We start from the raw sequence: 113,717 nt of genomic DNA, 5'->3' as shown, positions 1-113,717 counted from the left end.
GGTTGCCGTTGCTGTAGAACATCGGGAAGCCGGTGCGCAACGGGTCATTCACCTGGTTGTTGATATAGCTGAAGCCCACCGTCAGCATCGTCGCATCACTCAGGTCGAACTCGGATATCCCGTACACCATCTGCGAATCGGTGTTGACGCGATCCACCCAGGAGTTCTGCTTCTTATAGTCCACCACCAAACGCCCGCGGATATTGCCACTTTCCGTCAACGGCCCGGACACATCGAACCCCGTGCCATAACGATCCCAACTGCCCGCCTCCCCCGTGATACTGGCCTGCGCCTCGGCCGTCGGGCGCTTGCGGATCAGGTTGATGGTCGCCGACGGCGTGCCCGACCCACTGATCAACCCCGTGGCACCGCGCACCACTTCAACACGGTCGTACATCGCCGTGTTCTGCGTGGTGTTATCCAGGCGCGCCGACGTCGGCACGCCGTCGATCTCGAAGTTGTTGATCTGGAAACCGCGCGACCAATAAGTATCGTTCTCCGCACCAACGCCCACCCGCAGCACCGTAATGCCCGGCGTCGCCTCCAGCACTTCGGTGAGGTTGGTGAGCCGCTGGTCATCGAGACGCTGGCGGGTGATCACCGTGACCGATTGCGGGGTTTCTTTCTGAGTCAGGTTCAACCGCGTCGAACTGCTCGACGAATAGGTGGTGTAAAGGCCGGTGCCCTCAGTGGTCGAACCCGGCGCCATGCCAGAAATCGAGATCGCGCCCAGTTGCACGGCGGCGCCCGCCCCCGGTTGCAATTGATAACGTCCCTCGCCGGTCTGCACCACCGTCAACTCGCTGCCCGCCAGCAGCACCTGCAACGCCTGGTCCACCGAGTAGCTGCCATGCAGCGCAGGGCCAGTCTTGCCGGCAGTGAGCGCAGCATTGCCCGCCAGATAGACGCCACTTTGGGCGGCGAGCTGATTGAGCTGATCGGCCAAGGCGCCAGCGGGCAGGTCGAAGCGCTGTACGGCCTGTTCAGCAGCAGTCGCCAATGGCACAAGGCTCAGGCTCGCGGGCACGGCCAAGGCCAAAGCAATCGCCAGGGCCAAAGGTTGGGGGGCGTTACGCAGGAATAAAGGCATAAAACAGTTCCGGTCGAAGGAGGCATCAAGCCGTTGTCCTTCTCTAATTCGAATGAGAACGCAAAACCGGAAGCACGCATGAAAAAAATCAGCGCGGCACCACGTTGACCCACCAGGCAAGCGGCCGCTCGATGCGCACCGGCAATACCTGAGCAAGCATGGCCAGCGCCTGATCGGTGTCGTGCAACGGGTACGTGCCCATCACTCGAAGGTTGGCAACCTGCGGGTCAATGCCCAGATGCCCATGGCGATAGCTGGCCAACTCACCGACAAAGTCCGCCAGGCGCATATCGTTCGCCATCAACACTCCTTTCGCCCACGCCTCACGCCCAGGTTGCGCGGGGTGCAGCGCCGACAGGCTGTGGCGGTCAAAGACCACACCCTGCCCCGCAGGCACGATGCCCGTCTGGCCGCTATCACCACACGCCGCTTGCACACGCCCTTCATACACGTTGAGCTGCGTACGCCCATCTTGTTCACGCACGCTGAACCGCGTCCCCAACGGCCGCAGGCGACCTTGCGCGGTCTCCACCACACACGGGCGACTGTCGTTGCCGGTGTTGATCAGAATCTCACCGCTGTAGAGCTTCAATTCCCGCTGCCCGGCACTGAAGTTGACGTCCAGCGCCGTGCCGCTGTTGAGCCAGATACGCGTACCGTCTGCCAACAACTGTTCGCCCAGCGGCACAACACCGGTGTGGAAGTCGCGGGTCCAGGCGCCCCGTTGCTGCCAACTGCCCCAGCCCAGCAGCGCGCTGCCCATGACAATCGACAACCCACGCAATACCTGGCGCCGCGAGCGCTGCGAACCACGCAGGTGTGCCAACGTCTGGTTGGCCCCCGGCACATCCTCCTGCAACGGTGCAAACCGCTGGCTCACCCGCGCGACATAACTCCAGGCCAACGGGTTGACATCGTTGCGCCCATGCCACTGGCGCCACGCGTCATGCAGATGCCGCGCATCCGGCTCGGCACTCAGACGCGCAAACCAGTCAGCGGCTTGTTGCAACGCGGCATAGTCCAGGCCACCAGAAGGCGTGCTCACGACAAGGCACCGTCCAGTTCGGCTTCCAGCACCATGCACTGGAACATCGCCTGCCCGATGTACTTGGTCACCGTGCGCTCGCTCACGCCAATGCGCAGCGCGATCTCGCGGTAACTCAAGCCATCGATCTGCGCCAGGCAGAACGCCTGCGACACCTTCACCGGCAAGCGATCCAGCATCGCCTGCAAATGCACCAGCGCTTCCAGCACCAGCGCCCGGTGTTCTTCCGACGGTGCACAGTGTTCCGGCCGGCTCGCCAACACCTCAAGCCACGCCTGCTCCACCTGCTTGCGGCGGAAAAAGTCCACACAGACGTTACGCGACAGCGTGCTCAAGTACGCCCGCGCGTGCCCGTCGCTGCCGAACTCTCGTGGATGCGTCAGCAAACGCACAAACACATCGTGGGCCAATTCGGCGGCGTCACTGACATTGCCGAGTTTTCGCGCCAGCCAGCGTTGAATCCAGCCGTGGTGGGCCGAATACAGGTTGCCAACGTTAAAAGGTGAGGGCTCGGGAAGCGGGGGCATGGGCAGCCCTACGAATAAGAATTGTTCCCATTGGTAATAAGAAAAGATAACCACCACAACGGGGAAAATTGACCTGCTGCAATGGCGCATCCCCCGGCTGCAGGTCAAGAAATGGCCTTGGGCCTGATGAGCAGGCCGCAAGGTGTGCAGCTAGCCAACCTGCAGTACAAGCCGACAACAATGCAATTGGAGCTGTGATGGCCGGGGTTGTTTTTTGCGCTGAAGAACAGTGATCATCGCCCTCCCCCCGACTGTTGAGGAACCGAGACCATGGAATTGACGCTGGAAGCTGTGGCGCTTTTTGCACTTAAGCTGGTGCATGAGGTGGACGGTGGCAGCCCGGTTTTGCGTGATGATCCGGTGATGGACGGGTATGACCGGGAGGTGTTTGGGTTGTTGGTGAGGCAGGGGGATTTGGCTGGGGTTTTGGGGAAGGTGTATGAGTGTGTGGGGCAGGCGTTGGAGGCGGTGGGTGGGGCTGACACAGTGTTGGGGCGTGAGCTGCAAAAGCTGTCCGCCGACGTGCAGCAAGCCACTACGCTGGAGGAACTAAGCCTGCCGCTCGACGCACTCAAGGACTACCTGAAAGCCATCCAATGACGCGCCGCCACTGCCCCATCACAAGGAGTACCCCATGATCGACTTCAACAACAAAGGCTTCTTCAAACTCAAACAAAACAACGAATACGCCGAACGCGTATCGGCCCTGCTGCTGGACGGCGAAACAGTGATCGACGCGTACAAGTCCATGCGCGACGGCGTGGTCTTCACCAACAAACGCATCATCGCCGTGAACGTGCAGGGGATAACCGGCAGCAAGAAAGACTTCACGTCGCTGCCGTACAAAAATATCGTCGCCTACTCGGTGGAAACATCCGGGACGTTTGATCTGGATTCGGAGTTGGAGATTTACTTTTCTTCGTTGGGGAAAGTGAAGTTTGAATTCACCGGCAAGACGTCGGTTGTGGAAATCTCCCGGTTGATTTCCAAACACCTGCTGGCCTGATCAGCGGGCAAAAAAAAAGACCTTGGCGCCCCAAGGTCTTTCTTACTGCCTACACGATCCAACGAATGCACCGGATCAAAAATGTGGGAGCGGGCTTGCCCGCGAAGACGCCCGCCCCAACACACTCAGCCTCCAGCCTTACACAACAACCCCATCCTCCTCAGCAGCCCCATTCGGCAACATCCCATTCGCCAAATCATCCACCACCGCCTTCGCCATCTCCCCCAAATAATGCGCGGCCCAGGCATAGCGGTCGGCGCTTTTGTCCATGGCTGCATCCAGCGCCAGCAGTTTGGAACAGTGCAACAGCTCGGAGGCGTGCTCCAGGGCTTCGCGGATGGGGACGCCCGGAGTTGATGCGGAATAGGTGGCGATGGTTGGGCGGTGTGCCGCAGGTGGAGAAGGTGATGATGCCGAGGGTTTTGTTGAGGGGTGGGTTGATCATTGGGCACCTCCGCGCTGGGTGGGGGTGTGGATTGCAGTGTTGCGTGGGGATCGCCTATCAGAAACGGTCATTGCTTTAGCTCCTAATGTTGAGCTGCCACGTTCGTTTCTCATGCGAATGGGTGACAGCTATGCGCGGGCTGAGAAACCGGGACAATAGGAACCCGGCAGACCCGAAGGTCTCCCACGCATAGCCGCCATGACACAGACAATGCGGGCACAAAAAAGCGCCGACAGTCTAATGGATGGTGGCGCCTATGCGCCTATTGTTTCTCGGATTCTCAAGTCCGGTCGCTGGGTTGGAAGCGACGAGAAAAGATAGCTCGAATGAGTAACAGCCAGAAAGCTGGAGGTTATGGCTAAAAATTTCAGCCACGCACACGAAACAGGGTCAGCGTTTGTACACCTCCCGCATGCAGATGAAAGCGCTCAAATAAGAACTTTCAAAGTCGCGCCAAGCCCGCTGAGTTTTCCCACAAAAACCATCGAACAACACTGATTCCAGGCGCTTACGCCCCCCTCGTAGGCTCACTCCCCACACAAGGAAGTGAGCCGGCCATGTCAGAACGCGCGTACCCCATCACCGAAGAACAACAACTCAAACGCCGCATCCTGATTCCGCAACCAAAACGAGCGCCTTATACGCCGCCCATCGACTTGCTCGCCCCTCTCCCACCCACAACCCCTGCGCCCACCAAGCCTCCCGGCTGCGTATTCCTCAAACCCTGCCAACTGCCTGACGGGCTTATTCACTACAACGATCCAACCGGTTACGTGCCACTTGAGCTGATTGAGGAGTACGGCCATTTCAGCCTTTTGGGCGGCCGTGAGGTGGATGACCAGGGCACGGTGGCCTTGAGCAAAATCAGCGCTAGTGCACTGCCTGTCGGCTTGGGATCGTTGGCGTTGCGGGCGGCGGTTGTGGAGTCGGCCGCTGTTGCCGCCGGCACGGTGGCGAGTGGGCTGTTAGCAGGCCTGGTCGGGCTGGCTTGGCCGGCAGCGTTGGGTGATAGCGCGCTCTACACCGATGAGCAATTGCGCTCGATGCAACGGGCGCGTTCGCAGATGCGTTTGCATATCGAGTAGTTGGAGGACGGCACGCTCAAGGGCTATGGGTTTTACACCGGCCGCAATGCCGACTGGCAGATGATCGATGTGGTGCAGTTCCAAAGCCGTGGCGACCGGTTTCTGGCGGACTTGGGTGAGGGTGTTGAGCTGATCTGGACGCCTGTGGTTGATCCAGGAGACACCTTGGGCATTCCGGCGTTGGAGGCGGCGCCGCAAGCACCGGTGATCTGGATTTATCCGCCGACGCAGAAGGCTGCGCAGATTTTGGTGAACCCGGTTTATCCGCCGCAGTATCGGGATTTTATTCTGGTGTTCCCGGTGGAGTCGGGGGTTGGGCCGCTGTATGTGGTTGTTAACACACCTCGCAAAGGGCTCAGAAACCCAGACCACGACTACTTCCCTGCCCCAGAAGCCAAAGACATAACGGGCTTCCCCGGATTGATTCCCCAAAGGCCCGTGACACCAAGAAAGGGTGGGGGCGGTTTACGTGAACGCTGGATAGACGCAAAAGGCAGGAAAATATTTGAGTGGGATGCGAAGAAAGGAGAGTTGGAAGTCTATCGAAACAGTGATTTGGAACACCTCGGCGCATTTGATCCGTACACCGCAGAACGTCGAGGTCCTGCCAAACCAGAACGCCGAATTTACAGATAAAGAGGAAGCAAAAGAATGGTTATGAAAACCAGATTGCGATGGTACGAAAAGCACAGCAATGACTTAAAGGCAGATGAGTACTCAGCAGACATCGACGATGGCGATAGCTTTTTTGAAACGTTGGGTTTGAGCGAGGAAACCGCGATCTATGCCGACGTGTTCAACGTTCTTCCAAGCTGGATAACAACCCTCCAACCCCATTTCCAACACGTGATCAACCCACCCCTCTTCGACTACCAAATCTCCTTCCGCTACCAAGGCGCCTGGCCACCCGCATCCAAGCAACCCAAGAACCCATGAGGCCAACCATGAAAAAGCCCCTTCTCTACCGTTCAGTCAACACCCGCACCCATGGAGTACGTCACGGCAGTTACAGCGCTTATCGGTACGAGCGAAACACCAAAAGCGAAAAGGCCGCACAGTCCAATCGCAGCTCAATGCACTGCCATCATCGACACGGTTTTGATTACACGCCGCTGTATCGCTTTCTTCTGTCCAAAGTCGGCCAACCATGGGGCGCAGTGTTCAGCGAAGCCAACGCCCGCCTGGATCGCCCCGATCCAATCTTCTGGATGGTCGCGCTCCATGAAAGCGACAAGCAGGACTACGTGAGAACGGATGAAAATAGTTACTACAGCGGCTTATGGGTCGACGACGCTGGCCTGCTGCAAAAAGTTAACGCTCAACTGACACCTGAGTGCATGAAAACCTTCTACGACAACAGAACCCACACCTTCAACGGCGTGGTATATGCGCACGCTCATGCGACGAAGACCCAAAGCCAAACGCCAAAGTCGATCAACCCGCTATCACCCGCTCCGCCGGTCCTCGATATCTCCCACAAGTGAATGGCAGTGCAGTCATTTCCCGAGCCTGGAGCAGGTCAAAGTGTGGGAGCTGGCTTGCCTGCCAAAGCGGCGGATCAGCCAGTACTTATATCGACTGACACGCCGCCTTCGCGAGCAAGCCCGCTCCCACAGGGGATTGGCGCCGGGTCAGAATTCCAGGCGGGCGCTCAAGCCGCCGTGTTCGAGGTTGTGCAGTGCCAACCGACTACCATCTCCCACAGGTGATTAGCGATGCTGTCATCTCCCAAGCCTGGCGCAGCTCAAAATGTGGGAGCTGGCTTGCCTGCGAAAGCGGTGGATCAGCCAGCACTTGTATCAACTGACGCGCCGCCTTCGCGGGCAAGCCCGCTCCAACAGGGGATTAACACCGGGTCAGAATTCCAGACGGGTGAGTTGAGCGTCGTAGACTTCTCCGATTTCGTGATGGCTGTCGCGCAGCACGACGCGCGGTTGATGTTGTTCTGGGATGTGCGCGAGTGATTACTTGGGCTGGAAGGTTTCGAGGTAGGCCAGGATATTGTCGATCTTCTCCTGATCACTGATGCCCCAGAAGATCATCCGTGTGCCGCTCACCACCTTTTTCGGTGCTTCTATATAAGCTGCGAGCTTGTCGCGGGTCCAGACCACGCCGGAATTTTTCATCGCGTCGGAGTATTGATAGTCGGTGGTGGTGCCAGCAGGTCGGCCGATGATGCCGTTCAGTTCCGGGCCAAACCCGCCCCGCGCGCCTTCGCCGACGCTGTGGCAGCCGCCGCAGGTCTTGGTGAAGAGTTTGCCGCCAGCCTCGGCGTCGCCGGCCGCAAAGGCGGGGCCGGCACTGAGGATCAGGGCGAGGGTGATCAAGGTGTACTTCATGCAGGGTTCCCCATCAGGTATCGCAGGCAATTATGCCTGTTTGTCAGGAACGCATGCCCATCCAGATCACGGCTTCGGTCCACGCTGTGACGACCGGCGTCAGCCCACGGAACCAAGGGTCGCCCACATCAATCTGTGCCGCCGAGTGGTCGTGGTGGTGTTGTTCTTCTTCGACAATCGAGGCAATCGCCGCTACGGCCTGTGGGTCGATGTTGCGCAGTGTGTGCAGTTGATGGGCCAGATGGCGCAGCACCACGCTTTCCACTGCAACGGTGGTGGCAACGATGGCCTTGCGCCCACAAAGACCCGTGATCAGCCCCAGCACCCAGCCGCCGAGGCCACACAGCCAGTAACTGCGGCAGCGCCGGAAGCCACGGCGTTGCAACTCGGCCCTGAACACCTCGCGGTGGCGCCGTTCGTGGCTGAGAAATTCTTGAAGTTCCGCCACCATGCTGGGGACAAACAGCCGGGCCATGAACAACTGGCCACTGTAGATGCAGATCGCGCCATGTTCACCAGCATGGTCGACTTTGATCATGCGGTTGCCGATGTCCGGGTCGGTCACGGTTGACTGCCTTGTGCGGGGGGCTTGAGGTGGGCGGAGTATCCAGCAAGCACATCCTTATGACCACCCATCGCCTCAAACACATCCAATCGAACCTATGCAGGCGTGTTCTACTCCACCCCTATGAACCCTGATGGTGGAGTAAGGATCATGGCTCAGCCATCGATTTTAGTGCTGGAAGACGACGAGATCATTCGTTCGTTAATGGTGGATGTACTGGAGGAATTCGGGGCGCTGGTGACGTCGTTTCCTTCGGCGGATGAAGGGATGATTTACCTGGAACGCGGTGATGAGCCGGTGGACCTGATTGTCAGTGATATTCAAATGCCGGGTTTGCTCAACGGCTACGACTTGAGCCGGGTGGTGGCGCATCGCTGGCCGGGGGTGCCGGTGTTGCTGACGTCCGGCAATACCAAGTTGGCGGCGCAGCTGGGCAGCTCCGTGCGGTTCCTGCCCAAGCCGTGGAACGCCGAGCATTTACTGGAACAGGTGCAAACGGCGCTGGCTCCGCAGGGGCCGTCCATGCACTGATAGCTTCACGACATCATTCAAACCGAACTTCGCAACACGCTCTACGGTCATTAATGAGGCATGGAGCGACTTTTCTGATCCGCTGGTCAGCTGTTTCGCCTTGTGCGCACAGCTGACGGCTTTGAGGTGTGTAGAATCGTCGCCCATTTCCACGCGTCATTCATGGCCGAAAGGCCCACAGTTCGAGCTTATTGAATGCATTCACAGGCCCATGACGTTGGTGTGCCCACTTTGCTGGAAGCGTTGCGCACAGGCACTGCCCTGCTGCACGTAGCGCTGGAGAAACGCCTGCCGTTTTTCTGCGAACGCCTGGATGCCGACTGGTACGGGCGCTTGCTCCAGGCGTATTACGGCTTTTATCAGCCAATGGAAGCGGCACTGTATGAAGGTGCCCTGATCCCTGACGGTTTCGACCAGGTACTGCGTGTGAAAACGCCGACCCTTGTGAGCGATCTTCACGCCCTGGGCCTGGATAACCCGGCCATCAATGCCCTGCCCCGCTGCTGCGTACTCCCTCCCCTCGATACCCCTGCTGCGTGCTTCGGCGCCCTGTACGTGCTGGAAGGCGCGACCCTCGGCGGCCAGGTATTACGCCGGGAAATGGCCCAGCGCCTGGACCTGGGCGCCGACAACGGCGGTGCGTTTCTCAATGTATACGGCGCCGAGACCGGTCGGCGCTGGAAGGACTTTCTCGATTACCTGGGCCGCCAACCGCTGGATGCTTGTGCAAGACAGTGCGCGGTAGAGGCAGCCCGTTCAACATTCAGCTGTTTTGAGCAATGGCTCGACAGCCAGGAGGTACTGCTATGAAACCCGAAGATTTTGAAGAGCTGCTTGCCAACTGTGCCGACGAGCCCATTCGCTTTCCGGGGGCGATCCAGCCCCATGGCGTGTTGCTGACCTTGTCAGAGCCTGACCTTACGATCATCCAGGTCAGCGCCAACGTCGCCACCCTGTTCGGCCACGCGCCCGAAGCGCTGCTAGGCCAGCCGCTGCATGCGCTGCTGGGCGCCGAACCCGCCAACGCCGTCGCGACCATGGCCGAAAACAATACGTTTTTCGACGCGCCGCCACTGCATGTCAGCTTTAACGAGGCGCCATTCGAAGGCTTGCTGCACCGCCATCAAAACGTTCTGGTGCTGGAGTTCGAACCGCTGCTCAAGGATTTCCGCCCACGGGCGTTGAACGGTCGCACCAGTGACCTGGGCAAGATGCTGCAACGTTTGCAGGCGGCGAAAACCCTGCAAGCGCTGTACGAAATCAGCGTGAATGAAATCCAGGCCATGACCGGTTACGACCGCGTGCTGATCTACCGCTTCGAAGATGAAGGCCATGGCCAGGTGATCGCCGAAGCGTCGGCACCGAGCATGGAGCTTTTCAACGGGCTGTTCTTCCCGGCATCCGACATCCCCGAGCAGGCCCGCGAGCTGTATCGCACCAACTGGCTGCGCATCATCCCCAACGCAGCGTATGAGCCGGTGCCGCTGCTGCCCAAGCTGCGCCCGGACACTGGCCAGCCATTGGATTTGAGCTTCGCCACCCTGCGCAGCGTGTCGCCCATTCACTGCCAGTACATGCAGAACATGGGCGTGCTGTCGTCCATGAGCATCTCGCTGATGAAGGGCGACAAGCTCTGGGGCCTGATCAGTTGCGGCAACCGCGAGCCACTGTTGGTGCCCAACGACCTGCGGACCGCCTGCCAGACCATTGGCCAGGTGCTGTCGTTGCAGATCAGCGCCATGGAAGCTCTGGACCTGAGCCGCCAGCGCGAAGAGAAAGTCGAGGCCCTGGCCCTGCTGGATCAAGCGATGAAAGCATCCGAACAGAACGTGTTCGACGGCCTGGCCCAGCAAGGCCAGTTGCTGATGGACCTGACCCTGTCCGGCGGCGTGGCGATCATCGAAGACAAGCAACTGCACCGCTACGGCAACTGCCCGGACCCGGCGCAGATCCGCGCGTTGCACAAGTGGCTGCAAGACAGCGGCGAGCCGGTGTTTTCCAGCCATAACCTGGCCTCGGTGTACCCCGCGGCTGCGGAGTTCCAGCAGGTGGCCAGTGGCGTCTTGGCCATGAGCCTGCCCAAGCCTGTGGATAACGGCGTGCTGTGGTTCCGCCCGGAAGTGAAAGAGAACATCAACTGGAGCGGCGACCCGAAAAAACCACTGGACCTGGAAAACTCCGACGCAGGCCTGCGTCTTCGCCCACGCACCTCGTTTGAGATCTGGAAGGTGGAAATGGCCGGCATCTCCACCAAGTGGAGCCATGGCGACCGCTTCGCCGCCAACGACCTGCGCCGTTCCGCCCTGGAAAACGACCTGGCACGCCAGGTACTGCGCGAGCAACAGGCCGTGCGTGCGCGTGATGAACTGGTCGCGGTGGTTTCCCACGACCTGCGCAACCCGATGACCGTCATCTCCATGCTCTGCGGCATGATGCAAAAGGCGTTCAGCTCCGATGGCCCACATACCTCGCGACGGATTTCCTCAGCCATCGACACCATGCAACAGGCCGCCGGGCGGATGAATGTGTTGCTGGAAGATTTGCTCGACACCTCGAAGATCGAGGCCGGCCGCTACGTGGTCAAGCCGGTGGCGCTGGATGTCAGCCAGATCTTTGAAGAGGCCTATTCCCTGCTGGCGCCCTTGGCGATGGAGAAAGGCATCGACCTGTCGTTCAACACCGAACCTGGCCTGCAGATCAATGCCGACCCGGAGCGCTTGTTCCAGGTGCTGTCCAACCTTATCGGCAATGCCATCAAGTTCACCCCGCGCCAGGGCAATATCGGCATCAGCGCCATGAGCAACGGCGAAGAGATCGTGTTTTCAGTGCGCGACTCCGGTGAAGGCATCGCGCCGGAACAACTGCCGCACGTGTTTGATCGCTATTGGACCCAGACCGAAAACAACCCCACCGGCAGTGGCTTGGGGCTGTATATCACCCAAGGCATCATCCAGGCCCATGGCGGCAAGATTGTGGCTGAAAGTGAGGTGGGGCGTGGCAGTGAGTTCCGTTTCACGGTGCCCAAAGTGACGGGCAGCGTCCATAGCTGATCGATTGGCTAGCCGGGCAGCCTTGCTGCCCGTGCTGCCTGTTCAGCACTGATACACACTTTGCATCTATTGGTTCACACAGCGCCAAGTGCAATTAAGCAAGTCTTAATAAAACACCAATAACCTCACGCTATTTTTTTCATAATAAACAATAACTTCATCCACAACTAGCAACATTCAATCACTCGCCAAACAAACCAAATGCCTCTAACTTATCTCTCGCACTGTTACAGGGAAGAACATGCCATGTAAAACCTCAACTCTACGATTCAACATAGGTATACAACCATGATCAACTCTATCAGCACCTACCCTGTTCAATACCCTGTCGCGCCAGACACTCAAGCCAATGAACAGCCGAACACGCGCACCAAGCGCAGCCTTGACCAATCTTTCACACAGGCTGCGGACTTTGAAACCACATCGAATATTGATAAGCCCCGTCGACGCAACAACGGTGGTTTGAACAGCCTCGGCCGAGGCCACTTACTGTAAGTTAACACTTAACTAAACAGCCTCAAAAGAAGCAGAACCAAACCGTTCTGCTTCCTCTGTATGAGTGCCTCTTTTAATGACTTCTCCGTTCTGCAATCCCTTAACGAAACACCGACATTCACTGCGTTATCCTGCACACCTGTTTTTCAACTTGAGCTGCCCGTTTCATGCCCGATCCGTCGTCACTACCCTGCGTGCTTGCCGGCCCCATTCTGCGTCGCCTGGAGCCCACCCGCCTGGTGCTTTGGTTGGTGGCGAGCCGGGAACTGACGCAGGTCCTAAGGCTGCAACTTCCCCAGACAACACGGGCTATTGCCCTTGAGGCTCATTGCCAGGTCGTTCCTGTTGGCGCTCACGCCTTTATCCATCTGATCGATGTGCCACTGGCTGAACGATTGCCCGAGGATGTCAGCATCGGCTTTGATGTGCTGATAGACGATTGCGGCATTGCTCAGTGGGCTCCCCACTTGCTGTACCCAGGCACAGCGATGCCTAGCTTCGTCTTGCACAGTCGCATCCAACAATTGGTACACGGCTCATGCCGCAAACCCCACCACAACGCCGACGAAGGCTTGCTATGCGTAGACCGCCTGCTGGCCAGCGCCCACACCCCGGCCGAACGCCCGGCCCTGTTGATGATGAGTGGCGACCAGGTCTACGCCGATGATGTCGCCGGGCCAATGCTGCGGGCGATACATGCGCTGATCGAGCGGCTGGGCCTGTTCGACGAATACCTCGAAGGCGCCGTGGTCGATGACAGCAGCAACCTCTACAAGCACCGCGCCAGCTACTACCATCGCGCCGACCTGCTGCCGGCACTGGACAGCAACGAGACCCTGCGTGAGCGTTTTTTTGGCGGCGTAAAGAAGCCGATCTTCACCAGCAGCACCGCCGACAATCACTTGGTGACCTTCGCCGAAGTCATCGCCATGTACTTGCTGGTGTGGTCGCCCATACCCTGGACGCTGATCACCCTAGAACCGCCGCAATTGAGCGCTGAAGAACAACAGCGTTATACCCGCGAACAGGTGCAGATCGAGCGCTTCCGCGACGGCCTGCCAGGGGTCGCGCGGGTATTCGCCCACCTGTCCACCCTGATGATCTTCGATGACCACGACATCACCGACGACTGGAACCTCAGCGCCCAGTGGGAAGAAACCGCCTACGGCCACCCGTTCTCCAAGCGCATCATTGGTAACGCGCTGCTGGCCTACCTACTGTGCCAGGGCTGGGGCAACCAGCCAGATGTCTTCGGCGAGTTGCTGGGCCAGACCCAGGCACTCACCGCAGGGGCCCAGGGCAATCATCTCGACGCGAACAAACAGGATTCACTGCTCGAAGCCCTGCTGAAATTCCAGCACTGGCACTACGTATTGCCGACCACGCCCGCCCTGGTGGTGCTCGACACCCGCACCCGCCGCTGGCGCAGCGAGTTCAACCTCACGCAACCCTCCGGCCTGCTGGATTGGGAAGCCTTGAGCGAACTGCAACAGGAGCTGCTGGATCATCCGAGCGCCATCATCGTCTCGCCCGCACCGATCTTTGGCGTGAAGCTGATCGAGACCATACAAAAGGTGTTCTGCTGGTGCGGCTACCCGCTGCTGGTAGACGCCGAAAACTGGATGGCCCATCGCGGCGCGGCCCAAGTGATCCTCAACATCTTCCGCCACTCCCGCACACCGGGTAACTACGTAATCCTCTCGGGGGACGTGCACTACTCGTTTGTCTACGAAGTGCTGATCCGCCACCGCAACGCCGGGCCGAAGATCTGGCAAATCACCAGCAGCGGCATCAAGAACGAATTCCCGCCACGCCTGCTGGAATGGTTCGACCGCCTCAACCGCTGGTTCTACTCACCGCGCTCGCCGCTGAACTGGTTCACGCGCCGGCGCACCATGCAGGTGGTACCGCATATCCCGGAACACGCCGAAGCGGGGGAACGGCTGTGGAATTCGGCGGGAATTGGCCAGGTGTTCTTCAATGAGCAGGGCCAGCCTGAGGCGATCTACCAACACAACGCGGATGGGAAGCCACGGACGAGGATGGTGCCGCCGCAGTAAGCTTTCTTACGCATACCACGCCATCCTCGCACCTTCTTTTCAGAATCATCGTAAATACTTGTTTTATCTGAAATTTTTTGAAAACCTCCAACCCCCGTCGTTCACAAAAAAAGTGCCAGGCTCTTACGGCTCTTTGCGAAAAGCTCCATGAATCGCCGATTGCCATATGAACCTATTTTGGTGCACCCTCTGTGAACGACATACATCTCGTGTTGAGCGTCGCTTTTTTCCGAACGGAGGCTGGCAACGAGCCCGTGCGTGAATGGCTGGTGGAACTGCCCAGAGAGTCAAGAAAACGCATCGGCACGGACATCAAGTCGGTCCAGTTTGCATAGCCGCTGGGGATGCCGCTGGTTCGAAAGCTGGAGCATCGGCTCTGGGAAATCCGAACCGACCTCGGTGAAAACATTGCGCGGGTCATTTTCACGTTGGTTGATAGCGAAACCGTGTTACTGCACGGCTTCATCAAAAAGACTCAGAAAACACCGCAGGTCGAATTAGCTACCGCCAGACAGCGCAAAAGCAAGCTATGAGGAACACCCCATGAACAAACATATTGGCTCCAACTTCGATGATTTCCTCAACGAGGATGGCCTGATCGAAGAAGTCTCCGCTGGCGCATTGAAGCGCGTTATCGCCTGGCAGCTGGCAGAGGCCATGAAGTCGCAAAAGGTCAGTAAAAAAGCCCTGGCGGAACGCATGCATACCAGCCGCACGGCCGTAGACCGTGCACTGGACCAAAATGATGCAGGCATGACACTGGCCACTCTGGCGAGTGCGGCAAGAGCATTGGGCCAACGTGTGGAAGTACGCCTGGTACCAGATGCCGACACAGACAAGATGATAGCCCATCGCCCCCCCCACTAAAGCACCACCCCCACCCTATTCAAACCCCGCAAGCCGCGATGTACAGTAGCCCCAGCCACGGAGTATCGGCGTCAACCATGACTGGCCTTGGGAGCCAGCCCACGCAGGAAGCGCAAATGGACGATACATCCAGCGGCAAACCGATGAAGAATGACTTTTCCGACCTGAACGCCGACATGCTGCACGCCGTCATGGAATTGGTCAGCGACGGGATCTGGGACTGGAACGCCAATACCGGTTTTGTGTACCGCAACCCCGGCTGGTACGAAATGCTCGGCTACCCCCGCCACTCCCTGGATAACAGCGTGTTCACCTGGGAGAACGTGATCCATCCCGAGGATTACCCCCAGGTGATGACCGTGTTTGATAACTACATCCACAGACACGCCCCTCACTACCAAGCCGAATACCGTTGCCGCAAAGCCGATGGCACTCACCTGTGGATCGAAGACCGTGGCTACATCGTTGCACGCAACCCCGACGGTTCGGTCGCGCGCATGGTCGGCGCCCATCGCGATATCCATACGCGCAAATGTTCCATCGAGCAGTTGGAACTGCGCAATCAATCCCTAGAAGCCCTGGTAGCCGAGCGCACCCGTGAGTTGTCACGGGTCAACCAACAGTTACAGCTGCAACTGGACGAAAATCGCTCCCTGGCCGAGCGCGACACGCTCACCAGCGTGGCCAACCGCTACCGCCTGGAAAAAGTGCTGCTGGAAGAATGCGACCGCGCCGAGCGCTTTCGTCTGCCGCTGGCGGTGGTGGCAATGGATATCGATGATTTCAAGCCGATCAACGACCGCTACGGCCACGCCGTGGGCGATCAGACGCTGGTGCACGTGGTCGAAACCCTGGAGGCCTGCCTACGCCCGGCAGACTTGCTGGCACGCTGGGGCGGCGACGAGTTCATGGTGGTGCTGCCACAAGGCGATTTGGAAACGGCAAGGGCACTGGCCGAGCGCATTCGCGAAAAAATCGCGCAGATGCCGACCCTGGGCAGCTTCAAAGTGAGCTTGAGCCTGGGGGTGGTGCAGCGTCACCCCGGCGAATCTCCGGCTGCGCTGATGGCGCGGGCCGATCAGGCTTTGTACCGGTCCAAGGCGGCGGGCAAGGATGTGGTTTCGGAGTAGATCAGCGGGTAGCTCTATTGGCTGTAATGCCGCCATCGCGGGCAAGCCCGCTCCCACAGGGGATTGCGGTCAAACTGTGGGAGCGGGCTTGCCCGCGATGGCGTCAGTATTGACGCCCAAGTACTTACCTGACCGGCGGCGCGTACTGGATGCCGCCGTTGTTCCACAGCGCATTGAGCCCGCGTTTGATCTTCAGCACGCTGCCCTGGCCGATGTTGCGCTCGAACACTTCGCCGTAGTTGCCCACCTGCTTGACGATCTGCACCACCCAATCCTTGCGCAGCTTGAGGTCCTTGCCGTACTCGCCGTCGGCACCGAGCAAGCGGGCGACGTCCGGGTTCTTGGTGGTCTTCGCCTGTTCTTCGACGTTTTGCGAGGTGATGCCCATTTCCTCGGCATTGAGCATGGCAAACAGGGTCCACTTGACGATGCTGAACCACTCATCATCGCCCTTGCGCACCAGCGGGCCCAAGGGTTCCTTGGAGATAATCTCCGGCAACACCACAAACTCGTCCGGGTGAGCCATCTTGATGCGTTGGGCATACAGGCCCGACTGGTCGGTGGTGAGCACGTCGCACCGCCCGGCTTCGAGGCCCTTGGCGCTTTCATCGGCGGTGTCGAAGGTGATCGGCGTGAACTTCATGCCATGGGTGCGGAAGTAGTCGGCGACGTTGAGCTCGGTGGTGGTGCCCGCCTGGATACACACGGTGGCGCCATCCAACTGCTTGGCCCCGGTCACCCCCAGTTTGTTGTTCACCAGAAAGCCGATGCCGTCGTAGTACGTCACACCGGTGAACACCAGGCCCATGCCAGCATCGCGGGAGCTGGTCCAGGTGGTATTACGCGAGATCAGGTCGATTTCGCCGGACTGCAACGCAGTGAAACGCTCCTTGGCGGTCAGCTGGCTGAACTTCACCTTTGACGCATCGCCGAACACGGCTGCAGCGACCGCATGGCACACGTCCACATCGATGCCGGTCATCTTGCCTGTGCTGTCCGGCACGCCAAAGCCCGGCAGGCCATCGCTGACGCCACACTGGATAAAGCCTTTTTTCTGGATCGCATCCAGGGTCACGCCCGCCTGGGCGCTCGCTGCCCAAGCGCAGGTGATGGCGACCAAAGTGTTCTTGAGGTATTTCATGCGCTGCTCTCCCTGTCGATTCTTATTGGTCTGGCAGTATCAAGCCCTTGGGCGCATTGCCACAAACGACCTTTCGGCAACAACTCGTTCCGATTTGGAATGACCCGGCGACTTTATTTCGTTTGTGCCAAGGCCCGGCGCGCAGCTTAGATAAAAAGACGCCCGCCACCGCCGAGTCGAGGATTCATGAGCCGCGCAACCATCAGCCAGTCGATTTCCATCGTCCACCCCATCACCCTCAGCCACGGCAAGAACGCCGAGGTCTGGGACAGCACGGGCAAGCGCTATATCGATTTTGTCGGCGGCATTGGCGTGCTCAACCTCGGCCATTGCCACCCCGGCGTGGTGGACGCGATTCGTGAGCAAGCGACGAAATTGACCCACTACGCCTTCAACGCTGCGCCCCACGCGCCTTACATCGAGCTGATGGAACGTCTCACTGCGTTTATCCCGGTGGACTACCCGGTCAGCGGCATGCTCACCAACAGCGGCGCGGAAGCGGCGGAGAACGCCTTGAAGATCGTGCGCGGCGCCACCGGCCGCACGGCAGTGATCGCGTTTGACGGCGCCTTTCATGGGCGCACCCTGGCCACGCTGAACCTCAACGGCAAGGTGGCGCCCTACAAGCAGAAGGTCGGTGTACTACCCGGCCCTGTGTATCACCTGCCCTACCCCAGTGCCGATAACGACGTGACCTGCGCCGAGGCCCTGAAAGCCATGGACCGTCTGTTCAGTGTGGAAATCGACGTCAACGACGTGGCCTGTTTCATCATCGAGCCGGTGCAGGGCGAAGGCGGTTTCCTCGCCCTGGACAGGGAATTCGCCCAAGCCATGCGGCGCTTCTGTGATGAGAAAAACATCCTGCTGATTGCCGATGAAATCCAATCGGGCTTTGGTCGGACTGGCCAGCGCTTTGCCTTTTCGCGGTTGGGTATCGAGCCGGACCTGATCCTGCTCGGCAAAAGCATCGCCGGTGGCGTGCCGTTGGGTGCGGTGGTCGGGCGCCAGGCATTGCTCGACAACTTGCCCAAGGGCGGGTTGGGCGGCACCTACTCCGGCAACCCCATCGCGTGCGCGGCGGCCTTGGCCACCCTGGACGCGATGAGCGATGCCCACCTGAAAAGCTGGGGTGCGCAGCAGGAAGAAACCATCGTTAGCCGCTATGCACGCTGGCGTGCACAAGGCCTGTCACCCTACCTGGGCCGCCTGACCGGTGTCGGCGCCATGCGCGGCATCGAATTGGCCCACGCCGACGGCACGCCCGCCCCACAGCAACTGGCCCAATTGCTGGGCCTGGCGCGGGATGCCGGCTTGCTGCTGATGCCCAGCGGCAAGTCGCGGCATATCATCCGTTTGCTCGCACCGCTGACCATTGAGCCCGCGGTGCTGGAGGAAGGCCTGGATATCCTTGAGGCGTGCCTGCGGCAGTTGACCTAGTAGCGGGCATCGACGGGCTTGCCGCCGTTGGGCCAGTCCTTGACCTTGTCCGGGAAGTCCGGGCGCGGTTGCCCGGAGAAGTAGGCCGCCACGTCCACCGCGTCCTGGTCGGACAAGCCGCCCTGGCCCAAGGGAAATTTCTCGTGGAAGCCAATCGGCATATTGCGTTTGACGAACGCCGCCGCCGTGTAAGTGCGGGCCATGCCGGCGCCGATATTGAACGATTGCTCGCCCCACAGCGGCGGATAGATCAGTTCGCCGTCGGCCCGCGCCAGGCCCTGGCCGTTGTCACCATGGCACACCGCGCATTGCTTGGCGTAGACCGCCTGGCCATTGGCCAAGTCCGGCTTGATCGCCGGATCGACCTTGCCCACGCCGCGCCCGGCGACTTTGTCTTCGGGCCGGGTGTTGTTTTTCATCCAGTCGAAGTAGGCAACCATCGCTTGCATATCCGCCGATTGCGGCGCCAGAGGCTTGCCATTCATCGAGCGACGGAAGCAGCCGTTGATGCGCTCTTCCAGCGTCACCACCTTGCCGGCACGCGGCGCGTAGCTGGGGAAGAAGGCCGACACGCCGACAAACGGCGAGCCGTCCGCCACGGTGCCAGCGTTGAGATGGCAACTGGTGCAATTAAGCGAATTGCCCACGTTGTCCGGCAACAGCGCCTTGGTTTGCAGGTGCAGGCGCATGCCGCGCACCACTTGATCGGCGTTGGGCGCGGCAAGCAGATCGGCCAGGCGCGGGGTTTCGAACGCCGATGAATCGGTGGTGGCCGGGTTGAGTTGGTCGCGTAGCTTTTTCACCTGGGCGGCGCTGATGGGCGTGCCCTCGTTGCCCCAGCGCGTGCGCACAAAGCTGAGGATCTCGGCGATTTCCTGATCCGCCAGGCGGGCGAAGCCGGGCATGGTGTAGACCCGTGGATGGGCGGCGGTTTGCGCCGTTTCCCAACCGGTGAGGGTGATATGCAGCAGCGACGTCGGGTTGTTGGAAGCAATGCTCGGGTTGCCCGCCAGCGGCGGGAACAGGCCTTTGACACCGGCGCCGTCGCTGCGATGGCAGTCGCTGCAGAACTGCATGTAACCCAGGCCGCCACGGCTGGTGAACAGGTCCGCCGGCGGCGCAGCGGGGGCGTGGGCCACGGACGGCATCGGCAGGTCGTCTTTGCCCGGCGGCAGGGATTTGAGGTAGCGGGCGATGGCCGTGAGGTCGTCGTCGCTGAAGTGCTGGGTGCTGTGGTGAATCACATCGGCCATGTTGCCCGCGACTGTGGCAAAGCGGTTTTGCCCGGTCTTGAGCAATTGCACGGTGTCTTCCACGGTCCACAGGTTACGCAGGCTCAGGGCACGCCAGTGTTCAACAGTTTCACCGGCCAGGTAATGCTGGCCGCTACTGCCTTCATCGCTCAGGGCTTTTTCCTGGAAGGCGACGCCGCGCGGCGTGTGGCAGGAACCGCAATGGCCCAGGCCCTGGACCAGGTACGCGCCACGGTTGAGCGACTCATCCCGCGCCGGGTCAGGTGCAAACGGTCGTTTGTCGACAAAGGCGAAATTCCACAGCGCCACGCCCCAGCGCTGGTTGAACGGGAAACCCATGTCCGCTTCGAGGTTGGCCTGCTGCACCGGCTCGACGCCTTGCATCAGGTAGGCGTACAGGGCGCGCATATCCTCCTCGCTCATCTTGGCGTAGGACGGATACGGCATCGCCGGGTAAAGGTTCATACCGCGCGGCGTGACCCCTTCGCGCATGACCCGGTCGAATTGCTCGAAGGTGTAGTGGCCGATGCCGGTTTCACGGTCGGGCGTGATGTTGCTGGAGAAGATCGTGCCCATCGGCGTACTCAGCTCCAGCCCGCCCGCCATCACCTGGCCTTGCTTGGCGGTGTGGCAGGCGATGCAGTCGCCCAGTTGTGCGACGTACTTGCCGTGTTCGATCAGCGGGGTGTCGGCGGGGTTGGCGTGCAAGGGAAGCGCCAGACACAGCGTCGCCCCCAGCATGGCCAGGCGTGCAAGAGAAAGCGCCATCGTGTTAGTCCTTTAATCACCTGGCGTGGGGTGGTCCCCTCGGCGCAGGTCAGTGGTCGTTTTTATGGGTTCATCAGGCTTTGGGTGTTGTAACGGATTTACCGGCGGGGGGTTTTGATGTGGGTCAGGGGCAAAACGATGGACAAGAGGACGAGGGCTCAACGACTATCCAGCGCTTACCTCTCTCGCACGGAAGCGCACCATGCTCGACATCCTCCAAGGCACGCCCCTCTGGGTTTACGCCGTTTACCTGTGGCTTTGCTACTACGGCATCAAGGCCTGCCTGGGCGGGCGCGAGAACCGGCGCGGTCTCGGGATTTACCGTAGGTCTGTTTTGCGGGCGGGCCATCAAGCTGCAGCGGGCGCTTGCCGCCTTGCGTCGCGATGAGGGCAATGTGCTGCCTTGACCTGATCCCCCCACGCCTTGAAAATGCGCGACGCTTTTTTGTCTCCCGTTTACTGAAGTAGTGAAATTTCAATGTCTGATTCCCACCACGAAGAATCCGTAGTCGCCTTGCAATCCAAAGCTGAATACGAAAACGCCATCAATCTTTCACAGCATGTGCCCGCCGCCAAGATCATCAGCGAGATGGTGCTGGACGCGTTTCACACCTCCAAGGAAAGCGACCAGATCCGCGAGCTGCGCGTGGCCATCCGCCAGGCCCACGATGCCTTTGACGATGACAAAGCCTACGACCTGATGGGCCAGCTCAAGCAACTCAAGGACGCCGAAGCTGCCGACAGCATTGCCCTGGAAGACCTGAGCAGCAAGTTCTCCATCAGCCGCATCCTGTCCAGCTTCAAGGACGACCCCGAGTTCCAGGAGCTGGTCTACGGCCTGGCGTTGAAAGTGCTGAACCAGAGCCACCAGGCCATCAGCAACCCAAGCGCCGGCAAGAGCAAGGCCTCACGCCCGAAGAAAGAAGCCGAAGTGTTTGTGATCAGCAAGGACGGCATCAGCGTCACCCTGCCATTGCGTACACCGCGCTCGAAGCTCAACGTTGACCGCGAGGCGTTTGAATTCCTCGGTTTCAGCTTTGTCGGTGAAGGCGATGAAGCCGAGCTGGAAGTGGAAAGCTTTGTGGATAACACCGGCGCCGAGCAGCCACTGAGCCGCAAGACGGTGATTGCTGCGCTGCAGCAGCAGAGCGCGTTTGAGGGTTACAGCATCGCGCAGCAGTAACCCATCACCCGCAACACTGCTTTGATCGTTCCCACGCTCTGCGTGGGAATGCCGCCAGAGACGCTCTGCGTCAAGCCTTCAAGAATGGACGCAGAGCGTCCAAGGATGCATTCCCACGCAGAGCGTGGGAACGATCATCACCGGATTACACCGCCCGCACATCCTGCGCCTCAAACGCCTGCCGAAACCGCTGCATATCCTGCTTGTTCCCCACCGTCACCCGCACCCACTGCGGCCAGTTTTTCCACACCCGCCCGACCATCACGCCCTGCTCCGCCAAGCGCTCGATGACCTGCTCGGCCGGCTGCTTCACGTCGATCATGAAGCAGTTGCTCTGGGACACGGTGCAAGTAAACCCACGCCCCTTCAGCCAGGCCACGGTCTCGTCGCGCAGTTGCGCATTGAGCACCTTGCGCTGGGGCAGCAGCTTGACGTCTTCCAGGCTAGCCTTGGCGCCGAGCAGGGCGGAACCGGCCGGGACGTTGTCGCCGCCGAACACCGCCAGTTGCTCCAGCAACTTGGGATGACCAATCGCCAGGCCAACACGGGCGCCCGCCATACCGTAAATCTTCGAAAAGGTGCGCAGCACCAGCAGGTCGTCGTGGTCCTTGACCCAGCTAATTACGCTGGGGGCGTCGGAGAAGTCGATGTAGGCCTCGTCCACCACCAGCACGCTGCCCTTGGGTTTGTTTGCCAGGGCGTGGCGTATCGACTCGGTGGGGGTCATGGTGCCGGTAGGATTGTTGGGGTTGCACAGGTAGAGCATGCCGGCCTGAGGATCGGCAGCCAGCATTGCCGGCACGTCGTGGGCGTGCTCGGCATTGAGGGTGACCTCTTTCACCGCAGACTTGCGCGATTCAGCCGCCTGGCGCGGAACCTCATAGGACGGCGTGGCCATCACCAGGCCACGGCTTTCGTTGGTGAACGCCAGCACCGCAAAGCGCAACGCCGCCATGGAGCCGGCAAACACCGCCACCTGTTCCTCGGCAATCCCTTGCTGCTGGGCAAACAGCCCGGCCAACGCGTACATGTGGCCGTAGGGATACAACCCGGCCGTGGCAATGCCGCGCTGCATCGCCTCACGCGCAGCGCCTGAAGGGCCGTAGGGGCTTTCGTTGTAGTTGAGCCGCACCTTGTCAGACTTTGCCGGTTTCGGCGCGGCCACGGCCCAATCCAGGCGCCCCAACAATGGCAGGGCAGCGCCCACGGCGAGAAGGGACCGACGACTAACGCTGACCATGGGGTAACTCCTTGTAAGGCGGGTGATTGATTCGCACAGCTCGTACAGAGAGGTATGACGAGAAAAGCGTAGTCCGATTTAACCGCGCGCCCAAGAAAAAGCCCCGCGCTTCTCTCGAAGGCGGGGCTCTTTCACTGCGTGTCCACTCAGTGAGCGTAGGTCAGCAACAGCTCTTTCGGCACTTGGAAATCCAGGGACATCATCACGCTGAGCGCGGTGATGGTGAAGATCGAGAACACGAACAGCTTGCGCGCCCAGACGGTGTCATCCACCGCCTTGTAGCCGGTCCAGGCCATGTACAACCAGTACATGCCCATGGCGGCGGCGACGGCGAGGTAGCTCATGCCGGCGTAGCCACTGAAGGTCAACATCAAGGTCGCCACGAGGAAGGCCAGGATGTACAGCAGGATGTGTTTCTTGGCCACCTGGATGCCACGCTTGACCGGCAGAACCGGAATCGACGCAGCCAGGTAGTCATTGAAGCGGAAGATCGCAATGGCGTAGGAGTGCGGCATCTGCCACAGGCTGAACATCACCAGTAGCGTCAGCGCGGCCATGTCGAAGCTATTGGTTACAGCCACATAACCAATCACCGGCGGCATCGCCCCCGACAGACTGCCCACCAGCGTGCCGTGAACGGACTTGCGCTTGAGGTACAGGCTGTAGAGGCCGACGTAGATGACAAAACCGATCACGGCAAACAGCGCCGCCAGCGGGTTGGCCACCTTGTACAACAACGCCACACCGGCAACACCGAGGACGGTCGCATAGATCAGTGCCAGTTTCAGGGAGATTAGGCCCTGGACCAGCACGCGATTCTTGGTGCGCTCCATCTTGATATCGATGTCACGGTCGATGCAGTTGTTGAACACGCAACCGGAAGCAACCACCAGGGACGTACCGATCATCGCAGCCAGGAAAATGGCCAGATCGACATGTCCCTTGGAGGCCAGGAAGAAACCGCCCGCCACAGAAAGCACGTTACCGAAAATGATCCCCGGTTTGGTGATTTGGATAAAGTGCTTAAGCGACATCGGGTCTTACCTCACTTCGCCATCATGAACGTATGGATGCTGAACATGATCCATATCGACAGGCCAACCAGCAGCAGGATTACCAACCCTGCGAACACAAACGCAATCACGTTATCGCGCTGCTCTTTGGAACGATCCAGGTGCAGGAAGTACACCAGGTGAACCAGAACCTGAATCACCGCGAATGCCAGCACGATCATCAAGGTGATCGATTTCGGCAGGGTCGGGTACATCACCAGACCGAACGGGATGAGCGTCAGGATTACCGACAGGATGAAGCCGATGGCGTACGACTTAACGCTGCCGTGGCTCGCATCGTGGCTGTCATGGTCATGGGAGTGTGCATTAGCCATTACAGAGTCCCCATCAGGTAAACAACGGTGAAGACGCAGATCCAGACCACGTCCAGGAAGTGCCAGAACAGGCTCAGGCAGCTCAGGCGAGTCTTGTTGGTGTTGGTCAGGCCGTGTTTATTGACCTGATACATCATCACCGCCATCCACAGCAGGCCGGCCGTTACGTGCAGACCGTGGGTGCCTACCAGCGTGAAGAACGCGGACAGGAAGCCACTACGGTGCGGACCGTAGCCTTCGGAGATCAGCAGGTGGAACTCGTTGATCTCCATGCCGATGAAGCCCAGGCCGAACAGGAAGGTCAGACCCAACCAGCTCAGTACGCCTTTCTTGTTGCCCTTGTAGAAGGCCAACATGGCGAAGCCGTAGGTGATCGAACTGAACAACAGCAAGGCGGTTTCGCCGAGCACGTAAGGCAGTTCGAAGATGTCGTGGCCCGACGGGCCACCCGCTACGTTGTTTACCAGTACCGCGTACACCGCGAAGATCGACGCAAACAAGATGCAGTCGGTCATCAGGTAGAGCCAGAAACCGAAAACGGTCATCGGCCCCGAGTCGTGGTGATGGTCATCGTGCCCATGGTCATCGACATGGGCGTGTCCAGCATTGGTCACTAAGTTCGACATGGTTTAAGCCTGTTCCAACGAGGTTTCAACACGGTTGGCCGGGATCTTCTTCTCGGCTACCAGGCGAGCGTGCTGCTCGGCTTCGATGCGTTCGATCTCTTCGACCGGCACCATGTAGCCTTGATCGTCACGGGCTGCGTGAACGATGAAGTAACCGATAGTGCCAACCAGGCTTGCGATTGCCAGCCACCAGATGTGCCAGATCATCGCGAAACCGAACACGGTCAACAGCGCACCCATCACCACGCCAGTGGCGGTGTTGCTTGGCATGTGGATCGGTTCGTACTTAGCCGGCTTCTGGTACGCAGTACCGTCTTCCTTGGCTTCGGTGAACGCATCGATGGTGTTCGCAGTCGGGATCACGGCGAAGTTGTAGAACGGCGGTGGCGACGAGGTCGACCATTCCAGGGTGTGGCCATTCCATGGGTCGCCGGAGTCGCAAGCGTTCTGCTTACGGTCACGGATACTCACGTACAGCTGGATCAGCTGGCAGGCGATACCGACCGCGATCATGATCGCACCGAACATGGCGACGTACAGGTACGGCACCCACTCAGGGTTGGTAGTGGCGTTCAGACGACGGGTCATGCCCATGAAGCCCAAAGCGTAGAGCGGCATGAACGCGACGAAGAAGCCCGAGATCCAGAACCAGAATGCAGCCTTGCCCCAGCCTTCGTGCAGCTTGAAGCCGAACGCTTTCGGGAAGTAGAAGCTGAAACCAGCGATGTAACCGAATACCGCACCACCGATGATCACGTTGTGGAAGTGCGCGATCACGAACAGGCTGTTGTGCAGGACGAAGTCAGCACCCGGAATGGCCAGCAGTACGCCAGTCATGCCGCCGATGGCGAAGGTCACCATGAAGCCCAGGGTCCACAGAACCTGGCTCGTCATACGCAGACGGCCGTGGTAAATGGTGAACAGCCAGTTGAATAGCTTCACCCCCGTCGGGATGGAAATCAGCATCGTCGCCAGGCCGAAGAAGGCGTTGACGCTGGCACCCGAACCCATGGTGAAGAAGTGGTGCAGCCAAACCATGAAGCCCAGTACAGAGATTGCGCCCGATGCGTAAACCATCGAGTGGTGACCGAACAGGCGCTTGCCGGTAAAGGTCGAGATCACTTCGGAGAAGATACCGAACGCTGGCAGGATCAGGATGTACACCTCAGGGTGACCCCATGCCCAGAACAGGTTCACGTACATCATTGGATTGCCACCAAGTTCATTGGTGAAAATGTGGAAATCCAGGTAACGGTCAAGCGACAGCAGCGCCATGGTAGCGGCCAGGATCGGGAACGAAGCCACGATCAGGACGTTTGCCCAGGTGCAGGTCCAGGTGAAGATCGGCATGTCCATCAGTTTCATGCCAGGGGCGCGCATTTTCAGCACGGTGGCCAGGAAGTTGACCCCCGTCAGCGTCGTCCCGAGTCCTGATAACTGTAGGGCCCAGATGTAGTAGTCCACACCCACGCCAGGGCTGTATTGCAGACCCGACAATGGCGGATACGCAACCCAACCGGTCTTGGCGAATTCGCCGACGCCCAGGGATACGTTGATCAGCACCACGCCGGAAACCAGCAGCCAGAAGCTCAGGGAGTTCAGGAACGGGTAGGCAACGTCACGCGCGCCGATCTGCAGCGGCACTGCAAGGTTCATCAGGCCGGTGAAGAATGGCATCGCCATGAAGATGATCATGATCACACCGTGGGCGGTGAAGATCTGGTCATAGTGTTCAGGTGGCAGGTAGCCAGGCGAACCCTCGGTGGCCATGGCCAACTGGGTACGCATCATGATGGCGTCGGCAAAGCCGCGCAGCAGCATGACCATGGCCACGATGATGTACATGACACCGATTTTCTTGTGGTCAACCGAAGTCAGCCACTCGGTCCACAGGTAGGTCCACTTCTTGAAATAAGTGATTGCCGCAAACAGCCCCAGACCACCCAGCGCGATCATGGCGATGGTAATCATCACAATCGGCTCGTGGAACGGGATCGCATCCCAACTTAATTTACCAAACATCGTTTACTCCTCTGCCCCAGCAGTTGAATGCGAGCCCGTGTCAGAACCTTCAACCGCGGCCACTTCTTTCTTCTCGTGCTTGACCGGCTTGCCTGGCTTCATACCTTCGTACTTGTCGACGATTTTCTGAAACAGGTCCGGCTCGTACGTGGAGTACAGGGCGACAGGGTTGTTCTGGCTTGGTTTGGTCAGGGCGTCGTATTCAGCTTGATCAAGCTGTTTAGGTGCGGCCTTGACTTCGGCTACCCAGGCGTTGAAGTCTTCCTGGCTTGTCGAGATCGCTTTGAATTTCATGCCGGTGAAGCCAGCGCCGCTGTAGTTAGCGGAGATGCCTTCCATTACAGCTTTTTCGTTGGCGATCAGGTGCAGGCGAGTCTGCATGCCTGCCATCGCATAGATCTGACCGCCCAGGGCTGGGATGAAGAACGAGTTCATCACGGCGTCGGAGGTGATCCGGAAGTTAAGCGGGGTGTTCTCCGGGAACTGGATCTCGTTGACGGTGGCGATACCCAGGTCCGGGTAGATGAACAGCCACTTCCAGTCCAGCGCGACCACTTCGATGTTGATCGGCTTGACGTCGGAGACCAGCGGACGGTACGGGTCCAGCTCGTGGGTCGACTTATAGGTGATGTAACCCAGAGCGATGATGATGAGGACCGGAACCAGCCACACCGCGATTTCAATCTTGGTGGAGTGCGACCACTTCGGCGCGTAGGTCGCGCTGGTGTTCGACGCGCGGTATTTCCAGGCGAAGGCGAAGGTCATGATGATCACAGGAACCACGACCAGCAGCATCAGCAGGGTAGCGGTGATGATCAGGTTTCGTTGATCCAGACCGATCTGTCCTTTTGGGTCCATCAAGGTCCACTTGCAGCCTCCCAGCATTAACAGCATGCCAATCAGCGGCAAAAAGCCTAGTAATCGGGGGTACCTGTTTTTACTCATCTCACGACCTCTAAAGCAGCTTGCGCAATGCAGTTGGGTTTTGATCGCCAACACTTCACCCTGCCAAGGGTTGGCATTTCTCTTCGATTGAATAAGAGCCTGCCCATCACGCCATAACGGCGCGTTTCACGGACCTGCGGTGAGTTCTTATTCGATTTCGTGGTTAAAGGCCTTGTTACAGACCAATTCCATTTGGTGCGGATAGTTGAAAGGCTGCCGGAACCTTGGGGTCGCACAGAGCCGTCCATCTGCCCCTCGACCGCTCCAGTGCTCAAATATTGAACAGCACCGGACATTCAGTGCGGGCGATTGTAGTTAGCTAGCGATGTATAAACCATGTCTTATAAAGAAATAATTTTTATCGATTCCAGCAACAATCCTTCACCAAAACCGCAAAGGTTCGCGATCTTATCGTGTTCGATTCTCAACAAAAACCACAAAAATTGCCGTGTTATTGCTGGATCTGTCACAGCCCTTACGCTCTGTAAGGGCATGCAAAACGCAGCAAAGTCCCCATAAAACAAGGCATTCGGACATCACGCAAAGGCTCGGACGGCGTGAGCTGCACACCCCAGCCCAAACCACGAACTGACAGCACAAATTGCGCGTTTTAGGCAAATTTAATGGGGCAATCCGCGAGCGGGAAACGTCCTGCGGCAGCTTCCGTGTGACAACATGTCGCACGCTGCGCGCACCCGTAATTGTCCGGCGTCACGCTCCCTTCACAAATCCCTACAAACAAAAACGCCCCGGCCTTCCCTCAGGAAGACCGGGGCGTTTTGCCCGATGGGTTCAGGCCAGGCGTTGACGGTTACGGTAAATGCCCAGGGGCACCAGGATCACGGTCAGCACAAACGCCACCAGCGCCCATTGCGCCAGGGACAGGCCCAGCACCGGCGGATACGGTGTGCTGCAGAAACCATCGACCTGGAAGCCCAGGGGGAACACCTTGGCCAGGGGCAGGTCGTCGACGATCGGTTGCAGCACATCAATGCCGCAGCTGACCTGGGGGAAGAACTGGGTGTACACGTGATGACCGGCTGCCGCCACGCCGCCGAGGGCGCTGAGCACCACCAGGCCTTCGAACAGGGTGATCGCCCCTTTACGGCGCATGGCCGCGCCGATGAAGGCGAAGATCGCGATCAGCAGCAACGCATAGCGTTGCAGGATACACAGCGGGCACGGTGCCTCACCCAGCACCACCTGCATATAAAGCGCACCGCCGATCAGCGCCAGGCAGATGATGCCCAGCAACACCAGAAAGCGCCGCTCCCTGCCTAAACGCAATTCGTCACTCATCTCAGTTTCCCTTTGTCTGGTCGTGCCAATGGCCGCAAGTTTACACACAGAGAGAGGTTTAAACAGAAGGGGGTTAACAGGAGATTAATCTGGGGAAATGCAGATGCAAATGTGGTCCTTCAGGCCTTATTCCAAGGCAGCCGCCGGTCCAAAGAACTCATACCGGCTCTGCTTCTCCGGCACACCCAACGCCTTGAGGTGGCGCTTGATCGCGCCCATGAAGCCTTTAGGCCCAAGGAAGTACGCATCGATGTCGCGCTGTTCAGGCAACCACTCAGCCAATTGCTCCTGGCTCAACAACCCAACCTTATCCGCCGCCGGGCTCACGCCATCGTCCTCGGCATAGCAATAAAAGCGCTGCAGCTGCGGATGCTTGGCCGCCAGGCCATCCACCCAATCGCGGAACGCATGCACCCCGCCGTTACGCGCACAGTGGATAAAGTGCACCGGCCGACCGCTCGACAACGCCGCTTCAAGCATCGGCAAGGTTGGCGTAATGCCCACCCCGCCGCTGATCAACACCAGCGGTTTGTCGCCCGCGGCCAGGGTGAATTCCCCCGAAGGCGGGAACAGGTCGATGGTCGCGCCGACCGGTACTTGATCATGCAGGTAGTTGGACACCCGCCCACCGGCTTCGCGCTTGACGCTGATGCGGTATTGCCCGGCATCGCTCAAGGCCGACAGGGAATAGTTGCGACGCACTTCCTCGCCATCCAGCACCAGCTTCATGCCGATGTACTGTCCAGGCGCCGCCGCCAGGATCGGGCCGTTATCCACAGGCGCAAAGTAGAAGGAAATGATCTCGGCACTCTCTTCCACGCGCTTGACCAGCGTGAACGCCCGCGCACCGCGCCAGCCGCCGGGGGCCTGGGCTTTCTCGTCGTAGATGGCTTTTTCGGCACCGATCAGGATATCCGCCAACTGGCCATAGGCCGCGCCCCAGGCATTCATCACCTCAGGGGTGGCAATCTCGCTGCCCAGCACTTCGGAAATGGCACGCAGCAGGCACGCGCCGACAATTGGGTAATGCTCCGGCAGGATCTGCAAGGCCACGTGCTTGTTGATGATCTTCGCCACCAAGTCACCCAACTGATCCAGTTGATCGATATGCCGCGCATACATCAGCACGCCGTTAGCCAGGGCGCGAGGCTGGTCGCCGCTGGCCTGGTGGGCCTGGTTGAACAGCGGGCGCACCTCGGGGTACTCGGACAGCATCATGCGGTAGAAATGGGTGATCAGCGCTTCGCCACCGCTTTCCAGCAGGGGCACAGTGGATTTGACGATGGCACGGTCTTGGGCACTAAGCATGGCAGACTCCTGGGTCTTTTTACTGATTGCCTTTAACTAGTCAGTATTCATGCCAACTTACAAACCATTATATTTCAATGACTTGAAGAATATGTAGTCAGTATGACTTCCCACACCTTATAGTCATAAGGACTACAAGGAGTCATTATGACTGCGCAATCGCTGCTCACCACCCTGCTGCCCCTGGTCGCCGACCTGTCCCGCGAACTGCCCGAAGGCGAGCGCTACCGCCGCTTGTTGCAAGCCATGCGCGCCCTGCTGCCCTGCGATGCCGCCGCGCTGTTGCGCCTGGACGGTGAGTGGCTGGTGCCGCTGGCGGTGGACGGCTTGAGCCCCGACACCCTTGGCCGACGTTTCAAAGTCAGCGAGCACCCACGCTTTGAGGTGCTATTGAGCAGCCCCGGGCCGACGCGCTTCGACAGCGACAGCGAATTGCCTGACCCCTACGACGGCCTGGTCGCCGGCCTGCATGGGCAGTTGGAAGTCCACGACTGCATGGGCTGCCCGCTGTTTGTCGACGATAAGCCTTGGGGCCTGCTGACCCTCGACGCCCTCGACACCGAGCGCTTCGAACGGGTCGAGCTGGACGCCCTGCAAGCCTTCGCCAGCCTCGCCGCGGCCACCGTCAACGTCGCCGAACGGATCGAGCGCCTGACCCTGCGCGCCGAAATCTACCGTGAGGCCAGCGGCCAGCAGCACAAGGAAATGATCGGCCAGAGCAAACCCCACAAACGCCTGGTGGAAGAGATCAAGCTGGTGGGCGGCAGCGACCTCACCGTGCTGATCACCGGCGAAACCGGGGTGGGCAAAGAGTTGGTGGCCCAGGCGATCCACGCCGCATCGCCCCGTGCGGACAAACCGCTGATCAGCCTCAACTGTGCGGCCCTGCCGGAAACCCTGGTGGAGAGCGAGCTGTTCGGCCATGTGCGCGGCGCATTTACCGGTGCGTTGAACGAACGCCGCGGCAAGTTTGAGCTGGCCAATGGCGGCACGCTGTTCCTGGATGAGGTGGGTGAGCTGTCCCTGACCGTGCAGGCCAAGCTGCTGCGCGTGCTGCAAAGCGGCCAGTTGCAACGCCTGGGTTCGGACAAGGAGCATCACGTCGACGTGCGCCTGATCGCTGCCACCAACCGCGACCTCGCCGAAGAAGTGCGCAATGGCCGCTACCGCGCCGACTTTTACCACCGCCTCAGCGTGTACCCGCTGCAAGTGCCGGCCCTGCGCGAACGCGGGCGGGATGTGTTGCTGCTGGCGGGTTTCTTCCTCGAACAGAACCGCTCGCGCATGGGCCTGGGCAGCCTGCGCCTGACCAGCGATGCGCAGGCGGCGCTGCTGGCCTATAACTGGCCGGGCAATGTGCGCGAGTTGGAACACTTGATCGGCCGCAGCGCGCTGAAAGCCCTGGGCAACTGTCGCGAACGGCCGAAGATTCTCAGCCTGAGCGCCCAGGACCTGGACTTGCCCGACGTCACCGCGCCTGCCATTGAAGCCCCGGCTGACGTGATTCCCGTGATCACCGGCGATCTGCGCCAGGCCACCGAGCACTTTCAGCGCCAGATCATCAGCGCCTGCCTGGAGCGTCACCAGCACAATTGGGCCAGTGCGGCACGCGAACTGGGCCTCGACCGCGCCAACCTCGGCCGCATGGCCAAGCGCCTGGGCCTCAAGTGACGATGATCGTTCCCACGCTCCGCGTGGGAACGCCTCCTGTGACGCTCCGCGTCACGACTTCACCAGCGGACGCGGAGCGTCCTGGGCAGCATTCCCACGCAGAGCGTGGGAACGATCAAGCTCAGCTGGCTTGGGCTTACGAAACACCAACACATTCCCCAACATCACCAACACCAACCCCACCAACGCCGGCCCGGTCCATTGATAGCCCTCGGCAAACGCCGACACATTCAGTGCCACCACCGGGAACAGCACCGTGCAATACGCCGCACGCTCCGGCCCCATGCGCCCGACCAGGGTCAGGTACGCGGTAAACCCGATCACCGAGCCCGGGATCACCAGGTACCACAACGCGCCGATGTACCGCGCGCTCCAGTCCATCTCGAATGGAATCCCGCGCACCGCGCAATAGGTCGCCAACATCGCCGCACCATAGGCCATGCCCCAGGCGTTGGTGGTCAACGGCTTGAGCCCGGCCTTCTGTTGCAGGCTCGACAGCATATTGCCCGCCGAGAAGCACATGGTCCCCAGCAACGCCAAGCCCAAACCCAGCAAGGTCTGCGGGCTGGCGGTGTGCCCGGCCAGTTCCGGCCAGAACAGAAAGCCCAGTCCCAGCAAGCCCAGGCCGCCGCCCATCAACACGTTGCGCGCCACCCGCTGGCCGAAAAACACCCGGGCGTTCAGCGCGTTCCACAACGTGGCCGTGGAAAACACCACCGCCACCAGGCCGCTGGGGATCCACTGGCTGGCCGTCAAAAAGCACATGAAATTCACGCAGAACAAGCACAGGCCCTGGGCCAGGCAGATCAGGTGCCCACGCCGGTTCATCACCTGCAGCTTGCGGCTGAGCAGCAACAGCGCAAACAGCACCAGCGCGGCAAGGCCGAAGCGATAGACGATGGACACCGGGATCGCCACCACGCCCAACTGCCATTTGAGGGCAATCCAGGTGGTGCCCCAGATCAGCACGGTGAGTAAATACAGGGAAAGGTTCATAGCGGGCTCCATCGATTGAGCCTCAGTGTCGCCCTCAACCCGGGCAAGTCTCTTGCAGATTCTTGCGCTTTTGTCGGCCAGCGGGATCACAGCGCCAGCGCCGCGGAGTAGGATGCAAGGCGTCAACGAGTGCTCACCATGCCCGAACTGGAATCCCTGCAAGTCTTCCAAGCCCTTAACCGCTCGCCGAACGCACGCCTTGAAGCCTGCGCCGAGCTCGGTGACGGCTTGTCTGCGGCCTTGTGGAGCAACCATCACGACGCCCAGGACTACCAGGCCCCCAGCCATCACACCTTGTCCTGCTACATAGGCGGTGGCACCGGTACGTTCCGCCGCGACCAGCCCGGCACCAAGGGCGGGCCCGACAAGCTGTGCATCCTGCCCGCCGAGCACCAGTCGGCCTGGGTGATCAACGGTGAAATCCGCCTGGCCCATGTGTATTTCAGCCCGGAACAGTTCGCCCTCGGTTGCGTCACCTTGCTCGACCGCGAACCACGTGCGCTGCAACTGCGCGAAAGCACCTTCCTGGAGGACGCCAGCCAAGCCCGGCGCTTCCACCAGTTGATCGCCCTCAACTGGCACGAACCCGCCGAACGCCTGCTGACCAGCAGCCTGGCCCATGAAATGCTCAGCCACACCCTGCTCAGCCAGGTCGGCGCACGCGATGGGTTGCGTTTAAAAGGCGGGTTGGCGGCGTACCAGCGGCGGCTGTTGGTGGAGTACATCGACCAGCACCTCGAAGACCCCATCAGCCTCGGCCAATTGGCCGGGTTGTGTGCGCTGTCGGAATACCATTTTGCGCGGATGTTCCGCCAAAGCTTCGGCCTGCCGCCCCATCAGTACCTGTTGGCGCGCCGTTTGACCCGCGCCCAGGCACTGCTGCGCGGCGGCGCCCTGCCCCTTGGCGAGATCGCCCTGATGTGCGGTTTTTCCAGCGCCAGCCACTTCACCAGCCGCTTCCGCCAAGCCATGGGCGCCACGCCCGGCGAATACCGCCAGGCGTTCTGCGCCTAGACCATCAAGCCCAGCGTCTTCGCCTTGGCCACCGCTTGTGTGCGCCGCTCCACGCCAAGCTTGCTGTGGATGCGCCGCGCGTGGGTCTTGACCGTGTGCAGGGAGATAAACAGGCGATCGGCGATTTCCAGGTTGGAGCTGCCTTGGGCGATCAATTGCAACACTTCCAGTTCGCGCTGGCTCAGGGGGTTTTCCGCCGTGCCGGCGGGCGAGACTTGCGCTTCAAGCCCCACGTCACTCAACAACCCCGGCGAGCGCAGACGCAGCTCGCGAATCGCCTGCTGCACCTGGCAACGTGCCGCCAGTTCCAAGCCGGCCTGCAACGAACGCCGCGCCTGAGTCGAGTCGCCAAGTTGCCAGGCCACCTCGCCCAGCACCAGGTGCAGTTCGGTCTCCAGGCACAACATGCCACGCTGTTGGACAGTCGCCAGCAAGGCGCTCAAACGCTCCAGCGGTTGCTCGGCACAGCCTAGTTTCACCTCGGCCAGCACTAACAGATATTCCAGACGCGGAATCAATTCCAACGTCGCCGGCGGCGCCTGCTTGGCCTGCGGCCCACGGAAGTGGCGCAGCACCCGGCGCACCGCTTCCACCGTCAACTCGGCGCGGCCCTGCTGCAACCAGAAGTGTCCACTGACCAGCAGCAACACCGCGCGATATACCGACTCCGGCACCAGCCGCTGCTGCATCAGCCGCTCGGCGTCGCGCAGTTGGACAAAGGCCTGGGCGTAATCGCCGCGGTTGGCCGCCAACAGCGCCAGGCCTAGAAAACCGTAGAGCACGCGTTTGTCCTGGCTGTGCAGGCACATCGGCAAACCCGCGTCGAAACACTCGGCAGCCAGCACGTCCTGCCCTTGGCGCAGCGCCAGGTGCCCACGGCGCAAGGCGATACGCCCCACCAACGGCCCGGCCTTGAGGCGCTGCTTGAGCAACATCGCCTGCACCCCTTCCAGCAGGCTTTGCGCGCGATAAGGTGCGCCGCGCTGCTCCAGCAACTGGGCATGGTCCAACTCCAGCAGTGCCTCCAGTACTAACGAGCCGTGGGCACGGGCCAGGCACAGCGCCTCGCGGCTCAAGGCCTGGGCCACGTCCAACTCGCCGCGCAGCAAAGCTTGCTGAGTCAGCCCCGACAGGCACATCAGACGCGACGTCCAGGCGCTGTCGGGCAACGCTTGCAAGGCTTCGAGAAAATGCCCGCGCGAGCCGTCGGCATCGCCGCGCAGGTGCAGCAACCAGCCCCACTGCGCCTGCCAGCGCCCCAGCAGATAGGCCTGTTGCGCCGCCGTGGGTTGCGGCGCAAAACGCGCCAATTGATCGATGCACTGCGCCGCCTGATCGAAGCGCCCGGCAAACAGCAAGGCCGCCGTGACCAAGCCGACCAATTGCGCCGAACCGAGCATCAATTCATCACCATGCTGCTCATGCAGGCGCAACAGCAGCGCGGCGTTTTGCTGGCGAAACAAGTCCTCGAAGCTGAAGTGTTGCAACAGGCTCACCGCCACCTCGTACTCTTCGGCCAGCAGCGCTTGTTCGAACGCTGCTTGCCAGTCCTGTTCGGCAGTGAACCACTGGCAGGCGCGCCGGTGCCAGGAGCGCTTGGCCGGCCAGGGTTCATCGCGCAGCAAGTGCGCCAGGGGCGGGAACACTTGCAGCCAGTCGGCGGCGTCTTCCCACGGCTGGATGTAGGCACCAAGGGCCTGCAAATCGTGCAGGTACTGATCGCCGTCGCCAAAGCCGAACAGGTGCTCGCACAATCCGGCGTTGAAACGCGGCAAATGGGCGAGCACCCGCCAGGCCTCGGCGAGCTCGGCCGGCAAGGTGCTGAACAGCTCGTGTTGCAGGTAATCGAGCAAGGTCTTATCCGGGTGCCCGTCGCCGAGAGAGGCGATCCGCACACCGGCGCACCAGCCGGCGCTGAACTGCATGACACTGTCCACGCTGTGCCCGGGACTCAGCAGTTGGACCTCCGCAGCGTTGAAGGCCAACTCGGTGCTGCTGCACTCCAGCAACTCATCATCGAGCAGCAAGCGCGGCCAGTTGCAGATCGGCCGCCGCCGGGCGCCGAGCCACCAGGTCAACGCCGGGCTGCTGGCGGTGAGCAGGCGGTCGAGCAACGCATCCAGTTCAGGCGCGGGCAAGCGGCTGAAATCATCCAGGAACAACCACGCCGGGGCCTGCCAACGTGCGAGGTCAAGCAGCAGCGTGGCTTCATCGGTAAAGGGCAGGCCGAGATTGAGGGCCAGGCGCTGGCATAACTCCAGCGGGCTGAGGGTGATGCCATTGAGCGGCAGCCAATACACCGGGCAACCGTTGGGCGCCTGCAACGCGCACTCAGCCAGCAACGCGCTCTTGCCGCTGCCGCCAGGGGCGCAGAGCAGCTTGACCCGGGCCTGCGCCGCCAACAACGGCGCGGCCAGGCGCGGGCGCAGCAGATGGTGGGCGGACAGCCGGGGCATGAATCCAGGACGGTCCAGGCAGCGTGTCATGGCGGTCATTGCTGCATCCTGCTTTTTTATTGTTATGCAACCTGATGCGTACCCTAGTCCTGTGGTTGGCGGTTGTTGAAGAAAGATTCAGCGGCGTGATTGGCGGCCATAAAACTCAAGGTGTACACAACCCAATGTGGGAGCTGGCTTGCCTGCGATGCAGACACCTCGGTACATCAGTTAGACCGAGGTGATGCTATCGCAGGCAAGCCAGCTCCCACATAAAGCGGCTCCCACTAGGTTGTAGAGTTGAAGAATCAGCGCACGCCTTCAGCCCTCAATGCTGCCGGGGTGTAGTCCGCTGCCTTGGCATTGAAGCCAAACACAAAGCTGCTCTTCTCCTCGTTCTTCATGCCCAGGGCGATGTAGCGCCCGGCGATGATGTCGTACAGGGTTTCCACGGTGTACGCCGGGGTCTGGTGGTTGTAGTAGAACTGCGCGTGGCCCTCGGCGACCCGCCACAGTTGGCCACGGCCGTCGTAGTGGTCCACCAGCGCCACTTGCCAGCTGTCTTCGTCGATGTACATGTGGCGCTTGGCGTAGATGTGTCGCTCACTCGCCTTGACCGTGCCGACCACTTCCCACACGCGGTGCAGTTCGTAGCGGGTCAGGTCCTGGTTGATGTGGCCGGCCTTGATGATGTCGTCGTACTTGAGGGTCGGTTGATCGAGCTTGTAGCTGTTGTAGGGGATGTACATCTCCTTCTTGCCCACGAGTTTCCAGTCGTAGCGGTCGGGGGCGCCGGAGAACATGTCGAAGTTGTCGGACGTACGCAGGCCGTCGGACGCGGTGCCCGGCCCGTCATACGCCACTTGCGGCGCACGGCGCACGCGGCGTTGGCCGGCGTTGTAGATCCACGCCAGGCGCGGTTCCTTCACCTGGTCGAGGGTTTCGTGCACCAGCAGCACGTTGCCCGCCAGGCGCGCGGGCGCGGTCACCGATTGCTTGAAGAAGGTCAGCACGTTGGCCGCCTTGGCCGGGTCCATGTCCGGGATCAGTTGTGGCACCGCCACTTCTTCTTCGAAGCGGATCGGCGTGTAGCTGCCGTTGGTCTGCGGCGTGGCCTGGGTGATGATGCGGCGCAGGTTGCCGCCGTGGTAACGGGTGATGTGGTTCCACAGCACTTCCACGCCATTTTTCGGAATCGGGAAGGCGTAGTAGCGGTTGCCGGTGAAGTTTTCCAAACCGTTGCCGTCGTTGATCGGCTTGACGTTCAGCGCGCTACGCTTGATCGACTCGTAGATGTCCGCCGGCAGGTTGACCGTACGATGGGTGGGGTACACCGGGATCTTGTAGGTCTCGGGGTAGCGCTTGAACATCGCCACCTGGCCTTCGGAGAGTTTGTCCTTGTACTTGTCGACGGTGGCGGCGGTGATCACGAACAGCGGTTTCTCATTGGCGAACGGGTCGGCGAGAAAGCCTTTGCTGTCCACCGCGCCGGCGTTTTTCGGGATGCCGCCAGTCCAGGCCGGGATCGAGCCGTCGGCGTTGCCGGCTTTTTCAGCGCCCACCGGGGTGAGGCTGGTGCCGAGCTTGGCGGCTTCTTCGGGTGATACGGCGGCCATGACATGGGCCGCCAGCAAACTCAGAGCCAATACAGCAAGTGTCTTACGCATGGATTCTTGTCCTTCTTTTAGCCAGATCAGAAGTTCACGCCGAAGCTGAGGGCGAGGAAGTCACGGTCGGTGAGGGTGTTGTAGTCGCCGCCGAAAAAGTCGGTGTAGCTCAGGCTGGCGGTGTAGGTGCTGCGGTAATCCGCATCCACGCCGACGCTGATGGCCTTGGCGCCTTTGTTGAACAGGCCGTTGGGGCCATAGCCGGCAACGTCGTGGGACCATGACAGGTTGGGCTTGAGGTTCACCCCGAAGATCGCGTTGTTGTAGTCGAGGATCGCCCGGGCGCGGTAGCCCCAGGAGTTGGCCGTGACAAAACCGTCGGTGTCACCCTGGAACCCATAGGCGCCATAGACCGAATCACGGCCGTAACGCAGCTTGGATTTGTCTTCCAGCCCGGCGACGTGGACGAAGGCCGCTTCACCGACCAGCGTCAGGCGTTCGGCGCCCAGCACCTGGTCGAAGAACTGGGTCATGGTGCTTTGGATCTGGGTGATTTCCTTGCGGCGGTAGCCTTTGTTGTCGTCGCCGAAGTTGCTGCGGATCGGCGACGCCGCCTGGCCGGCGACCGGGTTGATCAGGGCCAGGGTCAGGTCAGTGGTGTTGAGCTGTACCGGGGCATTCGGGCGATAGCTGATTTCACCGGTCCACGCCGTGCCGGTGGGCAAGGTGGTGGAGAAACTAGCGCCGAACAGGCGGATGTTTTCCGGGTAGTCGAGGTAGTACTGGCCACGGCCGAGCATCAGGCTTTGCACCAGGCCCGAACCGCTGCCGGGTGCAATACCGTTGGCTGCGCCGGAGATAGCGCCAAGCCGGGCCAGCGTGGTGTTGTTGGTGATGGTGCCCACGGTCGGCGTGCGGCTGTGGTAGTTCATGAAGTACAGGCCGTACTCGGTGTCGTCCCCCAGCCAGCGCAAGGCTGCGCCGAACTGGCCGCCGTCACGGGCCTCGCGATCGCGGGCGCGCTGTACGATCACCCCTTCACGCGTCACTTGAAAACCCTGCCCGAACGCGGCGGCCACCGGTTGCAACGGCGCAATTGCCGGGTTGCCCACGGTGTAGTTGCCATTGCAACCATGGGCCGCGACGTCGCCACCAAAGAACGTGCCGCAGTTGTCCAGCACGGTGTTTTGCCAGTTCAACTGATAGAAACCTTCCACCGTCAGTTGGTTGGTCAGGCTCTGGGAGCCGAACAGCATGTTCACCGGGATCAGCCCTTCCTTGATCTCCGCGCCGGGGCGGCGGAAGGCCGACACGTCGATAGGGTTGATGCTGTTGATGGAGTTACCGATAAAGGTGCTCTCACCCCAACTCACCACCTGCTTGCCCAGGCGCACGTTGCCCGGTTGGTCGCCAATGGAATAGTTGTGATAGACGAAAGCATCGAGCAGTTCATAACCGGACGAGCGTGCGCCTTCGTCGCGGTGGTGATTGCTGATCTGTTTGAATTCGCGGTCTTCGTCCTGCAGTTCGAAGTCATACCAGTATTTGCCGCGCACAAACATGCCGCTGTCGCCGTACTTGAGCTCCAGGTCGTGCAGGCCCTTGAAGATCTTGGAGAAGGTTTCGCCCTTCTTGAAGTTCAGCCGTCCGTCATCCCCGGTAGACGCTTGCCCGGTGCCGCCATTGACGGTGCCCACCAGCTTTTTATCGGCATCGCGCATGCCCCAACTCGCGCCGACCGACAGCGAGGAGTCGAATTGCCCTTCGATCTCGCCAATGTTGAATGAAACAGCCTGCGCCTGCGCACAGCAACCCAGTGCAACCGCAGCGGCCAGCGCCTGAGGCGTGAAGATGGCGCGCATTGTTGTTTTTGTCATGCGTCTTCCCCGGTGAGTGACAGAAGGCCCCACCCTACTGCCGCGCATCAGGAGCGATAAGCGCACCAAGGAGGGATTCGTGTTGTCGCTCGAAAGGATGAGCGGCCGTGCTGGCAGCGGGTTTGGGCGGGGGTATGGATCGAATGGATGGTGGCTTATCAAGCCAGTGGATGGCGCGCCCGGCGACTGTGATCGTTCCCACGCTCCGCGTCCCACTGAGCCTTGCGCACGGGTGACGCAGAGCGTCACAGATGCATTCCCACGCAGAGCGTGGGAACGATCATTGCTGAATCGGTAACAGTCCTTGTCCTGAAGCGCTATTACTCATTTTGTTACAACCGACTATTCTTAGCGCGCTTTCAGGGCAAACAGCCCGCTTCCGCAACCGGAAGAACAGCCAGACTCAAATGGATTGATGCCTTTTTTCAATCTGTTACCCGTGTTCACTGACGTGGATTTGTTGCTCCTTGATCCAACGTCTTACTTCGGCCGCTGCCTATGCAGCGGCCTTTTTTATGCCTGGAATAAAACGGGGCGCCCTTGGCGCCCCGCACGATTCACTGTTGTTCAAGCAACGATCAAAGGCTGTACTTTTGTAAGTTGGCCATCATTTCCTTCAGAGCCTCGATATTGTCCTTGGGATGAGCAGCGCCTTCGAAGTCGCAGATCTGCTGCCAATGCGCGGCCACGTCGTCGGGCGAGAAGCCCGCTTCCGGGTCAAACCCCACACCGAGGCTGCGCTCCCAGCGGGTCTTGCCCATCCAGCCGCCGCCCACTTCGAACAGGCCGGCAGTTTCCTCGCACGCCTCGCTGCCCAGGTACACCACCAGCGGGCTGACCAGCTCCGGTTTGAGGCGCTCAAACACCTGCGGCGGGATCAGGCCTTCAGTCATGCGCGTGCCACCGGTGGGGGCGATGGCGTTGACCAGGATGTTGTTCTTGCGTCCTTCCAGCGCCAGGGTGCGGGTCAGGCCATACAGGCCGAGCTTGGCCATGCCGTAGTTGGACTGGCCGAAGTTGCCGTAGATGCCCGAGGTGGAAGCCGTAAAGATCACCCGGCCGTAGCCTTGCTCGCGCATGTGCGGCCAGGCGGCGCGGGTGACTTTGTAGGCGCCTTCGACATGCACCCGGTAAACCAGGTCCCAGTCGCTGTCGTCCATTTTGTGGAAGGTCTTGTCGCGCAGGATCCCGGCATTGTTGACCACCACGTCGATACGACCGAACACTTCCAACGCGTGCTGCACAATCTTGTCACCGTCGGTGACGGAGTCATGGTTGGCTTCGGCAATACCGCCAGCGGCGCGGATTTCAGCGACCACACGGTCAGCGGCCGAGGCGTTGGCGCCTTCGCCTTGGGTCGAGCCGCCCAAGTCATTGACCAGCACCTTGGCCCCGTGCCGGGCAAACAGCAGCGCATGGGCCCGGCCCAACCCGCCGCCGGCACCGGTGACGATCACGACCTTATCCTGGAACTGCACTGACTCACTCATACCGAACTCCGCTGGCGACAATGGGAATGGGTTGAGTGTCAGGCACGGGGCCTTTGGTCACAATAAAGTCAGCCAGGGCTGAATGGTGCGCGATAAGGCTGGGGGATGATGCCTCCGGCTCGGGCATGATTGATCGTTCCCTCGCTCTGCGTGGGAATGCATCTCTGGACGCTCTGCGTCCGTTCTTGAAGGCGTGACGCGGAGCGTCACCGGCGGCATTCCCACGCAGAGCGTGGGAACGATCAAACTGTGTGAATTCAGGAATAGGCCATGTAGGGCACCGGCCCGGCAATCCGCTCGCGAAACGCCAGGTAGTGCTTGAGCACCTGCACCGGCGCCTCGATCTGCGGGTAGTGGCCAATGTTCGTCAGCAACACCGTATCCGCCTCGGGCACCAGTTGCTGATAACGCGCCACCATATGCGCACCGGAAATCGGGTCAGCCTCGCCGTCAATCACCCGCAGCGGCACGTCCAGACGCTGCATCGCCTCCACCCAACGGTCACGCAAGCGGCGACGCTGGGGGATATAGGCAATCAGCTTGTGCAGGATGCGCGTGCCATCGTTGCAGTTGAGCAGGCTCCAGAAATCATCCAGGGCGCTTTCGCTGGGGCGGGTATCCGGGCCGAAGATCTGGCGGAAGCTATCGGACAAGGCATTGCGCCCAAAGGCGCGGCCAATCATCCAGCCAAGGGGGCTGAGCAAGAGTTTTTGCACCAGCGCAGGCCGATGGGTTTCGGGAAACAGGCCGCCGTTGAGAAACACGCAACTGGCCATCAGAAAGCGCCCTTCGTAATGCCGCGCGAGCAATTCCTGGGCAACGCTGTCGCCGTAGTCATGGGCCAGCACATGCACCGGCTGATCCACGCTCAAGTACTCCAGCAGCGCCTGCTGCACATCGGCCTGTTCCAGCAGGCAGTACTCGTGATCGAGGGGTTTGTCCGAGTCGCCAAAGCCGAGCATGTCGCAGGCAATCACCAGGTTGCGCTGGGCCAGGGGCTGCCACAGGTAATGCCAGTCCCAACTGGCGGTGGGAAAACCATGGATCAACAGCAGCGGTTCGCCCTGCCCCGCCACCCAGTAGCGGATGGTGCGACCACGAAAGACGAAACTCTGGCCGTGCTTGCGCCAGGCTCTGAGCGGGATCTCGGCGAGTGGCATCAGGTTTTATACCCAGGATCGATGCTGTCCAACTTACGCAGCAACGCCGGCCAGGCCAGCGCGCCCCCCATGCCTTGAGCACTCTTGGTCACGGCCGCCACCATTGCCTTGGCCCCGGCCAGAATCTGCGGGCCGATGGGGATCAACTCGGCGCCGCCGTTTTGCGCCAGCACCTGGATGTCGCAGGCACGCTGGAAGGTAAACATCATCAAGAAGGTGTCGGCGATGGTGCTGCCGCAGGTCAACAGGCCGTGGTTGTGCAACATCAAGAAATTGTTGTCGCCCAGGTCGGCCTGCAAGCGCGCCTTTTCCTCGTGGTTCAGCGCTACGCCTTCGTAGGCGTGATAGGCCAGGCTCGCCAGCACGAAGATCGATTGCTGGCTGATCGGCAACACGCCCTGTTTCTGCGCCGCCACCGCGACACCGGCGGCGGTGTGGGTGTGCAGCACGCAGGTGACGTCGTGGCGCACTTCATGGATGGCGCTGTGGATGGTGTAGCCCGCCGGGTTGATCTCGTAGGGGCCGTCCATCAGCTTGTTGCCGGCTTGATCGACCTTGACCAGGCTCGACGCGGTGATCTCGTGGAACATCAGCCCGTAGGGGTTGATGAGGAAATCATCGGTGCCCGGCACCTTGGCCGAGATGTGGGTGAAGATCAGGTCATCCCAGCCGTGCAACGCCACCAGGCGATAGCAGGCTGCCAGGTCGACACGGGCTTGCCATTCGGCAGCGCTGACCTGGGCTTGGACATTTTGTGGCGATAGAACAGGGGCTAGGCTCACGGCAACGACCTCCTTGGCGCACTTTCTTATTGTTTTTTTGAGTGATGGGCCAGTCTAGTCAGACCTCATGACGGAAGGGAGTCGCCTTCGCAGCCAGCTTGATGACCGAACGAGTCAGCCATGAGAATAGTTGAAATCCACGCGCACGGCGTCAGAGAAGCGCCGCCAATAAAGGCGCGGCGAACAGGTTGAGCAGCCCCGTCAACACCATCACCAGGCCTGCGACCGAACCTTCTTCGCCGCCCACTTCCCGCGCCCGGCTGACCCCGGCGCCATGGGCGCCCACGCCAAACAAGGCGCCACGGGCCAGTGGCGTGCGCAGCGGTAGCCATTTGAGCAGCACGCCACCGAGCATGGCGCCGAACACGCCGGTGAACATCACGAACACCGCCGTCAGCTCTGGCACGCCGCCGAGGTCGGACGACACCGGCATGGCGAACGGCGTGGTGATGGAACGCGGCACCAGCGACATCGTCACCGCGCTGTCCAGCGCCAGCGCCTTGGCCAGGCCAAACGAGGTGGCGATGGACGCGATGCTGCCCGCCAGCATGCCCAGCAACAACGCCGACCAGTGGCGTGCGAGCAAGCGCCGTTGTTGCCAGATCGGCACGGCGAAGGCCACGGTGACCGGGCCGAGGACCAGCATCAGCCAGTGGGTGTCGGCCGCGTATTCGGCATAGGCGGTGTTCATTGGGACGGCCACCGCCAGCAACAGCACCGGCACAAGGATCAATGGCGACAACAGGTAGCGCCCGGTGCGACGGTAGAGCCAGCGGCTGAAGACATACGCGCCCAGTGTCAGGGCGAGCCAGAACAGGGGCATCAGCTCAAGCTTCATGGCGCAGCCTCCAGCGGCACACCCACTCCACAGTAAACGCGGTCACCAGCATCACCGCCAGGGTACTCAGGCCGATCACCAGCAGGATGCGCCAGCCGTCATTGCGCACCAGGCCACCGTAGTCCAGCAGGCTCATCAAGGCCGGAATAAAGAACAGCAGCATCTCCGCCATCAATACACCAGCGCCCAATTGCAGGGCGGCGGGTTTGATCAGGCCACTGGCAAAGGTCGCCAGCAGCAAGCCCAGCCCGACCACCCCGCCAGGAATCGGCCAGGCCAGCCACACAGCCAGTTGGCAGCCAAGAAAATAGATGGCCAGCAGCACGACCAATTCAATCAACAGACGGGTGAAACGTTTCATGGGCTTGGGTTCCTCGCAGGCACCCATTTTAAAGAGGCCGAGCCCATACCCACAGCGAATTGTTAGACTGCAAGCTATTCCAAACTGGAATCATGACCATGGAATTCAAACAGCTACGCAGCTTTGTCGAGGTCATCCATCGCGGTGGTTTTACCCAGGCCGGCAGAACCTTGCACATCAGCCAGTCCGCCGTGAGCAAACAAGTGGCGCAGCTGGAACAAAGCCTCGGCACCCCGCTGCTGGAGCGCACTGGCTCACACATCCGCCTGACCGCCGCCGGCGCCGTGGTGTTGCAACGCGCCGAAGCGATGCTGCGCCTGCAGACCGAGTTGCTCAGCGAGTTGGACGACATGCAGCAACTGGCCCGCGGCGAATTGCGCCTGGGCTTGCCGCTGCTGGCCGGTGATACGTTGTTCGCCGGGCTATTTGCCGAATACCGCAGGCGTTACCCCAACGTCACCATCCAGCTCCTGGAAGGCGGCAGTCGCACGATTGAACAAGGGATTCTCAACGGTGAACTGGACGTCGGCGGCAGCCTGATGCCCAGCGACCCGGCCTTCGCCTGGCAAGCGTTCTGCGATGAGCCGCTGGATGCCTTGTTGCCGATGGACCATCCGCTGGCGGAAAACGCCCAGGTGCGCCTGGAAGAATTGGCGGACACGCCGTTCCTGATGTACCAGCGCAGTTTTGTGCTGAACGACCGGCTGATGCAGGCCTGTCAGCACGTGGGCTTTACGCCGAAGGAAATTGGCCGCAGCGGCCAGGCGGACTTTCTCGTGGCGCTGGTCGCCGCCGGCCAGGGCGTGGTGCTGCTGCCCAGCGTCGTCGCCCGTGGGCTGGTGCGCCCGGGCGTGGTGCGCCTGACGCTCAAGGCGCCAGACTTCCTGCGCTGGGACATTGCCTTTATCTGGCGCGATGGCGCTTATCTGTCGAGAGCCGCCCAGGCCTGGCTGGCATTGTTGCGCGAATACCCGGTCAACCGCGCAGTGCAGTGACCAATTCCGCCAGCCACGGCTCGGCGTCGGCTTCCGGGGTGACGCTTTCGCTGGCGTCCAGGCGCAGCATCGGCAGCACTTCGCGTACACCCAATTCGCCGAACAGCTCACGCAGTTGCTCGCCACCGCCGCAGAAGGTGTCGCCATAGCTGGCGTCGCCCAGGCCGATCACCGCGCCTGGCAGGCCGCGCCAGGCGGCGGGCAATTGGTCGCGGATGCTCGAATACAGCGGTTGCAGGTTGTCAGGCAACTCACCCATGCCCGTGGTCGAAGTCACCGCCAGGAACGCGTCGGGCGCGAAGGCTTGCACGTCCGCCAGGGTGGCACGCGGGTTGTGCCAGGCTTCAAAACCGGCGGCATTGAGGAGACCGGCGGCGTGGCGGGCGACTTCTTCTGCGGTGCCGTAGACCGAGCCGGAAAGGATGGCGACTTTCATCAATCTGATCCTGTAGTTGAGTGAAAGCGTGGGATATTAGCAGCAGATGCAAATATTTCAGTGGGCCGCGTGCAACATTCAGAAGTTGCCATAGACTCCAATTCTCCAAAACAAGCCATGGACCGCTCAATGATCAACGCCAAACTGATGCAACTGGTCGTCAACGCCTCCAACGACGGCATAGTCGTCGCCGAACGGGAAGGCAAGGATAAGCCGCTGATCTACGTCAACCCGGCATTCGAACGGCTGACCGGCTACACCCTGGACGAGATCCTGTATCAGGACTGCCGATTCCTGCAGTCGGGTGACCGCGATCAACCTGGGCTGATGGCCATTCGTGAAGCCTTGGACAATGGTGGCTCTTGCCGGGAAATCCTGCGCAATTATCGCAAGGACGGCACGCACTTCTTTAACGAGCTGTCGCTGTCGTCGGTGTACAACGAGGCCGATAAGCAGACGTATTTTGTCGGCGTGCAAAAAGACGTCACCCTTCAGGTCAAGGCCCAGCAGCGTGTGGCCCAGTTGGAAAGCGAGCTGGCCGAGGTCAAGGCCGAGCTGGCCGCCCTCAAAGCGACGAGCGGATCTAACAAAATTTAGAAATTGGGGTCAGTAGAGAGGATAATGGCACTTTAACACCCCTTTCATTGAGCACGATCAATGCACCGCGACGCGCTTCTGACCCAGGATGAGCTGGACTTCATTCAGAACATGCAACACAACCCCCAGCTCAACCTGCGGGATGCGTCGTCGAGCCTGACCGTCAACGGTGGGGCGCAGATCCGCGATTTGCTCACCCGGCTGGCCGCTCACGACCACGTCACGATCCAGGCGCAGTTCGATAACCAGCAACTGACCTTCCCGCTGCACCTGGTGGAGGATGAGTTTCATGCGGTGCATCTGCGTTTGGGCGTGCCGAGCATTTTCGAAGACGGCCCGATGATCCGCCCGTGGCGCCTGGCGCTTGAATCGCCAGTGGCACTGGAGAACATCAAGGGCACGCCAGGCGCACTGTGGGTGCACGAAGTGTCATTCAAGGGTGTTCTGGTGGAAATCCGTGGCCGGGTCAAAGCGCCCAAGACCTTTGCCCTGTGGTTCAGCCCTTCCGGTTACGAACGCATTGCCCTGCGCGGCACGCTGGAGCGGGAAACCGCGCGCGGCTTGTTCGCCTATCGCCTGAACCAGAGCGATGCGGATGAGATCGAGCGCCTGCGCCAATTCATCCTGCACCAACACCGGCTGGTCCACCCCCACGTGCACGCCTGATCTCAGGTATCCAGGCGCCCACTGAGAAACTGCTGCAGGCGGCGCTGCATCAAGCGGCCTTCATTGCCCAGGCAACCCACGGAAGAACCAGCCAGGTCGTTCTCGGCCAGGTCCGACGCCGCACCCGCCAGAAACAGTGGGCACTCCAGGGTCATTGCCAAGCGGTTCAGGCGATTGGGCAGGTCGTGGCCATGTGAGTGGTTGGAATACACGATCAACGCCTGGGGACGGTTTTTTTCACACACCAGCATCAACTCATCCACCGGCTGGCCCATCGCGAGCACCTTCACCACCAGGTCGTCGCGACTGATCAACAGCGCGGCCACCAGCAACTCCAATTTACGACACTCGCCGGGCAGGGCGGCCAGCAGCACCCGTGGTGCCGACGACGCACAGGCTACCTGCAAGCGCTGCAAGGCCTGCACCCGCAAGAAGGCATCGAAGAACAACCATTCACTGGCCTGGCCAAAGCGGCCCTGATGTCGCAGCAGATCCTGCCAGAGGGGCATGAGGATGTTCTGGAACGCCACGCTGAGGGGGTAGGTCGCAAAAACCTGCCCGTACACATGTTCCAGCTGGCGATCATCGAACGCACTGACCGCCTGCATCAACCGCGCCTGCCACTGAGGCCACTCGGCTTCCCCGGCCAAATCACGTTCAGCGCGCACGGCTTGCGCCTGCTGATCATCACGCGCGAGGAGCTTGCCAACCTTGCTCACAGCCACGCCGCGCTCGATCCAGTCGAGGATGCGATTGACCGTCTCAATATCGGCCTTGGAGTAGAGGCGGTGCCCGCTTTCGGTGCGCGTGGGCTGGATCAGGCCATAACGGCGCTCCTAGGCACGCAGGGTGACGGGGTTTATGCCTGTCAATCTCGACACTTCACGGATCGGAAACAGCTCGTTTGAATCAGGCGTATCTAAATGTAAATTGCTATCAAGCGCAGCAGTAATCACGGGCATTTGAGACCAAAAAACCAACGGTGATCGGGGCAGTCATTTAACGCCTTTAGACCTGTCTTTTTCAAGCGCCTCAAGCTTCGGACCAATGCCACTGGCGTATTTCTGCAAAATAGGAATAATCCTTGCCTGTTTTTACATAGCGGCACTACCCCGCCGTTATGTTCGTGCGCCGCCTACCCGGCCCAGCGCACCCGTATATTTGGAGATACACAATGTCTACCTCACCCGTCACCCTGATGGTTGCGCGCCGCGTAGCCAAAGGTCGCTACGAAGAGTTGATGGCCTGGCTGCGCGAAGGCGAGCAATTGGCCACGGACTTTCCCGGTTACCTGGGTTCAGGCGTGCTTGCGCCACCGCCCAATGATGACGAATTCCAGATCATCTTCCGCTTTGCCGACGAAAAAACCCTGCATGCCTGGGAGTTTTCCGCGTCCCGCAGTGCCTGGCTGGGCCGTGGCAGCGAGCTGTTCGCCGACCCGTCGGAGCATCGTGTGAGTGGCATCGATGGCTGGTTCGGCGCCGTCGGCGCACGGCCACCCCGCTGGAAACAGGCCGTGGCAATCTGGCTGGCGTTTTTCCCGGTGTCGCTGATCTTCAACTTTGTGCTGGGCCCGCTGCTCGCTGATTTGGAGCTGGTCCCGCGCGTGCTGGTCAGCACCCTGGCACTGACGCCGCTGATGGTTTACCTGTTCATTCCGCTGTCGACCCACCTGCTGGCCAGTTGGCTACATCCGGCGCCAACACCGCGCAAGGCCACCGAAGCCGCCGCGTGAGTACAGGGGGCCGCGGCGCTGGTATGATTTGAGCCTGCCAGCGAATCGAGCCCCCCATGACTGCAACACACGCCCCGATCCTGATCACCGGCGCCGGCCAGCGTGCCGGCCTGCATTGCGCCCAGCGTTTGCTCGACGACGGCCACGCGGTGATTTTCAGCTACCGCAGCGAACGCCCTGGCGTGCAGGCCCTGCGCGAGCGCGGGGCGATCGGTGTGTTTGCCGACTTCTCCAACGAAGCCGGCGTCATGGCATTTATCGCCGAACTGAACACCCACACCCAGAGTCTGCGCGCGATCATCCACAACGCGTCGGCGTGGGTCGCGGAAACACCCGGCGACGAAAGCCGCGCCTTTACCGACATGTTCAGCGTACACATGCTTGCGCCCTACCTGATCAACCTGCATTGTTCACCCTTGCTGCAACGCTCGACACCCGCCGACATCGTGCACATCAGCGATGACGTGGTGCGCAAGGGCAGCCGCCAGCACATCGCCTATTGCGCCACCAAGGCCGGGCTCGACAGCCTCACGCTGTCGTTCGCCGCGCAGTTCGCGCCGCTGATCAAGGTCAACGGCATCGCCCCGGCGATGGTGATGTTCAACGACGGCGACGACGCTGCCTACCGTGCCAAGGTGCTGGCCAAGTCCGCACTGGGCATCGAACCCGGGCCCGAGGTGATCTACCAGAGCGTGCGTTACCTGCTGGACAACCCCTATGTCACCGGTACCACCCTGACCGTCAACGGCGGGCGGCATATCAAATAAGCCGTTTGTGAGGATGTTGTATGACCTTGTCCCTGCCCCAACACTACCGTGAGATCCTCAAAGGCCTGGGCGAAGACCCGGAGCGTGAAGGTTTGCTCGACACCCCCAAGCGCGCGGCCAAGGCGATGCAGTACCTGTGCCACGGCTACGAACAGAACCTGGATGACATCGTCAACGGTGCGCTGTTCACCTCCGACAATGACGAGATGGTGATCCTCAAGGACATCGAGCTGTACTCGCTGTGCGAGCACCACCTGCTGCCCTTCATCGGCAAGGCCCATGTGGCCTATATTCCGACCGGCAAGGTGCTGGGCCTGTCGAAGTTGGCGCGCATCGTCGACATGTATGCGCGGCGCCTGCAGATCCAGGAAAACCTCACGCGGCAAATCGCCGACGCCATCCAGCAAGTGACCCAGGCCGCCGGCGTGGCGGTGGTGATCGAAGCCAAGCACATGTGCATGATGATGCGCGGCGTGGAGAAACAGAATTCAACCATGAACACCTCGGTGATGCTCGGCGCGTTCCGCGAGTCGAACACCACGCGCATGGAGTTCCTGCAACTGATCGGACGGAGCAAGTAGCAATGCCACAACTTCAACCAGGCATGGCGCGCATCCGGGTCAAGGACCTGTGCCTGCGCACCTACATCGGCATCAACGAGGACGAGATCCTCAACAAGCAGGATGTGCTGATCAACCTGACCATCCTGTATGCCGCCCAAGAGGCGGTGCGCGACAATGACATCGACCATGCGCTGAACTACCGCACCATCACCAAGGCCATCATTGCCCACGTCGAAGGCAACCGCTTTGCCCTGCTGGAGCGCCTGACCCAGGAGCTGCTCGACCTGGTGATGAGCAATGAATCGGTGCTGTACGCCGAAGTCGAAGTGGACAAGCCCCATGCGCTGCGCTTTGCCGAATCGGTGTCGATTACCCTGGCGGCCAGCCGCTAACCCCTGAGATTTGCGTGAGCCCTATGAACGACCAACAACGCCTCGAACTCGAAGCCGCCGCCTTCCGCCGGCTGGTAGCCCACCTGGACAGCCGCAAGGATGTGCAGAACATCGACCTGATGAACCTCTCCGGTTTCTGCCGTAACTGCTTGTCCAAGTGGTACAAGGCCGAGGCCGATGAGCGCCAGATCGAGCTGAGCCTCGATGATGCCCGTGAAGTGGTGTACGGCATGCCGTACGCCGAGTGGAAAGCCCAATACCAGAAAGAAGCCAGCGCCGACCAACAGGCGGCGTTCGCCAAAGGAAAAACCCATGACTGACCTGAACACCCTGCGCAACAGCCTGAACAGCGGCGAACACGTGTTTGCCGACACCTTGGCCTTTGTTGCCGCAGGTTACGACTACCAGCCGCAAGCCTTTACCAATGGTGATGTGGAAAATGCCGCCGGGCAGAACGAGGGCTCGTGCAAGACCCTGGGTTTGGCCGTGTTGGAAGGCTTGAGCGATCAGGAAGCGCTGCTGGCGTTTGGTGAGCATTACCGTTCGGTGGTGGCGACGCCTGAGGGCAGTGACCACGGCAACATCCGTGCGTTGATTGCCCATGGCCTGGCCGGTGTGAAGTTCACCGCACAGCCCCTGACCCGCCGCTGATTCAATTTGAAAACCCGGTCAATGTGGGAGCCGGGCTTGCCCGCGATGGCGGTGGTAACTGACACACCGCTATCGCAGGCAAGCCAGCTCCCACAGGGATTGGGTTTGCACCTCAAGACAAGGGGGCTATTTGAATTGTGGGCATAAAAAAACCGGCCTCACGGCCGGTTTTTTTTGTGTTGCAGCGCGCCTCAGTCGTCGAGGTAACGCTCAGCGTCCAAGGCGGCCATGCAACCGGCGCCGGCCGAGGTGATGGCCTGGCGGTACACGTGGTCTGCCACGTCACCGGCAGCAAAGATGCCTTCAATGCTGGTGGCAGTCGCATTGCCTTCACGGCCGCCCTGCACGATCAGATAACCGTCTTTCAATTCCAGCTGGCCTTCGAACAACGACGTGTTCGGGGTATGGCCGATGGCGATGAACACGCCGTCGACTTTCAGCTCGTCGAAGCTGCCGTCGTTGTTTTTCAGACGGGCACCGGTCACGCCCATGTTGTCGCCCAGGACTTCGTCCAGGGTGGCGTTGAGCTTGAGGATGATCTTGCCTTCAGCCACACGGGCGTGCAGCTTGTCGATCAGGATCTTCTCGGCGCGGAAGGTCTCGCGGCGGTGGACCAGGGTCACGGTGCTGGCGATGTTGGCCAGGTACAGCGCCTCTTCCACAGCAGTGTTGCCGCCACCGACCACAGCCACTGGCTTGTTGCGGTAGAAGAAACCGTCGCAGGTTGCGCAGGCGGAAACGCCCTTGCCCATGAACGCTTCTTCCGACGGCAGGCCCAGGTAACGGGCGCTGGCGCCGGTGGCGATGATCAGTGCGTCACAGGTGTACACGCCGCTGTCGCCGGTCAGGCTGTAAGGCTTTTTCGAGAAATCGACTTTATTGATGTGGTCGAAAACGATCTCGGTTTCAAAGCGCTCGGCGTGTTCCTTCATGCGTTCCATCAGCACCGGGCCGGTCAGGCCGTGCACGTCGCCGGGCCAGTTATCGACTTCGGTGGTGGTGGTCAACTGACCGCCCGCCTGCATGCCGGTGATCAGCAGCGGCTTGAGGTTGGCCCGGGCAGCGTAGACGGCAGCGCTGTAACCGGCAGGGCCGGAACCGAGAATAATCACTCGCGAATGACGGGTATCAGACATGACTCACTCCTATCGACCACCCGGACAATAAGGCGGCTGGAATAAAAAAGGACCGCGAAGCACTTGGGGAAGGCTTGAACTCGCACGTCCTGAAAAATAATGGGTGCAGCGTATAGAGGGGGGCAAGATTAAGGAAATACGGATTAACAATCCAGCTCATAGGCGGTCTCTATGCAGTTGGCGTGGTTGATCGACGCCTTTGTTACTGCTGATGTCGCCGCTTTCGCCTGTGCGGCAAAGCCGGTAAGGTCGGCGCGTTCGCCCCTTTGCTCGGAGTTATCCATGCCCGCCCCCGCTCTTTCCGGCCCGCAATACCTGCGTGAAGGCCTCAAACTGGTGCTCAGCCCTGGCTTGCGCCTGTTTGTGCTGTTGCCGCTGATGATCAACCTGGTGCTGTTCGTCGGCCTGATCTATTTCGCCGGCCATCAGTTCAGCCTGTGGGTCGATCATTTGATGCCGACGCTGCCAAGCTGGCTGAGCTTCCTCAACTATCTGCTATGGCCGCTGTTTGTCGTGTTGGTGGTGCTGATGGTGTTTTTCACCTTCACCATGCTGGCCAATATCATCGCCGCGCCGTTCAACGGCTTTCTGTCGGAGAAAGTCGAAGTGGTGGTGCGCGGCACCGATGACTTCCCGGCGTTCAGCTGGGGCGAACTGATCGCCATGGTGCCACGCACCTTGGCGCGGGAAATGCGCAAGCTGGGCTACTTCCTGCCGCGGGCCGTCGGCCTGTTTATCCTGTCGTTCATACCGGTGGTCAACCTGATCGCCGCGCCGCTGTGGCTGCTGTTCGGGGTGTGGATGATGGCGATCCAATACATTGACTACCCGGCGGATAACCACAAGCTGGGCTGGAACGAAATGCTCGCCTGGCTGCGCCAGAAGCGCTGGCAGAGCATGAGCTTCGGCGGGATTGTTTACCTGGTGTTGCTGGTACCGGTAGTCAACCTGCTGATGATGCCGGCGGCGGTGGCCGGGGCCACGTTGTTCTGGGTGCGTGAGCAGGGTGCCGAGACGATGGCCAAGTCATAAATCCATCATCCCAATGACACAATGACGACACGGCCCACAGCGACACTGTGGGTCATGACGACAGCCTCGCTTCACATCACCCTGATTACCGAAACCTTCCCGCCTGAAATCAACGGGGTGGCCAATACCCTTGGCCGCCTGTGCGACGGTTTGCGCGCGCGCGGCCATCAAGTCGAGCTGGTGCGCCCGCGACAGGGCAGTGACCAGAGTCGCACCAGCGATGACGAATTGCTCCTGTGCCGTGGCTGGCCACTGCCCGGCTACCCGGGCCTGCAGTGGGGCCAGTCGTCGATGCACAAGTTGCTGCGCCGTTGGACCCGCCAACGCCCGGACGTGCTCTACATCGCCACGGAAGGGCCACTGGGCCTATCCGCCTTGCGCGCGGCACGGCGCCTGGGCATCAGCGTGGTCAGCGGCTTTCACACCAACTTCCAGCAGTACTCCAACCAATACGGCTTGAGCATGCTGAGCCGGATGGTCACTCACTACCTGCGCTGGTTTCACAACCGCTCGACCTTGACCCTGGTGCCGAGTGCCAGCCAACGCCTGGAGTTGGAACGCCGGCACTTCGAGCGCTTGGGAATGCTGTCGCGTGGGGTGGATAGCCAGTTGTTCCACCCCGCCAAACGTGACAATGCACTGCGTGAGAGCTGGGGCCTGGGCAATGACGATATTGCCGTGCTGCATGTAGGGCGCCTGGCCCAGGAAAAGAACCTCGGCGTGCTCAAGCGCTGCTTCGACTCCCTGCGCAGCACTTATCCACAGCGTCGACTGAAATTGATCATCGTCGGCGATGGGCCGCAACGCACGCTGCTGGAACGTGACCTGCCCGACGCACTGTTCTGCGGCACCCAGCGCGGCGAAGAACTGGCGCGGCACTATGCATCGGGCGATCTGTTCCTGTTTCCCAGCCTCACCGAAACCTTCGGCAATGTGGTGCTGGAAGCCATGGCCTCGGGATTGGGTGTGGTGGCGTATGACCAGGCGGCCGCGACCCAGCATATCCGCCATGGTTATAACGGCGTGTCGGCGATGCCGGGGGATGAGGAGGCGTTTTGCGATGCGGCCAATTGGCTGCTGGAGGAACAAGAAAATTTGCGCAGGGCGCGCCTGAATGCTCGCCAACACGCCAGCCGCCAGGGCTGGCCGGCGATAATCGAGCAGTTTGAACGCCAACTGCGTGGGGTATGCAAGGACGGGCACCCGGTGCCCGCCCTGTCGCCGCTTACACCAGGGTCGTCAACGCCTCACGACTGAATGGCAGGATGTCGTTCTCGCGACCTTCACGCACCTTCACCGCCCAATCCGGGTCAACCAGCAGCGCACGCCCCACTGCAACCAGGTCGAACTCGTCGTTGTTCAGGCGCTCCAGCAGTTTTTCCAGGCTGGCCGGTTGCGCGACCTTGTCGGTGTTGACCATGAACTGCAAGAACTCGCCATCCAGGCCGACGCTGCCCACGGTGATGGTCGGCTTGCCCGTGAGCTGGCGCGTCCAGCCGGCCAGGTTGAGGTCGGAACCTTCGAATTCCGGCTCCCAGAAACGCCGTGTGGAACAGTGGAAAATATCCACACCGGCGTCAGACAACGGCTTGAGGAACTCGCCCAGCGCCTCGGGGGTTTGCACCAGCCGCGCGGTGTAGTCCTGCTGTTTCCATTGGGAGAAACGGAAGATGATCGGGAAATCCGGGCCTACGGCGGCGCGGGTGGCCTGGATCAGCTCGATAGCAAAACGCGAACGGTTGGCCAGGCTACCACCGTACTCGTCGGTACGTTGGTTACTGCCTTCCCAGAAGAACTGGTCCACCAGGTAGCCGTGGGCACCGTGGATCTCTACACCGTCCATGCCGATGCTCTGGGCATCCTTGGCGGCTTGGGCGAAGGCACTGATCACATCCTTGATGTCTTGGTGAGTCATGCCGTGGACAACCACGTTGCCGTCCTTGAGTTTTTCCATCGGGCCATAGGCTGGCACGCTGGCATCAGGCTCGGTACCGATACGGCGCACGCTGCCTACATGCCACAGCTGCGGGACGATCTTGCCGCCTTCGGCGTGCACGGCATCGACCACTTTCTTCCAGCCGGCCAGAGCCGCTTCGCCGTAGAAGTGCGGGACGTTGGGGTAGCCGTTGGAGGCTGGGTGGCCGACCACGGTGCCTTCGGTGATGATCAGGCCCACACCCGCCGCAGCGCGACGACGGTAGTACTCGATGACTTTGGAATTGGGTACGCCGCCCGGCGAGAACGAGCGGGTCATCGGCGCCATGACCACACGGGTGGACAGTTGCAGAGCACCGAGCTGGAAGGGTTTGAACAGGGCTTGGACAGGCATGGGTGTACTCCACGTAAGGCGGGTTTATGACGTGGATAATATGGGGCTCGCGCAGGGCTGAACAGCACTATTGATCTGAGTGATTAAAGGGTAAAAGCGAGGGTGGACGCTTACCTGTGGCGAGGGAGCTTGCTCCCGCTGGGCTGCGTAGCGGCCCCAAAATCTTGGGAGCGCTGCGCACTCCAGCGGGAGCAAGCTCCCTCGCCACAGGTCGGGCCGAGTTAACTCAAGGCTTTTTCGATGGCCTGGACGATCGTGGGATCGTCCGGTGCCGTGCGTGGAGAGAAGCGCGCCAGCACGCGCCCATCCTTGCCCAGCAGGAATTTTTCGAAGTTCCAGGTGATATCCCCTGGAAACTCGGCGCCCTCGCCCGCCAGCAGCCGATACAGCTGGTGACGATCGGGCCCGTTGACGTCAAGCTTGCTGCCCAACGGGAACGTCACGCCGTAGTTGAGGCTGCAGAACTCGCGGATTTCCTCTTCGCTGCCCGGCTCCTGGCCCGCAAACTGATTGCACGGCAGGCCAAGCACGGTAAAACCCTGGTCCTTGTATTGCTGGTAGAGGTTTTCCAGCGCCGCGTATTGCGGGGTCAAGCCACATTTGGAGGCCACGTTGACCACCAGTACCACCTGGCCCTTGAAGGGCGCCAGTGGCAGCTCTTGTCCGTCCAAAGCTTTGAGTTTCAGGTCGTGGAAAGCACTCATGACGAACTCCAGATATCCCATGTTCTTAGCAAAGCGGCTCGTCGAGATTACAACCCGCAAGCCTGCAATCATAGACGCCGATTATAAAACCCGCTTGTGGACTACTGAGCGGTCGGCCACGGCAAAATCGGAATCGCGGTCACTGCGTTCTGCGGGCTGCCTTCGATCAGACGGTCGCTGTACACCAGGTAAACCAGGGTGTTGCGCTTCTTGTCGAGGAAGCGCACCACCTGCATGGTCTTGAACACCAGCGAGGTGCGCTCCTTGAACACTTCGTCGCCGTCCTTGAGCTCGCCCTTGAAGCGGATCGGGCCGACCTGGCGGCAGGCGATCGAAGCTTCGGCGCGGTCTTCGGCCAGGCCCAGGCCGCCTTTGACGCCGCCGGTCTTGGCGCGCGACAGGTAGCAGGTCACGCCATCGACCTTGGGGTCGTCAAAGGCTTCGACGACGATCCGATCATTGGGGCCGACGAATTTGAACACGGTAGACACCTGGCCGATCTCTTCGGCCGAGGCCAGCAGTGGCATGGCCAGCAGCAGGCCGAGCAATCCCTTCATTACGCGCATCGTGTATTCCTTTGGTTAGACCAGGATCAGGTTGTCGCGGTGAACCAGTTCCGGTTCCGCCATGTAACCCAATAGTCCGACAATCGCATCAGAAGATTGTCCAATGATTTTCTGCGCTTCCAGGGCGCTGTAGTTGGCCAGGCCACGGGCGATCTCACGACCGTCGGGCGCGACGCACACCACCATCTCGCCACGGCGGAAGCTGCCCTGCACCAACTTGACGCCCACCGGCAGCAAGCTCTTGTTGCCTTGGGACAACGCCGATACCGCGCCCTCGTCCAGCACCAGGGTGCCACGGGTCTGCAGATGACCGGCCAGCCACTGTTTACGCGCCGCCAGCATGCCGCGTTCCGGCGACAGCAACGTACCAATGTGCTCGCCCGCCTTGAGCCGGTCCAACACGCGCTCAATGCGCCCGCCGACGATGATGGTGTGGGCGCCGGAACGCGCGGCCAGGCGCGCAGCGCGCAACTTGGTCTGCATACCACCACGGCCCAGGGCACCGCCGACGCTGCCGGCCACGGCGTCCAGCGCCGGGTCATCGGCGCGCGCTTCATAGATCAACTGGGCGTCGGGGTTGTTGCGCGGGTCGGCGTCGAACATACCGTCGCGGTCGGTGAGGATCACCAGCAAGTCGGCTTCCACCAGGTTGGCCACCAGGGCGGCCAGAGTATCGTTGTCGCCAAAGCGGATTTCGTCGGTGACCACGGTGTCGTTCTCGTTGATCACCGGGATGACTTTCAGCTCCACCAGCGCGCGCAAGGTGCTGCGGGCGTTGAGGTAGCGCTTGCGGTCGGACAGGTCGTCGTGGGTCAGCAGGATCTGCGCCGTGTGGCGGCCGTGCTCGGCAAAGCTGGATTCCCAGGCTTGCACCAGGCCCATCTGACCGATGGCGGCAGCGGCTTGCAGTTCGTGCATCGCGCTGGGTCGCGCGGTCCAGCCGAGGCGGCTCATCCCGGCGGCAACGGCCCCGGACGACACCAACACCAACTCGACGCCAGCCTCATGCAAGGCCACCATCTGCTCGACCCAGACGCTCATGGCTGCGCGATCGAGCCCCTTGCCATCCGCCGTCAGCAGCGCACTTCCGATCTTTACGACCCAGCGCTGCGCACCTGTCACTTTGCTCCGCATCATCTTCAACCTTAGATTGAGGGCTGCGCGACCCAGCGCGGCCCATAACGTTAAACCCGGATACTAAAACGCCGCTCTAAAGGAGCGGCGTTCAAGTTTATCGCAACGGATCAGTCGCGCACGTAAATGATTTCCGGACCGTCTTCATCATCCACGTCTTCTTCGTCCCAATCATCGTCGCCGATGTCATGGACCGACTTCACGCCACTGCGGCGCAGGGCACGCTGGTCATCCAGTGCCTGCAACTGGGCGCGGGCTTCGTCTTCGATCTGCTGATCGAGTTCGGCCAGCTCGGCCTTGAACACAGGGTCGGCCGCCAGGCGGTCGGCGCGGTCTTCGAGGTAGCGCATGATGTCGCGGGTCAGGCGCTCGGTGCCTTCTTTGGCGATGGCCGAGATCACGTAGACCGGACCTTCCCACTCCAGGCGATCGACGATTTCCTTGACGCGCTCTTCGTGCTCTTCTTCGAGGATCTGGTCGCACTTGTTCAGGACCAACCAACGATCACGCTCGGCCAGGGCCGGACTGAACTTGGTCAGCTCGCTGACGATCACTTCGGCGGCGTCCGGAGCGCTGGTGTCATCCAGCGGCGCCATGTCGACGAGGTGCAGCAGCAAACGGGTGCGGGACAAGTGCTTGAGGAAGCGAATCCCCAGGCCGGCGCCGTCGGAAGCACCTTCGATCAGGCCGGGAATGTCGGCGACCACGAAGCTTTTCCAGCGATCAACGCTGACCACGCCCAGGTTTGGCACCAGGGTGGTGAACGGGTAATCGGCGACTTTCGGCTTGGCGGCCGAAACCGAGCGGATGAAGGTACTTTTACCGGCGTTCGGCAAGCCCAGCAGGCCAACGTCAGCCAGTACTTTCATTTCCAGCTTGAGGTCACGCTGCTCGCCCGGCTTGCCCGGCGTGGTCTGGCGTGGCGCACGGTTGGTACTGGACTTGAATCGGGTGTTACCCAGACCGTGCCAGCCGCCCTGCACAACCATCAGTTTCTGGCCGGCCTTGGTCAGGTCGCCAATCACTTCCTGGGTGGCCGAGTCGATGATGGTGGTGCCGACCGGTACACGCAGTACCAGGTCTTCGCCTTTTTTACCGGTGCAGTCGGTGCTGCCGCCGTTGGAGCCACGCTCGGCATCGAAGTGCCGGGTGTAACGGTAGTCGACCAGGGTGTTGAGGTTTTCGTCGGCCATCATGTAGATGGAACCGCCGTCACCGCCGTCACCGCCGTTTGGGCCACCGTTTTCGATGAACTTTTCGCGACGGAAACTCATGCAACCGTTACCGCCGTCGCCTGCTTTTACTCGGATGGAAACTTCATCAACGAACTTCATAACAAAACGCCTCTCGCCGCACGGACGAGCTTAAGAAACCAAGACATAAGACTCTTGCAAAAATGAGCGCAGCGACCTCAATCAGCGACCGCATATCCAGCGCTTGAGCCCATTACAAACAGCTTTGCAAGAGACTCACTCCACAAACGAAAAAGCCCCGTCGCAAGACAGGGCTTTTCCAGCGATCTCGCAATTAAGCTGCGACAACGCTCACGTAACGGCGGTTGAACGCGCCTTTTACTTCAAACTTGATCACGCCTTCGATTTTCGCGAAGAGGGTGTGATCTTTACCCATGCCTACACCGTAACCGGCGTGGAATTGGGTGCCGCGCTGACGCACGATGATGTTGCCCGGAATGATTTTCTGGCCGCCATACATCTTGACGCCAAGGCGTTTGGCTTCTGAATCGCGACCGTTACGGGTACTACCACCAGCTTTTTTGTGTGCCATGAGTCAATTCTCCTAGTGAGGAATTAGGCTGAAATTAAGCCTGAATACCGGTGATTTTGATCTCGGTGTACCACTGGCGGTGGCCCATACGCTTCATGTGGTGCTTACGACGACGGAACTTGATGATGCGGACTTTATCGTGACGACCTTGGGAGATCACTTCAGCCACAACGGTAGCGCCAGCAACAACTGGAGCGCCGATGTTCACGTCATCGCCATTGGCGACCAACAGAACGCGATCAAAAGTAACGGATTCGCCGGTAGCGATTTCCAGTTTTTCGATCTTCAGGTATTCACCTGGGGCGACCTTGTATTGCTTGCCACCAGTAACAATTACTGCGTACGACATGGTATTTCTCCGATAATCCTGCTCACCCAGCTCTTTATAAGAAGAGGTATTGGCTGGCATGGCTGCATGGGATGGACGTCCCGAATGCAATTGCGTAAGGCAGGTGCTGCCCAGGAAGTTCAGGGTGCGCGATTGTACGCAAGGTAAATGGCTGTTGCAAGTGGCCGCCCATCGCGCCTTGACACCCGGGAGTGAGGGTCCTAGCATGCCGCGCAACCCTTCTGGAGCGACTGTCGCTGATGCAACCCCAAGCCTTCTACCGCGCGGTCGCGGACGATTTTAGCGCCGTCGATGGCATCATCAAGAAGCAGCTGACTTCTAAAGTGCCGCTGGTCTCCAAAATTGGCGACTACATTACGTCGGCCGGCGGCAAACGTCTGCGTCCTTTATTAGTGCTGCTGTGTGGCAAGGCCCTGGGCCGCGAAGGCGATGATCTGCGCCTGCTGGCGGCCACGATCGAATTCCTGCACACCGCCACCCTGCTGCATGACGACGTGGTCGACATGTCCGGCATGCGTCGTGGCCGTGAGACCGCCAACGCCATGTGGGGCAACGCCCCGAGCGTATTGGTCGGCGACTTCCTGTATTCGCGCTCGTTCGAAATGATGGTCGAACTGGGCTCGATGCCGGTGATGAAAATTCTGTCCCAGGCCACGCGCATCATCGCCGAAGGCGAAGTGTTGCAACTGTCCAAGGTGCGCGACGCCAGCACCACCGAAGAAACCTACATGGAAGTGATTCGCGGCAAAACCGCGATGCTCTTCGAAGCCTCCACCCATAGCGCCGCCGCGCTGTGTGGCGCGACCGCCGAACAGGCCGAAGCCCTGCGCACCTTTGGCGACCACCTGGGCGTGGCGTTCCAATTGGTCGACGACCTGCTCGACTACCGGGGCGACGCCGAAACCCTGGGCAAGAACGTCGGTGACGACCTGGCCGAAGGCAAGCCGACCCTGCCGCTGATCTACACCATGCGCGAAGGCACGCCGGAACAGGCTGCCCTGGTGCGCAAGGCGATCCAGAAAGGCGGGATCGAAGACCTGGAAAGCATCCGCGAAGCCGTGGAAGCCTCGGGCTCGCTGGACTACACCGCGCAGCTGGCACGTGACTACGTGGCCCGCGCCATCCAGTGCCTCGAAGCCCTGCCCGCCAGCGAATACCGGGATGCCCTGGTTGAGCTGAGTGAGTTTGCGGTAGCCCGTACCCACTGATTGCACACTGATTAATGTGGGAGCTGGCTTGCCAGCCCCCACATTAGACCGAGCCAAGCCGCCCCTCCCGCCCGTAAAACCCTATATAATGTGCGACTTTTAGCCATCCCTGACTCTCAAGGAGCTTTAGTGAGCACGTTGCCACCCTGCCCGAAATGCAATTCCGAATACACCTACGAAGACGGCACCCAGCTGATCTGCCCGGAATGCGCCCATGAGTGGTCCGCCAACGGCGAGACCGAAGCAGCCGGCGATGAAACCGTGAAGAAAGACTCTGTGGGCAACGTCCTGCAAGACGGCGATACCATCACCGTGATCAAGGACCTCAAGGTCAAGGGCACGTCCCTGGTGGTCAAGGTCGGCACCAAGGTCAAGAACATCCGCCTGTGCGACGGCGACCACGATATCGATTGCAAGATCGACGGTATCGGCCCGATGAAACTCAAGTCCGAGTTCGTCCGCAAGGTCTGAACCTGCTGCTTCCATCCCGCGCCCGCCGCGGGATGGCGTTTCGCCCTGCCGTTTGACCCCGCGCAATATCCACACAGAAAAAACCACAAACCGCCAATAGGCACTTGCTATTCTACGAATAAGAATTATTCTCATTGAAACTTATCAAGGAGAACCACCATGACTTATTTGATAGATGCCTGGCTCGACCGCCCACACCCTTACCTGCGCATCCTGCATCGGGAAACCGGCGAAGTCTGTGCGGTGCTGGAAGAAGAAGCGCTCAACGAGCTGCAAGACCAGGGTGACCTGGACGTGAATGGCTTGAGTTCGAGTGAACCTGGGGTGTTGAAGGAGGTGGTGCGCAATCTGTTTCTGTTCTGCTATGCCCGAGCGTTGCGCCCGGCCACCGAGTTGCATGGCAAGTTTCATCCATGAGCATCCACGCAAAACCTGTGGGGCTGGGCTCTATGTGGGAGCGGGCTTGCTCGCGAAAGCGGAGTGTCATCTACAGATAAGCTGACTGATCCACCGCATTCGCGAGCAAGCCCGCTCCAACACAAGCCCAACACCCGCAGGCTTCAGCAGGTCTTACAGAACGTCGAGCAGCTCGACGTCGAACACCAGAACGCTGTGCGGCGGGATGCTGCCAACGCCTTGAGCGCCGTAAGCCAGTTCGCTCGGCACGTACAGGCGCCATTTGCTGCCGGCATTCATCAGTTGCAGGGCTTCGGTCCAGCCAGCGATCACGCCGCCAACCGGGAATTCAGCAGGCTGGCCACGCTCGTAGGAGCTGTCGAACACAGTGCCGTCGATCAGGGTGCCGTGGTAGTGAGTGCGCACTTGGTCTTCACGGCTTGGCTTGGCGCCATCACCGGCAGTCAGCACTTCAAATTGCAGGCCGGAAGCCAGGGTGGTGATGCCATCACGCTTGGCGTTTTCAGCCAGGAAAGCCAAGCCTTCGCCAGCAGCAGCTTCTGCCTTGGCAGCCGCTTCGGCTTGCATGATTTCACGGATAACCTTGAAGCTGGCAGCCATTTGCTCTTGGTCAACACGGCTTGGCTTACCGGCAAAAGCGTCAGTCAGGCCAGCCAGGATCGCGTCCAGGCTCACACCCGGTGGCGGGTTGTCGCGCAGTTGGTCGCCCAGTTGACGGCCAATGCCGTAGCTGACGCGGGTTTCGTCGGTGGACAGATTAACTTCGGACATGAAGGTGCTCCGCTGTAGGACGACACACAAAAACCGCACGAAGGCCGCGTTTTCCCTGTCGCCCAGAACTAAAAGGGCCAGCAGACTAGCACACAACACCCCGCCTTGATGAGCGCGCCGACATACCTATCTACTGCCGAACACGCCCCTGCGCTGCCCATGCTGGTGATTCCACTCACCACCTCAGGGGTTGTGCCAATGAGTACGCCGAATACCCGCGATGCCGCGCCCACGCTCGATCAGATTCACGCCGACTTGCTGGAGATTGACCCCACCCTGCGCGGCCAAAGCAAACGCCCCGTTACCTTGCCGGCGGAGTACGCCACGCTGCAACAGCTCAACACCGACCTCAAGCGTATCAACGCTACGTTTATGAGCCAGGCGCGTGCTCTGTATCAGGATGTGATCCCACCGGACCTGAACAGCCGCCTCAAGGCGCTGGATGAAACCAGCGCCGTCGGAGGGCAGAGCCGTAAGACTTACCTGACCTTCGCAGCCGGCATCAACGCGCTGGAGCTGGAAACCCGGCTCAACGTCAGTGACAACCTACTGTCCCCCGCCGATCAGCAGATGCTGGAAAACTGCTCGCAGGGGCCAAGTTTCCGTCCCGGCATGTACGCCCTGGCCTTCACCTATCAGGAACAGACCGTCATGTTCGCCGGTGCGTTTGTGCTGACGCGCCAGGCCAACCCCGTCGTCGACAGCCTGGAAGCAGCTCCCCCCGTGGGGCCGATCTTGTTGTTCACGCCCGCGCGGGGCCTGGAAGCCTTCGACTCGCTGCACGACCTGGACCAAGGCCTGCAATCTGCAATGGCGCGCGCCACCGGGCGGGCTGAGTTCAATCGTCACCTTCCCGTGCGCTACCAACACCTGGATACCGTTGATATATGGCCACTGGCCTTACTTCCGTTCCAGGACAAACCGCTGTTCGAACACGTCTACCAAGCCCTGCTCGACAAACGTGAACAGGACATCAATTACGCCCTGAGCCTTGCAGACACCGCACACATCAAGGCGCACCTCGACAACGCCATCCAAGCCGCGTTGCCCGACCTGACGTTGCGCCTGGACTTTCGCGCACAGCGACTGCTTGAGCGCGACCTGTTCTACGCCCTGCCCGACTGGTACCGCAGCGCCAGCAAGCCGCTTCGCGACACCCTCGACCAACACCTGCGCAACTATAACCAGGCGCGCGAGGCCTTCATGAATCTGTTCGGCCCGGCGGCAACTCCCCAGGCCCTCGCCCGGCATCAATGGGCTGAGAAACTGGCCGATGAGCTGGACATCCACGACCTCGACCCGGACCTGCTGCGCATCACAACCCGGCGCACAGTGCCGCAGGTCGGCCCCTACGAGCAGCAGCGTTCAGTGGTGGAGTTGGCCTTGCGCGGCCTGCACACCGGCGACAGCGCGCCTGGCTCAGCCTTCCTTGAACACAGCACCTTGAGCTACGCCGGCGCCCCGCTCGATATGGCTTATGCCCGACTCACCCCGCAAGTGCTGATCACCCTGCTGCAAGACCTGCAACCACGCCTGGACTTTGCAGACACACAAAAAACCGTGCTGGGCACCCCGCAAATCAAACAGGCGGCCCGCACGTTTTTCGATCAACGCCTGGTCGCCATGGCCTACGTTGCCCAGTTGCAAGGCGCCCTCTGTCCGGACGATGTGCAGCTGTTTGCAGACCTGCGCGAACGCCCCCGCCCGCAGCTCTGCGCACAAACCGTGCTGCTGCACGGCGCTCAACTGCGAGACCTGTGGCTGCTGCGCGAAGATGATGCCCACGGCCAGGTCAAACGCCTATTGCTGTGCACCCCTGACGCCCCCAGGGCACAACAGTTCTTCGCCTTCGGCAGCCTGCGCGAATGCCAGACCCATATCATCGGTTGGCTGGATCAACCCCACCCGATGAGCAATTACGTACTGCAACAAGTGCCGCTGCGCTTCCGCCCGAAAATGAGCACGTTCATCCAGTCGATCAGCCTGCGCCCAGATGCCGAAGAACACCACGAGGTGACCTTTGGCAAACCCTGCAGCCACACCGATTGCCTGGACGCGATGGCGGCACACCGCCTGGCACTGCAACTGGATGATTACAGTTTCAGCTCACCATCCTGGTTTCGTAACGCCTCCCTGACAGACAGAACCCGGCTGATCACCCTGGCGGATAACATCGAGGGTGCCCTCCGTACCTACAATGCCAGACCCGATGCCGAAGCCAATTTCCCGAGCTTCGACGGCTATTTGCGCGATAACGCCAGGGTCAGCCTGAACAGACTGCTGGGACGCTCTCAAAATGACATCGACCCGGACAGCGTCTTCGCCTACTCGCCACGGACGTTGCTCGGTGCACCGCCAACGCCACTGTCCTACACAACCCTGTACCGCGACGGCTATGCAGACGGCATCGGCTTTCTCGACGCGAAGTTTTCCAGATCCGCGGTCTTTCGCGGCCCCAAGGGTGTAGACCTGAGCCCGCTGACTGCACAGAACGTTGCCCGCTCGGTCACCGGCGTATGGGTCGGTGAACGCTATATCAATGAAGTACGCCAGCGCCTGCAATCCAGCGACAGCCCCGGCTATCACGAACGACGCAGTGCAGTGCTGGCAATTCACCAATTGCAGATGCAGAGTGCCGCGCTGGAAGCCCGACTCAAGGGGCATATCGCCAGTGTCGACCTGAGCTGGCTCAACCAGGCCATCGACAGCTTGCCAGATACCCGCAGCACCACGCGCAATACCTACAAAGTCTACCGTTTGTTTATCGACGGCGATTGGGTGATGGGCAACTACCTGTTCAGCCATGCCGACTATCCCGTGTTGCTGTACACGCCCAACGCTCCGGACGGCGTCAACTTTCGCGAAGCGAAGCTGTTCAACTACCTGCTGAAAAAAGTCGAAGGCATGCCCGGCTATTGGTGTTCTCGCGTGTCGTTGCAGTCGATGCGCAGAGTGCACCTGTTTCTGGAGAACGCCCGCAACGGCCTGCCGGATGACATCGACCGCACGACCCCAAGCCCGGCTCGGCACGACTCGATAAGCCGCGTCATGCCGCTGCTAGATCTGCGTCACGAGCTATACAACATGAGCTTGCAGCGCACCATCGATGACGTGCACGGCACGACGGTCAATCGCACCCAAATGATTACCGGCATCCTGTGGACCTGTATCGAGTGGGTAACGGCCATTGCAACGATGCCATTCCCTTTGCTGAGCTTGACCTTGGGCGGCCTGCTGGCATTCAAGGACGCCATGCTGGCCCTCAACGCCTATCACCAGAACGACATGGCAGCCGCCATTGAGCACTACGTCGGCTTCCTGGCCAATGCCATGGGTGCAGTGCTGTTCGATTTGCGCCCACTGCTCAAAAGCAGCTTCAAGCCCATGCGCACCGTCATCCAGACCAGTTCACACGCCGTCGCCAGCGCGCCACTCAAGCAACTGGATGCGATCAACCCCGAAGGCATGCAATCCATTCTGTTTGAGGGGCAGCCACTGTGGGCATCGCAGACTCCCGACGCCTTGGGCCGTTACTTGCTGTATCGCCACGACCCGCTGACCGGCCAGCTCCATTCAACCGCACGCCTGGCCAGCCAGAACAGTGATGGGCAGTGGGTGCGCTTCAGCGTCGCCGGGGGTGGGCGCAAGCAATACGAAAAGCTGCTGGCGGATGAAAGCAGCCCGTTGGAGGCCTTCGACGTAGCGCCCGATCAGGCCAAGACCTTCCGCACCCTGCTCGACCCAGGCTTCATAACACAAATGCGAAGCCGGGGGCAGGACGCGGCGGCGGCCCAAGGCAATGCGTTTATCGAAGCGCAACCGCTGCGAGCGGCCTATGTAAAAAACGTCGCACGCTTGACCGAGGACGCCGACGCGTTCTACCAGGCGTTATCGGCCCCGACGCCGAAAGGTGCACTGCCCGCACTGGCGAGCAACGCAGCCCACAGTGACATTTTCAAGAGCCTGTTCAGCCGCAACAAGCGCTTGATTATCGGAGCCGTCGACAACTCCATCGCCAGTAAACAGCTGTTGATCGAACAACTGCCTGGCTTGGCGGAACAGGGACTCAAGCGGGTGTACATCGAGAACCTGCCCCGCGACCTGTTCCATCGCAAGTTGAAAGTCCTCAACAACCAGCTCAGCGGCAACAAAGCCCACGCCCTGCAACAGATCGAGCGACACCTGGCGCAGGTGGACGAGGCCTTGGGGTTCGCAGCGGATGCGCCGTTCACGTACCGCAAGCTGCTGCTCGAAACCCAGCGCCTGAACATCGCCATCGACGGCCTGGACGCTGCAGTTTCATACCATATGAGCCACGTGCTGGCCCTGAGCGAAGGCGCGCGTTTTGTACCGCGCAGCAGCAAGCTGCGCAATTTCTACTCTCACACCGCTATCGAGTTCAACCTGAAACACAACCCGGACGAAGGTTGGCTGGCGTTGGTCGAGACCAACCGCCTGGGCCGTTACGAGCGTATTGCCGGGCTGGCGGAGCTGCAACAGGCGCCAGCGCTGCGCGTTCACGATGTGGCGCCTGGGGAGCCGACCGGCCTGTGGCCCGACACACACAGCAGCGCCCAGTCCCGAGGTGACTACGCCCTATCAATTGCAACAACCCATGGGGCACTGCGCGCACCGAGCAGCCTCACGCCAGCATCGGGCACCGTCTCTCATTACGCGGCGTTCGACATCCCAGCGCCAATGCGCGCGAACATCGACCAGATGCGCCTGGAGCGGCGTGGCCTGGACTCGCGTTACTTCGACGCCCAGCCAGAGAATACCAGGGCAATGAACACCTTCATCGAGACCCGCCAGCGCCTGTACGCCACCGCTAAAGCGCATTTCGCCGACATCACCTTGCTCCAACGCAGAGCATTGGGCGATCTGGCCACCGCAAGAAACGAGAGCGTGTTGTTTGAACGGCTGTTCAAACAGCGCAATGGGCTGGTCATCGGCGAGGCCCATACCGCGCAATCCAGCAAGCGCGTGCTGATCCAGCACTTCAAACACCTGAAAAAGCTGGGGGTCAAGACGCTGTACCTCGAGCATTTGTTGACCGACCTGCATCAGGAAGCCCTGGAAACCTACTACCGCACCTCGAACATGCCGTCGATCCTGGAGAACTACCTCAGGCAGTTGGACCGAGGCCAGATGCCCCTTTACGAGGGCACAGACACCTACACTCACCTGGTCAAGAAAGCCAACAAATACGGGATACGCATACGAGCGCTGGACTGCACGGCGACCTATTACATCAACGGTCTCAATGGCGATTTGCCGCGCCCCCAAATGTTCAGCTACTTCGCCAACGAGGTGATCAAGGCCGACCAACTCGCCCAAGGGCCGCACAAGTGGGTCGCGTTCGTGGGCAATACCCACACCGATATGTACCTGGGCGTGCCGGGCCTCGCCACGCTGCAGGATGCCGTCAGCCTGCATGTGCGCGACAGTGCCCCGGAACTGGCCAGACCGTTGCACCAGGGGGCGTGGGAATCGACCGAGGAAGGTAATGGCGTGGCGTTGCGCAGTGACTTCACGCTCTACATCGGTATTCCTGGCCAAAAAGTACCGCGCGCGCCGGTGCCGCCGGACCGCGGCAGACTCACAGCACCCGGGCACTTCATCGTCGAGCGCCGGACCGCCACCGAGATCAACCTCGTGCACGTGTCCCGTGGCAATGAGATTGTCAGCACCCCCATTCAAATCAACGACAAGGGCCAGTTCCTCATTGAGCGCTGGCCAGAACAGAGTCATCAGCGCTTTTTCTATTTCTCGCAACTGATCGAGATGCTGAAAACCCCTCCGCCCAGAGGCGTTGGCCTGACACACGTCGGCTAAACCGCACGAGCCAGTGAGCCAATCCTCCCGCAACCACTCATCGGCGCCCTGCGTCGATGAGCCGAAATAGGATTTCAGATTCACGTTTTGCCGCCGATAACCCTCTACAACTCGGCTGGCTCAAACAACAACATCACCCAGCAAACAGACATCACTCTTGCGGAGCATTCGATGAACAGCTGGTTCGGTAACATCAGCGTCAACCTCAAACTCGGCCTGGGCTTCGGCCTGGTCCTGGTCCTCACTTCGATCCTGGCCCTTACCGGCTGGACCAGCCTGGGCGGCCTGATTGACCGCAGCAATTGGATGAGCGACATCACCCAGCTCAACGCCTCGCTGACCAAGCTGCGTATCGTGCGCCTGCAATACATGCTGGCCAACGGCGACGAAACCGTGGCCCAAAACGTCCAGACCAGCCTGGATGCCTTCGCCGCCCAGCAACAGAAACTGCTGGACAGCTTCAAGAGTCCGGAAAACCTCAAACTGCTCAATGAGCAGAAAGCCGTCATCACCGCCTACCAGCAGTCCCTGAACAAAATGCGCGAGGCCTACCGTAACGGCAACGCCGCGCGCCAGGTCATGGGTGACAAAGCCGATACCGCCAACACCCAGATCAACGCCCTCGATGCCAGCGTGCAGCAGATGGCCGAGAGCCCGGAGCGTTTCACCCAGTTCCAGGCCGTGACCCAGGCCAAGGAAGACTTCCAACTGGCCCGCTACGAAGTGCGCGGCTACACCGGCAACGTCAACGCCGACACCGAAGCCCGTGCTGCCGCACAAATCGAAAAAGCCATCGGCGGCTTGAAAAAACTCAGCGCTGTCTTTGGCGCCGACCAGCAAACCGCACTGGCCGCCCTGGAGACCGCCCTCGGCGCCTACCGCACCGCGGTGCAAAGCTACAAGGCCGCCAATGCCAACATCGTCAGCGCCCGTGCCGAGATGACCACCCAAGGCGCCGATATCGTCACCATCAGCGACAAGCTCTACGACATCCAGCTTGACCGCCGCGACGCCGAAAGTGCCCAGGCCCGCAGCCTGCAATTGATCAGCACCTTGCTGGCCCTGCTGGTCGGCGTTATCGCTGCGATCGTCATCACCCGCCAGATCACCCGCCCACTGCAAGAAACCCTGGCCGTGGTGGAACGCATTGCTTCCGGCGATTTGAGCCACAACATCCAGGTCACCCGTCGTGATGAACTGGGCGTGCTGCAACAAGGTATCCAGCGCATGGGCACGACCCTGCGCGAGCTGATCAGCGGTATCCGCGACGGCGTGACGCAAATCGCCAGCGCGGCCGAAGAATTGTCAGCCGTGACCGAGCAGACCAGCGCCGGCGTGAACAGCCAAAAGATCGAAACCGATCAAGTCGCCACCGCCATGCACGAGATGACTGCCACCGTGCAGGAAGTCGCGCGCAACGCCGAGCAGGCCTCCCAAGCCGCGTCCGACGCCGACGGCCAAGCCCGCGAAGGCGACAAGGTGGTGGCCGAAGCCATCGCCCAGATCGAACGCCTGGCTGCCGAAGTGGCACGCTCCACCGACGCCATGGCGCACCTGCAACAAGAGAGCAACAAGATCGGCAGCGTGATGGACGTGATCAAGGCCGTAGCCGAGCAGACCAACCTGTTGGCGCTCAACGCGGCAATTGAAGCCGCACGTGCCGGTGAAGCCGGTCGCGGCTTTGCCGTCGTCGCGGACGAAGTGCGGGGCCTGGCCCAGCGCACACAAAAATCCACCGAGGAAATCGAAGGCCTGGTCGCCGGTTTGCAGAACGGCACCCAGCAAGTGGCCACGGTGATGAACAACAGCCGCAGCCTCACCGACAGCAGCGTCGAGCTGACACGCAAGGCCGGTGTGTCCCTGGAAAACATCACCCGTACGGTGTCGAATATCCAGTCGATGAACCAGCAGATCGCCGCCGCCGCCGAGCAGCAAAGTGCCGTGGCTGAAGAGATCAGCCGCAGTATCGTGAATGTGCGGGATGTGTCGGAACAGACGGCTACGGCGAGTGATGAGACCGCCAAATCGAGTGTTGAATTGGCGCGCTTGGGTAGCCAGTTGCAGCAGATGGTCAGTCACTTCCGGGTGTAAGAAACATCATTGTGGCGAGGGAGCTTGCTCCCGCTGGGTCGCGCAGCGGCCCCAACAATCTTGGGAGCGCTTCGCACTCCAGCGGGAGCAAGCGCCCTCGCCACAGGCAAACTTAGACATACTCGGCCCTCCGTGAGTTGGGCCTCAGCTCCAACCCCAGCCACTAACTGGGGTTTTTATTGCCCGCGATTTACCCCTCACCTTCCTCGACAAACACCAGCCGATTCCCAAACGGATCCTTGATGCTCATCTCCCGCGAGCCCCAAGGCGTGTCTTCAACCTCAGGCTTGGCATAACGGTAATCCTTGCCCACCAACTGCTGCTGGTAACCGTCCACCCCTTGCGCCTGAATCCGCACCGCCGCACCCGGCGACGCATCGCCATGATGCTCGGACAAATGCAGCACGCACTCACCCAACGACACCTGCAAATACAGCGGGAAGTTCGCCTCGAAGCGATGCTGCCAATCCACCGTGAACCCCAGGAAGTCGACGTAAAATTCCAGCGCCTTGGTCTCGTCGAAAATCCGTAAGATGGGGGTGACTTTTCCTAAGTGCATGGCAACCGCTCCGTGTATGAAAAGCGCCCACTATAGAGACGAAAACCCCTTACGCAAATCCCCACTGCGCGCCAGGAACCGACCCGGTCGTTGGCCATTTGCCTGTCCCTCGCGGTAGCTCAACACGCCGTTGACCCACACCCCATCAATCCCTTCTGCCGCACGCTGCGGCGCCTTGAAGTCGGCCACATCACGCACACGCAACGGGTCGAACAACACCAGGTCAGCCCAATGCCCTTGGCGAATCTCACCCCGCTCGGCCAAGCCGAAGCGCGCCGCCGACAACCCGGTCATCTTGTGCACCGCCGTGTGCAAGGGGAACAACCCCACATCCCGGCTGAAATGCCCCAACACCCTTGGGAACGCACCCCACAAGCGCGGATGCGGGAACGGATCTTCCGGCAACCCATCCGAGCCCACCATCGACAGCGGATGCGCGAGGATACGTCGCACATCCGCCTCGTCCATCCCGTAGTACACCGCCCCCGCCGGTTGCAGGCGGCGCGCCGCGTCCATCAGCGAAACGTCCCACTCGGCGGCGATGTCCTGCAAATCGCGCCCGCCCAGTTCAGGGTGCGGCGTCGACCAGGTGATGGTGATACGAAACGCATCGGTAACCTGCTTCAGATCCAGGGTCGAAGAGCTCGCCGCATAGGGATAACAATCACACCCCACCGGGTGGGTTTTCGCCGCCGATTCCAACGCTGCCAACAGCTGTGGACTACGCCCCCAGTTACCCGCGCCGGCACATTTGAGGTGGGAAATGATTACCGGCACCTTGGCGTGCCGGCCGATCAGGAACGCTTCGTCCATGGCCTCCAGCACCGGTTCGAATTCACTGCGCAAATGGGTGGTGTACACCGCACCGAACGCCGTCAGTTCTTCCGTGAGTTGCAGCACCTCATCGGTCTCGGCATTGAAGGCACTGGCGTAGGCCAGCCCTGTGGATAACCCGAGGGCGCCGGCTTCGAGGCTCTCTTGCAGTTGCACGCGCATGGCGGCGATTTCATCCGGCGTGGCCGTGCGGTGCAGGTCGTCCATATGGTTGCTGCGCAGCGCCGTATGGCCGATGAGTGCGGCGACGTTGACCGCCGGATGGGCGTTTTCGACTGCCGCTCGATAGTCACTGAAACGCGGATAAACAAACGCCTCACGCTTGCCGAGCAAGTTCATCGGGTCCGGCGGATCACTGCGCAAGCTCACCGGCGAGGCGCTGATGCCGCAGTTGCCGACAATCACCGTGGTCACGCCCTGGCTCAGCTTGGGCAACATCTTCGGTTGGCGGATCACCACGGTGTCATCGTGGGTGTGCACGTCGATAAAGCCCGGCGCCAGTACGCGGCCGCTGGCATCCACCTCATGCTCGGCCGTCGCTGCCGACAGGTCACCGATCGCAGCGATGCGCCCCGCACGCAGCCCCACATCGGCGAGGTAGCCGGGGGTGTTGCTGCCGTCAATGATCAGCGCCTGGCGAATCAACGTGTCGTACTTCATCTCAGTCTCCAAGCGGCAGGCTGTCGGGGCCGCCGCGATAATCGTCGAGGGCCAGCTTGATCCGGCGCAGGCGTTCCCGGTTGTCGTCCGGCAGGGCCAGCGCCAGCTCGGTGGCGAGCAGGTCGATGGCCAGCAGCATGCCGTAGCGCGCGGCCGTGGGTTTGTAGATAAAACTGGTTTCGGCCGGTTGCAGCGGCAGCAGCACATCGGCCAAGTGCGCCAAGGGTGAATCGGCCAAGGTGATGGCGATGATGCGCGCGTCGTAGTTGCGCGCCAGCGCCACCACGTCCAGTAGCTCGGGGGTGCGGCCGGTCAAGGAGCACACGATCAACACGTGCTCCGGCCCGAGGGTTGCCGCCGCGACGCGCATCATCACCGGGTCATGGCAGGCCGCTATCGGATAGCCCAGCCGCACCAGGCGCACCTGCAACTCATCGCTGCACAGGCTCGACGGGCCGCCCATGCCAAACGCATGGATCATCCGCGCCTGGCCCAGCACATTCACGGCATCGACAAACCCCGCCTGGTTGAAGCCTGACAGGTGCTGACGCAACGTCGCCTCGATATCGCCGAGAATCTGCCGATGAAAGGCCGACTGTTCCGGCTTGCCCGCCGGATCGAGGAAGCGGCTGCCCACGCCACTGGCCTGGGCCAGTTGCAGGCGCAGGTCGCGCAAATCGCGGCAACCGACGCTGCGCGCAAAACGTGACAGCGTCGCCGTACTGACCTCAGCCCGCTGGGACAACTCTTCCAGGCTGGCCGACGCGGCAAAGCCCACGTCGTCGAGCATCAGCCTGGCGATACGGCCTTCGCCGGCGCTGAAGGAATCCTGGCGGGCGCGGATCTGGTAGAGGATGTCCATGAAGTCTCCGGGTTACAGGATGCAGGACAGACCATAGGTAAGACCGAAGGCGACTAAAGAAATCAGGGTCTCCAGCACGGTCCAGGTCTTGAAGGTCTGGATCACCGTCATATTGAAGTATTCCTTGATCAGCCAGAAGCCGCCGTCGTTGACGTGGGAAAAGATCACCGAGCCCGCACCGGTGGCCAGCACCAGCAGTTCCGGGTGGGGATAACCCAGGCCCATGGCCACTGGCGCGACCACACCGGATGCCGTGGTCATGGCCACCGTCGCCGAACCCGTGGCGATACGCATCAACGCGGCGAACAGCCAGCCCATCACCAGCGGCGACAGCTGGAAAGCGTGGGCCAGGCCGAGGATTTCATTGGTAACGCCGGCATCCACCAGAATCCGATTCAAGCCGCCGCCCGCGCCCACCAGCAGCGTGATGCTCGCGGTCGGCGCCAGGCATTCGTTGGTGAACTTGAGGATCGACTCGCGGTTGAAGCCCTGGGCGATGCCCAAGGTCCAGAAACTCACCAGGGTCGCCAGCAGCAGCGCGATCACCGAGTTGCCGATAAACAGCAAGAACTGGTTGAAACCGCTGCCCGGTGTGGAAAGCACGTTGGCCCAGCCGCCGATCATCATCAGCACCACCGGCAACAGAATCGTGCCCATGGTCAGCGTAAAGCTCGGCAAACGGGTGCGCGGTTCACGCTCGATGAACTGACGCTCCAGCGGGTTTTCCGCCGGCAGGTGAATGCGCGGCACGATGTACTTGGCGTACACCGGGCCGGCGATGATTGCCGTCGGGATGCCGATCAAAATCGCATACAGCACGGTCTGCCCCACCGACGCGTTATACGCCAGCACCGCCATCATCGCCGCCGGGTGTGGCGGCACCAGCGCATGCACCACCGACAAGCCGGCGACCATGGGCAAGCCGACCATCAGGATCGACACGCCCACCCGCCGCGCCACGGTAAAGGCAATCGGCACCAGCAACACAAAACCGACTTCGAAAAACAGCGGCAAGCCCACCAGGAACGCGATGCACACCATCGCCCAGTGCGCGTTGCGCTCGCCAAACCGGTTGATCAGGGTGCGCGCCACCTGCTCGGCGCCGCCCGACTCGGCCATCATCTTGCCGAGCATGGTGCCCAGCGCGACGACCAGGGCGATATGCCCCAGGGTCTTGCCGACGCCCGCTTCGTAGGAGCCCATGATGGTGTCTGCCGGCATCCCGGCCGTCAGCGCCAGGCCGATGGACACCAGGGTGATGACGATAAACGGGTTGAGCCGGTAACGTGCAATCAGCACGATCAAAGCAATGATGGCGATGGCAGCGTATGCCAACAGCCCGAAGCCCAGTGATGCGGCCATGCGGTACTCCTCGGAAAGGGTCACGTCGAATTGGTTGTGAAACTCATAAATCATTACCGAGGAGCATTTTCAATTTTTATGAAAGTAATTTTCGCCCACAGACACGCGCTGTCGCGTTGGGATATGCCCGACGGCCACTGATGAAAATTCGGGGGGTGTTCTTACATGAAGATCAGAGGATGGCGGAAACTCAAACGTCGCCATCCAGTCATAGAATGCGCAACCCCCTAACAGCCAGGAAACCGCCCATGATTCGCACATCCCTCGCCGCCAGCGCCCTGCTCCTTGCCCTGTGCGGCACCGCTTCGGCGGCCGATAACGCGGCGCTGAAAAAATGCATGGACGGCGCCAACACCACCGCCGACATGGTCAATTGCAATGCCAAGGAAGCCAAGGTGCAGGACAAGCGCCTGAACACGGCCTACAAGACCGCCCTCGCCGCCCAGGAAGGGGCGCGCAAGCAGCAACTGCAAGACGTGCAGCGCCTGTGGATAAAGTACCGTGACGCCAATTGCGCCTTTGCCGGCAGCGCCACCGGCGGCAGCATCGACCAGGTCAACGGCTCCGGCTGCGTGCTGGACATGACCCAGACCCGCGCCCAGGAGTTGGAAGACCTGGTCGGGCCATAATTTTTTTGCGAATAAGCTGCTTATTGTGGCGAGGGAGCTTGCTCCCGCTGGAGTGCGCAGCGCTCCCAAGTTTTTTGGGGCCGCTACGCAGCCCAGCGGGAGCAAGCTCCCTCGCCACAAGTATTCCATTCCAGCTCACCACTCAATCAGTCGTGATGCACCTTGGCGCGCTTGAGCAGCTTCTTGCAGCGCTCCGACAAGTGCAGCACCCGCAGGTGCTTGCCGGCCTTGGCGTAGCGCTCGCGCAGGGTCATCAGCGCGGCAATCGCTGAGTAATCGACAAAGCTCAGGTGACGGCAATCCAGCGTCACCTGGGCCGGGTCGTTGGCCGGGTCGAACTGGTTCAGAAACGGCGTGGTCGAGGCAAAGAACAACGTGCCGTGCAGGCGATAGAGCTTGCTGCCATCGGCCTCCAGATGCTCATCGGCATACAGTTCCCGCGCCTGCTGCCAGGCGAAGTTCAGCGCCGCAATCACAATCCCGCACAACACCGCCGTGGCCAGGTCGGTGAATACCGTGATCACCGTCACCGCGATAATCACCAGCACATCGTTGAGCGGCACCTTGTTGATGACCCGCAACGACGCCCAGGCGAAGGTCTGCTGGGACACCACGAACATCACCCCCACCAGCGCGGCCAGCGGAATCCGCTCGATAAACGGCGACAGAAACAGAATGAACAACAGGATCATCACCCCGGCAAACACCCCGGAGAAACGCCCGCGCCCACCGGAACTGAGGTTGATCACGGTTTGCCCGATCATCGCGCAACCGCCCATGCCGCCAAACACGCCAGAGACCATGTTCGCCGCGCCCAGGGCCACGCTTTCGCGGTCGGGGTAGCCACGGGTCTCGGTGATTTCGTCGGTGAGGTTGAGGGTGAGCAGGGTTTCCAGCAGGCCGACCATGGCCATCAGGAACGCGTAAGGCGCGATGATGCCGAGGGTTTCCAGGGTCCAGGGAATTTGCGGCAGGGCAAAGGTGGGCAGGCCACCGGCGATGTGGGCCATGTCGCCCAACGTGCGGGTCGGCAGGCCGAGCAGGTACACCGCCAGGCCGACGCCGAGGATCGCCACCAGCGCCGGCGGCACTGCACGGGTGATACGCGGCAACAGGTAGACAATGGCCATGGTCACCAGCACCAGCCCGATCATCACGTACAACGGCGTGCCGCTGAGCCAGTGCTCACCGCTTTTGAAGTGCTCCAATTGCGCCAGCGCAATGATGATCGCCAAGCCGTTCACGAAGCCAAGCATCACCGGGTGCGGCACCATGCGCACCAGCTTGCCCAGGCGCAACAGGCCGAACGCGATCATGATCAACCCGCCCAGCAGCACCGTAGCCAGCAGGTACTCGACGCCGTGTTGCACCACCAAGGCGACGATCACCACCGCCATCGAGCCCGCCGCACCGGAGACCATACCGGGCCGACCACCGAACAAGGCCGTGAGGGTGCAGATGATAAAGGCGCCGTAGAGCCCCATCAGCGGGTTGAGGTGGGCCACCAGGGCAAAGGCGATGCATTCGGGCAGCAGCGCAAAAGACGTGGTGAGGCCGGCCAGGGCATCGGCGCGCAGACGGGTGAGCTTCATGAGGTACCAGGGTAATGCGGGGGATAAGGCTGGGGATGGTACGGAATTGAAGGGGTTGGGGCTAGTCTGGAAGACCGAGTGGCCCCCTTCGCGAGCAAGCCCGCTCCCACACTTGACTGCATTCCAAAGTTGGAACTCGGTCAAATGTGGGAGCGGGCTTGCTCGCGAAGGCAGCGACTCGGTATCAAGCGAACATCACACCATCTCGTTGCGAATCCACTCAACAACGGACGTCCGCTTCGGCACCCACCCCAACACCTCCCGCGCCCGCTGGCCACGCACCCGGCTGTTGGAGCCCAAACCATAATTAGCCATTTCATAACCCCACTCAGCCTCAGCCTCGGCCAACGGCCAATCCTGTGGTTGACCCAGCTTCAAGGCTTCGGCAATCGCCGTGGTCATGTCGATAAACGACGCCTCGCTGCTTTCGACGAAATAGAACGTGCCCGGCACATTTTTCTCAAGTGCCAGCAGGTACAACGCCACCACATCCTCAATATGCACGTTGGACCAGATGTTCTGCCCCGGCCCCACATGGCGCACCACCCCACTCTTGCGCGCCTGCTTGAGCAAGCGCGGCAATTGCACGCTGTCACGCTTCACGCCCAGGCTATGGCCGTAGATCAGGGTGTTGCAGATTACCGCCGAATTCACGCCGTCGTTGGCGGCGGCCAGGATCAGGTTGTCGATGGCTACGCGTGCGGCCTTATCCACCGTCGGTTCCGGCAAATTGTCCTCGAAGTAGATGACATCGCTGGCCTTGCCGCCCGACGCGTCACCGACGATGCTCGAACCGCTGGTGTGCAGGAACGGCTTGTTCGAGCCTTTCAGCGCCGCCAGCAAGGTTTCCACTGCCGCACGATGGTCGCTGCTGGCGGCGTTGATCACCGCGTCAGCCTTCTGCGCCTGCTCGGTCAATACGGCCGCGTCGTCCAGGCTGCCGATCACCGGGGTGATGCCCAAGGCGGTCATTTCCGCGGCTTGTTCGGCACTGCGCACCAGGCCAGTGACGGTGTGGCCAGCCTTGACCAGGCCAGTGGCAATGGAACCGCCGATAAAACCTGCGGCGCCGGTAACGAATACGTTCATGGAGCGTTCTCCTGACTGAGTAAGTGATGGGCCCAGTATCAAGGGCCGATCCTTGACGAATAAGCCCCTGCCGCCCAATTCACTGTTGCGCGGCGGTCACGAATCAGCAGGCATACCGCGCCAGCTTGGCCTGGATAAAATCGAGGAAACACTGGATACGCAGCGCCAACTGCGAGTTGCGGTAATACACCGCGTGGATCGGCTGGCGATAACCGCTGTTGAACGCCTCCAGCACCGGCACCAGGCGGCCGGCGTCGATGTCGGCGCTGGTCATGAAGTTCGACAGGCAGCAAATGCCCTGCCCTTCCAGCGCCAATTGGCGCAGGGTTTCGCCGCTGGACGCAGAAACGCTTGGTTGGATCAGCCAGCGGTCGCCTTCCACATGGCGCAGCGGCCAGTGGTTGAGGGTTTCGGTCTGGGTGAAGCCCAGCAAGGTGTGATCGGCCAACTCGGCCACCGTGGCCGGTGCGCCGAATTGCGCGATGTAGTCGGGGCTGGCAAGGATATGCAGCGGCGTACAGCCGAGGGAACGGGCATGCAAGGTGGAATCGGCCAACACACCGATACGGATCGCAATGTCGGTGCTCTGTTCCAGCAAGTCGATGATCAAGTCATCGCTGTTCAGCTCCAGCTGGATTTCCGGGTACAAGCGGCGAAACTCGGCGATGTACGGCACGATCCCATGCAGCATGAAGGGCACGGCTGCATTGATGCGCAACCGTCCTGCCGGTTTTTTCTGGCGCGACGACAAGCGTTCTTCCAGCTCATCCATCTGCGCCAGGATCACCTTGGCCTGCTCGAAGAAATACTTGCCCTCTTCGGTCAGGTCCATGCGCCGCGTCGTGCGGTTGATCAGCGTGGTGTCGAGCTTGGCCTCCAGGCGCGACAGCGTGCGGCTGACCGCCGACGGCGTCTGCCCGACCTGCTCCGCCGCCGCGGAAATCGAGCCGCACTCAATCACGCTGACAAAGATTTGTAGCTCGTCGGATCGGGCTTTCACAGGCGGTCCTCGTTATCGGTTCGCAGCAGCTTACACCGAGAGGTTGAACACCTGCGCCAGATGCTGCTCGTAGCGCGCCACGTCGGCTTCGATGGCTGGGCGTTTCATCACGTCCACACAGAGGAAGGTCGGCAGGCCGGTCATGCCGAGGAATTCGTTGGCCTTGTGGAATGGGAAGTACACGGCGTCCACGCCCTTGGCTTCGAAGAAGTCGCTCGGGTCGTCGAAGGCTTGCTGCGGCGCGTTCCAGGTCAGCGACAGCATGTACTGCTTGCCGTGGATCAGGCCGCCGCTGCCGTATTTCTGCGACGCATCGGAACGGGTGCGGCCATCGCTGGCATACAGGCTGCCGTGGCCTTCGGTGAAGACTTCGTCGATGTACTTCTTCACGATCCACGGCGCGCCCATCCACCAGCCGGGCATCTGGTAGATGATCACGTCGGCCCAGAGGAACTTGGCGACTTCTTCCGCCACGTCGTAGCCAGCGTCGATATGGGTGACCTTGACGTCGATCCCGCCACGGTCCAGCACGGCCAGGGCGGTGTCATGCAGGGTGGTGTTGTAGCGACCATCGGAGTGGGCGAACTGTTTGCCGCCGTTGAGCAGGAGTACTTTTTTCATGGGAGGGTATCCAAGAGGTTGAAAATGTCTGGACGCAGACTATCGACCTCGGCCCCTTGGAATAAGCGGCGGCACCGCAAAATACATTTGACTGAAATGCACGAATACCTTGGCGATTGTTAACCACTGATCAGCAGATGAGCGCCCAACAGCGCCATGCAGATAAAAAAAACGCGCTTGAACAGCTGCGCACTGATGCGCTGACGCACCACCTGGCCGAGCCACATGCCCAGCAACGCCGGCACCAGCGCCAGCAGCGAGGCATTGATCTCGCCGCCACCCAGGGTACCGCGCCAGGCCAACCCGGCGGCCAGCGCCAGGGTCGAGACGGTAAATGACAGCCCCAACGCCTGCACCAGCTGATCGCGGTTCAAGCCCAGCGCCTGCAAATACGGCACCGCAGGAATCACAAACACGCCGGTGGCCGAGGTAATAACGCCGGTGATCACGCCACACAGCGGGCCCAACCAGCGTTCGTTTGCAGGCTTGACCTTGAACGTGGGCAAGAACAGACCGCTCAACGCATACACCAGCAATGCCCCGCCCAATGCGTGCACCACCCAACGGCCGCCGTCCATCCCCAGCCACACGGTGCCAAGCCCGGTGCCGAGAGCGATCAGCAACAACATCGGCCACAGGCGTTTGAGCAACGCGCTCAAATGGCCACCGAACGCCAGTTGCCAGAGATTGGTGACCGTCGAGGGAATGATCAGCAGCGCCGCAGCCTGCGCCGGCAGCATAGCCAGGCCGAGCAAGCCCATGGCGACGGTGGGCAGGCCCAGGCCGATCACACCCTTGACCGTGCCGGCCAGCAGGAAGGTGCCGAACACCAGCAGGGTCAGGGCGGGACCGATGTCTTGGTAGAACGCGAGGACGGTATTCATGGGCTGATTGTGCGGGGTTGGGGCGGGGTTGGGAATTCGCCATATACTGAGGCAGCCTCTTGTTTTGTGTGAGGCTGATACCGCCTTCGCGAGCAAGCCCGCTCCCACATTTGACCGAGTTCCAACATGAGAATGCGATCGAATGTGGGAGCGGGCTTGCTCGCGAAGAGGCCAGCCCAACCACCCGAGAACCCGGACCATGCACTTTGACCTGATCGACCTGCGCCTCTACCTGCACATCCTCGACACCGGCAACATCACCGCCGGCGCCGCCCGCAGCCATTTGTCCCTGGCCGCCGCGAGCGCACGCATCCGCGCCATGGAAGCTTCACTGGGCATCGAATTCCTTGAGCGCGGCCGCCGTGGTGTCACCCCAACCCTCGCCGGCATTGCCCTCGCCCGCCACGCCCGCCTGCTGCTGCAACAGGCCGAACACCTGCAACAAGACCTGGCCGAATACGCCAACGGCAGCAAAGGCCAGGTGCGCCTGCTGTGCAACACCACGGCCCTGAGCGAATACCTGCCGGAGTTGCTCGCGAACTTTCTGCGCGAACACCCCAACCTCGACATCGACCTGCAAGAGTTACCCAGCCTGCGCATCACCCAGGCGTTGCGTCAGGGCACGGCGGACCTCGGGATCATTTCCGACGCAGTAGACACCCACGGCTTGCAGACCAAGCCCTTTCGCGACGACCCGCTGGTGTTGATCATGCCGCTGGACCATCCCCTGGCCGTGGGCAGCGTGAGCTTTATCGACAGCCTGCAACACGACTACGTCGGCCTGGCCGCCAGCAGCGCACTGGCGGTGTACCTGGAGGAACAGGCGTTGCACGCCGGGTTTCGCCTGCACACACGGATTCGCGCCGAGGGCTTTGATGGAGTGATCCGCATGGTCGCCGGCGGCGTCGGCCTGGGCATCGTGCCCCAGGCCGCACTGCAGCGGTGGCCGGCTGCGCAGCGCTTCAAGGCCCAGCCGCTCAATGAGGCCTGGGCCCGTCGCCGCTTGCTGTTAGCCGCACGCGCGTTCGAACAACTGCCCGGCTACGCCAAAGCCTTGTCTGCCGCCTTGGCCCGACCCTTGCGGAAGAACCCGTAGTACACCGCCGATAGAATCACGAGAAACGGCACGCCAAACACCAAGGTCATCTTGAACGCCTCGGTGAAGTAGGTGGTGATCATCACCGCGCCCATCAACACCAGGCCCAGCAGCGTGCTATAGGGAAACAGGCGCAGCTGGAACGACAGCTTCGGCCCGCCATGGCGCTTGCGATAGCGCCGGAAGAACAGGTGCGTGAGAAAGATCATGAACCAGGTGAAGATCGCGCCAAACATCGAGATGGCCATCATCAGGGTGAACGAGCTTTCCGGATACACCACATTGAGCAAGGTCGCCAGGGCAATGCCCGAGCTGGACAGCAGCAGCGCGTTCAACGGGATGCCGCTCTTGCTCAGGGCGCCCATGGACTTGGGCGCGAACCCAGCGCGGGACAGGCTGAACATCATGCGCGTGGTGATATACAACTGGCTGTTCATTGCCGACAGCGCCGCGATCAGGATCACGAAGTTCATCACCCCGGTGGCGCCGGGAATGCCGATGGTCTGCATCACCGTGACGAACGGGCTCTGGGTCTGCCCGGCCTGGTTCCACGGCACGATGGCGAGCATCAGCGCCAGGGTCAGCAGGTAAAACACCACCAGCCGCACGATGGTGGCGCGGAAGGCCTTTTTCACCGCTTGCTCCGGGTCGGCGGCTTCACCAGCGGCCACGGCGATCATCTCCACGCTCAGGTAGCTGAAGATCGACACGATCACCGCCATCCACATACCGCTCAGGCCATGGGGGAAAAAACCGTCGTGGGCCGTGTAGTTCTGCACGCCGTATTCCGGGTTGCCGGAACCGAACACCACGTACACCGCCAGAATGATGAAACCGACAATGGCGCTGATCTTGATCGTCGAGAACCAGTATTCGAAGTTGCCGAAGGTCTTCACGCTGATGGCGTTGAGCAGGATCAGTACGCTGGAAAACGACACGATCCACACCCACTCCGGCACGTTGGCGAACCAGTACTTCATGTACATCGCCACCGCCGTGACCTCGGCGCCCACCGCCAGCACAATCGCCGCCCAGTAGGCGTAACGCACCAGGAACCCGGCCAGCGGGCTGATATAGAACTCGGCGTAGGCGCCAAAGGAGCCAGAGGTGGAATGGGCCACCGTCATCTCCGCCAGGCAACCCATCAACAGCAAGGTGATCAACGCGCCGATGGCGTAGCTCACCAGTACGCTGGGCCCGGCATAACCGATGGCGTAGGCGCTGCCCATGAACAGCCCGGTGCCAATGGCGCCGCCGATGGCGATCATGCTCATCTGGCCAGAAGTGAGCTGGCGCCTCAGGCCCAGTTCGCGTTGGGTGATTTCTGCAAAGCCGGTGTCTGGCGTGGTCACGTGGTGTGCCCCTTTATTATTGTGATTGCACGGTTTGAATATTGACGCAGATCCCCTGTGGGAGCGGGCTTGCTCGCGAATGCGGTGGGTCAGCTTGCACATGTATTGCTGATCTACCGCTTTCGCGAGCAAGCCCGCTCCCACACAAGCCCACTCCACATGTTGATATGTGTTGTGTCAGGTGACGCTATTTCTGACTTTGAATTGTGGCTGGTCCCAGGTGCGCTGATCGAGGATTTCACCGAGGATCTCCACGGCATCAAATACCTCGGTAAAGCTTGTGTACAACGGCGTAAACCCAAACCGCATGATGCGCGGCTCGCGGTAGTCACCGATCACGCCCCGGGCGATCAGGGCCTGGATCACCGCATAACCTTCAGGGTGTTCAAAACTCACGTGACTGCCGCGCTTGGCGTGTTCACGCGGGGTGATCAGCACCAGCCCGTGGGCAGCGCAACGCGCTTCGACCAACGCGATGAACAAGTCGGTCAACGCCAGGGATTTGCGGCGCAAGCTGGCCATATCGGTCTGCGCAAAAATCTCCAGGCCGCATTCCACCACGGCCAGCGAGGTGATCGGCTGGGTGCCGCACAGGTAACGGGCAATACCGGCGCTCGGCGCATAGGCCGATTCCATGGCGAACTGGCGTGTATGCCCAAACCAGCCCGACAACGGCTGGCGCACCAGGTCCACCAGCGCCGGGTTGACCCACACAAACGCCTGGGAACCCGGGCCGCCATTGAGGTATTTGTAGGTGCAACCAATCGCGTAATCGGCAGCAGCCTGATGCAGATCGATGGGCACCGCGCCCGCCGAATGCGCCAGGTCCCAGATACTCAGCGCGCCGCATTCGTGGCTCAACGCAGTGAGCGCCTGCATGTCGTACATGTAGCCGGTCTTGTAGTTGACGTGGGTGAGCATCACTACCGCCACGTCGGCGTCGATGGCGTGTGGCAACTCGTCCGGGCTGTTGACCAGCCGCAGGGAGTAACCCTGTTGCAGCAGCTCGGCCAGGCCTTCGGCGATGTACAGGTCGGTGGGAAAGTTGCTCGCTTCGCTAACGATCACCTTGCGCTGCGGTTGGCGCTGGCGCTGCACCGTCAACGCGGCGCTGAGCACCTTGAACAGGTTGATCGAGGTGGTATCGGTGATCACCACTTCGCCATCGCGCGCGCCGATCAACGGGGCCAGGCGATTGCCCAGGCGCTGGGACAGATCTGCCCAGCCGGCGCTGTTCCAGCTGCGAATCAAGCCATTGCCCCACTCCTCGCTGATCACCTGTTGCGCCCGCGCCAGCGCCGTCACCGGACGGGCGCCAAGGGAGTTGCCGTCGAGGTAGATCACACCCTCCGGCAAAGCGAACTGCTGGCGCAGCGGCGCCAGCGGGTCTTGATCGTCGAGGGTTTGGCAATGGCTTCGGGTGGTCATGGTCGGTCCTGGTTTTTATAAGTGAGGATGGACCAAATAATGAACGAAGATTTAGAGAATTTTCGTGCAAAGTGCTGGGTAACAAGCTAATTAAGCTGTAGGAAATTCGAACTAAACCCCTAAACACGCGGATTTATTCTAAGCATGATTCTCGACGCCACCGACCTTCGCCTCCTGCATTTTCTGCAACAGGATGGGCGTATCAGCAACCAGGAACTGGCAGAGAAAGTCGCGCTGTCACCGTCCGCCTGCCTACGCCGTTTGCGCCTGTTGGAAAGCGAAGGCGTGATCAGTGGCTACCGCGCGGTGCTGAATGCCGAGCAGTTGGGCATCGAGTTGGAAGCCATCGTCCACCTGTCCCTGCGCCAGGATGTGGAGGATTGGCATGAGACGTTCATCAAGAAGGTGCAAGGCTGGCCGGAAGTGGCCAGCGCCTATGTGATCACCGGCGCGAGCAACTATGTGCTGCGGGTACAGGCGCGCAATCTCAAGCACTTTTCGGACTTTATCGTGAACCACCTGAACCGCACGGCGGGGGTGATGGATATCCGTTCGGAGATTGTGTTGCAGAAGATCAAGGATCGGGATGAGGTGCTTGACTTGGTCATCCGCAAATAGCGGCAACACCACAAAACCCTGTGGGAGCGGGCTTGTGTGGGAGCGGGCTTGCTCGCGAATGCGGTGGGTCAGCCACCGCAAATGGCGACTGATACTCCGCTTTCGCGAGCAAGCCCGCTCCCACATTTTTAACCGCGTTTAGTCTTCGAGGGCGCGCACGCGCTGCATGCGTTTCTGCTCTACCGGCGCAGTCGCAGCCTGCAACTCAAAGTCAAAATCAATCTGCGCAAACCGCCCCTCCACCCCAAACTCCCGCGCCAGCTGCTGATCGTCACTGAAACGAATCTCGGCAATCAACTCATCCCGCGTCGCGTAGGCAAAATCATCGTGCAGGTACGGATCATCCGACAGGTTGATCTGCGTGGTCAGGTGCCGATGCCCCGGCGCCGAGATAAAGAAGTGAATATGCGCCGGCCGCTGCCCATGGCGGCCCAGTTGATCGAGCAACTGCTGGGTCGGCCCGGTCGGCGGGCAACCGTAGCCTGACGGCACGATGCTACGGAAACGATAGTTGCCCTGGGCATCGGTCTCGATGCGGCGGCGCAGGTTGAACTCGGACTGGGAAGGGTCAAACCACGAGTAAGTCCCACCCGTGTTGGCCTGCCACACATCGACAATCGCCCCGGCCAGCGGCTTGCCGTCGGTGTCGCGCACCTGGCCGCGCATAAACAGCGGCGCCGCCGCGTCGGTGCCATCATCCAACCGTGCTTCGTATTGGGAGAGCGGCGCGCCGGCCACGTACAGCGGGCCTTCGATGGTGCGTGGCGTGCCGCCGGATTTGCCGGCTTCCTCGTCGGCCGCGTCCATCAGCAAGTCCAGGTAGTGCTCCAGGCCCAGCCCGGCGGCGAGCAAACCGGCTTCCTGGTTCTTGCCCAACTCGTTGAGGTAGTTGACCGCCTTCCAGAACTCTTCCGGGGTCACTTCCAGGTCTTCGATGATATTCACCGTGTCCCGCAGGATTCGGTAGATCAACGCCTTGGTGCGCGGGTTGCCGCCGTCGTTGAGGTTGCCGCTGGCTTCTTCGAGAAACCGTTGGGCATGGGCAGTCTGGGAAATTCGGATGGACATGGTGCAATCCTCATCTTGTAATTATTAGTGTTGAAAACAGGCTTAACGGTCGTCCTCATGGATCGACGAAGGGTGCCGGCACAGCGCGTTCACTTCGATGGCCATGTAGGGGTAAAGCGGCAGTTGCATCAGCAGGTCGTGCAGTTCTTGCACGCTGTCGACATCAAACACGCTGTAGTTGGCGTAGAGCCCGGCGATGCGCCACAGGTGGCGCCATTTGCCCTCGTGTTGCAGGCGCTGCGCCAGGGCTTTTTCTTCGGCCTTGAGGGCGGCTGCGCGCTCGGGATGCATGTCCAGCGGCAGGTTCACGGTCATTTTTACGTGGAACAACATGGCAGGCGCCTCTTAGTGTTTGTCACGACGGAAGAACGCCAGGCGCTCTTCATCAATGGCCAGGCCCAGGCCCGGGGCGGTGGAGACATGCAGGTGGAAGTCGCGGTACACCAGCGGCTCGGCGAGGATGTCTTCGGTCAGCAGCAGCGGGCCAAACAGCTCGGTGTCCCACGCCAGTTTGTTCAGGGTCAGGAACGCATGGGCCGAGGCCAGGGTGCCGATGCCGCCTTCGAGCATGGTGCCACCGTATAGGCCGATGCCGGCCGCTTCGGCAATCGCGGCGGTGCGCAACACGGCGCGCGGGCCGCCGTTCTTGGCGATCTTGAGGGCGAACACCGAGGCCGCGCCTTCGCGGGCCAGGTTGAAGGCATCTTCCACACACTCGATGGACTCATCCGCCATGATCGGTGCCGGGCTCGACAGGTTGAGCCGGGCCATACCGCCACGGTTGTTGCGCGAGATCGGCTGCTCGATCAGGTCGATACCGTTGTCGCCCAACACCTTGCAGGCACGCAGGGCGACGGCTTCATCCCAGGCCTGATTGACGTCCACCCGCACACTGGCGCGGTCGCCCAAGGCTTTTTTGATCGCGATCACATGGGCCAGGTCGTGGCTGACTTCGCCGGCACCGATCTTCAACTTGAAGATGCGGTGGCGGCGCAGGTCGAGCATTTTCTCGGCCTCGGCGATGTCTTTTTCGGTGTTGCCGCTGGCCAGCGTCCAGGCCACCGGCAGTGCATCACGCACACGGCCGCCGAGCAGTTCGCTGACCGGCAGGTTCAGGCGTTTGCCCAGGGCGTCGAGCAAGGCGCTTTCGATGCCGGACTTGGCAAAGGTGTTGCCTCGGATGCTGCGCTCCAGGCGCAACATGGCGGCGTTGATATTGCTGGCGTCCTGGCCGATCAGCAGCGGCGCGAAGTGGCGGTCGATGTTGACCTTGATGCTGTCCGGGCTTTCGTTGCCATAGCTCAAGCCGCCGATGGTGGTGGCTTCGCCGATGCCTTCGATGCCATCGGCGCAGCGCAGGCGGATGATCACCAGCGTCTGGTTTTGCATGGTGTGCATCGCCAGCTTGTGCGGGCGGATGGTAGGCAGATCGACAATAATCGTCTCGATCGACTCGATGGCGCAAATCGGCATGGCAATACCCGTTGGGTTCTTTATAGATTTGTGTCGATTCTGTCCCGCATTTTTTCTGGGTTCCAATATAGAATTAGTCTCAAACAATACTCTCAAGGTATGAAGGGAGCTGACATGGAACTGCGTCACCTGCGCTATTTCCAGGTGCTGGGCGAAACCCTCAACTTCACCCGCGCCGCCGAACGCCTGCACATTGCCCAGCCGCCGCTGAGCCGGCAGATCCAGCAATTGGAAGATGAATTGGGCGTGATCCTGCTGGAGCGCGGCCGCCCGTTGCGACTGACCGAGGCCGGGCGGTTTTTCTATGAACACGCCAATGTGTTGCTGGAGCAACTGCACAAGGTGTGCGACAACACCCGCCGTATCGGCCAGGGCGAGAAGACCTGGCTGGGCATCGGCTTTGCGCCCTCGACGCTGTACGGCGTGCTGCCGGAGTTGATCCGCCGCCTGCGTAACCATGACGCGCTGGAGCTGGAGCTGGGGCTGTCGGAGATGACCACCTTGCAGCAGGTCGAAGCGCTCAAGGCCGGGCGCATCGATGTGGGCTTCGGGCGGATTCGCATCGACGATCCGGCCATCGTCCAGCGCGTGTTGGTGGAAGACCGCCTGGTGGCCGTGCTGCCCGCCGGCCACCCGCTGCTGGCCGCGCCCGCCACGCTTGCGCAGTTGGCCGCCGAGCCGTTTGTGCTCTACCCCGGCAACCCGCGCCCCAGCTATGCCGACCACGTGATTGCCTTGTTCGACGCCCATGGCTTGAGCCTCCAGGTGGCGCAGTGGACCAACGAGTTGCAGACCGCCATCGGCCTGGTCGGCGCCGGGATGGGCGTGACGCTGGTGCCGGCGTCGGTGCAGGTGCTGCACCGGGCGGATATTGGCTATACGCCGGTGGTGGAGGCCACGGCGACGTCGCCGATCATCCTTAGCCGACGGGTGAATGATCAGTCGCCGGGGCTGAGGCATTGTTTGCAGTTGGTGGAAGAACTGATCTGAGGTCTCACAAACACTGTAATTCTCCTGTGAGAGTGAGTTTGTGTGGGAGCGGGCTTGCTCGCGAAAGCGGTGGGTCAGCTTGCACATGTATTGCTGACCCACCGCTTTCGCGAGCAAGCCCGCTCCCACAGTTTGATCTCCACAAGGTTCAGGCAGTGCGCAGGCGCTTGCGTTGCAGTGTCTGGCTGGGGGACTCGTCAAACAGCTTGCGGTACTCCGCCGAGAACCGGCCCAAATGTGTAAAGCCCCACCCCAAGGCAATCTCGGAAATAGTCCGCGTCGCACCATGCTCAAGAATCTCCTGACGCACCGCACTGAGCCGGTACTTCTTCAAATAGACCATGGGCGACAATGCAAAATACTTGCGAAACGCATCAAACAACTTGAACCGCGACACCCCAGCAGCGGCTTCCAGATCTTCCAGGTGCACCGCTTCGCGGGCGTTGTCGTGGATAAACTGCCGCGCCCGGATCAGGTAGTGCGGCAACTTCACCCCCAGCACATCGCGCAGTTCTTCTGAATAGTTGTTCGGCTGCGCGAGGATCAAACCCTTGATCAGCGAGCTTTCCAGGTCCCGGGTAAACGCCGCCTGTTCATACAGTTCACTGCTGCATTCCAGCTCGGCAATAAAGTACCGCGCCATGCGCCACCACGACGCTGACGCGCCCGCCACCGCATCCATCACCGACTCAAAGCGCAGCGGCGTATCTATCGGGCGTTGCAGCAAACCTTCCAGGGACTCGCTCATCGCCGCCCGTGTGATCACCACCTGCAACTTGCGGCAATCGCCGGAAATCGCCAGCACCTGATGCTCGTTTGGCGAAATGATCACGCCTTGGTCGCGGTTGGAGCTCAGGCGCTCGCCGTTCTTGCTCAACTCCTGCTCGCCTTCCAGCGGCAGGCTCAGGCTGTAGCTGCTGAAATGCTCGGCGTCTTCGATGTCGATGGTCACGTCGGTGCCGTATTCGATCACGCCCAAGGTGGTGGCGCGGGACTTGAGCACATTGGCGCTGTGGTGGAAGCGCAAGCGCTCGGGTGTGGCGGTGGTGAGGCGATGGGGCCCACAGATACCGGACATCCAGCTGCGGGCGCCCTCCAGGTCGAAACGTTGAATCGTTTGGCTGCTCATCAGGATGCACCCACGGCGTTTAGGCGTTTGCGCGCTCTGGCGGCGCGTCATTGTTAGTGTTCGACAGCAAGTTCCACGCCACGCCGGGAGCATTGCCACTGAGTGGATAGCACCGGCGGACTATGTGGATAAACATAGGACTTTTCCAGCAATTGCCCGCCAAGACAGTAGCGCATTACGTCACCGCCCTGCACCGCCGTGGGTATTTGCTGCCCAATTATCCGGCGCACCTTCCCCGATTAAGCGGATAGCCCGCGCCCTGCCCCACTGCCTCTAATAAACCACCGATTAGCCCCTATCAAAAAGGTGCCTCCCATGAGTGGTGCAAGAAGCGTCGAGCAGTGGAAAACGTTTATCGAAGGTTGTCTGGATTTTCGCCCGGTGGACGAGGTGTTCCGCATCGCCCGCGACATGTTCACCGAGCCGCAACTGTTCGACCTGGAGATGGAACTGATCTTCGAGAAAAACTGGATCTACGCCTGCCACGAAAGCGAACTGGCCAATAACCACGACTTCGTGACAATGCGCGCCGGGCGCCAGCCGATGATCATCACCCGCGACGGCGAGGGCCAACTGAATGCGCTGATCAACGCCTGCCAGCATCGCGGCACCACGTTGACGCGGGTCGGCAAGGGCAACCAGTCCACCTTTACCTGCCCGTTCCACGCCTGGTGCTACAAGAGCGATGGCCGGCTGGTGAAGGTCAAGGCGCCGGGGGAATACCCGGAAGGTTTCGACAAGGCGACGCGCGGCCTGAAAAAAGCCCGTATCAAAAGCTACAAGGGTTTTGTGTTTATCAGCCTGGATGTGAATGGCACCGACAGCCTGGAAGACTTCCTCGGCGACGCGAAAGTGTTCTTCGACATGATGGTCGCCCAGTCCGCCAGCGGTGAGCTGGAAGTGCTGCCGGGCAAGTCCGCCTACACCTACGACGGCAACTGGAAGCTGCAGAACGAAAACGGCCTGGACGGTTATCACGTCAGCACCGTGCACTACAACTACGTGGCCACCGTGCAGCATCGCCAGCAGGTGAACACGGAAAACGGCACCGCCTCCGGCAGCACGCTGGACTACAGCAAACTCGGCGCCGGCGATGCGAATACCGATGACGGCTGGTTTGCCTTCAACAACGGCCACAGCGTGCTGTTCAGCGACATGCCCAACCCGAGCGTGCGCTCCGGCTACGCCACCATCATGCCGCGCCTCGTCGCGGAACACGGCCAGCAGAAAGCCGAATGGATGATGCACCGCCTGCGCAACCTGAACATCTACCCAAGCCTGTTCTTTCTCGACCAGATCAGCTCGCAACTGCGCATCATCCGCCCGGTGGCGTGGAACAAGACCGAGATCATCAGCCAATGCCTGGGGGTCAAGGGCGAATCCGACGCCGACCGCGAAAATCGCATCCGCCAGTTCGAAGACTTCTTCAACGTCTCCGGCATGGGCACGCCAGACGACCTCGTGGAATTCCGCGAAGCCCAGCGCGGGTTCCAGGGCCGCCTGGAACGCTGGAGCGATATCTCTCGCGGCAGCCACCGCTGGCAAACCGGGCCCACGCCCAACAGCGAAGCCATCGGCATCCAACCGGCGATGACCGGCACCGAATTCACCCATGAAGGCCTCTACGTGAACCAGCACCGCAACTGGCAACGCTTCCTCCTCAACGGCCTCGACAAACAAGCGCTGACACTGCGGGAGGTGGAATGATGAATGCCCAGTTGCAGTACCAGATAGAGCAGTTCTTCTACCGCAAGTCCGAGCTGTGCGACGCCCAGGACTGGGACGCCTACGTGCAACTGTTCGACCCCCACAGTGAATTCCACCTGCCGCAATGGGACTCGGAACACGTCTACACCCGCGACCCCAAGCGCGAGATGTCGCTGATCTATTACGCCAACCGCTCGGGCCTGGAAGACCGCGTGTTCCGCCTGCGCACTGGCAAGGCCGCGTCGGCGACGCCGATGCCGCGCACCTTGCACCTGATCAATAACGTGCGCATTGCTGAGCAGGCCGACGGCACGCTGCAAGTGAAGTTGAACTGGCACACGCTGTTTTATCGGCTGGCCACCTCGGAGCAGTTCTACGGCCACGCCACTTATAGCCTCAAGCCCCATGGCGACAGTTGGCTGATCACGCGCAAGCATGCGTTGTTGCTCAACGACACGATCAACTCGGTGCTGGATTTCTATCACCTCTAACCACGATGCGCTTTTTTTTGTGGCGAGGGAGCTTGCTCCCGCTGGAGTGCGCAGCGCTCCCAAGCTTTTTGGGGCCGCTTCGCAGCCCAGCGGGAGCAAGCTCCCTCGCCACAAGGTTGAGCGTGTGGAGTCTGGAAAATGAATCACAAAGTGGCGTTCAGTTTTGCCGACGGCAAGACCCTGTTCTTTCCAGTGGGCAGCCATGAAATCCTGCTGGATGCGGCACTGCGCAATGGCATCAAGATCCCCCTGGATTGTCGCGAAGGCGTGTGCGGCACCTGCCAGGGCCGTTGCGAATCCGGCGATTACAGCCAGGACTATGTGGACGAAGAAGCCCTGTCCAGCCTCGACCTGCAACAGCGCAAGATGCTCAGTTGCCAGACGCGGGTGAAGTCCGGCGCGACCTTCTACTTCGACTTCGATTCGAGCCTGTGCAATGCGCCGGGGCCGGTGCAGGTTCGCGGGACGGTGAGCGCGGTGGAGCAGGTCTCGGCCAGCACGGCGATCCTGCACGTGCAGCTGGACCAGGCGCTGGATTTTCTGCCCGGCCAATATGCGCGTATTGCGGTGCCGGGCACGGACAGCTGGCGCTCGTACTCGTTTGCCAATCGGCCGGGCAACTCGCTGCAATTTCTGGTGCGCCTGCTGCCCGACGGGGTGATGAGCAACTACTTGCGCGAGCGTTGCCAGGTGGGCGACGAACTGCTGATGGAGGCGCCGTTGGGGGCCTTCTACCTGCGCCAAGTGACCAAGCCATTGGTGCTAGTGGCGGGCGGCACCGGGTTGTCGGCGTTGCTGGGCATGCTCGATGAGCTGGCCGCCAACGGCTGCGACCAGCCGGTGCACCTGTACTACGGCGTACGCGGCGCCGAGGACTTGTGCGAAGCGGCGCGCATCCAGGCCTATGCCGGGAAAATTCCGGGGTTTCGCTACACCGAAGTCCTCAGCGCGCCCTCGCCGCAATGGCTCGGCAAACGCGGCTACCTCACCGAGCATTTCGACCTGGCGCAATTGCGGGACAGTTCGGCGGATATGTACCTGTGCGGCCCCCCTCCAATGGTCGAATCCATCCAGCAATGGCTGGCGGATCAGGCACTTGTTGGCGTTCAGCTGTATTACGAAAAGTTTACGCAGAGTAATATCTGACCCCTCAGCACTTCTGAGGGGCTGATGCGGCGTGCACTCAACCCTGAGAAAAACAAGTAGAAGGGAATGTTAATGGCGGATGACATGGTTAACCCGGTAGGCCTCAAGCGAGGCCTGAAGAACCGGCACATTCAGCTGATCGCCTTGGGAGGGGCGATTGGCACGGGGTTGTTCCTCGGCTCGGCCGGGGTGCTCAAGTCGGCGGGCCCGTCGATGATCCTCGGCTACGCAATCGCGGGTTTTATCGCGTTCCTGATCATGCGCCAACTCGGCGAGATGATCGTCGAAGAGCCGGTGGCCGGTTCTTTCAGCCACTTCGCGCACAAGTACTGGGGCGGTTACGCAGGCTTCCTCGCGGGCTGGAACTACTGGGTGCTCTACGTGCTGGTAGGCATGGCCGAACTGACGGCCGTGGGCAAGTACATCCAGTTCTGGTGGCCGGAGATTCCGACCTGGGTCAGTGCGCTGGTGTTCTTTGTCGCGGTGAACCTGATCAACACCCTGAACGTGAAGTTCTTTGGTGAAGCCGAGTTCTGGTTCGCGATCATCAAGGTGGTGGCGATTGTCGGCATGATCGTGCTCGGCTGCTACCTGTTGTTCAGCGGCACCGGCGGCCCGCAGGCGTCCATCAGCAACCTGTGGAGCCACGGCGGGTTCTTCCCGAACGGCGGCATGGGGCTGTTGATGTCGATGGCGTTCATCATGTTCTCGTTTGGTGGCCTGGAACTGGTGGGCATCACTGCCGCCGAGGCCAGCGAGCCACGCAAGGTGATCCCGAAAGCGATCAACCAGGTGGTGTACCGGATCCTGATTTTCTACGTCGGCGCCCTCACCGTGCTGCTGTCGCTGTACCCGTGGGACCAACTGCTGCAAACCCTCGGCGCGTCGGGCGATGCCTACAGCGGCAGCCCGTTTGTGCAGATCTTCTCGCTGATCGGCAATGACACCGCGGCGCACATCCTCAACTTCGTGGTGCTGACCGCGGCGCTGTCGGTGTACAACAGCGGCGTGTACTGCAACAGCCGCATGCTGTTCGGCCTGGCCGAACAAGGCGATGCGCCGAAAGCGCTGATGAAGCTGAACAAACAAGGCGTACCGCTGCGCGCCCTGGCGATTTCGGCACTGGTGACGATGCTGTGCGTGGTGGTCAACTACGTGGCGCCCCACAGTGCGCTGGAGTTGTTGTTTGCGCTGGTGGTTGCGTCCTTGATGATCAACTGGGCGCTGATCAGCCTCACCCACATCAAGTTCCGCAAGGCCATGGGCGAGCAAGGCGTGACGCCGTCGTTCAAGACCTTCTGGTTCCCGTTCAGCAACTACCTGTGCCTGGCGTTCATGGTGGTGATCATCAGCGTGATGCTGGCGATTCCGGGGATTCGCAATTCGGTGTTTGCGATGCCGGTGTGGGTGGGGATTATCTATGTGGCGTATCGGTTGCGGGTGAAAAACGGCAAAGTAGCCGCGGCGCAGTAACCTAATGTGGGAGCGGGCTTGCTCGCGAATGCGGTGTGTCAGCTACACAAAAGTTGACTGACCCACCGCTTTCGCGAGCAAGCCCGCTCCCACAGTTTTGAATGCATTCCAAAATGAAGAAGCCCCGGTGATCCGGGGCTTTTTTGTTTAGAGGGTTGAGCGTACTCGCCACAGTTCGGGGAACAACACCGTGTCGAGCATCTTGCGCAAATACCCCACACCTTCAGTGCCGCCGGTGCCCGGCTGGAAACCGATAATCCGCTCCACCGTGGTCACATGCCGGAAGCGCCACTGGCGGAACGAATCCTCCAGGTCGATAAACTTCTCGGCCAACTGATACAAATCCCAATAACGGCTCGGATCGCGATACACCTCGCGCCACGCCGCCTCCACGGATTCATCGTGCACCGTCGCCGCCGTCGGGTCGCGCTCGGCGCGTTTTGGATCAATCGCCAGGCCCGCCTTGAGCATCAGATTGATCGCCTCGTCGTACAGCGACGGCGTGGCAATCGCCACTTTCAACTCGTTCAGCAGTTCTGGCCGATGCGCGTGGGGCCGCAACAACGCCGCGCTTTTATTGCCGAGGATAAATTCTATCTCCCGGTACTGGAACGACTGGAATCCCGACGACTGCCCGAGGAACGGGCGGATCGCCTTGTACTCGGACGGGGTCATGGTGGCCAACACCGCCCAGGCGTGTACCAGTTGATCGAAGATGCGCGACACCCGCGCGAGCATCTTGAACGCCGGCGGCAACTCCCCAAGGCGCACGTGTTCGCGGGCGGCCTTGAGTTCGTGGAGCATCAGTTTCATCCACAGCTCAGAGGTTTGGTGCTGGATGATGAAGAGCATTTCGTTGTGGTCCGGCGACAGCGGGTGCTGGGCGCTGAGGACTTTGCCCAGGTCCAGGTAATCGCCGTAGCTCATGGACTCGGAGAAATTCAGTTCGGCGTTGTGCCATTCTTCGGGCGGTTGGTAATCGGCAGAGAAGGGACATTGGCTCATCGCGTGGGCTCCTTGAGCGGGCGCAGGATTGCGCGGACCGGGCTGGCATCGAGGTTGGCAAAGCGCAGCGGCAGCGCGATCAGTTCATAGTCGCCCTCCGGTACGTCATCGAGCACGATGCCTTCGAGTATCGCCATGCCATGGCGCGCCACGGCATTGTGGGAATCCATGGTCTTGGACTGTTGCGGGTCCAGGGACGGGGTGTCGATGCCGATCAAACGCACGCCCAGGCTGGCCAGCAGTTCAATGGTTTGCGGGGCGATGGCGGTGAAGTTCGAATCCCATTCGGTGAGCGGCGCTTGTGGATAAGTGCGCAACAGCACGCGCTCGGGCAAGTTATCCACACGGCCTTCGAGCTGATGCGGCTGCACCAGCGCGCCGCTGCCCAGGCAATGCAACACGCGGCACGGGCCCATGTACACGTCCAACGACACCTCGCCGATCGGCGCACCGTCCGCGCTGTAATGCAGCGGCGCATCCACATGGGCGCCGGTGTGCGGCGACAGGGTAATGCGCCCGACATTCACTGGGCACTCCGGGCCGAACTGCCACACGCGTTCTTCCTGGAACGGCGTATCCCCCGGCCAGGTCGGGGTCGCCGTACTCAAGGGCGGGCTGATATCCCACCACGTTTTTATTGGGTTCATTTCAAGGCTCTCGGCGGTTACTGGAGTGAATGATACGAGGGCCTGCTGCGAATTTTCTTGCGAATTCTGGCGTGGAGTGGGAAATCTTTCGCACTTACTGCGAGGAAATGGTTGATTGGTGATTGAAAATGTCATCTGCACACTACACAACAGTCAACACAGAACCCATGTGGGAGCGGGCTTGCTCGCGAATGCGGTGTATCAGTCACAGATGTGTTGTCTGATCCGCCGCTTTCGCGAGCAAGCCCGCTCCCACATTAGGTTTCAGGGTGTCAGATGAATCGCAGGCGGCTGCGCTTCTGGACATCCCGATGTCGAGTTCAGACCACTGGCCCTGCGCCCAAGGCCTTAGGGTGCATCTTTCCATTCCCTGCCTCGGAGACATCATGTCCAAGCCCATCACCGTACTGCGTGACACCCACCCCTTGCCGGTCCTGGATGCCTGCAAATGGGAAAAGCTCGAAGGCGACCCGCACACCGTCAACCTCAACGCCTACACCAGCGAAGACGGCAGCAAGATCATGGGCACCTGGATCTGCACACCGGGCAAGTGGTACGTGGACTACGTGAAGTGGGAATACTGCCACTTCCAGGAAGGCTACTGCATCATCACCCCAGAAGGCCTGGAGCCGATTCACTTGCGGGCTGGGGATATCTTCGTGGTAGAGCCGGGGATGAAGGGGACGTGGGAAGTGGTTGAGACGGTGCGTAAGTATTTTGTGTTTGCCTAAACACTTTGTGGCGAGGGAGCTTGCTCCCGCTGGGCTGCGCAGCGGCCCCAAAATCTTGGGAGCGCTTCGCACTCCAGCGGGAGCAAGCTCCCTCGCCACAGTGTTTATTCAGGTTTGCGATAGCTGTTGATAATCGCCGAGAAATCCTTCCCGCCTTCCCCACGCTGACTCATCGCTTGATACAACTGCTGCGCCACCGCGCCCAGAATCACCGGTTGTTTGGCCTGGCGTGCCGCTTCAGTCGCCAGCCCTAAATCCTTGAGCATCAGGTCAGCACCAAACCCACCGGTATAACCACGGGACGACGGCGCGGTTTCAATCACACCCGGCCACGGGTTGTAGGTGTCGGAACTCCAGCAACGCCCAGTGGAGCTGTTGATGATCCCCGCCAGCACCTGGGTGTCGATCCCCAGCGCATCGCCCAACGCCATGGCTTCGCTGACGCCGACCATGCTGATGCCCAGCAGCAGGTTGTTGCAGATCTTGGCGATCTGGCCGGTGCCGACGTCGCCGCAGTGCACGATGTTGCGGCCCATCTGCGCCAGCACCGGTTGCAGGGTGGCGAACAGTTCCGGGTTGGCGCCGACCATGAAGGTCAGTGTCCCTGCTGCGGCACCGCCGGTGCCGCCGGAGACCGGTGCGTCGGCGACTGCAACGCCTTGCTTGGCCGCCGCAGCGGCGACATCGCGGATGGTCTGCGGGTCGATGGTGCTGCAATCCACCGCCGGTACGCCTTTGCCGATGGCGGCCAATACGCCGTCTTCACCGAGCCAGACGCTGCGCACATGGGCCGCAGCCGGCAGCATGGTGATCACCAACTCCGCGCCGCTTGCGGCATCACGCGGTGAATCGCTGATACTGCCGCCCAGTTCGGCCAGTTCCTTGAGGACCGCCTGGTTCAGGTCAAACAGGTTCAGCGCGTGGCCAGCCTTGATCAGGTTGCGGGCCATGGGCGCGCCCATGTTGCCCAGGCCGATAAATGCAATCTTCATGGTCGTCTCCCGGAATCAGCGCAGGTTGATGGTGGTGTTGACGCCATCGTTGACCGTGTCGTCGTCGAACCAGCGGCTGGTGACGGTCTTGGTCTGGGTGTAGAACTGCACCACTTGCTTGCCGTAAGGGCCGAGGTCGCCGAGCTTGGAACCACGGGAACCGGTGAAGCTGAAGAACGGCACCGGTACCGGGATCGGGATGTTGATGCCGACCTGGCCTACATCGATTTCACTCTGGAACTTACGCGCCGCCGCACCACTTTGGGTGAACAGGCCGGTGCCGTTGCCAAACGGGTTGGCGTTGACCAGCGCGATGGCCTCATCGAGGGTAGCGACTTCGAGCACCACCAGCACTGGGCCGAAGATTTCCTGGGTGTAGATTTGCATATCAGTGGTCACGCCCGAGAACAGGGTCGGGCCGACGAAGTTGCCGTGCTCGTAGCCCGGCACCTTGATGTCACGACCGTCCAGCTCCAGCTTGGCGCCTTCTTTCACACCGCTTTCGATCAAGTCCAGGATGCGTGCCTTGGCGCGCTTGGAAATCACCGGGCCAACATCCGTGCCCGCTTCGCTGCCGGCATTGACCTTGAGCTTCTGCGCCAGCGCCTTGAGGTCCGGCAGCCATTGCTTGGCCGCGCCCACCAGCACCACCACCGAGGTGGCCATACAGCGCTGACCCGCCGCGCCGAAACCGGCACCGACCAGGGCGTTGAGGGTGTGTTCGCGGTTGGCATCGGGCAGCACCACGGCGTGGTTTTTCGCGCCCATCATCGATTGCACGCGCTTGCCGTGTTTGCCGGCCAGGTCATAGACGTGAGTACCGACTGCGGTCGAACCGACAAAGGACACGGCCTTGATGTCTTTGTGGGTGCACAGCGCATCCACCACATCCTTGCCGCCGTGGACCACGTTCAGTACGCCAGGCGGCACACCCGCTTCGAGCGCCAGCTCAACCAGCAGCACGGTGGACAGCGGGTCCTGTTCGGACGGTTTGAGCACGAAGGTGTTACCGCAGGCAATCGCCATCGGAAACATCCACAGCGGAATCATCGCCGGGAAGTTGAACGGGGTAATCCCGGCACACACGCCGATGGGTTGGCGCAGGGTGTAGGTATCGACGCCACCGGCGACGTTCTCGGCGAATTCGCCCATCTGCAAGGTGCCAATGGAGCACGCGTGTTCGACCACTTCCAGGCCACGGAAAATATCGCCTTCGGCATCGGCAATGGTCTTGCCCTGCTCGGCGCTGAGGACCACGGCGATGCGCTTGGAGTGCTCGCGGATCAAGGCTTGCAGCTTGAGCATGATGCGCATGCGCGCGCCGATCGGGGTCAGCTTCCAGGTCTGGAAGGCGCGGTGGGCGGCGTCGATGGCGGCATTGACTTCATCGGCTGTAGCGAACGGCACTTTGGCCAGTACCTCTTGGGTGGCCGGGTTGACGATGTCGTGCCATTCGGTGGTCTTGGACTCGACCCATTCACCGTTGATCAGCAACTTGACCTGTTGTACGGAAATATCGGCAGATGCGTTCATGGGGTCTCCAATTCTTATTGATATGCAGAGAACCAAGGCGTTGAACCGCCTTGAAGAATGAGGCGTTCGGACTGTTTTTGGAGTATAGATGTGCAAACTTCTAATAAGAACGCACATAAAAGCCGGTCCAATATGCAAAAAAACATCACGTCACTGGGCTCCCTGAACTGGGATGACCTGAAGTTTTTCCTCGAAGTGGCCCGCACCCGCAAGGCCAGCGTCGCCGCCAAGCGCCTGGCGGTGGACTACACCACGGTGTCGCGGCGCATCAGCTCGCTGGAAGTCTCCCTCGGCACCTTGCTGTTCGAGAAATCCCGCACCAGCGGTTTCGTCCTCACCCCCGAGGGCCAGCGTTTGCTGGGCTACGCGGAGTCCATCGAAAGCACCTTGCACATGGCCTGCGAGCAAGTCTCCGGCTCCGGCGTGGCGCTGTCCGGCCATGTGCGCATGGGCTGCACCGAAGGCTTCGGCAGTTTCTTCGTCACCCCGCAGTTGAGCCATTTCGTCGATACCTACCCGGCGATCTCGGTGGACATTCTGCCCCTGCCCCACTTCATCAGCCTGTCCAAGCGCGAAGCCGACATCGTCATCGCCCTGGAACGCCCGGAACACGGGCCCTACGTGTGCTGCAAACTGTGCGACTACAAATTGCAGCTGTACGCGACCCAGGACTACCTCGACCAACACCCGCCGATCCGCAAGCCCGCAGATTTGGCCGAGCATCCGTTTATCAGCTATGTGGATGATCTGGCCTTCAGCTCGGAGCTGTTGTACCTGGCGAATGTGGTGCCCGGCGCCAGCGCCAGTTTGCGCAGCACCAGCGTGATTGCGCAGTACGTGGCGGCGCAGCAAGGCCGGTCGATGGCGATTTTGCCGTGCTTTTTGGCGGCGCAAGACCCACGGTTGTTGCCGGTGCTGGGGGAGGAAATAACGATTACGCGGCAGTTCTGGATGTATTGCCGGGAGGATTTGAGGAAGTTGAAGCGGATTACGTTGTTGTGGGATTACATCCGCGAGGTGACGGAGCAGAACCAGGGGTTGTTGATGGGGGCGACGCGCCAGATGCGGTTTGCAGACTGACCGAATCTAAAGCACACCACAGGTCAAAAATGTGGGAGCGGGCTTGCTCGCGAATGCGGAGTATCAGTCGCCATTTTCGGTGGCTGACCCACCGCATTCGCGAGCAAGCCCGCTCCCACATTTGAATTGCATTTCAGATTGAGATCGGGTGAATCGGATCAGTCCGCGATCACTACAATCGACACCCGGCGATTCTCCGTACGCCCCGCCACCGTGGTATTCGGCGCCACCGGCTCGCTGCTGCCCAGGCCACGCAGCTGGATATTTTCTTCCTTCATCCCCACGCCCGTCAGCACCTTGGCCACGCTCTTGGCGCGGCGCAGGGACAGTTGCTGGTTGTAGGCTTCTTTGCCCGAGGCATCGGTGTGGCCGTCCACGCGCACGCGTTCTATGCCGACACCCAGCAGGGCCTTGCCAATACGTTCGACGATATCGGTGCTGGGTTTGTTGAGCGCTTCGACGTCGCTGCCAAACAGCACTTTGCCCGACAAGCCAAACGCCCAGCCTTCATCGGTGAGTTCAAAACCCTGTTGCTTGAGCACGGCAACTTGCGCCGGGGTCAGGCCTTTGGGTGGGGTGGTCTGGCAGCCACCGAGGGCGAGCAGTGCCACCAGCAGGGTGATAAACATAAAACGTGCGGTCGAGAACAAGGGATCAACTCCTGTGTTGAACATTGACGACGGGGCTCTCCGGCTCCGCCGTTTGCTGGCCGCCGAGCGACAGGCGCTTGGCCTGGTACATCGCTGCGTCGGCGGCATTGAGCAAGGTGCCAGGGGTGGCGCCATGATCGGGGTAGATGGCGATGCCGATACTGAGGGAGGTCAACACCTGGGTGTTGCCCGGCACCGGGATTGGCAAGTCCATGCTGGCGATGATTTTGTCGGCGATGCGCTGGGCATCTTCAAGCTTGTGCAGGGGTGCCAGCAGGATGGCGAACTCATCGCCACCCAGGCGCGCGACCAGGTCGTCTTCACGCAACTGCGCACGCACGCGCTCGGCCACGGCGACCAGGACGGCATCGCCGGCTGCGTGGCCGAAGTTGTCGTTGATGTCCTTGAAGCGGTCGCTGTCGAGGAACAACACGGCGACCCGCTCGTTGAGTTTGGCGGCGCTGCGCAGGGCACGGATCAAGCGGCCTTCGAAAAAGGCACGGTTGGGCAGGCCGGTGAGGCTGTCGTGGTTGGCCTGGTGCGCGAGGGTTTCGTTTTCGCTTTGCAGGTGGCTTTGCCAGGCTTCCATTTCGCCGAGCAAGGCGTTGAAGTCGCTGCCCAGACTGTCGAGTTCGGCGATTCGCGCCGGTGGCACGCGCCGGTCGAAATCACGCTCGCTGCGGGCGGCGTGGGCCACGGCAGCGAGGCTTTGCAGCGGGCCGGTGATGCCCCGCAGCAGGCGCTGCGCCAGGTGCAGGGCGACCCAGGCGCTGAGGGCGGTGCAAATCAGGATGCCGGCCAGGCCGCTGAGCAAAAAGCGCAGCAGGCTGGCGCCGTGACCGGTCAGGTGGATGCTGCCCACGGTGCGCCCTTGATGGAGGATCGGCTGGCTGATGGGCTGTTCGAGCAGGGTATGCGCCAGTTCCAATTCAACCCGCGAGAGCATGCCGGTGTCCGGGCGTACCCATTGCGCCAGTAGCTTGCCGTTGGCGTCGAAGACTTCGGCCCGGGCCACTTCTTCGGTGGAGGCGATCAGGCTCAGGGCCTCGGTGGCGGCGGCGCTGTCGTTGAACACCACCGCCGCTTCCACGGTGTAGTTGATGGAGCGCGCGATCAGGTGCAGGTTGTGCTCGGCGTACACCCGCAGCGCCAGCACGCCGAGCAGGGTCAGGGACACGCTGGCCAGGCTCACCGCCACCAGCGCCAGGATCATATGCCCACGCCCGATGACCGAGCGCAGGGTCGGGCGCACGTTGACCGCACTCATGGCTCAGGCGCTCGACGGCGCGACAGTTGCAGCACGCTGGGGTGAATGCGTACGCCGCTGCGTGCCACGGAGTCGAGATTGACCTCGAACGACACTTGCTCATCCCCCACCCGCAGGCAGAACAGGCTGCCCACCGTGCATTGGTCGCCGCCTTCACTGATGCTCAGCACCGGGTGACCGATCAGCGAAGCAAACAGTTGGTTGCGCTCATCGCCGCTGAGCTTGCCGATATACACAGCGTTGCAGGCATTGACGATATCGGGATGGTCAGCCAGCAACCGCTGTACCCGCACCGGACGGCCGGTGGCCTGGGTGGTGCCTTTGATCAGGTCGTCGGTGTACTGGGTCGGCCCGACGATGCACAGGCGCAACTGCGCCGGCTCTACCGGCCAACGGGCATAGCTGAGGATGCCAAGGACCACTTGGGTCACCGCCTGGGCGCGGTGATCTGCCGGGCTGGGTGCCTGGGCAAAAACGCGGGGCGCGAGTAGGCCAAGAACCGCCACCAGTAACATGCGTCTCCAGCTCAAACTACGCTCTGTGGACGAGCCAGCCACCTTCATGCAGCGATTCTCTCAGGTCTTTTCAAGATGATGCCGCAACGATAGCACAGCGATGGAAACCCCCGCGATATGGCGCCATAAATGACCTGTCAGTCAGATTTTTCCGCGTCATGGTCCAACTCCAGCATCAACCCACTCAAGCGCTTGACCTTGCGCCCTACGGCCTCTTCAAACACCCCGCCGCGGGGTTCGATCAGGCTGAACCATTGCTTGGCCCGGGTGATGCCGGTGTAGATCAGTTCTTTGGTCAGCACCGGGTTCAGCGCGTCCGGCAGGATCAACGCGGTGTGGGTAAATTCCGAGCCCTGGGATTTGTGCACGGTCATGGCGTACACGGTTTCCACATCATTCAGACGGCTGGGCAGTACAAAGCGCACGCCGCCCTGGCCGTCGTTACGTGGGAAGGCCACCCGCAGCACGTGGGGGCCGCCGTCGCTTTCCGGCAGTTTGAGGGCGATGCCGATATCGCCGTTCATCAAGCCCAAGCCGTAGTCGTTGCGGGTCATCAGCACCGGGCGGCCTTCGTACCATTGCTCATCGCCGTCGATCAGCCGCACTTTGCGCAATGCCGCGGTAATGCGCAGGTTCAGCCCTTCCACGCCCCACGGGCCTTTGCGCACGGCACAGAGCAATTGGAAGGCGTCGAAGGCTTGCAGCAATTGCTGCGCCCAGTGGGTCCAGGCTGCATCTTCGCGCGGGGTGTCGAGGGCCGGGCGCGCGCTTCGCAGCAGGTCGAGGTAGTAGCGATAACCCTGGGCACCGTCGCTGCCCTGCCCGTCCAGCACCAGGCGTTCCAGGGCGTGATCGTGTTCGCCCTTGAGCCTGACGCAGGCCAGGTCGGCGTGACTGCCGGCATTCAACAGTTGCCGGGCGTGCTCGGCGCTTTGCTGGTTGACCAGGCGCGCCAGTTGGCCGATCCCGCTGCCTTCACCAAAACGCCGCGAGTAGCGCAGCATCACCACTTGCTGGGCCAGCGGGTGGCTGTCATCGAGGTCTTCTTGCAAGCCACTTATGCTGAGGTCTTCGCCGCTGACCGCTTGCAGCCATTGCCGGGTCTCGGCGCTGTACCAGCCCGCTTCGGCGTCGCGGCACAGGTCGCCGAGTACGGCGCCGGCCTCGACCGAGGCGAGTTGGTCCTTGTCGCCCAGCAGCACCAGGCGCGCGTGCGGCGGCAAGGCGTCCAGCAGGTTAGCCATCATTTCCAGGTCGATCATCGAGGCTTCGTCCACCACCAGCACGTCCAGAGGCAAGGGGTTGCCCACGTGATGACGGAAGTGCCGTGTGCCCGGGCGGCTGCCCAGCAGACGGTGAACCGTGGTGACCTGGGTCGGGATTTTTTCGCGCACGGTGTCGGGCACCGTCAGCGACTGCACTTGCTGGCTGATGGACTCGGTAAGGCGCGCGGCGGCTTTACCGGTCGGCGCGGCCAGGCGGATGCGCAGCGGGCTGCCGGCTTCCACCGCCGGAGCCTGCAACAATGCGAGCAAGCGCACCACGGTGGTGGTCTTGCCCGTGCCGGGGCCGCCCGTGACGATGCTGAACGCACCGCGTGTGGCCAGGGCGCAAGCGAGTTTTTGCCAGTCGATCACGCCATCGGGCGGCGGCTGGTCGAACAGGCCGCTGAGGCGCTGGGGCAAATCCGCGGCGACGCTTTCCTGGGTGGCGAGGCGCCGGCGCAAGGCGCTGTCGATGCGCCGCTCATAGGTCCAGTAGCGGCGCAGGTACAGGCGCGTGCCGGACAAGACCAGCGGACGGCTTTGTGCCGACTCGCTGCCATCGCCGCCCAGCGCAACCAGGCGACTGGCGGCTAGGGCCGCACACCAGTGGGCGCCGTCGAGGCCGTCGAGCAGTTGCGACGGCAGCAACATGGCACCGGTTTGCAGATCGCCTTCGGGCGGCAAGGACAGGGCGAAGTCAGGCGCCTTGAGGGTTTCGATCAGGTCCAGGCACACGTGACCGTGGCCCAGTTGGTGACTGGTCAATGCGGCGGCCAGCAGCACCACGGGGTCGGCCTGGGGGTCGAGTTCGTGCAGGAAGCCGACGAAGGCCTTGTCCAGGGCGCGCAGCCAGCCACGGTCGACCCAGCGTTCAAGCAGTTGCACAAGGTCGGCGGCACGGCTGAGGGGTTCCAGCGCCTCAAGCGGCTGGGGCGACAGGCTCATAACAGGACTCCTTGTTCCCAGGCGGGCTCAACCTTGGGCGGGATGGGCTTGCCCTGGAACAACAGATCCAGGCTTTCGATCAGTTCACGCGGCGGGCGTGTGAAGTACGCGCCCCGGCTGGCGGATTGAACACCGCGCAGGAACACATACAGCGCACCGCCGACGTGACGATCGTAGTCATAATCCGGCAGGCGTGCCTTCAATTGGCGGTGCAGGGCCAGTAGGTAAAGGACGTATTGCAGGTCGTACCGATGATCAAGGATCGACTGTTCCATGGCTTCCAGTGTGTAAGCCGAATCATCAGGGCCGAGCCAGTTGGATTTGTAATCCGCCACGTAATAGCGACCGTCATGTTCAAACGTCAGGTCGATAAAACCCTTGAACATACCGTTGAGCAACACCGGTTCGGCGGCAACCCGCGAGACGCCGTTATGGGTGTGCTGGCATACCAGTTTGTCGAGGGCGAGCACGTCGACCTTGTGGCTGGCAAACCAGAACTCCATTTCGATCTGGTACTGCTGCAAGCTGCTGAGGGCGACCTGGTCGTTATCCACCGGGAGCGGCGTTTGCAGCAACTGGCCGAGCCAACCGCTGAGGGTGGTGATCCAGCCTTCCCAGTTGCGGCGGTTGCAGCGCGCGCCAACGGCTTGTTCGATGGCCTGCGGCGTGACGTTGAAGCCATCTTCGCCGGCCCACTCCAGCAGGCCGTGGAGGAAGGTCCCCGGATTCGGGCCGCGTGGGAAACGGTGAATATCGCCACCGGACGCCGCCACTTCGCGGGGTGCGTCGGGATCGAGGCGCTCGTCATCGAACAGTTTTTGCGCTTGCGGGCTTTCCGGCGCCTCAGGCGTGGCCACGCTCATGCTGTCGCCAATGCGCAAGGCGCTGTAGGAGGCGATCCACCAATTCTCCGCAGCCTTGCGTTTGGGCAGCAGCGGTGCGAGCAGCGTGGCTTCGTTACGGGGCGGGTGGAAGAGGATGTCTTGCGCCTCGGGCACTTGCCCGTAATGCATGGCGGGGCAGCCTTCCTGCAAGTCCAGCAACCAACGCGCCAGGGCGGCGGACTCACCCAACGAAGCACCGGCGCCGAGCAGGTAGCCCAGCGCAGACAAGTGCAGCACGGAACTGCTGCTATTGCCGCGCTTGAGGTCGGCGATGCCCAGCCAGCAAGCGTGCTTGGCGCGGGTCAGGGCGACGTAGAACAGGCGCAGGTCTTCGGCCAGGCGCTCGTCGTCGGCCTGGGCGATCAGCTCGGCGGTCGGGCGCAGGCTGACTTGGGGTTTGCCCTGTTCATCGTGGTAGTGCAGCGGCAAGCGGCTGCCGTCCACCGGTTTGGCTGAGCAGATGAACGGCAGGAAGACCAGGTCGTATTCCAGGCCCTTGGACTTGTGGATGGTCACGACCTTGACCAGTTGCTCGTCGCTTTCCAGGCGCAGGATCTGCTCTTCACCGGCCTGCCCCGACAGTGCCAGGTGTTCGGCCAGGTGGCGGATCAGCGCTTGCTCGCCATCCAGTTCCGAGGCGGCCTGTTGCAGCAACTCGCTGAGGTGCAACAGGTTGGTCAACACGCGCTCGCCATCGCTGCGGGCAATCAGGGTTTGCGGCAGCTTGAAGTCATGCAGCAGGCGCCGCAGCATCGGCAGCACGCCTTGGCTACGCCAGATTGCGCGGTAGCCACGGAACTGCATCACGCGGGTTTCCCACGCCAGTTCGTCCTGGTTCAGACGCTCCAGTTCCGGCAGTGACAGGTTCAGGGTCACACAGGCCAAGGCGGCGCGCAGTGGGCGTTCGACGTCCGGCTCGGCGCAGGCCTTGAGCCAAGCCAGCAGGTCGTGGGCTTCCTGGGCAGCGAAGACCGAGTCCTTGTCCGACAGGTACACGCTGCGCACGCCACGGGCGGCCAGTTCGGCGCGTACGGCTTGGGCTTCCTTGCCATCGCGCACAAGGATGGCAATGTCTGACGGCAGCACGCCGATGAAGCTGTCATCCGCTTGCAGGAAACCCGCAGTGCCCTGCTGCCCTCCGTTGAGCAATTCGACAATCTGCGTGGCACAGGCGGCGGCCAATTGTTGACGGTACAGCACATTGGAAATCGGCTGGTCGGTGGGCAGGTGCCAGAGGTTCATCGCCGGTAGCGTTTGGCCATCGACCTGCAATTGCTCTTTGCGGCCCTGGGACAATACTGGCTGGAACGGCACTGGGTTTTCACCGTCCGGCTTGCGGAACAGGAACGCGCCACGCCCGGTTTCGGCACGTTGGAACACATGGTTGACCGCCTCGACCATCGCGTGGCTGGAGCGGAAGTTGGTGCCCAGGGTGTGATGGCGCCCGGTGGTGGCCTCGCGTGCGCGCAGGTAGGTGTAGATGTCGGCGCCACGGAAGGCATAGATCGCCTGCTTCGGGTCGCCGATCAGGAACAGGCCACTGTCGCGGTGGTTTTCTTCGATGCGGTAGATGCGGTCGAAGATGCTGTATTGCACCGGGTCGGTGTCTTGGAATTCGTCGATCAACGCGACGGGAAACTGTTCACGAATCACACTCGCCAAACGCTCGCCGCCTTCGGCCTGCAGGGCGCTGTTGAGGCGGGTGAGCATGTCGTCGAAGCCCATTTCGGCGCGGCGCCGTTTCTCTTCTTCGAAACGTTTGCCGACCCAACCGGCGGCATGTTGCAGCACGGCGGCGTCGGGGGTTGGCAGGGCGTCGAGGGCGGCCTTGAGGCCGGCCATCGCGTCGATACCGGGGTGATGCGGCGGGTCGCCCTTCCAGGCTTCGGCCATGCCATCGGGGGTCAGGCGGGTGAAGCCGGTGCCGATGTCGAGTTGTTCAAGGGTTTCGTCAGCGGCCCAGGCGCTGATCTTTTCGAACCAGGGCTCGAAGTAACGCGCCTGCATCTTACGGCCGTCGACGGCTTTCGCGGCCACGGCTTGTAGGCAGATGTCACGTAGCTCGATGGCCCATTGTTGCCAGGGCGCCTTGAGCTCCCTCAGGGCTTCGCGGCGCTCTTGCAGGCAGGCGTTGATCAACTCGGCAGGGTTGCGGGTTTCACCGGTGGGGCGTTCACTGCCGAACAGCGCGCGTACCCGTGGCATCAACGCGGCGGGCCCGCCCCAGTTGTTGCGCACCCAGGTGAGCGCGTCGTCGTGCATCGGGTAGCAGAACAGCCGCCAGTAATCGCGCAGGACCTCACCGAGCAAGTCGCTATGGTCGGTTTCCAGGGTCTGGGTGAACAGGCTGCCGCTGTCGAACGCGTGTTCGCGCAGCATGCGCTGGCACCAACTGTGAATGGTCGAGACGGCGGCTTCGTCCATCCACTGTGCGGCGATGTCCAGGCGGTTGGCGCAGGCGGGCCATTGCTCCGGCGGGTATTGGTCACGCAGTTCGGTGATCAGCGGGTCGAGTTTGTCGATTTCACTGCGGAAGAAACGCGCAGCTTCGGCGAGCCGGATACGAATGCGCTCACGCAGCTCCTTGGTCGCGGCGTCGGTAAACGTCACCACGAGGATTTGTGGCGGTAGCAGTTCGCGGCCAAAGCCGGATTCATCGCCACCGTTACCCAATACCAGGCGCAAGTAGAGGGCCGAGATGGTGAACGTTTTGCCAGTGCCGGCGCTGGCTTCAATCAGCTGGCTGCCTTTTAGCGGGAAGGCCAGGGCCAAGGGTTTGCTGCTCATGCGTTGGCCTCCGCGCTGGTGAGTGATCGCCACGGGGCGTTGATGAGCGGGCGATACAGGGTTTCGCACCAGCCGTCGAATTCTTCGCTGGCGATGAGCGTGGCGTAGTCGGGGAATTGGCGGGTGAGCGCCGGGGTTTCTCGGCGCTCGCCGTCGGTGTTTACGCCGTCGCCTTCGTAGGTTTTTTGGGCGGCGGCTTCAGCCTTCGCGGGGTCTGATTGACCGAGCCAAGCGAAGGCGGTTTTGACCGCGACCGGCAGCGGCTTTTTCATTCCTGCGTGCCAGGCCAGCAGCAGGTTGCCGAGGATTTCCTGGGCAGTTCTTTTATCCAGTGGTGGTAATAGCAGGGTGTCATCGCTGGCCACCAAACCGGTGCTCAAGGAAAGGCCGCAGGCACACGCGACAACATGATTGACCCAGGGCCGGATCAGACGATGCCACTTGCGGGTCTTGATCGAGCCGATGCTGTTGGGGATGGTGGTCACGCTTAGCAAACCGCCATCACTGCGCCGGTGCAGGCCGCTGATCCAGCCTTCCAGTTGAATACCTTGATGCTCAAAACTGACCGGTTCGGCGCCGATGTGTGGCGTTGGCCAGAGGGCCAGCAACTGTTGGTAGCGTTGTAGCAGATCGGGCAAGGGTTCGATCAATTCGTTGCGCAGGCATTCGCCGAAACCGACCATCGGCAGCAGGCCGCTGCCTTGCAAGCGTAGGGCCTTGGCGTTGAGGGCTTGGTCGAGATGTTCGGGTTGGGCCAGCGCTGCGCTCAACAGGCTGTCGCTTAGGCTATAGCGTTGCAGCGCATCGAGGACGAAGGGTTCTTCATCGGCCAGGGGCACTTCGGCCGCCTCAAAGAAAACTTTCAGGCGCTGACTGAAGAAATGTTTGACCGGGTTGCGTAGGAAATCTTGTAGCTGGCCGAGGCTCAGGGGTTCTTCCTGTTGGTGCTCTGGCAGGTCGTCTGCCTTGGGTTCGGCGTCGGATGCTTCGTGCAGCAATTGCCATTCGCGGGCGTAACTGAACAGCGGGTCGCCTTCGTGGAAGTAGCGGGCGCTGAAGGGTTGCAGTGGATGCTCTTGGGTCATCGCTTCGAGGAGCGGCTCCTCGCTTTGGGCGTGGTGCCAGCCGCTGGCGAGATGATCGCGCAATTGACCGATCAGGACCGATGCCGGGCGCTCGCTATTGTCGCGGATGCTGCGGCCGACCCAGCTGATATAGAGCTGGTCGCGGGCGGAAAGTAGGGCCTCGAGCAGCAAGTAGCGATCGTCTTCACGGCGTGAACGGTCGCCGGGGCGGTAGTCGCTGCCCATCAGGTCGAAGTCCAGCGGTGGCTGGGCGCGCGGGTAGTCGCCGTCGTTCATGCCGAGCAGGCAGACGAGCTTGAACGGGATCGCGCGCATGGGCATCAGGGTACAAAAATTGACAGCTCCGGCGAGGAAACGTTGGGACAGGCGGCCTTGGTCCAGGCCGGCGAGCCAGGCTTCGCGGACGACGGTGAGGGGTAATTCGTCCTGTAGGCCGACGGACTCGCAGGTTTCCAGCCAGGTTTCGCGCAGTTGTTCGAGTTGGCCGAGCAGGTAGTCGTCGTGTTCACTGCTGGGCAGGAAGAACAGTTGCATCAGGCGTTGCAGGCGTTCGCCCCACGTTTGGGGAGCGGCCGGCTGGGACAGGGTTTTATGCGCATCATTGAGTGCATCGAGCAACGCTACCAACGGGCCTATCAGGGCAGCGTCGAGGCCGCCGATTTCGTCATAGGGCTCGATGCCGTCGCAGGCTGCGCCGGTGCCTACGGCGTAACCGAGCAACATCCTACGCAAGCCGAATCGCCAGCTGTTTTGTTCCAACTCGCTCGGCAAACCTAGGCCTGCGCGTTGTTCCGCATCGAGCCCCCACCGGATGCCAGCGCCTTCGATCCAGCGATGCAGCGTGGGCAGGTCGCGCTCTTTTATGGCGAACCGTTCGCGCAGGGCCGGGACGTCGAGCAGGTCGAGGATTTCACTGACCGGGAAGCGGCTGTCGGGGAGTTTCAGCAGGTGTTCGACGGCGATCAGCAAGGGGTCGCGGCCGCGTTGGCCCTGGTCGGTCAGGGTGAAGGGGATGAAGCGCGGGTCGTTGCGCTCAAGTTGGCCGAACACTGCACGAATGTGCGGCGCATAGCTGTCGACGTCAGGGACCATGACGATGATGTCGCGGGGGCGCAACGTGGGGTCGGCGCTGAAGCGGTGGAGCAGTTGGTCGTGGAGGATTTCCACTTCGCGTTGGGCGCTGTGGGCGATGTGGAAGCGGATGGACGTATCGCGCTCCAGATCGACAGCCGGCCAGAGCTCGCGGGTTTCATTGAGCGGACGCAGTTCGAGGATGTCGTCCTGGAGCTGGTTGAGCAGCGTGGTGGGTTCGCTGTCGCTGAACAGGTCGATGCGACCATCGCGGAACGCGGCGCGGTAGCTGTTGGGATCGTCGTAGCTGTCCAGCAGGCTGATGTAGTCACGACCTTGTTTGCCCCAGGCGGCCAGTAACGGGTGGGCGTGCTGGTGTAGGGTTTGCGGGTCGATGGTGACCGGCATGCCGGTCTTGCGCGCCTGGCGTTTGTATTCGTTACGCAGCAGGTCTTTGTCGGCGACGATGTCGGACCAGTGGTGACGGCAAGGGTTGTGTACGCACAGCAGGACTTGGCTGAAACGTGCCAGGCCGGCGAGGGCTTCCAGCGCTTGGGCCGGCAATGATGAAATGCCGAAGACGATCACTCTGGAAGGTAAGCCTGGAGGGGCTTTTTCCAGGGTATTGATACGTTCGATGAAGCGCTGATGAACGCCGGCGCGGCTTTCGGCCATGCCTTCTTCGCCTACGTCCAGCAGCAGCGCACGCCATAACTCGGCTTGCCAGCAGTTGGCCGGGTCTAGGGGTTTTGACTCGCCTCGTCCGTTACGCAATTGGTGGCTGCCTGCGGCCCAGTCCTCCAGCCAATCGGCGCGGTAGACCTGGTATTGGTCGAACAGGTCAGCCAGGCGTTCGGCAAGTTGGTAGCGCTTGCGCAGGTCGGTGTCGTGAGTGAGGAAGCGCTGCAGCGGCTCGAAATGAGGTTGATCTATGAGTTCCGGGAGCAGGCGCATCAGGCGCCAGGTCAGCGGGGCTTTATCGAGCAGGGACTTGAGCGGGATTTCGTCACGACCAAGGACCATGCGGTAGAGCTGCCACATGAAGCTGCCGGGGAGTTGCACATCGATTGCGGCGGCGATGCCACAGCCGCCCATATCGTCATCTTCCGGGTCTTCGGCCAGGGCCAGCTTGAGCCACTGGGCGATGCCGTTGCTTTGTACCAAGGCGATTTCATTCTCCAGAGGAGCCAGGGGATAGCGGCGCATCCAGCTGACGACCAGGCTGCGCAGTTCATCCAGGCGGTTGCCATGAACCACCATGAATCCAGCGCTGAGGGACGTCGCATCCGGCATAACGGCTTCCTTGGGAAAACAAAATCGAGGCGTGGACTTTAGCATTGAAGGTCACTGCAATGGCCCTTCACGTACTTTTCTCGCGCCCAAAACAAAACCTCATCTGCTTTCGCAAATGGGGTTTCGGAATTTAATCTTGACGATGACCTACTCTCACATGGGGAAACCCCACACTACCATCGGCGATGCATCGTTTCAC

At 61.1% G+C, this 113,717-nt stretch carries 104 protein-coding genes and 3 pseudogenes (1 of these 107 running past the window's edge); 45 read left to right on the top strand and 62 right to left on the bottom strand.

Going from position 1 to position 113,717, the window contains the following annotated elements:
• From ACZRMO_RS25160 to ACZRMO_RS25150, 3 genes are all read right to left on the bottom strand, one after another.
• Positions 1–1,090: the beginning of a TonB-dependent siderophore receptor gene (locus tag ACZRMO_RS25160; protein WP_463974610.1), read on the bottom strand. It extends 1,316 nt beyond the left edge of the window; only the first 1,090 of its 2,406 coding nucleotides appear in the window; the start codon lies at positions 1,088–1,090; its stop codon lies off the left edge, out of view.
• Between the two features lie 88 nt (positions 1,091–1,178).
• Positions 1,179–2,135 (bottom strand): FecR domain-containing protein, encoded by a 957-nt coding sequence (locus tag ACZRMO_RS25155; protein WP_463974609.1) that lies wholly within the window; start codon positions 2,133–2,135, stop codon positions 1,179–1,181.
• Positions 2,132–2,662 carry a sigma-70 family RNA polymerase sigma factor gene (locus tag ACZRMO_RS25150; protein ID WP_463974608.1) on the bottom strand — a complete coding sequence of 177 codons (531 nt, stop codon included), beginning with the start codon at positions 2,660–2,662 and terminating at the stop codon, positions 2,132–2,134. Before ACZRMO_RS25150 ends, ACZRMO_RS25155 begins: the two co-directional genes overlap by 4 nt.
• Positions 2,663–2,932: 270 nt before the next feature.
• On the opposite strand from ACZRMO_RS25150, the gene ACZRMO_RS25145 reads away from it, so the two are divergent.
• Complete coding sequence (locus ACZRMO_RS25145) at positions 2,933–3,262, top strand: hypothetical protein (RefSeq protein ID WP_463974607.1); 330 nt, start codon at positions 2,933–2,935, stop codon at positions 3,260–3,262.
• A gap of 34 nt (positions 3,263–3,296) precedes the next feature.
• Positions 3,297–3,668 (top strand): PH domain-containing protein, encoded by a 372-nt coding sequence (locus tag ACZRMO_RS25140; RefSeq protein ID WP_463974606.1) that lies wholly within the window; start codon positions 3,297–3,299, stop codon positions 3,666–3,668.
• Positions 3,669–3,806: 138 nt separating this feature from the next.
• Here the strand turns inward: ACZRMO_RS25140 and ACZRMO_RS25135 are convergent.
• Positions 3,807–4,113: pseudogene (locus ACZRMO_RS25135) on the bottom strand (DUF3077 domain-containing protein).
• A gap of 557 nt (positions 4,114–4,670) precedes the next feature.
• Here ACZRMO_RS25135 and ACZRMO_RS25130 point away from each other — a divergent pair.
• The 3 genes and pseudogenes from ACZRMO_RS25130 to ACZRMO_RS25120 all read left to right on the top strand — a co-directional run bounded on the left by ACZRMO_RS25130 (position 4,671) and on the right by ACZRMO_RS25120 (position 6,682).
• Positions 4,671–5,834: pseudogene (locus ACZRMO_RS25130) on the top strand (S-type pyocin domain-containing protein).
• Between the two features lie 15 nt (positions 5,835–5,849).
• Positions 5,850–6,134 (top strand): colicin E3-like toxin immunity protein, encoded by a 285-nt coding sequence (locus ACZRMO_RS25125; RefSeq protein WP_463974605.1) that lies wholly within the window; start codon positions 5,850–5,852, stop codon positions 6,132–6,134.
• A gap of 8 nt (positions 6,135–6,142) precedes the next feature.
• A complete protein-coding gene (locus ACZRMO_RS25120) occupies positions 6,143–6,682 on the top strand; it encodes a hypothetical protein (RefSeq protein ID WP_463974604.1) in 540 nt (179 codons plus the stop codon).
• 480 nt (positions 6,683–7,162) lie between these two features.
• Here ACZRMO_RS25120 and ACZRMO_RS25115 read toward each other — a convergent pair whose 3' ends face one another.
• Together ACZRMO_RS25115 and ACZRMO_RS25110 are read right to left on the bottom strand one after the other, a co-directional pair.
• On the bottom strand, positions 7,163–7,537 hold the full coding sequence (locus ACZRMO_RS25115; protein WP_124526423.1) for a c-type cytochrome: 375 nt from the start codon (positions 7,535–7,537) through the stop codon (positions 7,163–7,165).
• A gap of 43 nt (positions 7,538–7,580) precedes the next feature.
• Positions 7,581–8,102 (bottom strand): demethoxyubiquinone hydroxylase family protein, encoded by a 522-nt coding sequence (locus ACZRMO_RS25110; RefSeq protein WP_463974603.1) that lies wholly within the window; start codon positions 8,100–8,102, stop codon positions 7,581–7,583.
• A 150-nt stretch (positions 8,103–8,252) separates the two neighbouring features.
• Between ACZRMO_RS25110 and ACZRMO_RS25105 the strand changes: the two genes are divergently transcribed.
• The 8 genes and pseudogenes from ACZRMO_RS25105 to ACZRMO_RS25070 all read left to right on the top strand — a co-directional run bounded on the left by ACZRMO_RS25105 (position 8,253) and on the right by ACZRMO_RS25070 (position 16,235).
• A complete protein-coding gene (locus ACZRMO_RS25105) occupies positions 8,253–8,633 on the top strand; it encodes a response regulator (RefSeq protein ID WP_463974602.1) in 381 nt (126 codons plus the stop codon).
• A gap of 195 nt (positions 8,634–8,828) precedes the next feature.
• Positions 8,829–9,443, top strand: a complete 615-nt coding sequence (locus ACZRMO_RS25100) for a biliverdin-producing heme oxygenase (RefSeq protein WP_463974601.1) — start codon at positions 8,829–8,831, stop codon at positions 9,441–9,443.
• Positions 9,440–11,683, top strand: a complete 2,244-nt coding sequence (locus tag ACZRMO_RS25095; RefSeq protein WP_463974600.1) for an ATP-binding protein — start codon at positions 9,440–9,442, stop codon at positions 11,681–11,683. The genes ACZRMO_RS25100 and ACZRMO_RS25095 overlap by 4 nt, the downstream gene beginning before the upstream one ends.
• 288 nt (positions 11,684–11,971) lie before the next feature.
• On the top strand, positions 11,972–12,178 hold the full coding sequence (locus tag ACZRMO_RS25090) for a hypothetical protein (RefSeq protein WP_463974599.1): 207 nt from the start codon (positions 11,972–11,974) through the stop codon (positions 12,176–12,178).
• 167 nt (positions 12,179–12,345) lie between these two features.
• Entirely contained in the window at positions 12,346–14,238 is a 1,893-nt protein-coding gene (locus ACZRMO_RS25085; protein ID WP_463974598.1) for an alkaline phosphatase D family protein, read from the top strand.
• Between the two features lie 191 nt (positions 14,239–14,429).
• Positions 14,430–14,771: pseudogene (locus ACZRMO_RS25080) on the top strand (type II toxin-antitoxin system RelE/ParE family toxin).
• A gap of 10 nt (positions 14,772–14,781) precedes the next feature.
• Entirely contained in the window at positions 14,782–15,105 is a 324-nt protein-coding gene (locus tag ACZRMO_RS25075) for a Fis family transcriptional regulator (protein ID WP_463974597.1), read from the top strand.
• Positions 15,106–15,221: 116 nt separating this feature from the next.
• Complete coding sequence (locus tag ACZRMO_RS25070; RefSeq protein ID WP_463974596.1) at positions 15,222–16,235, top strand: sensor domain-containing diguanylate cyclase; 1,014 nt, start codon at positions 15,222–15,224, stop codon at positions 16,233–16,235.
• A 124-nt stretch (positions 16,236–16,359) separates the two neighbouring features.
• Here the strand turns inward: ACZRMO_RS25070 and ACZRMO_RS25065 are convergent, their stop codons facing one another.
• Positions 16,360–17,376 carry an amino acid ABC transporter substrate-binding protein gene (locus ACZRMO_RS25065; RefSeq protein WP_207041633.1) on the bottom strand — a complete coding sequence of 339 codons (1,017 nt, stop codon included), beginning with the start codon at positions 17,374–17,376 and terminating at the stop codon, positions 16,360–16,362.
• 186 nt (positions 17,377–17,562) lie between these two features.
• On the opposite strand from ACZRMO_RS25065, the gene ACZRMO_RS25060 reads away from it, so the two are divergent.
• Positions 17,563–18,813 carry a 2-aminoadipate transaminase gene (locus tag ACZRMO_RS25060; RefSeq protein WP_463974595.1) on the top strand — a complete coding sequence of 417 codons (1,251 nt, stop codon included), beginning with the start codon at positions 17,563–17,565 and terminating at the stop codon, positions 18,811–18,813.
• Here ACZRMO_RS25060 and ACZRMO_RS25055 read toward each other — a convergent pair.
• Positions 18,810–20,834, bottom strand: a complete 2,025-nt coding sequence (locus tag ACZRMO_RS25055; RefSeq protein WP_463974594.1) for a c-type cytochrome — start codon at positions 20,832–20,834, stop codon at positions 18,810–18,812. The genes ACZRMO_RS25060 and ACZRMO_RS25055 overlap by 4 nt on opposite strands.
• Positions 20,835–21,036: 202 nt before the next feature.
• On the opposite strand from ACZRMO_RS25055, the gene ACZRMO_RS25050 reads away from it, so the two are divergent.
• Both ACZRMO_RS25050 and ACZRMO_RS25045 read left to right on the top strand, forming a co-directional pair.
• Positions 21,037–21,222: a hypothetical protein gene (locus ACZRMO_RS25050; protein ID WP_463974593.1), complete on the top strand. Its 186-nt coding sequence runs from the start codon at positions 21,037–21,039 to the stop codon at positions 21,220–21,222.
• A 90-nt stretch (positions 21,223–21,312) separates the two neighbouring features.
• Complete coding sequence (locus tag ACZRMO_RS25045) at positions 21,313–22,017, top strand: hypothetical protein (RefSeq protein ID WP_017734783.1); 705 nt, start codon at positions 21,313–21,315, stop codon at positions 22,015–22,017.
• 145 nt (positions 22,018–22,162) lie between these two features.
• Here ACZRMO_RS25045 and ptaA read toward each other — a convergent pair whose 3' ends face one another.
• The 8 genes from ptaA to hmpA all read right to left on the bottom strand — a co-directional run bounded on the left by ptaA (position 22,163) and on the right by hmpA (position 30,844).
• Positions 22,163–23,257 (bottom strand): pyoverdine biosynthesis transaminase PtaA, encoded by a 1,095-nt coding sequence (gene ptaA, locus ACZRMO_RS25040; protein ID WP_463974592.1) that lies wholly within the window; start codon positions 23,255–23,257, stop codon positions 22,163–22,165.
• Between the two features lie 146 nt (positions 23,258–23,403).
• Positions 23,404–24,291, bottom strand: a complete 888-nt coding sequence (gene cyoE, locus ACZRMO_RS25035) for a heme o synthase (RefSeq protein ID WP_003194050.1) — start codon at positions 24,289–24,291, stop codon at positions 23,404–23,406.
• A gap of 11 nt (positions 24,292–24,302) precedes the next feature.
• Positions 24,303–24,644: a cytochrome o ubiquinol oxidase subunit IV gene (gene cyoD / locus ACZRMO_RS25030; RefSeq protein ID WP_010206434.1), complete on the bottom strand. Its 342-nt coding sequence runs from the start codon at positions 24,642–24,644 to the stop codon at positions 24,303–24,305.
• Positions 24,644–25,270 (bottom strand): cytochrome o ubiquinol oxidase subunit III, encoded by a 627-nt coding sequence (locus ACZRMO_RS25025; RefSeq protein ID WP_017734786.1) that lies wholly within the window; start codon positions 25,268–25,270, stop codon positions 24,644–24,646. The genes cyoD and ACZRMO_RS25025 overlap by 1 nt, the downstream gene beginning before the upstream one ends.
• 3 nt (positions 25,271–25,273) lie before the next feature.
• Positions 25,274–27,292 (bottom strand): cytochrome o ubiquinol oxidase subunit I, encoded by a 2,019-nt coding sequence (gene cyoB / locus ACZRMO_RS25020; protein ID WP_017734787.1) that lies wholly within the window; start codon positions 27,290–27,292, stop codon positions 25,274–25,276.
• 3 nt (positions 27,293–27,295) lie between these two features.
• Entirely contained in the window at positions 27,296–28,237 is a 942-nt protein-coding gene (gene cyoA, locus ACZRMO_RS25015) for a ubiquinol oxidase subunit II (RefSeq protein WP_026136523.1), read from the bottom strand.
• Positions 28,238–29,029: 792 nt separating this feature from the next.
• Entirely contained in the window at positions 29,030–29,536 is a 507-nt protein-coding gene (locus ACZRMO_RS25010) for a disulfide bond formation protein B (protein WP_463974591.1), read from the bottom strand.
• 126 nt (positions 29,537–29,662) lie between these two features.
• On the bottom strand, positions 29,663–30,844 hold the full coding sequence (gene hmpA / locus ACZRMO_RS25005) for an NO-inducible flavohemoprotein (RefSeq protein WP_463974590.1): 1,182 nt from the start codon (positions 30,842–30,844) through the stop codon (positions 29,663–29,665).
• A 147-nt stretch (positions 30,845–30,991) separates the two neighbouring features.
• On the opposite strand from hmpA, the gene norR reads away from it, so the two are divergent.
• Positions 30,992–32,515, top strand: a complete 1,524-nt coding sequence (norR, locus tag ACZRMO_RS25000) for a nitric oxide reductase transcriptional regulator NorR (protein ID WP_463974589.1) — start codon at positions 30,992–30,994, stop codon at positions 32,513–32,515.
• Positions 32,516–32,566: 51 nt separating this feature from the next.
• Here norR and ACZRMO_RS24995 read toward each other — a convergent pair whose 3' ends face one another.
• Positions 32,567–33,511, bottom strand: coding sequence for a DMT family transporter (locus ACZRMO_RS24995; protein WP_463974588.1), 945 nt, complete (start codon positions 33,509–33,511; stop codon positions 32,567–32,569).
• 138 nt (positions 33,512–33,649) lie between these two features.
• Between ACZRMO_RS24995 and ACZRMO_RS24990 the strand changes: the two genes are divergently transcribed.
• Positions 33,650–34,525 carry a helix-turn-helix domain-containing protein gene (locus tag ACZRMO_RS24990; protein WP_207041616.1) on the top strand — a complete coding sequence of 292 codons (876 nt, stop codon included), beginning with the start codon at positions 33,650–33,652 and terminating at the stop codon, positions 34,523–34,525.
• Here the strand turns inward: ACZRMO_RS24990 and ACZRMO_RS24985 are convergent.
• From ACZRMO_RS24985 to ACZRMO_RS24950, 8 genes are all read right to left on the bottom strand, one after another.
• On the bottom strand, positions 34,522–37,020 hold the full coding sequence (locus tag ACZRMO_RS24985) for a LuxR C-terminal-related transcriptional regulator (RefSeq protein WP_463974587.1): 2,499 nt from the start codon (positions 37,018–37,020) through the stop codon (positions 34,522–34,524). The two genes, ACZRMO_RS24990 and ACZRMO_RS24985, sit on opposite strands and share 4 nt — an antisense overlap.
• 248 nt (positions 37,021–37,268) lie before the next feature.
• Positions 37,269–38,627, bottom strand: coding sequence for a DUF1329 domain-containing protein (locus tag ACZRMO_RS24980; RefSeq protein ID WP_463974586.1), 1,359 nt, complete (start codon positions 38,625–38,627; stop codon positions 37,269–37,271).
• A gap of 26 nt (positions 38,628–38,653) precedes the next feature.
• Positions 38,654–40,444 carry a DUF1302 domain-containing protein gene (locus ACZRMO_RS24975; protein ID WP_463974585.1) on the bottom strand — a complete coding sequence of 597 codons (1,791 nt, stop codon included), beginning with the start codon at positions 40,442–40,444 and terminating at the stop codon, positions 38,654–38,656.
• A 578-nt stretch (positions 40,445–41,022) separates the two neighbouring features.
• Positions 41,023–41,934, bottom strand: coding sequence for an SDR family oxidoreductase (locus ACZRMO_RS24970; protein ID WP_463974584.1), 912 nt, complete (start codon positions 41,932–41,934; stop codon positions 41,023–41,025).
• A gap of 257 nt (positions 41,935–42,191) precedes the next feature.
• Positions 42,192–43,094: an alpha/beta fold hydrolase gene (locus ACZRMO_RS24965; protein WP_463974583.1), complete on the bottom strand. Its 903-nt coding sequence runs from the start codon at positions 43,092–43,094 to the stop codon at positions 42,192–42,194.
• Positions 43,094–43,876 carry a class II aldolase/adducin family protein gene (locus tag ACZRMO_RS24960; RefSeq protein WP_124526447.1) on the bottom strand — a complete coding sequence of 261 codons (783 nt, stop codon included), beginning with the start codon at positions 43,874–43,876 and terminating at the stop codon, positions 43,094–43,096. Before ACZRMO_RS24960 ends, ACZRMO_RS24965 begins: the two co-directional genes overlap by 1 nt.
• A gap of 151 nt (positions 43,877–44,027) precedes the next feature.
• The gene (locus ACZRMO_RS24955; protein ID WP_207041604.1) at positions 44,028–44,714 is read right to left on the bottom strand and encodes an LrgB family protein; all 687 of its coding nucleotides are present in this window, start codon (positions 44,712–44,714) and stop codon (positions 44,028–44,030) included.
• The gene (locus tag ACZRMO_RS24950; RefSeq protein WP_124526449.1) at positions 44,704–45,075 is read right to left on the bottom strand and encodes a CidA/LrgA family protein; all 372 of its coding nucleotides are present in this window, start codon (positions 45,073–45,075) and stop codon (positions 44,704–44,706) included. The genes ACZRMO_RS24955 and ACZRMO_RS24950 overlap by 11 nt, the downstream gene beginning before the upstream one ends.
• A 98-nt stretch (positions 45,076–45,173) precedes the next feature.
• Here ACZRMO_RS24950 and ACZRMO_RS24945 point away from each other — a divergent pair, with 98 nt between their 5' ends.
• A complete protein-coding gene (locus tag ACZRMO_RS24945; protein ID WP_207041602.1) occupies positions 45,174–46,070 on the top strand; it encodes a LysR family transcriptional regulator in 897 nt (298 codons plus the stop codon).
• On the opposite strand, the gene ACZRMO_RS24940 is transcribed toward ACZRMO_RS24945, so the two are convergent.
• Entirely contained in the window at positions 46,051–46,506 is a 456-nt protein-coding gene (locus ACZRMO_RS24940) for a flavodoxin (protein ID WP_124526451.1), read from the bottom strand. The two genes, ACZRMO_RS24945 and ACZRMO_RS24940, sit on opposite strands and share 20 nt — an antisense overlap.
• Before the next feature lie 129 nt (positions 46,507–46,635).
• On the opposite strand from ACZRMO_RS24940, the gene ACZRMO_RS24935 reads away from it, so the two are divergent.
• Together ACZRMO_RS24935 and ACZRMO_RS24930 are read left to right on the top strand one after the other, a co-directional pair.
• The gene (locus tag ACZRMO_RS24935) at positions 46,636–47,103 is read left to right on the top strand and encodes a PAS domain-containing protein (protein ID WP_463974582.1); all 468 of its coding nucleotides are present in this window, start codon (positions 46,636–46,638) and stop codon (positions 47,101–47,103) included.
• Between the two features lie 60 nt (positions 47,104–47,163).
• The gene (locus tag ACZRMO_RS24930; protein ID WP_463974581.1) at positions 47,164–47,769 is read left to right on the top strand and encodes a hypothetical protein; all 606 of its coding nucleotides are present in this window, start codon (positions 47,164–47,166) and stop codon (positions 47,767–47,769) included.
• A 2-nt stretch (positions 47,770–47,771) separates the two neighbouring features.
• On the opposite strand, the gene ACZRMO_RS24925 is transcribed toward ACZRMO_RS24930, so the two are convergent.
• Positions 47,772–48,536 carry a helix-turn-helix-type transcriptional regulator gene (locus ACZRMO_RS24925; protein WP_463974612.1) on the bottom strand — a complete coding sequence of 255 codons (765 nt, stop codon included), beginning with the start codon at positions 48,534–48,536 and terminating at the stop codon, positions 47,772–47,774.
• Between ACZRMO_RS24925 and ACZRMO_RS24920 the strand changes: the two genes are divergently transcribed.
• From ACZRMO_RS24920 to ACZRMO_RS24890, 7 genes are all read left to right on the top strand, one after another.
• Positions 48,441–48,677, top strand: coding sequence for a hypothetical protein (locus tag ACZRMO_RS24920; RefSeq protein WP_463974580.1), 237 nt, complete (start codon positions 48,441–48,443; stop codon positions 48,675–48,677). The two genes, ACZRMO_RS24925 and ACZRMO_RS24920, sit on opposite strands and share 96 nt — an antisense overlap.
• A 266-nt stretch (positions 48,678–48,943) precedes the next feature.
• Positions 48,944–49,504, top strand: a complete 561-nt coding sequence (locus tag ACZRMO_RS24915) for a putative antibiotic biosynthesis monooxygenase (RefSeq protein ID WP_124526454.1) — start codon at positions 48,944–48,946, stop codon at positions 49,502–49,504.
• Positions 49,505–49,560: 56 nt separating this feature from the next.
• A complete protein-coding gene (gene folM, locus ACZRMO_RS24910; protein WP_463974579.1) occupies positions 49,561–50,271 on the top strand; it encodes a dihydromonapterin reductase in 711 nt (236 codons plus the stop codon).
• Positions 50,272–50,291: 20 nt separating this feature from the next.
• Positions 50,292–50,852, top strand: coding sequence for a GTP cyclohydrolase I FolE (folE, locus tag ACZRMO_RS24905; protein ID WP_429479971.1), 561 nt, complete (start codon positions 50,292–50,294; stop codon positions 50,850–50,852).
• Positions 50,853–50,854: 2 nt separating this feature from the next.
• Positions 50,855–51,226, top strand: a complete 372-nt coding sequence (gene folX, locus ACZRMO_RS24900) for a dihydroneopterin triphosphate 2'-epimerase (protein WP_003176029.1) — start codon at positions 50,855–50,857, stop codon at positions 51,224–51,226.
• A 23-nt stretch (positions 51,227–51,249) separates the two neighbouring features.
• Positions 51,250–51,546 (top strand): DUF1244 domain-containing protein, encoded by a 297-nt coding sequence (locus tag ACZRMO_RS24895; protein ID WP_010206472.1) that lies wholly within the window; start codon positions 51,250–51,252, stop codon positions 51,544–51,546.
• A complete protein-coding gene (locus ACZRMO_RS24890; protein ID WP_463974578.1) occupies positions 51,539–51,877 on the top strand; it encodes a HopJ type III effector protein in 339 nt (112 codons plus the stop codon). Before ACZRMO_RS24895 ends, ACZRMO_RS24890 begins: the two co-directional genes overlap by 8 nt.
• A gap of 191 nt (positions 51,878–52,068) precedes the next feature.
• Here the strand turns inward: ACZRMO_RS24890 and trxB are convergent, their stop codons facing one another.
• Positions 52,069–53,013, bottom strand: a complete 945-nt coding sequence (trxB, locus tag ACZRMO_RS24885; protein ID WP_463974577.1) for a thioredoxin-disulfide reductase — start codon at positions 53,011–53,013, stop codon at positions 52,069–52,071.
• 143 nt (positions 53,014–53,156) lie between these two features.
• Entirely contained in the window at positions 53,157–53,297 is a 141-nt protein-coding gene (locus ACZRMO_RS24880; RefSeq protein ID WP_177414041.1) for a hypothetical protein, read from the bottom strand.
• Between ACZRMO_RS24880 and cysZ the strand changes: the two genes are divergently transcribed.
• Positions 53,296–54,045, top strand: a complete 750-nt coding sequence (gene cysZ, locus ACZRMO_RS24875; RefSeq protein WP_463974576.1) for a sulfate transporter CysZ — start codon at positions 53,296–53,298, stop codon at positions 54,043–54,045. The genes ACZRMO_RS24880 and cysZ overlap by 2 nt on opposite strands.
• A 54-nt stretch (positions 54,046–54,099) precedes the next feature.
• A complete protein-coding gene (locus ACZRMO_RS24870; RefSeq protein ID WP_463974575.1) occupies positions 54,100–55,302 on the top strand; it encodes a glycosyltransferase family 4 protein in 1,203 nt (400 codons plus the stop codon).
• Here ACZRMO_RS24870 and ACZRMO_RS24865 read toward each other — a convergent pair.
• The 7 genes from ACZRMO_RS24865 to rplU all read right to left on the bottom strand — a co-directional run bounded on the left by ACZRMO_RS24865 (position 55,271) and on the right by rplU (position 60,912).
• Positions 55,271–56,374: an NADH:flavin oxidoreductase gene (locus tag ACZRMO_RS24865; RefSeq protein ID WP_463974574.1), complete on the bottom strand. Its 1,104-nt coding sequence runs from the start codon at positions 56,372–56,374 to the stop codon at positions 55,271–55,273. The two genes, ACZRMO_RS24870 and ACZRMO_RS24865, sit on opposite strands and share 32 nt — an antisense overlap.
• 221 nt (positions 56,375–56,595) lie before the next feature.
• Positions 56,596–57,078, bottom strand: coding sequence for a glutathione peroxidase (locus ACZRMO_RS24860; RefSeq protein WP_017735027.1), 483 nt, complete (start codon positions 57,076–57,078; stop codon positions 56,596–56,598).
• Between the two features lie 101 nt (positions 57,079–57,179).
• Entirely contained in the window at positions 57,180–57,644 is a 465-nt protein-coding gene (locus ACZRMO_RS24855; protein WP_015885841.1) for a CreA family protein, read from the bottom strand.
• Positions 57,645–57,659: 15 nt separating this feature from the next.
• The gene (proB, locus tag ACZRMO_RS24850) at positions 57,660–58,778 is read right to left on the bottom strand and encodes a glutamate 5-kinase (protein ID WP_463974611.1); all 1,119 of its coding nucleotides are present in this window, start codon (positions 58,776–58,778) and stop codon (positions 57,660–57,662) included.
• A gap of 110 nt (positions 58,779–58,888) precedes the next feature.
• Positions 58,889–60,112, bottom strand: coding sequence for an Obg family GTPase CgtA (gene cgtA / locus ACZRMO_RS24845; protein ID WP_017735024.1), 1,224 nt, complete (start codon positions 60,110–60,112; stop codon positions 58,889–58,891).
• A 193-nt stretch (positions 60,113–60,305) separates the two neighbouring features.
• Positions 60,306–60,563 (bottom strand): 50S ribosomal protein L27, encoded by a 258-nt coding sequence (gene rpmA, locus ACZRMO_RS24840; RefSeq protein ID WP_003176049.1) that lies wholly within the window; start codon positions 60,561–60,563, stop codon positions 60,306–60,308.
• Between the two features lie 34 nt (positions 60,564–60,597).
• Positions 60,598–60,912, bottom strand: coding sequence for a 50S ribosomal protein L21 (rplU, locus tag ACZRMO_RS24835; protein WP_003176051.1), 315 nt, complete (start codon positions 60,910–60,912; stop codon positions 60,598–60,600).
• A 239-nt stretch (positions 60,913–61,151) separates the two neighbouring features.
• Between rplU and ACZRMO_RS24830 the strand changes: the two genes are divergently transcribed.
• The 3 genes from ACZRMO_RS24830 to ACZRMO_RS24820 all read left to right on the top strand — a co-directional run bounded on the left by ACZRMO_RS24830 (position 61,152) and on the right by ACZRMO_RS24820 (position 63,008).
• Positions 61,152–62,120: a polyprenyl synthetase family protein gene (locus tag ACZRMO_RS24830; protein WP_192300610.1), complete on the top strand. Its 969-nt coding sequence runs from the start codon at positions 61,152–61,154 to the stop codon at positions 62,118–62,120.
• 129 nt (positions 62,121–62,249) lie between these two features.
• Positions 62,250–62,591, top strand: coding sequence for a zinc ribbon domain-containing protein YjdM (locus tag ACZRMO_RS24825; RefSeq protein ID WP_463974573.1), 342 nt, complete (start codon positions 62,250–62,252; stop codon positions 62,589–62,591).
• A 159-nt stretch (positions 62,592–62,750) separates the two neighbouring features.
• Positions 62,751–63,008, top strand: coding sequence for a PA4570 family protein (locus ACZRMO_RS24820; RefSeq protein WP_017735021.1), 258 nt, complete (start codon positions 62,751–62,753; stop codon positions 63,006–63,008).
• A gap of 153 nt (positions 63,009–63,161) precedes the next feature.
• Here ACZRMO_RS24820 and ACZRMO_RS24815 read toward each other — a convergent pair whose 3' ends face one another.
• Complete coding sequence (locus ACZRMO_RS24815) at positions 63,162–63,779, bottom strand: FKBP-type peptidyl-prolyl cis-trans isomerase (protein ID WP_463974572.1); 618 nt, start codon at positions 63,777–63,779, stop codon at positions 63,162–63,164.
• Between the two features lie 198 nt (positions 63,780–63,977).
• On the opposite strand from ACZRMO_RS24815, the gene ACZRMO_RS24810 reads away from it, so the two are divergent.
• Entirely contained in the window at positions 63,978–69,614 is a 5,637-nt protein-coding gene (locus ACZRMO_RS24810) for a membrane-targeted effector domain-containing toxin (protein ID WP_463974571.1), read from the top strand.
• A gap of 171 nt (positions 69,615–69,785) precedes the next feature.
• Positions 69,786–71,705 (top strand): HAMP domain-containing methyl-accepting chemotaxis protein, encoded by a 1,920-nt coding sequence (locus tag ACZRMO_RS24805; protein WP_463974570.1) that lies wholly within the window; start codon positions 69,786–69,788, stop codon positions 71,703–71,705.
• A gap of 190 nt (positions 71,706–71,895) precedes the next feature.
• Here the strand turns inward: ACZRMO_RS24805 and ACZRMO_RS24800 are convergent, their stop codons facing one another.
• The 4 genes from ACZRMO_RS24800 to ACZRMO_RS24785 are packed head-to-tail and all read right to left on the bottom strand — an operon-like array spanning position 71,896 to position 75,982.
• Entirely contained in the window at positions 71,896–72,264 is a 369-nt protein-coding gene (locus ACZRMO_RS24800; RefSeq protein ID WP_463974569.1) for a glyoxalase superfamily protein, read from the bottom strand.
• A 30-nt stretch (positions 72,265–72,294) separates the two neighbouring features.
• On the bottom strand, positions 72,295–73,758 hold the full coding sequence (locus tag ACZRMO_RS24795; protein ID WP_463974568.1) for an N-acyl-D-amino-acid deacylase family protein: 1,464 nt from the start codon (positions 73,756–73,758) through the stop codon (positions 72,295–72,297).
• A gap of 1 nt (position 73,759) precedes the next feature.
• Positions 73,760–74,620, bottom strand: a complete 861-nt coding sequence (locus tag ACZRMO_RS24790) for a MurR/RpiR family transcriptional regulator (RefSeq protein WP_463974567.1) — start codon at positions 74,618–74,620, stop codon at positions 73,760–73,762.
• A 12-nt stretch (positions 74,621–74,632) separates the two neighbouring features.
• Entirely contained in the window at positions 74,633–75,982 is a 1,350-nt protein-coding gene (locus ACZRMO_RS24785) for a GntT/GntP/DsdX family permease (RefSeq protein ID WP_463974566.1), read from the bottom strand.
• 248 nt (positions 75,983–76,230) lie between these two features.
• Between ACZRMO_RS24785 and ACZRMO_RS24780 the strand changes: the two genes are divergently transcribed.
• Positions 76,231–76,611 (top strand): lysozyme inhibitor LprI family protein, encoded by a 381-nt coding sequence (locus ACZRMO_RS24780; protein ID WP_124528317.1) that lies wholly within the window; start codon positions 76,231–76,233, stop codon positions 76,609–76,611.
• A 146-nt stretch (positions 76,612–76,757) separates the two neighbouring features.
• Here ACZRMO_RS24780 and ACZRMO_RS24775 read toward each other — a convergent pair whose 3' ends face one another.
• The 5 genes from ACZRMO_RS24775 to ACZRMO_RS24755 form a co-directional block, all read right to left on the bottom strand.
• The gene (locus ACZRMO_RS24775) at positions 76,758–78,203 is read right to left on the bottom strand and encodes a SulP family inorganic anion transporter (RefSeq protein ID WP_463974565.1); all 1,446 of its coding nucleotides are present in this window, start codon (positions 78,201–78,203) and stop codon (positions 76,758–76,760) included.
• 195 nt (positions 78,204–78,398) lie between these two features.
• Positions 78,399–79,292 (bottom strand): NAD-dependent epimerase/dehydratase family protein, encoded by an 894-nt coding sequence (locus ACZRMO_RS24770; RefSeq protein ID WP_463974564.1) that lies wholly within the window; start codon positions 79,290–79,292, stop codon positions 78,399–78,401.
• A 103-nt stretch (positions 79,293–79,395) separates the two neighbouring features.
• Positions 79,396–80,292 (bottom strand): LysR substrate-binding domain-containing protein, encoded by an 897-nt coding sequence (locus ACZRMO_RS24765; protein WP_463974563.1) that lies wholly within the window; start codon positions 80,290–80,292, stop codon positions 79,396–79,398.
• Positions 80,293–80,322: 30 nt separating this feature from the next.
• On the bottom strand, positions 80,323–80,913 hold the full coding sequence (gene mdaB / locus ACZRMO_RS24760; protein ID WP_124528311.1) for an NADPH:quinone oxidoreductase MdaB: 591 nt from the start codon (positions 80,911–80,913) through the stop codon (positions 80,323–80,325).
• Positions 80,914–81,032: 119 nt separating this feature from the next.
• Positions 81,033–81,797 (bottom strand): sulfite exporter TauE/SafE family protein, encoded by a 765-nt coding sequence (locus tag ACZRMO_RS24755; RefSeq protein WP_463974562.1) that lies wholly within the window; start codon positions 81,795–81,797, stop codon positions 81,033–81,035.
• Positions 81,798–81,996: 199 nt separating this feature from the next.
• Between ACZRMO_RS24755 and ACZRMO_RS24750 the strand changes: the two genes are divergently transcribed.
• Positions 81,997–82,893, top strand: a complete 897-nt coding sequence (locus ACZRMO_RS24750; protein WP_463974561.1) for a LysR substrate-binding domain-containing protein — start codon at positions 81,997–81,999, stop codon at positions 82,891–82,893.
• On the opposite strand, the gene ACZRMO_RS24745 is transcribed toward ACZRMO_RS24750, so the two are convergent.
• Both ACZRMO_RS24745 and kynU read right to left on the bottom strand, forming a co-directional pair.
• Complete coding sequence (locus ACZRMO_RS24745; protein WP_463974560.1) at positions 82,839–84,245, bottom strand: amino acid permease; 1,407 nt, start codon at positions 84,243–84,245, stop codon at positions 82,839–82,841. The genes ACZRMO_RS24750 and ACZRMO_RS24745 overlap by 55 nt on opposite strands.
• A gap of 177 nt (positions 84,246–84,422) precedes the next feature.
• Positions 84,423–85,673, bottom strand: a complete 1,251-nt coding sequence (gene kynU, locus ACZRMO_RS24740; RefSeq protein WP_463974559.1) for a kynureninase — start codon at positions 85,671–85,673, stop codon at positions 84,423–84,425.
• Between the two features lie 144 nt (positions 85,674–85,817).
• Between kynU and ACZRMO_RS24735 the strand changes: the two genes are divergently transcribed.
• Positions 85,818–86,291 (top strand): Lrp/AsnC family transcriptional regulator, encoded by a 474-nt coding sequence (locus ACZRMO_RS24735; RefSeq protein ID WP_058420006.1) that lies wholly within the window; start codon positions 85,818–85,820, stop codon positions 86,289–86,291.
• A 138-nt stretch (positions 86,292–86,429) separates the two neighbouring features.
• Here the strand turns inward: ACZRMO_RS24735 and catA are convergent, their stop codons facing one another.
• The 3 genes from catA to ACZRMO_RS24720 are packed head-to-tail and all read right to left on the bottom strand — an operon-like array spanning position 86,430 to position 88,832.
• Positions 86,430–87,359 carry a catechol 1,2-dioxygenase gene (catA, locus tag ACZRMO_RS24730; RefSeq protein WP_463974558.1) on the bottom strand — a complete coding sequence of 310 codons (930 nt, stop codon included), beginning with the start codon at positions 87,357–87,359 and terminating at the stop codon, positions 86,430–86,432.
• A gap of 42 nt (positions 87,360–87,401) precedes the next feature.
• Entirely contained in the window at positions 87,402–87,692 is a 291-nt protein-coding gene (catC, locus tag ACZRMO_RS24725) for a muconolactone Delta-isomerase (protein WP_017735004.1), read from the bottom strand.
• Positions 87,693–87,704: 12 nt separating this feature from the next.
• Entirely contained in the window at positions 87,705–88,832 is a 1,128-nt protein-coding gene (locus tag ACZRMO_RS24720; protein ID WP_207046501.1) for a muconate cycloisomerase family protein, read from the bottom strand.
• Between the two features lie 114 nt (positions 88,833–88,946).
• Between ACZRMO_RS24720 and ACZRMO_RS24715 the strand changes: the two genes are divergently transcribed.
• Entirely contained in the window at positions 88,947–89,822 is an 876-nt protein-coding gene (locus ACZRMO_RS24715; protein WP_463974557.1) for a LysR family transcriptional regulator, read from the top strand.
• A 148-nt stretch (positions 89,823–89,970) separates the two neighbouring features.
• Here the strand turns inward: ACZRMO_RS24715 and ACZRMO_RS24710 are convergent, their stop codons facing one another.
• Positions 89,971–90,951: an AraC family transcriptional regulator gene (locus tag ACZRMO_RS24710; RefSeq protein WP_463974556.1), complete on the bottom strand. Its 981-nt coding sequence runs from the start codon at positions 90,949–90,951 to the stop codon at positions 89,971–89,973.
• Between the two features lie 315 nt (positions 90,952–91,266).
• Between ACZRMO_RS24710 and antA the strand changes: the two genes are divergently transcribed.
• The 4 genes from antA (at position 91,267) to ACZRMO_RS24690 (ending at position 95,768) form a co-directional block, all read left to right on the top strand.
• Positions 91,267–92,658, top strand: coding sequence for an anthranilate 1,2-dioxygenase large subunit (gene antA, locus ACZRMO_RS24705; protein ID WP_463974555.1), 1,392 nt, complete (start codon positions 91,267–91,269; stop codon positions 92,656–92,658).
• Positions 92,658–93,149 carry an anthranilate 1,2-dioxygenase small subunit gene (antB, locus tag ACZRMO_RS24700; RefSeq protein WP_124528301.1) on the top strand — a complete coding sequence of 164 codons (492 nt, stop codon included), beginning with the start codon at positions 92,658–92,660 and terminating at the stop codon, positions 93,147–93,149. Before antA ends, antB begins: the two co-directional genes overlap by 1 nt.
• 138 nt (positions 93,150–93,287) lie before the next feature.
• A complete protein-coding gene (gene antC, locus ACZRMO_RS24695; RefSeq protein ID WP_463974554.1) occupies positions 93,288–94,295 on the top strand; it encodes an anthranilate 1,2-dioxygenase electron transfer component AntC in 1,008 nt (335 codons plus the stop codon).
• Positions 94,296–94,367: 72 nt separating this feature from the next.
• The gene (locus tag ACZRMO_RS24690; RefSeq protein WP_463974553.1) at positions 94,368–95,768 is read left to right on the top strand and encodes an amino acid permease; all 1,401 of its coding nucleotides are present in this window, start codon (positions 94,368–94,370) and stop codon (positions 95,766–95,768) included.
• Positions 95,769–95,915: 147 nt separating this feature from the next.
• Here the strand turns inward: ACZRMO_RS24690 and kynA are convergent, their stop codons facing one another.
• Positions 95,916–96,773 carry a tryptophan 2,3-dioxygenase gene (kynA, locus tag ACZRMO_RS24685; RefSeq protein WP_017738408.1) on the bottom strand — a complete coding sequence of 286 codons (858 nt, stop codon included), beginning with the start codon at positions 96,771–96,773 and terminating at the stop codon, positions 95,916–95,918.
• Complete coding sequence (gene kynB / locus ACZRMO_RS24680) at positions 96,770–97,420, bottom strand: arylformamidase (RefSeq protein ID WP_124528297.1); 651 nt, start codon at positions 97,418–97,420, stop codon at positions 96,770–96,772. Before kynB ends, kynA begins: the two co-directional genes overlap by 4 nt.
• A 386-nt stretch (positions 97,421–97,806) precedes the next feature.
• Between kynB and ACZRMO_RS24675 the strand changes: the two genes are divergently transcribed.
• Positions 97,807–98,151, top strand: a complete 345-nt coding sequence (locus ACZRMO_RS24675) for a cupin domain-containing protein (RefSeq protein ID WP_010206533.1) — start codon at positions 97,807–97,809, stop codon at positions 98,149–98,151.
• A gap of 104 nt (positions 98,152–98,255) precedes the next feature.
• Here ACZRMO_RS24675 and mmsB read toward each other — a convergent pair whose 3' ends face one another.
• Both mmsB and ACZRMO_RS24665 read right to left on the bottom strand, forming a co-directional pair.
• The gene (gene mmsB / locus ACZRMO_RS24670; protein WP_463974552.1) at positions 98,256–99,143 is read right to left on the bottom strand and encodes a 3-hydroxyisobutyrate dehydrogenase; all 888 of its coding nucleotides are present in this window, start codon (positions 99,141–99,143) and stop codon (positions 98,256–98,258) included.
• Positions 99,144–99,158: 15 nt separating this feature from the next.
• The gene (locus ACZRMO_RS24665; RefSeq protein ID WP_207046518.1) at positions 99,159–100,676 is read right to left on the bottom strand and encodes a CoA-acylating methylmalonate-semialdehyde dehydrogenase; all 1,518 of its coding nucleotides are present in this window, start codon (positions 100,674–100,676) and stop codon (positions 99,159–99,161) included.
• A gap of 132 nt (positions 100,677–100,808) precedes the next feature.
• Here ACZRMO_RS24665 and ACZRMO_RS24660 point away from each other — a divergent pair, with 132 nt between their 5' ends.
• Complete coding sequence (locus ACZRMO_RS24660) at positions 100,809–101,756, top strand: LysR family transcriptional regulator (RefSeq protein ID WP_463974551.1); 948 nt, start codon at positions 100,809–100,811, stop codon at positions 101,754–101,756.
• A 158-nt stretch (positions 101,757–101,914) separates the two neighbouring features.
• On the opposite strand, the gene yfiB is transcribed toward ACZRMO_RS24660, so the two are convergent.
• The 6 genes from yfiB to recC form a co-directional block, all read right to left on the bottom strand.
• On the bottom strand, positions 101,915–102,406 hold the full coding sequence (yfiB, locus tag ACZRMO_RS24655; RefSeq protein WP_463974550.1) for an outer membrane lipoprotein YfiB: 492 nt from the start codon (positions 102,404–102,406) through the stop codon (positions 101,915–101,917).
• Between the two features lie 4 nt (positions 102,407–102,410).
• Complete coding sequence (dgcN, locus tag ACZRMO_RS24650) at positions 102,411–103,673, bottom strand: diguanylate cyclase DgcN/YfiN (RefSeq protein ID WP_463974549.1); 1,263 nt, start codon at positions 103,671–103,673, stop codon at positions 102,411–102,413.
• Complete coding sequence (gene yfiR / locus ACZRMO_RS24645; RefSeq protein ID WP_124528292.1) at positions 103,670–104,236, bottom strand: regulatory sequestration protein YfiR; 567 nt, start codon at positions 104,234–104,236, stop codon at positions 103,670–103,672. The genes dgcN and yfiR overlap by 4 nt, the downstream gene beginning before the upstream one ends.
• Positions 104,237–104,325: 89 nt before the next feature.
• Positions 104,326–106,398 (bottom strand): exodeoxyribonuclease V subunit alpha, encoded by a 2,073-nt coding sequence (gene recD / locus ACZRMO_RS24640; protein WP_463974548.1) that lies wholly within the window; start codon positions 106,396–106,398, stop codon positions 104,326–104,328.
• Positions 106,395–110,069, bottom strand: coding sequence for an exodeoxyribonuclease V subunit beta (gene recB, locus ACZRMO_RS24635; RefSeq protein ID WP_463974547.1), 3,675 nt, complete (start codon positions 110,067–110,069; stop codon positions 106,395–106,397). Before recB ends, recD begins: the two co-directional genes overlap by 4 nt.
• Positions 110,066–113,518 (bottom strand): exodeoxyribonuclease V subunit gamma, encoded by a 3,453-nt coding sequence (recC, locus tag ACZRMO_RS24630; protein WP_463974546.1) that lies wholly within the window; start codon positions 113,516–113,518, stop codon positions 110,066–110,068. The genes recB and recC overlap by 4 nt, the downstream gene beginning before the upstream one ends.
• Between the last annotated feature and the right edge of the window lie 199 nt (positions 113,519–113,717).

This window comes from Pseudomonas sp. B611 (genome assembly GCF_055407965.1).
Note: the sequence above shows the minus strand (reverse complement) of the source record. Positions and strands in the feature narration are given on the sequence as shown.

Excerpts from the sequence above, each read along its gene's own strand:
- ACZRMO_RS25150 (WP_463974608.1), bottom strand. The coding sequence starts at position 2,662 with ATGCCCCCGCTTCCCGAGCCCTCACCTTTTAACGTTGGCAACCTGTAT.
- ACZRMO_RS25145 (WP_463974607.1), top strand. The coding sequence starts at position 2,933 with ATGGAATTGACGCTGGAAGCTGTGGCGCTTTTTGCACTTAAGCTGGTG.
- ACZRMO_RS25140 (WP_463974606.1), top strand. The coding sequence starts at position 3,297 with ATGATCGACTTCAACAACAAAGGCTTCTTCAAACTCAAACAAAACAAC.
- ACZRMO_RS25125 (WP_463974605.1), top strand. The coding sequence starts at position 5,850 with ATGGTTATGAAAACCAGATTGCGATGGTACGAAAAGCACAGCAATGAC.
- ACZRMO_RS25120 (WP_463974604.1), top strand. The coding sequence starts at position 6,143 with ATGAAAAAGCCCCTTCTCTACCGTTCAGTCAACACCCGCACCCATGGA.
- ACZRMO_RS25115 (WP_124526423.1), bottom strand. The coding sequence starts at position 7,537 with ATGAAGTACACCTTGATCACCCTCGCCCTGATCCTCAGTGCCGGCCCC.
- ACZRMO_RS25105 (WP_463974602.1), top strand. The coding sequence starts at position 8,253 with ATGGCTCAGCCATCGATTTTAGTGCTGGAAGACGACGAGATCATTCGT.
- ACZRMO_RS25100 (WP_463974601.1), top strand. The coding sequence starts at position 8,829 with ATGCATTCACAGGCCCATGACGTTGGTGTGCCCACTTTGCTGGAAGCG.
- ACZRMO_RS25095 (WP_463974600.1), top strand. The coding sequence starts at position 9,440 with ATGAAACCCGAAGATTTTGAAGAGCTGCTTGCCAACTGTGCCGACGAG.
- ACZRMO_RS25090 (WP_463974599.1), top strand. The coding sequence starts at position 11,972 with ATGATCAACTCTATCAGCACCTACCCTGTTCAATACCCTGTCGCGCCA.
- ACZRMO_RS25085 (WP_463974598.1), top strand. The coding sequence starts at position 12,346 with ATGCCCGATCCGTCGTCACTACCCTGCGTGCTTGCCGGCCCCATTCTG.
- ACZRMO_RS25075 (WP_463974597.1), top strand. The coding sequence starts at position 14,782 with ATGAACAAACATATTGGCTCCAACTTCGATGATTTCCTCAACGAGGAT.
- ACZRMO_RS25070 (WP_463974596.1), top strand. The coding sequence starts at position 15,222 with ATGGACGATACATCCAGCGGCAAACCGATGAAGAATGACTTTTCCGAC.
- ACZRMO_RS25065 (WP_207041633.1), bottom strand. The coding sequence starts at position 17,376 with ATGAAATACCTCAAGAACACTTTGGTCGCCATCACCTGCGCTTGGGCA.
- ACZRMO_RS25060 (WP_463974595.1), top strand. The coding sequence starts at position 17,563 with ATGAGCCGCGCAACCATCAGCCAGTCGATTTCCATCGTCCACCCCATC.
- ACZRMO_RS25055 (WP_463974594.1), bottom strand. The coding sequence starts at position 20,834 with ATGGCGCTTTCTCTTGCACGCCTGGCCATGCTGGGGGCGACGCTGTGT.
- ACZRMO_RS25050 (WP_463974593.1), top strand. The coding sequence starts at position 21,037 with ATGCTCGACATCCTCCAAGGCACGCCCCTCTGGGTTTACGCCGTTTAC.
- ACZRMO_RS25045 (WP_017734783.1), top strand. The coding sequence starts at position 21,313 with ATGTCTGATTCCCACCACGAAGAATCCGTAGTCGCCTTGCAATCCAAA.
- ptaA (WP_463974592.1), bottom strand. The coding sequence starts at position 23,257 with ATGGTCAGCGTTAGTCGTCGGTCCCTTCTCGCCGTGGGCGCTGCCCTG.
- cyoE (WP_003194050.1), bottom strand. The coding sequence starts at position 24,291 with ATGTCGCTTAAGCACTTTATCCAAATCACCAAACCGGGGATCATTTTC.
- cyoD (WP_010206434.1), bottom strand. The coding sequence starts at position 24,644 with ATGGCTAATGCACACTCCCATGACCATGACAGCCACGATGCGAGCCAC.
- ACZRMO_RS25025 (WP_017734786.1), bottom strand. The coding sequence starts at position 25,270 with ATGTCGAACTTAGTGACCAATGCTGGACACGCCCATGTCGATGACCAT.
- cyoB (WP_017734787.1), bottom strand. The coding sequence starts at position 27,292 with ATGTTTGGTAAATTAAGTTGGGATGCGATCCCGTTCCACGAGCCGATT.
- cyoA (WP_026136523.1), bottom strand. The coding sequence starts at position 28,237 with ATGAGTAAAAACAGGTACCCCCGATTACTAGGCTTTTTGCCGCTGATT.
- ACZRMO_RS25010 (WP_463974591.1), bottom strand. The coding sequence starts at position 29,536 with ATGAGTGACGAATTGCGTTTAGGCAGGGAGCGGCGCTTTCTGGTGTTG.
- hmpA (WP_463974590.1), bottom strand. The coding sequence starts at position 30,844 with ATGCTTAGTGCCCAAGACCGTGCCATCGTCAAATCCACTGTGCCCCTG.
- norR (WP_463974589.1), top strand. The coding sequence starts at position 30,992 with ATGACTGCGCAATCGCTGCTCACCACCCTGCTGCCCCTGGTCGCCGAC.
- ACZRMO_RS24995 (WP_463974588.1), bottom strand. The coding sequence starts at position 33,511 with ATGAACCTTTCCCTGTATTTACTCACCGTGCTGATCTGGGGCACCACC.
- ACZRMO_RS24990 (WP_207041616.1), top strand. The coding sequence starts at position 33,650 with ATGCCCGAACTGGAATCCCTGCAAGTCTTCCAAGCCCTTAACCGCTCG.
- ACZRMO_RS24985 (WP_463974587.1), bottom strand. The coding sequence starts at position 37,020 with ATGACCGCCATGACACGCTGCCTGGACCGTCCTGGATTCATGCCCCGG.
- ACZRMO_RS24980 (WP_463974586.1), bottom strand. The coding sequence starts at position 38,627 with ATGCGTAAGACACTTGCTGTATTGGCTCTGAGTTTGCTGGCGGCCCAT.
- ACZRMO_RS24975 (WP_463974585.1), bottom strand. The coding sequence starts at position 40,444 with ATGACAAAAACAACAATGCGCGCCATCTTCACGCCTCAGGCGCTGGCC.
- ACZRMO_RS24970 (WP_463974584.1), bottom strand. The coding sequence starts at position 41,934 with ATGAGTGAGTCAGTGCAGTTCCAGGATAAGGTCGTGATCGTCACCGGT.
- ACZRMO_RS24965 (WP_463974583.1), bottom strand. The coding sequence starts at position 43,094 with ATGCCACTCGCCGAGATCCCGCTCAGAGCCTGGCGCAAGCACGGCCAG.
- ACZRMO_RS24955 (WP_207041604.1), bottom strand. The coding sequence starts at position 44,714 with ATGAAGCTTGAGCTGATGCCCCTGTTCTGGCTCGCCCTGACACTGGGC.
- ACZRMO_RS24950 (WP_124526449.1), bottom strand. The coding sequence starts at position 45,075 with ATGAAACGTTTCACCCGTCTGTTGATTGAATTGGTCGTGCTGCTGGCC.
- ACZRMO_RS24945 (WP_207041602.1), top strand. The coding sequence starts at position 45,174 with ATGGAATTCAAACAGCTACGCAGCTTTGTCGAGGTCATCCATCGCGGT.
- ACZRMO_RS24940 (WP_124526451.1), bottom strand. The coding sequence starts at position 46,506 with ATGAAAGTCGCCATCCTTTCCGGCTCGGTCTACGGCACCGCAGAAGAA.
- ACZRMO_RS24935 (WP_463974582.1), top strand. The coding sequence starts at position 46,636 with ATGATCAACGCCAAACTGATGCAACTGGTCGTCAACGCCTCCAACGAC.
- ACZRMO_RS24930 (WP_463974581.1), top strand. The coding sequence starts at position 47,164 with ATGCACCGCGACGCGCTTCTGACCCAGGATGAGCTGGACTTCATTCAG.
- ACZRMO_RS24915 (WP_124526454.1), top strand. The coding sequence starts at position 48,944 with ATGTCTACCTCACCCGTCACCCTGATGGTTGCGCGCCGCGTAGCCAAA.
- folM (WP_463974579.1), top strand. The coding sequence starts at position 49,561 with ATGACTGCAACACACGCCCCGATCCTGATCACCGGCGCCGGCCAGCGT.
- folE (WP_429479971.1), top strand. The coding sequence starts at position 50,292 with ATGACCTTGTCCCTGCCCCAACACTACCGTGAGATCCTCAAAGGCCTG.
- folX (WP_003176029.1), top strand. The coding sequence starts at position 50,855 with ATGCCACAACTTCAACCAGGCATGGCGCGCATCCGGGTCAAGGACCTG.
- ACZRMO_RS24895 (WP_010206472.1), top strand. The coding sequence starts at position 51,250 with ATGAACGACCAACAACGCCTCGAACTCGAAGCCGCCGCCTTCCGCCGG.
- ACZRMO_RS24890 (WP_463974578.1), top strand. The coding sequence starts at position 51,539 with ATGACTGACCTGAACACCCTGCGCAACAGCCTGAACAGCGGCGAACAC.
- trxB (WP_463974577.1), bottom strand. The coding sequence starts at position 53,013 with ATGTCTGATACCCGTCATTCGCGAGTGATTATTCTCGGTTCCGGCCCT.
- cysZ (WP_463974576.1), top strand. The coding sequence starts at position 53,296 with ATGCCCGCCCCCGCTCTTTCCGGCCCGCAATACCTGCGTGAAGGCCTC.
- ACZRMO_RS24880 (WP_177414041.1), bottom strand. The coding sequence starts at position 53,297 with ATGGATAACTCCGAGCAAAGGGGCGAACGCGCCGACCTTACCGGCTTT.
- ACZRMO_RS24870 (WP_463974575.1), top strand. The coding sequence starts at position 54,100 with ATGACGACAGCCTCGCTTCACATCACCCTGATTACCGAAACCTTCCCG.
- ACZRMO_RS24865 (WP_463974574.1), bottom strand. The coding sequence starts at position 56,374 with ATGCCTGTCCAAGCCCTGTTCAAACCCTTCCAGCTCGGTGCTCTGCAA.
- ACZRMO_RS24860 (WP_017735027.1), bottom strand. The coding sequence starts at position 57,078 with ATGAGTGCTTTCCACGACCTGAAACTCAAAGCTTTGGACGGACAAGAG.
- ACZRMO_RS24855 (WP_015885841.1), bottom strand. The coding sequence starts at position 57,644 with ATGCGCGTAATGAAGGGATTGCTCGGCCTGCTGCTGGCCATGCCACTG.
- proB (WP_463974611.1), bottom strand. The coding sequence starts at position 58,778 with ATGCGGAGCAAAGTGACAGGTGCGCAGCGCTGGGTCGTAAAGATCGGA.
- cgtA (WP_017735024.1), bottom strand. The coding sequence starts at position 60,112 with ATGAAGTTCGTTGATGAAGTTTCCATCCGAGTAAAAGCAGGCGACGGC.
- rpmA (WP_003176049.1), bottom strand. The coding sequence starts at position 60,563 with ATGGCACACAAAAAAGCTGGTGGTAGTACCCGTAACGGTCGCGATTCA.
- rplU (WP_003176051.1), bottom strand. The coding sequence starts at position 60,912 with ATGTCGTACGCAGTAATTGTTACTGGTGGCAAGCAATACAAGGTCGCC.
- ACZRMO_RS24830 (WP_192300610.1), top strand. The coding sequence starts at position 61,152 with ATGCAACCCCAAGCCTTCTACCGCGCGGTCGCGGACGATTTTAGCGCC.
- ACZRMO_RS24820 (WP_017735021.1), top strand. The coding sequence starts at position 62,751 with ATGACTTATTTGATAGATGCCTGGCTCGACCGCCCACACCCTTACCTG.
- ACZRMO_RS24815 (WP_463974572.1), bottom strand. The coding sequence starts at position 63,779 with ATGTCCGAAGTTAATCTGTCCACCGACGAAACCCGCGTCAGCTACGGC.
- ACZRMO_RS24810 (WP_463974571.1), top strand. The coding sequence starts at position 63,978 with ATGAGTACGCCGAATACCCGCGATGCCGCGCCCACGCTCGATCAGATT.
- ACZRMO_RS24805 (WP_463974570.1), top strand. The coding sequence starts at position 69,786 with ATGAACAGCTGGTTCGGTAACATCAGCGTCAACCTCAAACTCGGCCTG.
- ACZRMO_RS24800 (WP_463974569.1), bottom strand. The coding sequence starts at position 72,264 with ATGCACTTAGGAAAAGTCACCCCCATCTTACGGATTTTCGACGAGACC.
- ACZRMO_RS24795 (WP_463974568.1), bottom strand. The coding sequence starts at position 73,758 with ATGAAGTACGACACGTTGATTCGCCAGGCGCTGATCATTGACGGCAGC.
- ACZRMO_RS24790 (WP_463974567.1), bottom strand. The coding sequence starts at position 74,620 with ATGGACATCCTCTACCAGATCCGCGCCCGCCAGGATTCCTTCAGCGCC.
- ACZRMO_RS24785 (WP_463974566.1), bottom strand. The coding sequence starts at position 75,982 with ATGGCCGCATCACTGGGCTTCGGGCTGTTGGCATACGCTGCCATCGCC.
- ACZRMO_RS24780 (WP_124528317.1), top strand. The coding sequence starts at position 76,231 with ATGATTCGCACATCCCTCGCCGCCAGCGCCCTGCTCCTTGCCCTGTGC.
- ACZRMO_RS24775 (WP_463974565.1), bottom strand. The coding sequence starts at position 78,203 with ATGAAGCTCACCCGTCTGCGCGCCGATGCCCTGGCCGGCCTCACCACG.
- ACZRMO_RS24770 (WP_463974564.1), bottom strand. The coding sequence starts at position 79,292 with ATGAACGTATTCGTTACCGGCGCCGCAGGTTTTATCGGCGGTTCCATT.
- mdaB (WP_124528311.1), bottom strand. The coding sequence starts at position 80,913 with ATGAAAAAAGTACTCCTGCTCAACGGCGGCAAACAGTTCGCCCACTCC.
- ACZRMO_RS24755 (WP_463974562.1), bottom strand. The coding sequence starts at position 81,797 with ATGAATACCGTCCTCGCGTTCTACCAAGACATCGGTCCCGCCCTGACC.
- ACZRMO_RS24750 (WP_463974561.1), top strand. The coding sequence starts at position 81,997 with ATGCACTTTGACCTGATCGACCTGCGCCTCTACCTGCACATCCTCGAC.
- kynU (WP_463974559.1), bottom strand. The coding sequence starts at position 85,673 with ATGACCACCCGAAGCCATTGCCAAACCCTCGACGATCAAGACCCGCTG.
- ACZRMO_RS24735 (WP_058420006.1), top strand. The coding sequence starts at position 85,818 with ATGATTCTCGACGCCACCGACCTTCGCCTCCTGCATTTTCTGCAACAG.
- catA (WP_463974558.1), bottom strand. The coding sequence starts at position 87,359 with ATGTCCATCCGAATTTCCCAGACTGCCCATGCCCAACGGTTTCTCGAA.
- catC (WP_017735004.1), bottom strand. The coding sequence starts at position 87,692 with ATGTTGTTCCACGTAAAAATGACCGTGAACCTGCCGCTGGACATGCAT.
- ACZRMO_RS24720 (WP_207046501.1), bottom strand. The coding sequence starts at position 88,832 with ATGCCGATTTGCGCCATCGAGTCGATCGAGACGATTATTGTCGATCTG.
- ACZRMO_RS24715 (WP_463974557.1), top strand. The coding sequence starts at position 88,947 with ATGGAACTGCGTCACCTGCGCTATTTCCAGGTGCTGGGCGAAACCCTC.
- ACZRMO_RS24710 (WP_463974556.1), bottom strand. The coding sequence starts at position 90,951 with ATGAGCAGCCAAACGATTCAACGTTTCGACCTGGAGGGCGCCCGCAGC.
- antA (WP_463974555.1), top strand. The coding sequence starts at position 91,267 with ATGAGTGGTGCAAGAAGCGTCGAGCAGTGGAAAACGTTTATCGAAGGT.
- antB (WP_124528301.1), top strand. The coding sequence starts at position 92,658 with ATGAATGCCCAGTTGCAGTACCAGATAGAGCAGTTCTTCTACCGCAAG.
- antC (WP_463974554.1), top strand. The coding sequence starts at position 93,288 with ATGAATCACAAAGTGGCGTTCAGTTTTGCCGACGGCAAGACCCTGTTC.
- ACZRMO_RS24690 (WP_463974553.1), top strand. The coding sequence starts at position 94,368 with ATGGCGGATGACATGGTTAACCCGGTAGGCCTCAAGCGAGGCCTGAAG.
- kynA (WP_017738408.1), bottom strand. The coding sequence starts at position 96,773 with ATGAGCCAATGTCCCTTCTCTGCCGATTACCAACCGCCCGAAGAATGG.
- kynB (WP_124528297.1), bottom strand. The coding sequence starts at position 97,420 with ATGAACCCAATAAAAACGTGGTGGGATATCAGCCCGCCCTTGAGTACG.
- ACZRMO_RS24675 (WP_010206533.1), top strand. The coding sequence starts at position 97,807 with ATGTCCAAGCCCATCACCGTACTGCGTGACACCCACCCCTTGCCGGTC.
- mmsB (WP_463974552.1), bottom strand. The coding sequence starts at position 99,143 with ATGAAGATTGCATTTATCGGCCTGGGCAACATGGGCGCGCCCATGGCC.
- ACZRMO_RS24665 (WP_207046518.1), bottom strand. The coding sequence starts at position 100,676 with ATGAACGCATCTGCCGATATTTCCGTACAACAGGTCAAGTTGCTGATC.
- ACZRMO_RS24660 (WP_463974551.1), top strand. The coding sequence starts at position 100,809 with ATGCAAAAAAACATCACGTCACTGGGCTCCCTGAACTGGGATGACCTG.
- dgcN (WP_463974549.1), bottom strand. The coding sequence starts at position 103,673 with ATGAGTGCGGTCAACGTGCGCCCGACCCTGCGCTCGGTCATCGGGCGT.
- yfiR (WP_124528292.1), bottom strand. The coding sequence starts at position 104,236 with ATGAAGGTGGCTGGCTCGTCCACAGAGCGTAGTTTGAGCTGGAGACGC.
- recD (WP_463974548.1), bottom strand. The coding sequence starts at position 106,398 with ATGAGCCTGTCGCCCCAGCCGCTTGAGGCGCTGGAACCCCTCAGCCGT.
- recB (WP_463974547.1), bottom strand. The coding sequence starts at position 110,069 with ATGAGCAGCAAACCCTTGGCCCTGGCCTTCCCGCTAAAAGGCAGCCAG.
- recC (WP_463974546.1), bottom strand. The coding sequence starts at position 113,518 with ATGCCGGATGCGACGTCCCTCAGCGCTGGATTCATGGTGGTTCATGGC.